This is a genomic window from Parabacteroides chinchillae (genome assembly GCF_900108035.1).
Taxonomy (GTDB): domain Bacteria; phylum Bacteroidota; class Bacteroidia; order Bacteroidales; family Tannerellaceae; genus Parabacteroides; species Parabacteroides chinchillae.
The window spans coordinates 1-115,343 of record NZ_FNVS01000003.1 but is presented as its reverse complement, the minus strand read 5'-3'; the positions used below and the strand labels follow the sequence as shown (position 1 = coordinate 115,343).

Sequence of the window (115,343 nt, the reverse complement as noted above, 5' to 3'; positions counted from 1 at the left end):
ACTGCCATTAGTGATATAACCACCTGCAGTTGTTTTCCAAGCCCAAGAAGAAATGCCATCTTTTACAACAGCTGTACCTTCTTTAGCTACACTCAACTTAGCACCCGTTACTTTGTTGGTAAAAGAAAATACAGAGTCAACGCCTACAGTTAAATCAATCTGCCACATTGCAGAGTCCAAAGCAGCAGAGCAACTAAATGCACCGCTTTGAGGATACATAGTAGCAATACTATCACTACCCGCAGCATCGCGAGTTGCAGTTAGATAAGTGTCTGTACCAACAGCTTTAATGTGATAATAATTCTTAGTTGGCTGAATACCAGTAGCAAGTACACCATCAGGAGTATATTTGTCCACACTCTGCGCACTTGCTGATAATCCACCGGCCATCAGTGCGATGGCTAAAAGAGTAGAGAATCTCTTGTTCATAATTCTAAATTTAATATTAATACTAATGTTTAATTAAAAGCTCTATTATTCAATCGTTTACACCAAAATAAAAGTTCAAAAATGACTAGCGAAAACGATCGTTTAGATTAGTCATTTTTTTGCCGTTTTTTAAAGGTTTGTCAAACGAATCGGTTGTTTTGTAATTAATAGGCTATACCGTTGATAAGAAAGAAGATAGATTGATAAAAAATTATCTCAAAAGGGTTGCATAAATCAAAGAAACATGTACCTTTGCAATGACAAATATAAACGATCGTTTTCTCCAGTCATTATTCTTTTCTTTTATTCCTAATATACAAACACTTACAGAATCATTACATATTTATCAATATACATATAAAAGAATGTACGCGCGTACATTATATATAGTATTATTCAATTCCATACATTATTTGAAAGAAACCAAACTTCTCATTCTTCCTTTAGGTTAGTGTTATTCACTATTAAAATGATCGGGATCATTTTTTCAAACCATCCCGATCATTTTAAAAATCGTCTCGATAAAATAAAAAGACAATATCTATATATTATTTACCTAATGCTCCCATTCTCAAATAACCAAAGCTTCCAACATGAAATCCAGCACCATACTGTTGTGCTATACAATATTCTAAAGCCTGAACATTATTCATTCCGACATTACTTGCCAGAAAAAAGTTACACATATAATAGCAAACCCCATATCGCGCAGGGCCACCACCGGAACTTAACCAAGTATCCTGAGAAATTGCTTTCAATTTTACTAATGCCATAATTCTATTATTTTTTAAGACTGCCTACCCTATTCAGTTTTCGGCTTCCCTGTTTTTATTTTATCAGAAGCAAAAGTAAATCCGAGAGACAGAGTAAAGGATTTTTGTTTTTAAATTACAGTATTTATTCTCCGGTTTATATCAATATCTATTGCAGCATTCCCTAAATGCCAGTATCTTTGTAAACTATATACATAACGAATATGAGAAGACGCTCAAATTACAAAGGCGCAAATCAGCCAAGAGCTCCAAGAGGACGCAAGGTTACAGTAAAAGAACAAAACACCTTGCTCTCTTTTTTGTTTCAACAGCTGAATGAGCAAAGTAAAAGCTCCGTAAAAGCATTACTAAGCAAAGGACAAATTTCGGTTAATGGGAAAGTAACCAGCCAATTCGACACACAGTTGGAGCCAAATGATGTAGTCGGAATCAGCTATGAGCGCGGTAAAGTTGCATTTAATAATCCATTATTAAATATTATTTGGGAAGACGACTATTTGATTGTCGTTAATAAAAGGGAAGGCTTGCTCTCTGTTTCGAACAATCGTATAAAAGAGCGTACTGCATACCATATATTAAGCGACTATGTAAAGAAGTCTGACCCAAGAAACAAAATATTTGTGTTGCACCGTTTGGATAGGGAAACATCCGGTTTAATGATGTTCGCCAAAAGTCGTGGCATACAAGAAGTGTTGCAATCCAACTGGAATGAAATGATTACACAACGCAGTTATGTAGCCGTCGTAGAAGGTCGTCCGGAAAAAGATACCGACCTTATCGTTTCAAACCTCGTAGAAAATGCACAAATGCAGGTATATGTTACATCAGCCGGAGATGGGAAAGAAGCAATTACCAGATACAAAGTATTAAGAAGTAATGGTTCATACTCTCTGCTGGAACTGGAACTGGAAACAGGCCGCAAAAACCAGATACGCGCACAAATGCAATCTATCGGTCATCCTATTACAGGAGATTATAAATACGGAGCGGAAACCGACCCCACCGGACGTTTGATGCTGCACGCCCGGAAACTTTATTTTATTCATCCCGAAACGGAAGAAGAAATGTGTTTTGAAACGCGCATACCAGACGCTTTCAACTCTTTAGCTAAACAGACTTAGAAACAATTATAAAAACATGAAAAGACTCGTTAGTATTTTAGCATTAGCACTGATAACGCTAACTATACAGGCTCAGATACTCACGCCTGTAAAATGGAAAGTTAAACTGGAGGATTCAGCTTCTCCGGAAAAAGAAATTGTGTTCACCGCTACTTCTGACAGAGGCTGGCATCTCTATGATATGGATCTGCCAGAAGGAGGACCAGTATCTACGTCATTCACCTTTGAGACTCTGAAGGGAGCCGAACTAATCGGTAAACCGGTCTCCTCCGTCAAACCAACCACGGTTTATGACGAGCTGTTTGCTATGAATCTGCGTTGGTACCCGGGAACTGTCTCTTTTACTCAAAAAATAAAGGTGACCGATCCTGCCAAATTCAAAGTAGAAGGACAGATCGAATTTATGGCTTGTAATGATGAAACATGTTTACCTCCGGATCACGTCGATTTTTCTTTTGACAAAAAGAATATTCAGATGGACGCTTCTGCAGCAAACATAAATCCGACTACAGACAAAGATGATGTAACCGCCCTTCAACCTGATACGGAAAAAGTAGTCCAGGAGGCAGAAGAACTTACTACTCCTGATTTAACAGATAAAACTCCGTCTCCTGCAAAAATAAGCAATGCATTGACAGATGATGCAGCTTTATGGACTCCGGTTATCAGCGAGTTAAAAGGATATGGAGATTCAACAGTTTCAGCCGCAGACACATCTTGGTTATTTATTTTCTTCGCCGGATTCCTTGGTGGTTTAATCGCATTGCTTACGCCTTGCGTATGGCCAATGATACCGATGACTGTCAGTTTCTTCCTGAAACGCACAAAAGATCGTAAAAAAGCAATTCGTGATGCCATCACTTACGGTATTTCCATCATTGTTATTTACCTGATAATGGGATTGCTTATTACCGGTATCTTCGGAGCCAGCGCGTTGAATGACTTATCAACAAATGCAATCTTTAATATTATATTCTTCCTGTTGCTGGTAGTTTTCGCAATCTCCTTCTTCGGAGCATTCGAAATGGTATTACCTGCTTCATGGACAAACAAGCTGGATAATAAAGCAGATTCTACTACCGGTATTTTAAGTATCTTTTTCATGTCGTTTACTTTAGTATTGGTGTCTTTCTCTTGTACGGGTCCTATCATCGGAACCTTACTTGTTCAGGCAGCTTCAATGGGCACAGCAGTTGGCCCGGCAATCGGAATGTTCGGTTTCGCATTAGCATTATCAATACCATTCAGCTTCTTTGCAATCTTCCCGAATATGTTGCAGAGTATGCCAAAATCGGGCGGTTGGCTAAACTCAGTTAAGGTTGTATTAGGCTTCCTCGAACTAGCGTTAGCTTTAAAGTTCCTTTCCGTTGCGGATTTAGCTTATGGATGGCGCTTACTGGATCGTGAAGTATTTATCGTACTCTGGATTATTATATTCTTCTTATTAGGAAGCTACCTGTTAGGCAAAATCAAGTTTAGCCATGACAGTGATGTAAAATATGTATCTGTACCACGCTTATTTATGGCAATTATTTCTTTTTCATTTGCCGTATATATGATACCAGGACTTTGGGGAGCCCCACTAAAAGCAATCAGCGCCTTTGCTCCTCCATTATATACACAGGATTTTAACCTGTATGATAATGAAGTACATGCTGCTTTCGACGATTACGAATCAGGTATGGCTTATGCCAAGAAGGTGAATAAACCTGTTATGATCGATTTCTCCGGTTATGGTTGTGTAAACTGCCGTAAAATGGAAGCTTCTGTCTGGACTGATCCCAAAGTTAAACAGTTACTGGAAAAAGATTATGTATTAATTACATTATTTGTCGACGATAAAACAAAGTTGCCCGCTCCTATTGAAATAGAAGAACATGGCAAAGTACGTAAACTAAAAACTTACGGAGATAAATGGAGTTATCTGCAACGAAGCAAATTCGGAGCTAATGCACAGCCATTCTATGTATTATTAAATAATGAAGGAATGCCATTAGGACCGTCTTATGCATTCGATGAAGACGTTGCAAAATACATCCAGTTCCTGCAAAACGGACTAAAACAATACAAAGAAAAACAAAATAAATAACGGTTTTACCGGAATTACATAAAGGACGCTGATTAAGCAGATCATTATTCTGCAAAGTCTGCGTCCTTTTGCATTACTCATTCCGGTAAATACAAACAAACATTACACAATGAGCAGCAAACAAGAAAAAATGGAAGCCTTTGGCAGATTGCTCGATATTCTGGATGAATTACGGGAAAAATGCCCTTGGGATCGCAAACAGACAAATGAGAGTTTACGTACAAATACGATTGAAGAAACGTACGAGCTTTGTGATGCCATCATGCAAAACGACAATGAAAACATCAAAAAAGAATTAGGTGATTTACTTCTACATGTTGTCTTTTATGCAAAAATCGGTGATGAGAAACAAGAATTTGATATTAAAGATGTATGCGATAGTCTTTGTAACAAACTGATATTCCGCCATCCCCATGTATTTGGCGATACTTCTGCCGATACATCCCAAAAAGTAGAACAAAACTGGGAACAACTCAAGCTCAAAGAAAAGGGAGGCAACAAAACCGTACTGGAAGGAGTTCCCGCATCTCTGCCTTCTATAGTAAAAGCTCACCGCATTCAAGACAAAGCCCGTAATGTAGGCTTTGATTGGGAACAGCGAGACCAGGTTTGGGATAAAGTCAGGGAAGAGTTCAATGAACTTAAAACCGAAATCGATCACATGGAAACTGATAATATGGAAGCTGAGTTCGGAGATTTATTCTTCAGCCTGATTAATGCGGCCCGCTTATACAAAATTAATCCGGACAATGCATTAGAACGTACAAACCAGAAATTCATACGCCGTTTCAATTACCTTGAAGAACATACTATTAAACAAGGGTTATCTCTGAAAGAAATGACTCTGGAAGATATGGACAAACTCTGGAATGAAGCAAAAGCGAAAGGTCTATAAAAACAAAAAGGGAACCGACATCACGTCGCCACCCCTCCCTTAACTTAAACGCCAAAACTAAATCTAAACAAAAAACACAAATAATGATAATATTTTATTTTTTCTGTTTCTCTACCTTCTTTTCTCCCGATTCTCTTATAAAACTTCTCATAAATCGGTTTTCCGCCTCTTTATATTTATAAAGTTTTTCAGGAGAGAGTATTTTTTTAAATTTATTAAAATACTCTTTTTCCAGTTCCACTTCTTTGGCATGTGCTTCTAAACAAGCATCTATTGCTTCAGTGTACTCAACATCCGTAGGAGTATCTTTAGAACGTAACTGCTTACTCAATTTTCTGCAAGAACGACTGGCTTCAAATGTTTTTTGGCGGAACTCATCACAAAGCGGAATAAACAATGCAGCTTCTTCTGGAGTAAGGCCAACCTCTGCCGTTATAAATGCATTTCTTTTTGCTTGAAACGCCTCCCTATCAAAATGTCTTTGTCTCTTCTCTTGCCCGAAAGCATTTATAGAGCTTAGAACTGAAATCGCTACAAATGTAATAAAAAATATTTTATTCATACAAGTATTTTTTCAAAAAAAATTTATTTAGATGACAAAATCTTCAATTTATTTCAGAATCCGCCATTTCTTGATCAAATAAATAATCAGTATACCGTTCTTCCAGATACTCCAGGTATTCTTGATCTTCTTCTGCTTGTATAGCTACCAATGATTCTGAGGGAACCGCAGTTTTCACAATTAAAGGATTTGAAACATTTTCTTCCTTTTGCTGTATTCCCACTATCGCTTTAAAGAATAAGCCCAAACCAGCAAAAACCGCAGCCATATACAACCAGGGGCGTATGCGGTCAAACATAGAGACTTGCTTTTCTCTTGTGTCCGGTTTGTCCGGTAGTTGGTTCATTATTTGAGAAGTAATCCCTTCCATATATCCTTGCGGCACAGAAAAAGGATTCTTACCTTTCAATTGTTCCAGATTATTTTGTTCAGTTTTCATACTTCTCTTTTCTTTTAATACTCCTTTGACGATAATTCGACAAAAAGGTTTAAATATCTTTCGTTAAAAACTCTTCTACTTTTTTTACGGCATGATGATACGAGGCTTTAAGCGCACCTACCGAGGTACCTAAAACATCCGACATATCTTCATACTTCATATCGTCAAAATATTTCATATTAAATACCAACCTCTGTTTCTCAGGCAAAGAAAGAATAGCCTCCTGTAATTTCATCTGGGTAGCATCGCCATCAAAGTATTCGTCACCCTTTAAACGTTCCAGTAGAAAAACATCTGTGTCGTCCACCGACACGTTATTAATAGCCCGCTGTTTATTAAGAAAAGTGATGCATTCATTTATAGCTATCTTGTAAAGCCAGGTGGATAATTTGGCTTCTCCCCTGAAATAATCAATATTTGTCCATGCTTTTAGAAAGGTGTTTTGCAGCAAGTCATTGGCATCATCATGGTTTAACACCATTTTACGTATCTGCCAATATAACTTTTCACCATAGATGTCCACCACCAACGTAAAGGCATCCCTTTGTTTGGTCGGATCACGTAGTTGTTCTACTATTTCATCTTCCGTATATTGTTGCATCTCTCCTATTTTGGTTGTAAATATAAGAAATAATGAAGAAACTACAATTATGCAGATTTGCAGCGCAACCACAAAATAAAAGCGGACAAATAATAATCTGTCCGCTTTTATCTGGTGCCCAGAACAGGACTCGAACCTGCACGATCGCAAAACCACTCGCACCTGAAACGAGCGCGTCTACCAATTCCGCCACCTGGGCAATCTCATACTTTGTTTCGTACTCTTCCGAATGCGCTGCAAAGGTAATTGTTTTTTCTATATATCAAAATTACTTCTTTGTTTTTATCCCTATTTTAAAAAGTCGAGCTATAATCATCCCCTATACTTTAATTACATATATTAATGCAACAACGGCTGCTTCTTTAATAAGAAACAGCCGTTGCTTTTATATTAATGGGATTTGTTGATTACATCATACCGCCCATTCCGCCACCCATACCCGGATTCATTGGAGGCATAGCTGGAGTATCTTCTTTTTTATCAGCGATAACACATTCAGTTGTAAGGAACATACCTGCAATAGATGCTGCATTTTCCAAAGCTACACGAGTTACCTTAGCTGGGTCGATTACACCGGCTGCACACAAGTTTTCATATTTGTCAAGACGGGCATTGTAACCATAGTCGCCCTTGCCTTCTTTTACTTTCTGTACAACAACGGCACCTTCTTTACCTGCATTTTCTACAATCTGGCGAAGCGGTTCTTCAATTGCTCTTTTAACAATTTCAATACCTGTAGTTTCGTCTTCGTTTTCGCCCTTCATGCCTTCCAGAACTTCGATAGCGCGGATGTAAGCTACACCACCACCAGGAACTGTTCCTTCTTCAATTGCAGCACGAGTTGCATGCAAAGCATCGTCAACACGGTCTTTCTTTTCTTTCATTTCTACTTCAGAAGGAGCACCTACATATAATACAGCAACACCACCAGCCATTTTAGCCAAACGTTCCTGAAGTTTTTCTTTGTCGTAATCGGATGTCGTATTTTCAATCTGAGTCTTAATCTGGCCGATACGAGCCTGGATAGCAGCTTTATCACCTGCTCCGTTTACAATTGTAGTTGTATCTTTGTCTACAGTAACCTTTTCTGCTGTACCCAGCATATCTAATGTAGCACCTTCCAGCTTCAAGCCCTTTTCTTCAGAAATTACAGTACCGCCAGTCAATACAGCGATATCTTCCAACATAGCCTTACGACGGTCGCCAAAGCCCGGAGCCTTAACAGCACAAATCTTCAAAGAGCCACGCAGACGGTTAACTACCAATGTAGCCAAAGCTTCGCTGTCAATGTCTTCTGCAATAATCAACAAAGGACGTCCGCTCTGTACAGCCGGTTCCAGAATAGGAAGCAGGTCTTTCAATACAGAAATCTTCTTGTCATAGATCAAAATATATGGATTCTCCATATCGCATTCCATCTTTTCAGTATTGGTTACGAAGTAAGGAGAGATATAACCGCGGTCAAACTGCATACCTTCTACTACGTCTACTGTAGTTTCGGTTCCTTTGGCTTCTTCTACTGTGATAACGCCTTCTTTCTTTACGCGTTGCATAGCTTCTGCAATCAGCTTACCGATGTTTTCATCGCCATTAGCAGATATCTTAGCTACGTGTTCGATCTTTTCGAATTTGTCGCCAACTTCTTCTGCCTGAGCAGCAATACTTTCAACAACTTTTCCAACAGCCTTGTCAATACCACGTTTCAAATCCATAGGATTAGCACCTGCGGTAACGTTTTTCAAACCTACGCCAATGATAGATTGAGCCAATACTGTAGCAGTAGTTGTACCATCACCGGCATTATCGTTAGTTTTAGAAGCAACTTCTTTAACCAACTGCGCACCCATATTTTCAAATGGATTAGACAGTTCGATTTCTTTAGCAACCGTTACACCGTCTTTAGTAATATGAGGAGCACCAAATTTCTTTTCAATAATTACGTTACGTCCTTTCGGGCCTAATGTTACTTTTACAGCATTGGCCAACTCATCTACACCTTTCTTCAAAAGGTCGCGGGCATCCATATCGTATTTAATCTCTTTTGCCATGATATTTATAGTCTTTAATGTTATATTTCAGAATAATGAAAATTAGATAATAGCTAAAATGTCAGATTGACGCATGATAAGGTATTTCTCACCATCCAGTTCGATTTCCGTTCCGGCATATTTACCGTACAGGACAGTATCGCCATCCTTCACAACCATTTCTTCATCCTTTGTTCCGTTACCTACGGCAACAACTTCACCCTTTAAAGGTTTTTCTTTTGCTGAATCGGGAATAATGATTCCGCCAAGTGTCTTTTCTTCTGCTGCAGCGGGCTTAATCAGCACTCTGTCTGCTAATGGTTTAATGTTCATCTTCTTTTCTATTTTAATTGTTAATAATATTACTGTAATTTGTGTGTTTGTCACACACGCCTATATATATACCAATTCTGTGCCAAAACGGTTGGTAGAAAAAAGACTGACAATTTTTCACAAGATACGACATTCAATTGCAGACACGACTGACAGGTTGACTTTCTATTTTGTCTCATTTGTTTATTATTTGCCACAAAACACCTGCCGTATTAATTTTAAAGAGCTGAATATTTATCTTTTTTATCGTGAAGTTTTATTCTTTTGACCCGGATAAAAATCAATTTCCAGCCTGGTAAAAATCATTATTCACCAAGGACGAATTTAATTTCCAGCAGCCCAAAAGCATAAAATGTCAATATGAAAAAGATAAAATCTTCCATACTGACATTTTAATATTGATATGTTTCCTATTAATCTATAAGAAGGGTAGAAATAGAATGAGCCTGAAGTACGGGCTGATAAAGGGCATAAGCCCGTAAATACAAAGAATCTTGTATGAACATATCCGTACCTTCGCGCCCTACTTTATCAAGCGGCAAACCATTGCGGTACTTCTCGTCATAATTTTCTCCGGTATAAGCCGAAGCATAATGTTTATTGTATTTCATCCACGATGGGGGACACCAGGGAGAAGCCCACAGACGTAATTCCGGCTGGTACTTCTGCGCATTGCGGATAAAAGGGATGAGCGTCTGCAAATCGTTGGCTACAGTGAATTGTTCCATAGCAAAATCGCCATCTGTTTCATTATACGAATACCAGTCGCGAGAGAAATCGTTGGCTCCCACCGGCATACGGCATATAGTAAAATTGGCGCCTTCATCCGGAAAGAACAGTTCTTGCATAATATCTTCCCGTTCGTTAGGTGAAAGTTTATTCAATGATAGCCAGCCCAATTCGTTAAAGCAAGCGCCAAAGCCGTCAATCTGTTGCTGGGGTTCATCCACACAAACGGTTACATCTATATTAGGTATCGTGTCCAACGATGCAGACAGAATATCCGGTTGCTTTACCCATGGAATAGAATCCGTAGTAGTTACCCATTCTGCCCTAGGCTGGAAAGTACAAGACGCAAATAAGGAAAATAATGCTCCTGCAAATGAATATAGATATAAAGACTTCATAAAATCATCCGGTATTATTTAAATTGGGAGATCAGCTCGTCTATAGTCACCAGCGTTTGCTCGCCGGTAATCATATTTTTCAAGTTAATCTTATTCTCTGCCATCTCTGTCTCGCCAACAATAGCAACAAAAGGTATCTTTTTGGTATCGGCATATCCCATTTGCTTTTTCATTTTGGCAGATTCGGGATAAAGTTCCGTACGGATACCTGCTGCACGAACTTTAGCAACAAGAGGGAACAAGTAAGCTTCTTCCTTTTCTCCAAAGTTGACAAACAATAATTGAGTAGTCTGTAAAGAATCGGCAGGATACAGATCCAGCTGGTTCAATACATCAAAAATACGATCAGCTCCAAATGATATTCCAACACCCGATACACCTTCCATACCAAATACCCCGGTCAAATTGTCATAGCGTCCGCCTCCGGTGATGCTACCAATTTGCACATCAAGCGCTTTCACTTCGAATATTGCGCCGGTATAATAGTTCAAACCGCGTGCTAATGTTAAGTCAAGTTCCAATTCTGCGTGCAAAGATGTATGTTTTAGCCGATCCAGGATAAAGGCAAGTTCATCTACTCCTTTTAAACCGATTTCAGAATTTGCAAGAATATCACGCAGTTTGCTAACTTTCTCTTCGTTCGTTCCATTCAGCATGATGATGGGTTGCAAACGCCGGATTGCTTCCTCCGAAAGTTCTTTATTGCGAAGTTCTTCGTTTACATTGTCCAAACCGATCTTATCGAGTTTGTCGATAGCAACCGTAATATCAACAATCTTATCCGATTCACCTATAAATTCGGCAATACCGGAAAGAATCTTACGGTTGTTCATCTTTATACAAACGCGGATGCCAAAACGACGGAATACTTCATCCATGATCTGCACCAATTCCACTTCGTTAACCAAAGAGTCTGAACCAACAACGTCTCCATCGCATTGGTAAAACTCACGGTAACGTCCTTTCTGCGGACGATCGGCACGCCATACAGGCTGTATCTGATACCGTTTAAACGGAAAACTTATCTCATTACGATGCTGAACCACAAAACGGGCAAAAGGAACAGTAAGGTCATAGCGCAGACCTTTCTCACAAGCTTTCACTCCAAATTTAACAGCATTGCGTTCTAACAATTCTTCATCTGTAATACCTGCAAAACAATCACCTGAATTCAATATCTTGAAAAGCAGCTTATCACCTTCTTCTCCATACTTTCCCATCAATGTAGAAAGGTTTTCCATTGCCGGAGTTTCTATTTGTTGAAATCCGTACAGATGATAAACTTCACGGATTGTATTAAATATATAATTACGTTTCGCCATTTCTTCGGGCGAAAAGTCGCGTGTACCTTTTGGGATAGATGGTTTTTGCATGACTAACTTGTTATTTATTATTCCGGCCACAAAGGTAATGCTTTTGTAGAAATAGGAAAGTTTATCCGGCAAGTTAGTTGACAGCAAGGTTTTAATTCTTATATTTGTGAAAGCATATATCATCATTCATGAGAGATATTTCACCTTTCAGTTGGATCATTTCATACCAATGGAAGGTGTGCTATTAATAGCCTTTGGCTTCTTTGCGTGGATGAAATATGATGAATGGCTAGAGAAAAAGGCAATAAACATTCTTCTAAATAAAAAAGCCTGAGGCATCAAACCTCAGGCTTTTATTTTACCTACTTCCCTCATCAGTCTCTACTTCTCGCTCCCAGGAATATCATTATATAATATAATAATGTAGCCAACGAACCTAAAGCGGCAACCACATACGTATAAGCAGCCGAGCGCAAAGCATCTTCCGCTTTATCATGTGTATATGCATTCGTTATACCTGCCTGATTTAACCATGCCAAAGCACGCTGACTGGCATTTATCTCCACGGGCAAGGTAATAAAACTGAATATGGTGGTTGAAGCAAATAAGATTATACCAAACAACAACAACTGAGGGAACTGGTGGATCAATAACATACCACCCAACAATACCCATGTCATTATGTTCGAGGCAAAGCTTACCACCGGCACTAATGCCGAACGCATCTTCAACGGAGCATAAGCTGTAGCATGCTGCACCGCATGTCCGCATTCGTGAGCAGCCACGGCAGCGGCGGCAATACTATTACTATAATAAACAGATTCACTCAAGTTTACTGTATGGTTGGCAGGATTGTAATGATCAGTCAAATGTCCCGGTGTTGAAATTACCTTTACATCATAGATTCCATTGTCGTGCAACATCTTTTCTGCAATATCCTTTCCGGTCATACCATTCGGCATAGGTATCTTTGAATACTTCTCAAACTTATTTTTAAGACGAGAAGATACCAACCAACTTAATAAAGCAAAGCCTATAAATATAATCCAATACATGCTCATAAATTTCTTTCTAATTTAGTTTGTTTATAAAACCTACGGCAAAAAGTCTGCCAAACATAAAAATGGCAGTAGACAGCCCTTACGGGATGTGGTCTTCTGCCATTTTGTATCTTATTTTTAATTAATCTTCTGTATATCTGACAATCGTCTGTTCACGATCCGGGCCAACAGAAACGATTTTAACAGGAACCCCCAACTCTTCTTCCAGGAATGACAAATAAGCATTAAATTCTTCGGGGAATTCATCCTCGCTCTGCATTTTTGTCATATCAGTCTTCCAACCTGGCAATTCAACATATACAGGTTCTACGGTTCCTTCTATTTCATAAGGGAATTCGGTCACTTCCTCTCCGTTGATCTTATATGCCACACAAGCCTTAATTGTATCGAAAGTATCCAACACATCGCTCTTCATCATGATAAGCTGGCTAACACCGTTTATCATTACAGCATACTTCAAAGCTACCAGATCAATCCAGCCACAACGACGTTTACGTCCGGTAACAGAACCAAACTCATGACCCAATTCACAAATCATATCGCCTGTATTATCAAACAACTCCGTAGGGAAAGGTCCGCTGCCTACACGCGTGCAATAAGCTTTGAAAATACCGTATACGTCGCCTATATTACGGGGAGAAACACCCAAACCCGTACAACATCCGGCACAGATCGTATTGGAAGAAGTTACGAACGGATATGAACCAAAATCTATATCCAACATTGTACCCTGAGCACCTTCTGCCAAAACAGACTTGCCTTCTTTCAAGAAGTTATTGATTACATGTTCGCTATCTATCAACTTAAACTGTTTCAGGTATTCCAACGCTTCAAACCATTGAGCTTCCAATTCTTTTATATCATATTCATAGTTCAATGAGCGCAGAATAGACTCGTGGCGGCCTTTTGCGGCAGCATACTTTTCTTCGAAATTATATAGCAAGTCACCTACACGGACACCGTTACGGCTAACCTTATCGGTATAAGTAGGACCGATGCCTTTACCTGTGGTTCCGATCTTTCCAGAACCTTTGGCAGCTTCGTAGGCAGCATCCAGAATACGATGCGTAGGAAGAATAAGATGGGCTTTCTTTGAAATATACAGTTGCTTTGTCAAATCATGCCCACTGGCAGCCAAAGCTTCTGCTTCTTGTTTAAACAATAGCGGATCCAGAACCACACCGTTACCGATAACATTTACTTTTCCTCCCTGAAAGATACCGGACGGGATAGAACGTAGCACATACTTTTCACCGTTAAACTCTAAAGTATGCCCTGCATTGGGACCACCCTGAAAACGAGTTACCACATCGTAATTCGGAGTCAGGACATCAACAACTTTACCTTTGCCTTCGTCACCCCATTGCAATCCTAATAAAACATCTACTTTCATTTTTCTATATATAATAGGCTGTTAATATTCTATTTACTCAATTTCTGCATTTTATACTTATACTTGCATTTACTGCATATGCCATAAATATATAAACTGTAATATTCCGGCGTAAACCGGGATATTTTCAAACTATCCAGATCCGCCTTCAATATATTATTACGCACTTCACGTATTGCCCCGCACTTCGTACAAACCAGATGCAGGTGCGTATCTGCCAACAATCTCAATTCATACTGTACGACCTTGGTATTAACCTGATGACGTACAATCAGCCCGGCATCAACCAATACTTCCAGCGTATTATAAAGCGTAGCTTTGCTAACATGAAAATTACCATCTTCTAATTGCTGATGGAGCATGCACATATCAAAATGTCCGGGGAAAGCACATATATATTTCAATATAGTGTATCTTTCCTCAGTCTTCCGCAATTTCTTATCAGTAAGATACTCGGTAAACAAAGTCTGCATTTCGGTATATTCTTTCGCTTCCATTTTTTGCAAGCCACGCGAACGACAAAGTTAGCGCATTTATTTTAAACGCAAAGCCTTAGAGGTAATATTCAAATTCAAATTTTAATTCATTATAAATTTCCTGCAAGTCCGGACGGCTTTCAAAAACGTGAATCTGTTCGAACCCGCTTAATATCTGCATGGACTGTACCTCTGACTGACGACCATAAAATTTCATGGCACTTATAGCCGCCTGCCGCTCCATTAATGAAGCACCGGACTCTTCATCAGTTACCGTATGCATCAACTCCGATACCAGAACCTCAGCACTGACGGGAAGCATAACATTCTGTCCTTTTTTAAACAATTCACTCCAGATCAGGAAAGCCAGAGTCCGGGAAAATTTATCTTTTTTATTATTGATAAGCTCTAAAGTCAAGTCTCCGGCAAAGGACAGTTTACTAAACAAGTTCCTGCTGCATTGTTCCGCAATTTCCAAATAAGGAATCTCCGCCATCCACTGTTTAGCCTGCCCCATTGTAAAGGTCTCTACAGGCTGTAACATCGTAGCCAGCATCTTAAACTCCCGGATATCTTCTTTCCATAAAGCAGCAGCCAAATCTGCATCTTTCTCATACAACGCTGCTATTTGCTTTACTTCAGGATACGGAACACCGAAGTTTAATTTATAAACAATTCCTTTTTCACGCATACTGGTTGAAATAACACCATTCATTGCCAGACGCAAATGCGTGCGTATTTCCTTTATCTTATCTTCTGTCATAGCCCTAACTGCCAACTATCAATTGCCTTTTTAATTATAAGAAGGCAAGAACGAATATTCTTTACTATAGCGAAGCATCTGATCGGCATAGCCTTCTGTATAGTCCAAAACAATATCTACCACCTCACCTTTTTCATTCTTCACCTCTTTCATAACCGGATTCACAAATCCTTTATATGGAGCAAGATTAAGTTTGGCATAACGTTCCAGCACTTCGGCATGCAGTTCCGAATCCACTTTTACACCATAATCTTCCACAAGTTTCTTGCCGGCTACAAAATCTCCTTCACTTTTAATACGCTGCACTTCGGCCAACAGTTCTCCAAACAGATTGCGCAGCTTAGCATAATCATTTACAACAACAAAAGTCTTTCCGTCTCTCTTTTTCAGTTCTATTACATTGTCGGTTTTTCCTTTTTCAAATACCCATTTGGCAATTAGCTGACGGTTACGCATATGAGCTTCTTCTACATTCTTTCCCTTTTCAATACGGACAAGTTGAGTCATCAAACCATTCATTATATATTTATAATATTCAGCCTTATATGCCTCTGCATCCGGCACAAGTCCTAATTCTACTATTTTAGGATCGCCCAGATAATACAAACCAAACAAGTCGGCACGGGTTTCTTCCAGTGTAGAACTATAAGCCTTCAATGCATCCGGATCGGTACCTGGCAGCAGTTTTCCTGAACCATGTCCCAGGCATTCATGCAAGTCGGTATGTAAATTATCTGTTATAAAACCGTATTTATTCAAAGCGTTTCGCTCGGTTTCGCTCCATACAAACTCTTCGTTAAAGCCGTTTCCCTGGGAAGCCTTATCGTATGCCTCCGTAATATTCTCTATTGTCACCGACTTTGAACCATGATCCCGGCGAATCCAATCTGCATTCGGAAGATTAATGCCAATCGGAGTAGCCGGATAACAATCGCCACCTAACATAGCTACTGTAATTACTTTTGCGCTAACGCCTTTTACTTTTTCCTTTTTAAACCTGGTATCTACAGGAGAATGATCTTCAAACCATTGGGCACTGTCGCTAATTAATTTTGTACGTTTAGTGGCTTCGTTGTTTATAAAGTTAACAGTCGATTCCCAGCTGGCTTTCATTCCCAGCGGATCACCGTATGTTTCGATAAAACCATTTACAAAATCTACCTCCGAGTCCGTATCTTCCACCCATAAAACAGAATAGGCATCAAAGGTTTTCAAATCTCCGGTCTTATAATATTCTATCAGCTTTTCTATAATAGCTTTCTGCGCATCATTCTCAGCAAACGGCACTGCCTTTTGCAGTTCAGCCACGATCTGTTCTATTGCCTGAGAATATAATCCTCCGACTTTCCAAACCTTCTCAACTATTTTTCCGTCTTCTTTTACCAAGCGACTATTCAATCCATACGAAACAGGCGTATGATCTTTCGGATCTTTCATTTTCCCATAATAAGCTTCAACTTCCGGCTGGGTAATACCGCCACCATAATAGTTATTGGCCGAAGCTAATATAATATCTTCATCTCCACTCTGAATCGTTCGTTTAGCCATTACTGCAGGATCAAACAATACAGGAGACAACTCCTGTATCAACTGCTCCACGCCCTGTCCGTCACGAACAGGAAGCTTTGCAACATCAACCTGTCGGACACAATCTGCAAAGAACTCTGGGGTAAAGGCTGGAATAAATTTATCTTCAGCATAATGATGATGAATGCCATTAGCAAACCAAACTCGTTTCAGGTAAATTTCCAATGCTTTAAACTGCGGACTTTGTTTATCTCCTTCATAATTTTGATAAATGGCTTCCAGTGTACGGCGGATAGCCAGGTTGTAACGGTTATTCTGGTCATACAAAATATCACGTCCCATCAATGCCGCTTCAGACAAATGATACAGAAGCTGCTTTTGTTTCAGAGAAAGAGACTCAAAGCCGGGTACTCTATAACGAAGTATTTGCAGGTCGGCAAATTGATCTGCAACATAATCAAAATCATTGTTATTTACTTCGGCCTTCTCAGCCTTTTGGCCTATACAGGCTGTCATCGCCATTGCAGTCATAAGTGATACTATTATTTTCTTCATACTATATTATATCTTGAAGTTCTTTCTATAATGTATATTAAAAACGGGTTATCATGCAAAGATAACCACTTTACCACATTCCGAAAACAAATAGCAAAACTTTTAGCCTTGCTTAAAGAACTCCTTATTGTTTCATTAGGATGAAACTTTTGTTTCTTCAGCATAAAACTTTTGTTTCACCCCGATGAAACACCTATAATCAACGGCAAAAGGATTTATTTTATTGCCGCCACCCTGACTCTCTGTTATCTAAAAAAATAACAGTACCTTTGCACTTTATATTTTAATTTATGGAAGTAGCAGCATTAGTATCAGGAGGAGTAGACAGTTCTGTAGTTGTTCACATGTTAAAGGAAGCGGGATACAATCCCACCATCTTCTATATCCGGATAGGAATGGAGGATAAAGACGGCTACATAGACTGTCCTGCAGAAGAAGACATCGAGATCACTTCTTATATTGCCCGTAAATATGGCTGCAAATTTGAAGTGGTTTCTCTGCATGAAGAATATTGGGAACGGGTCGTAAGCTATACGATCGATTCCGTTAAACGCGGCCTTACACCAAATCCCGACATGATGTGCAACAAATTCATCAAGTTCGGATGTTTTGAAGATAAATGGGGTAAAGACTTTGATAAGATAGCAACCGGCCATTATGCCACGACAACAGAAATAAACGGCAAGGTATGGCTTTCGACAGCCAAAGACCCGGTAAAAGACCAGACCGATTTCCTCGGACAAATCACCCGTTTACAAATCAGGAAACTGATGTTCCCTATTGGCCATTTAATGAAAAGCGAGGTACGTGCTATCGCAGAAGAGCAAAAACTCCCCAGTGCCAAACGCAAGGATAGCCAAGGCATTTGCTTTTTAGGAAAGATTAACTATAACGATTTCATAGAGCGCTATTTAGGACGACGCGTAGGCAAAATTGTAGAACTGGAGACTGGAAAAATTTTAGGCAAACATAATGGTTATTGGTTTCATACCATCGGACAACGCAAAGGTTTAGGCTTAAGCGGTGGCCCTTGGTTTGTGATCAAGAAGGATATCAAACGCAACATTATCTATGTTTCCAACGGTTATGACCCGGAAACGCAGTACGGCAAAGTAATTAACCTAAATGGCTTCGATTTCATTACAGAAGACCCTTGGGGAGATTTTGCCGACGAAAAGGAAATTATGTTCAAGATCCGTCATACGCCGGAATTTACCCACGGACGTATTCGCCGCATAGGCGACCTTTACCGCATAGAATCCGACAACAAAATTCAAGGAATAGCTCCCGGTCAATATGGTGTGGTTTACGACAAAGAACACCATCTTTGCCTTGGCAGCGGTATGATTATAGAGGAAGAGAAATAGGCAAGTTTTCAAAATAACCCTATACACGCATCAATATTCTCCTACCTATTCCAGGAGAAAGCAAGATTATACTGATGGGAACGACATTTGCTACCTCTTTCAGTCGCTATCTTCCTTCTGGCTCATTAAATGCCCGGATCGGGAAATGGACAGTCAATGCAGCTGCCTCAGCTACCTTCATACCCAAAGATGGAAGTGAAATGACATCAGTCAGACTATATCCGGATAATAAAACCAGTTTTTCAAGTTTATCCAAATTCGACAATAAGGGTTCCATCCTGAAATGGATTGTAGATTATGCCAATAAAGTCTCACTCTCCTGGAGTTTTAAGAGCGGTAAGAAGGTGAACAAAAGATTCAGTCAACAAAAGAAAAAAAACATGGATTGTCGCAGGTTTATGCTGCTGTATATCCCCCATTGTCAGTATGTTTGCAGCTATGCCAATTCTATTTGTGGAAGCGCTTATCGTTTCCATGACAACAACAATGCTCGGATTAGTAATCAAAGCAAAGGTAATCAACAACTAACGGCTTATGTTTAAAGAATTAGATCCATTACTTCATTCACAATTACGGTTGGCTGTCATGTCCATTCTTCTCTCGGTAGAAGAAGCGGATTTTGTCTATCTGAAAGAGAAAACAGAAGCTACGGCCGGCAATTTAAGTGTACAAATAGATAAACTGAATGAAGCAGGCTACATCCAGGTAGAAAAGAGCTTTGTCGGCAAGAAAGCCCGAACCATACGTTAATGCGTTGAAAGGGTACATTGGAATAAAGAGAAATAAAAAAAGCCTGTCAATTGTTTTGACAGGCTTTTTTGTATTATTAATATGAAAAATTTATTTGATCACATACAATGAACTGATAGATTCGTCTTTACATACACGACGGATAGCCTCAGCAAACATATCTGCAATAGAAAGCACTTTCACCTTCTCGCATTTTTTTGCATAAGGTATAGAATCGGTAAAGATCATCTCTGTAAGCGCGGACTGGTCTACACGCGTAGAAGCAGGGTCCGACATTACGGCATGACTGGCAATGGCACGTACGGATTTAGCTCCATTTTCCATCATCAGGTTAGCAGCCTTTGTAATAGTTCCAGCTGTATCGACCATGTCGTCAACCAATAATACATCCAATCCTTTCACATCACCAATAATACGCATCTCTGCCACTTCATTGGCACGTAAACGGGATTTATGGCAAATCACCATTGGCAAGCCCAAATATTTAGAATAACTGCTGGCACGTTTTGTACCACCGACATCCGGCGTAGCTATGCACAAATTATCCATTGGTAAAGAAGACTTGATATAATCAAGGAATACGGATGATGCATACAAGTGATCTACCGGGACATTGAAAAATCCCTGAATCTGATCAGCATGCAGATCCATCGTAATCAAACGGTTAATACCTGCCGTACTTAACATATCAGCAATTAACTTAGCACCGATTGACACACGGGGTTGGTCTTTTCTGTCTTGGCGTGCCCAGCCAAAATAAGGAATTACCGCAATGATAGAATGAGCCGAAGCACGTTTGGCTGCATCAATCATTAAAAGCAGTTCCATCAAATTGTCCGAATTAGGAAACGTAGATTGTACCAAGAATACATCCCTGCCACGAATAGATTCTTCGTAAGAAACCGAGAATTCTCCATCGGCAAAGTGTTGAATGTTCATCTGCCCCAGAGGACAACCTAGACTGTTGCAAATTTTCTCTGCAAGATACCGGGAGTTGGTTCCCGAAAACACCAAGAAAGGAGTTTGTGCACTCATTATTCCGAATATTTATCTTAAAGTGAATTGTTTTAATGTGCCGCAAAGGTATAAAACAATTGTCAATTATTATAAGTAAATTTCAATAATTTGCCGGAATAAGCAGAAAGCACTACCTGATAAGGGTAAGCATCAGTGAGTGTACTAACGGTATGTTCTGTTGTCAGCAGGTCTGTCAATACAGCTGCTTTGTTATCTTCAAAACCTAATGCTTTAAATGCATCAGCCGGTATTTCCACGCGTACAGTTTGCTCCGCCTTGTCAAAATTAACTACAACCAATAAAACTTCATTTTTATACTTACGCATAAACACATATTGACGATGCGAATTAAAATACGGATTCGATTTATTTGCATACATCAAATCATAAAACTCGCCATTTGCAATAACAGGCTCATCGTGCACTACATTCAATAATTTACCATATACTTCACGTAGCCGTTTCTGATCATCAGTTAGTTTTCCTCCGTCAAACTTCCAGTCATCGATCCAATTACGCAAAGACTCCACACTCCAATAATCAAAAATTGTGGTACGTCCGTCACGACCGCTAAACCCTTCCTGATCCATGCCACGTTCACCAACCTCCTGACCGCTATATATCATTACCGGATTCACATTCATTGCTGCGGAAACAATCATGCCGGGAACTCCGGGACGGGCATCGCCCGCAAAGAAATCCGAAGCGATACGTTGTTCATCATGGTTTTCCAAGAAATTCAACATATTATGCCGGATACCTTCCAACGCTTGCCAGGAATATGTAATATTACTCGCAGGAGCCCGCCCCGTCATAACCGCACGGACTGTATCATACAAGCCTACTTTATCGTATAAATAATCAAAATGTCCGGTATAAATATAATTCCGATACTCGTCCGGATTATATACTTCAGCAATGAATATTATATCCTTATAGATCTTCTTTACCTCAGGAATAACCCAATTCCAGAACTCAACCGGAACCATCTCCGCCATATCGCAGCGGAAACCGTCAACACCTTTATCTGCCCAAAACAGTAAAATGTCTAACATTTTATCCCATGTACCGGGACGAGGATCAAAATGGCAGGTTCCGCCATTCATATAATCTACACCATAATTCAGTTTCACGGTCTCATACCAGTCATTTTTTCCCGGAGAAGCACTAAAACAATTATTTCCTGTAACTTTAGCAGGGAATTCGCTATATTCGTAGTCTTCTTCCTGAGCTCCGAAATGCAGCGTTAGCGACTGCCCCGGCATATAATAAAAATTATTATTCGCATCAAATGCTTTTGTTGTATTATCTTGCTGTCCCAAATCTTGCACAAACGGCAGCCGGACATCCGAATTATATTGACGTGCCACATGGTTCGGCACAAAGTCTATAATAACTTTCATTCCGGCATTGTGCGTACGCTTCACCAGTTCTTCAAACTCCTTCATTCGCCCATGTACGTTGTCCGCCAAGTCCGGATCTACATCATAATAATCTTTGATTGCGTAAGGGGAACCGGCCTTGCCTTTCACTACGGCATTATGATCTTTACGTATCCCATAAGCTGTATAGTCTGTTTTTGTTGCATGCTCTATTACTCCGGTATACCAAATATGAGTTATCCCCAACTCCTTAATTTTGGCTAAAGCTTTCGGCGTAAAAGCAGAGAACTTTCCTACGCCATTCTTCGTTTTATCTCCATACTTTACCAGGGAAGCATTCAAGTTCCCGAACCATCGAGGGAACACCTGATAAATAACCATCTTTTCCATTTGTTTCATCGTGTTATTCATCGACTCAGTTTTTTATTTCCGGAAAGCCCCGCACAAAAATCATTAAGGCTGTAAAGCTCTGTTCTTTTTTGTAGTAATAGCTTTCACCAACGTTTCAAATTTGTTTTCCCGTAACACTTTCTCGAAAGCGCGTCCGGCAGCGGCATAACCGATATTTGTTATAGTCTCTACATTTTCAAGGTCGAAAGTTTTATACAGCCCGAACTCTTCCGCTTCTATCAACACATCGCACATCTCCCGGTCTTCCAGTGTATTGGCACGGAACATATAATGATAAGACCGTTCTGCGATATGAAATATCGTCTGCTTATATTTTTGAGAAACAAGCGGACTTACATTCACGCCTATTACTTTATCACATACATCACGTATTATCGAGACAGGGAAATTATGGAACAATCCGCCATCCACATAATGCACTCCATTTATCACAACCGGACTGAATATAATAGGAATGCTGCATGAAGCCGTAACAGCTTCAACAATAGGACCGCTCCGGAACTCATGACTTTCGCCATTATCCAAATCGGTTGCCATAATTACAATCGGGATTCTCAGATCCTCTATATTTTTAGTTCTCAAATGCCTTTTCAGAAAATAACGGAAGCGTTTACTATCAAACAATCCGGCTTTGGGCAACTGTAACTGGGCGAATTCAGAAAACTCGCGTCCGGTAAAAAGTTCCTTGATTTCGTCTGCCGTATATCCGTCTGCAAACAACGTTCCCATCAAAGCTCCTACACTTGTTCCGGCTATTATATCCGGCATCAATGCACATTCTTCAAGCATTTTGAAAACTCCGATATGCGCAAAACCCTTTGCTCCTCCTCCACTCAGAGCTAAACCTAATTTATAAGCTTTACGATCCGTTTCTCCTGTCATCTGCATTTCACTTCTTTATATCGGTAACAAATATGCTGTTTTTTTTAGTATGAAACATAATTATTCATGAAAAAGTTTCCCACCGGTTATATTTTTGCTACATTTACGGATAAAGATAAAGCGTCAATATTTCTACTATATTACATAAACTTTAAATCTGTCGGCTATGGTTACAAGTATTTTCTGGATTATTCCGCTGGCGTCTCTCATAGCGCTGGCGTTTGCCTGGTATTTCTTCAGACAGATGATGAAAGAGAGTGAGGGTACTGAATTAATGGCAAAAATTGCATTGCATGTACGTACGGGAGCCATGTCTTATCTGAAACAACAATACAAAGTAGTGGCTCTTGTCTTTCTTGGCCTTGTTGTCTTGTTTTCCATTATGGCTTACGGTTTGAAAGTTCAGAACGAATGGGTGCCCATTGCATTTCTGACAGGCGGCTTTTTCTCAGGGCTTGCCGGGTTCCTCGGAATGAAAACAGCGACTTATGCTTCTGCACGGACAGCCAATGCAGCACGTACATCATTAAATAAAGGGTTACAAATAGCTTTCCGAAGCGGTGCCGTTATGGGATTAGTTGTGGTAGGACTCGGATTGCTCGATATTTCATTCTGGTATATATTACTGAACGCCTTTATTCCGGAAGAAGCATTAGCCCCGACACACAAACTTACAATCATTACAACAACAATGCTGACATTCGGAATGGGTGCCTCAACACAAGCTCTGTTCGCCCGCGTAGGTGGTGGCATTTACACCAAAGCCGCAGATGTAGGAGCTGATCTTGTTGGTAAGGTTGAAGCAGGAATTCCAGAAGACGATCCACGCAATCCGGCTACTATTGCAGACAATGTTGGTGATAATGTTGGCGATGTTGCAGGCATGGGAGCCGATTTATACGAATCCTACTGCGGTTCTATCCTTGCCACTGCAGCATTAGGCGCAGCGGCTTTTGTTGCATCAGGCGATACAGAGATGCAATACAAAGCTGTTATTGCACCCATGTTAATTGCTGCCGTAGGCATCGTTTTATCAATCATCGGTATATTTGCCGTACAAACCAAAGAAGATGCTTCAATAAAAGCATTGTTAAAAGCATTGGCCATAGGAACAACACTCAGTTCGGTACTGATTGCTATTTCCACATTCGGTATATTATACCTGTTAGGTATGCAGAATTGGTTCTGGATAGGATGTTCCGTTATAATCGGTTTATTAGTAGGCATAGTTATCGGACAAGCAACGGAATACTATACCTCCCAGTCATACAAACCTACCCGAAACGTATCTCTAGCCGGATTAACCGGCCCTGCCACTGTGATCATCTCCGGTCTGGGATTAGGTATGCTTTCAACAGCCATTCCTGTATTGGCTGTCGTCACAGGCATTATATGTTCTTTTTTATTTGCTTCCGGGTTTGATTTCAACAACGTAACTATGGGATTATACGGAATCGGCATAGCTGCTGTGGGCATGCTTTCTACCTTAGGTATCACATTAGCGACAGATGCCTACGGACCGATAGCAGACAATGCCGGAGGAAATGCAGAAATGTCAGGACTAGGGAAAGAAGTACGCAAGCGTACCGACGCATTAGATTCTCTGGGAAATACTACGGCCGCTACAGGCAAAGGTTTTGCCATTGGTTCGGCAGCATTAACAGGACTGGCATTGCTGGCTTCTTATATTGAAGAGATAAAAATAGGACTATTACGGCTTGGCGAAACAGTTCTTTCTTTTGCCGACGGACGTACTATCGAAATATCCAAAGCTTCTTTCTCCGACTTCATGTTTTATTATGATATTACATTGATGAATCCAAAAGTATTATCCGGCATGTTTATCGGTTCTATGATGGCCTTCATGTTTTGTGGGCTTACCATGAATGCTGTAGGACGTGCAGCAGGCCACATGGTAGAAGAAGTTCGCCGCCAGTTCCGCGAAATAAAAGGTATCCTTACCGGCGAGGCTGAACCAGATTACGCCCGCTGTGTAGAAATAGCAACAAAAGGTGCTCAACACGAAATGGTTCTTCCCTCCATGCTGGCAATTATTGCTCCGGTATTGACAGGTTTTATATTCGGTGTTTCGGGTGTTGTAGGCCTACTTATTGGCGGATTAAGTACCGGATTCGTACTGGCTGTATTTATGGCTAATGCCGGCGGTGCCTGGGATAATGCAAAGAAACATATTGAAGAAGGTAATCATGGGGGCAAAGGAAGCGAAGCCCACAAAGCAACTGTCGTTGGAGACACTGTTGGCGATCCGTTCAAAGACACATCCGGTCCAAGTCTCAACATACTCATTAAACTTATGAGTATGGTTGCAATTGTAATGGCCGGCCTGACTGTGGCCTGGAGTATATTCTGATTAATAGCCCTAAATGGGTTTATGTCTATGGCAAATGCTATTCTGTTTATAGAATACGGTAGTATTTTCCCGCCTAAAAAAGTTGAGTTGATAACTGTCAACCGCTTGGCTGACAGTTATCAACTCAACTTTAGTTCGGTATGTCCTGTCCCAGGATCATTTGTATCAATCCTACAACATGATCCTTCGCAATATTTGGCTGGAACTTTAATGTCATTTCTGCTCCGTTTTGCTCATCACGAGATTTCCATTTCGAGGTAAATTTTCCATTCTGCAACGTAACCTCATTTAGCTGCGCTACATCTTTTAACTCTTTACGAGAAGCCTCCGGCACCGGAGAAGCCGCTTCTTCTCCATTAGCTACCCGCATAGCTCTTTGCCCCATCAAGTCGGCCTCACGTTCAAGCTCTGCATTATCATTCACAGGCATTCCTCCTACTACGGTTGTAGGCTGCACACGTCCTTGCATTTGCTGAACTACATGCCAGGCTTCATGAGATAAAAGGTACTCCTGTCCCGGACCTAAATAAATATTTGTTCCTTGTGCATAAGCAAGCGCATTAATGTTTGCCGGCCTGGGAGAGTCATAATGCACTCTTACATCATCTAACGTAAAGCCAGAGAGAGTCTCGATTGCACTCTTTAAGTCCTGAGGCAATTCCTTTACATATCCTGCCATAATTATTATCTGTTTACCCTCCTACTCTGTTAAAGGCTTTTCGGAACCCGCCTGTTATTTTGTTATCTCTGTAAGCCTACGGAAACAAAACTAAAGGCTACGTAAAAAGATAACTATTATAATTTGTGAAACAGGGAATCCGGTTTGCGAACAATAGAAAAAGAGCTTCCTGATAAAATTCAAACTCTCATCCGCAGGAATATATATTTTAACAACGATCTGTAAGCCAAAATGAAGATTTGCTTGTATCTTTGCCGCCGGTATAACATAAAAACAATCCGTATGTCAATCTCACGCTTTAATGCAGTAGAGAAGGCTTCCAACCGTAAAGCCGTCGAAGTAATCACTCCCAATCGTAAAGTATCCGAATATTTCGGTGAGAATGTTTTTAACCGTAAGGCTATGCAAAAGTATCTTTCGCAAGAAACTTACAAAGCCTTAACCCACGCCATTGACAATGGTGCTCCTATCGACCGGCAATTTGCTAACCACGTAGCTGCCGGTATGCGTATGTGGGCCCTGGAAAAAGGCGTTACCCACTACACGCACTGGTTTCAACCACTTACAGACGGAACTGCCGAAAAGCATGACGCTTTTGTTGAACATGACGGCAATGGCGGCATGATTGAAGAATTCAGCGGAAAACTGCTTGTACAACAGGAACCGGATGCATCCAGCTTTCCAAACGGAGGTTTAAGAAACACCTTCGAAGCCCGCGGATATTCGGCCTGGGATCCTTCGTCTCCGGCATTCATCGTAGACGACACTTTATGTATCCCTACCGTCTTCATTGCCTACACAGGCGAAGCGTTAGACTATAAAACTCCGTTGATCCGCTCGGTTGAGGCTTTAGGAAAAGCGGCAAAAGAAGTTTGCAACTATTTTGATGAAGACGTAAATAAAGTAATCACCTTCCTTGGCTGGGAACAGGAATATTTCCTAGTTGATGAAGATTTATATTCTGCACGCCCGGACTTATCATTGACAGAACGTACTTTACTGGGACACGAAAGTGCCAAAAACCAGCAGTTGGACGATCATTATTTCGGCGCCATTCCTTCTCGTGTACAAGAGTTCATGAAAGAGTTGGAAATCGAATGTTATAAACTGGGTATTCCGGTAAAAACCCGCCATAATGAGGTTGCTCCGAACCAGTTCGAATTAGCACCTATTTATGAAGAATGTAATCTGGCAAACGACCATAACCAGTTACTCATGTCGGTTATGAAACGCGTTGCACGGCATCACAATTTCCGTGTATTGTTGCACGAAAAGCCATTCAACGGTGTGAACGGTTCGGGCAAACACTGCAATTGGTCGATGGGTACAGATACAGGCATCAACTTATTCTCACCGGGCAAAGACCGCGAAGACAATTTGCGCTTCATTACTTTCGTAGTCAACACTCTGATGGCTGTATATAAATACAATGCATTACTGAAAGCCAGTATTGCATCGGCTACGAATGCACATCGTTTGGGAGCAAACGAAGCGCCTCCTGCAATCATTTCCTCTTTCCTGGGAACACAGATTTCAGAGATATTGGACAAGTTCGAAAACAGTTCCATTGAAGATGCCATAGAAGTAGACGATAAGAAACGCTTACATCTGGGATTCGGGCAAATACCCGAACTGTTATTAGATAATACCGACCGTAACCGTACGTCGCCTTTTGCTTTCACCGGGAACCGTTTTGAGTTCCGTGCATTGGGTTCATCAGCCAACTGCGGTTCGGCCATGCTGGCATTAAATTCTGCCGTAGCCTATCAGCTACGCCAATTCAAGAAAGATGTGGAAGCACTTCGCGCTGCCGGAAAAAGCAAGGAAGCTGCCATCTTTGAAGTACTGAAAGAGTATATAAAAGAATCCAAACCGATCCGTTTCGACGGTAACGGTTACTGCGACGAATGGAAAGCGGAAGCTGCACGCCGCGGGCTGGATTGCGAAAACAGCGTTCCGTTACAATACGATGCTTATCTAAAACCGGAAGTAATAAAAATGTTTACAGCTACCGGCGTACTGAGTGAGAAGGAGCTGGAAGCACGCAACGAAGTAAAATGGGAAGTCTATATCAAAAAAGTACAGATAGAAGCGCGCGTATTGGGTGATCTGTCAATGAACCATATCATTCCGGTAGTACTGCATTACCAGTCTTTATTACTCAGCAATATCACCAAACTAAAAGAGACATTCAGTGCGGAAGAATATGAGGAGTTGGCTGCAGAGCCGCGTCGTTTGGTACGTAAAATATCTCAGCATGTAGGTTGCGTTACAAAAATGACAGACGAAATGATCGAAGCCCGCAAGATGGCAAACCGCATCGGCGACCTTCGCACACGTGCTGTTGCTTATCACGATACAGTGGCTCCTTATCTGGATGCTATACGCGACCATATAGATGAGTTGGAACTGATGGTGGACAACCAGATGTGGCCGCTACCGAAATACCGCGAACTGTTATTTATCCGGTAAACACGACCCTACGGAATATAAGAGAGGGGCTGTCTGATTGTTCAGACAGCCCCTCTTCTTTTGTTAACTCTATTTCATAGCTTTAGGCTACTAAAATTTCACGTATGGTGCTTTCATCAAGAAGTCGTAATCATATTTCACTGCTTGTAGCGGTGTCATATTATAAGTTTCCTGTTCTATGAAGTAATCTTCCAATCCGGCTTTATCCGCCACGGCAAACAAAGCTTTGAAATCTACCATGCCTTTTCCCATTTCCGTACTACCTTTTCCATTCGGATTGGCATCTTTCAGGTGCCAGTTAGAGAAACGTCCCGGATAACGGTTTACATAATCATGGCATTTATAGCCTCCGAATACCACTTGTGCCGTATCCATCTGGAAAGCAACCAAATCTTTGTCAGTATTCTCGATCATGACGTCGAAAGGAATCTCTCCGTCCAGCTTATGAAATTCGTCCACATGGTTATGGAAAGCAAAGCGCAGACCGTTAGCTTTTGCCATTTCGCCACACTTATTAAACTGGTCTGCCAAACGTCTTACATCCGAAATGCTCTTAATATCTCCGGCAGGATAACCGGCTTGTATAATCCACTTGCAACCCAATTCGGAAGTAGCATCCATATTCTTCTTCCAGAAATCCCAACCTTCGGCATTACCATTGGCAATCAGGCCACTTCCGGTATGCGAACCAACCATTTTAGCTCCCAAATCATTCAGGTATTTCTTCATTTCAGCAGGAGTTTTGCCATAAAACTTACCTTCTTTATAGCCGGCTGCTTCCAATCGTTTGTAACCAATGTTCACTACAGCTTTCATCGTTGCATCGAAGTTTTTCTCCAAATCCTCGCGCACACTGTATAATTGCAAACCTATTGCTTTTTCTTTATTCGCCAACACAGAAGCGAATCCATCAGGTACCACACTTAAAGCAGCAACAGCAGCTCCTGCTTTTAAAAAATTTCTTCTTGTAATCATATCTTTATTATTTTCTTTAAGATTAGCAGCGCTAAAGATAAAAAAATATTTTTACTTTCGCACAAAATTCAGACGGTCAGTCATGCACGGTACAAAAAATCTAACAAAAGGCCCTATCACCCGCCAATTATTCAATCTGGCAATCCCCATAATGGGAACCTCCTTCATCCAAATGGCATACAGCATAACAGATATGGCCTGGGTTGGACGACTGGGAAGCGAATCGGTAGCTGCCGTTGGAGCAGTGGGTATTCTTACCTGGATGACCAATTCGATCGCCTTATTAAATAAAATAGGAGCAGAAGTCAGCGTAGGGCAAAGCATCGGAGCCCAGAACCAGAAAGATGCCAGACTTTATGCATCTCATAACCTGACCATTGCCCTGATACTTTCCATCTGTTGGGGGCTATTGCTATTCGTTTTTGCAAATCCTATTGTCGACATTTATAAACTGGAAACACCGATTGCCACAAAAGCCGTGGAATATCTGCAGATCATTTCTACAGCATTTCCATTTATATTCCTTACGTATGCTTTCACAGGCATCTATTATGCAGCCGGACTAAGCAAAGTTCCATTTTATATAAGTGGGACAGGACTTGTGATGAATATGATTCTGGACCCCTTATTTATCTTCGGATTAGGATGGGGAACAGCTGGCGCGGCATGGGCTACATGGCTATCAGAAGGAATTGTAGTTGTCCTCTTTATCTATCAATTAAAAAAGAGAGGTAAACTGCTTGGCGGATTCCCTTTCTTCACCAAATTGAAGAGCAAATATGCAAAACGTATCTTCCAACTAGGACTTCCTGTTGCGGCACTTAATACATTCTTCGCTATTATTAACCTATTCATGGCACGTACAGCCTCTACTTACGGAGGACATATCGGGTTAATGACGCTTACAGCCGGCGGACAATTAGAAGCAATTGCCTGGAATACATCTCAGGGATTCAGCATGTCGCTCAGCGCATTCGTAGCACAAAATTATGCTGCCAAATGTAAAGAGAGGGTTATGAGTGCTTACTACACGACAATGAAGATGACAACAACGCTCGGTATTCTTTGTACTTTTTTATTTGTTTTCTACGGAAGTGAAATATTTTCATTGATCGTACCGGAACAAGCAGCCTATGAAGCAGGTGGGATCTTCCTCCGCATAGACGGCTATTCCATGATATTTATGATGCTTGAAATCACAACCCAGGGAATATTCTATGGAACAGGACGCACTATGCCTCCTGCGATTATCAGTATCACGTTTAACACGCTTCGTGTTCCGATAGCCATCGGGCTCACAGCGATAGGATTCGGTGTAGCAGGCGTATGGTGGGCCATCAGTATTTCAAGTATGCTTAAGGGGATTGTTGCTTTTATCTGGTTCCGTATTTTACAAAAAAGAATATTGTAATTACTTTTCTCCTGACAGAAAAGTAATAATCCTTACATTTGCAACTCAAGTAAAAAACAGAATCAATATGGCAAACAAATTGAAACCGGAAACCCTGTGTGTACAGGCCGGCTGGCAACCCCAAAAAGGAGAACCACGAGTACTACCTATTTATCAGAGTACGACATTCAAGTATGAAACCAGCGAACAGATGGCGAAACTTTTCGACCTGGAAGAGAGCGGATTCTTCTATACCCGCTTGCAAAATCCGACAAACGAAGCCGTAGCCGCCAAAATTGCCGCCCTTGAAGGAGGCGTTGCTGCTATGCTTACTTCATCCGGACAGGCAGCCAGTTTTTATGCCTTCTTCAATATCTGCGAGGCAGGCGATCATATTGTAAGCGCAACCAGCATTTATGGCGGAACATATAACCTGTTGGCTGTTACGCTTAAGAAGTTAGGAATTGAATGTACATTCGTTGACCAGGATGCCTGCGAGGAAGAAATAAGCAAAGCGTTCCGTCCAAATACAAAACTAATGTTTGGAGAGACACTTTCCAATCCCGGAGTAATGGTATTGGATATAGAGAAATTTGCCCGTATAGCCCATAAGCACGGCGTTCCTCTGATCGTTGACAATACGTTTGCAACACCTATTAACTGCCGTCCGTTTGAATGGGGGGCAGACATTGTTACTCATTCCACAACAAAATATATGGACGGCCACGCAACTGCTGTAGGAGGCTGCATTGTTGACAGTGGCAACTTTGACTGGGATGCGCATGCCGATAAATTCCCAGGCCTTTGCCAACCCGATCCGTCATATCACGGACTTACTTATAGTAAAGCCTTCGGTAAAGGGGCTTTTATCACCAAAGCTACCAGCCAGTTGATGCGCGACCTGGGAGCCATACAAGCTCCACAGAATGCATTCTTGTTGAATTTAGGACTTGAGACACTGCATTTACGTGTACCTCAACATTGTAAAAATGCTTTGGCTGTAGCCAAATGGTTACAAAAATGCGACAAAGTAGCCTGGGTTAACTATCCGGACCTGGAAGACAACAAACATCATACATTAGCCAAGAAATATTTGCCAAACGGTTCTTGCGGAGTTTTGTCATTCGGATTAAAAGGCGGACGCGATGTAGCAATCAAGTTTATGGACAGCCTGCAACTGGCAGCTATCGTAACCCACGTAGCAGATGCCCGTACCTGTGTTCTTCATCCTGCCAGCCATACACACCGTCAACTTACCGACGAACAATTGATAGAAGCAGGAGTTGCACCCGATCTGATCCGTTTCTCCGTAGGTATCGAAAATGCAGACGATATCATTGCAGATATAAAACAGGCATTGGATAAGTAAAGATTAAATAGGAAGAAACCGTCCCAACCGACAAGTCCAGTTTGTTATAAAGCGCTGGAAAAAAGTTGGGACCGGCTCTTCATCTACCAGTAAGTCGGAGCGGAATTCACGCAAAATGAGCCAGTCTGTTTGTTTTACCCAATGAGAGAAGCGGGTATTAGGTTTGTGTGTTTCTGATAAATCGAGTAAGGTATCCAAATCGAATTGGTTACTTATGATACCAGCTCCCTCCAAAGAGGCGTCGAAAGCGTTGCAAGCTTGTTCTATATGAGTAGGAACCATAAGGACAGGCTTATTCAAATACATCGCCTCGCAAACAGATTCAAAACCGGCTGTTGTTGCATATGCCTTTGCTCCAGCCATATATTCAATAAAAAGTGTGTCATTTAATTGGTGGAATGTCAGATTCGTATCCACCTGCAATTCCGCAGAAACGTTCTTTTTATCCCAAAAGAAATGCATACTTACCTGCGGATGCTTTTTATGCCAAGTCCCAATTTCTTCACTAAAACCGCTATTTAAAAGATAACCATGTAAATAATTGCCATTACGGGGTGTTGCTTCAAGCACCTCTTGCCTTAGCAAAGGAGGTACCACAATTATCCTCTTTGATGGAACTTCACGCATCTTCCTAAAAGATAAAGCCAGTTTCTTCACCGAACCAATTGCTGTCATCAGGGTAAAGAATTTGAGAGAAGCCAGAGACAAAGAGTTTAACCTAGGGAAACTAAAGTTCGGGTGTAGAAAAAGGTATTGATGGGCGATGCATATCATTTTTGCCCGGGGGCGGAAGAATAAATAGGTCAATCCGGTCAGCAACTCATAAAAATTCACAACCACATCCGCTTTTGTCTCCTTTATAATCCGGTTTATATATAATATACTTGCTACATATTTATGCAGGCGGGCCGAATTATAAACAACACTCTTCAATAAATTAGCTTGTTTATTTTTAGCTGTCGGCAAAAAGTTAGGACTTTCAAAAGAAAAAACAGGCGTTGCTATTTTCTCCGTAAAGAACAAAGGCAACCTGCGTGCGGGACTCTTACCAACAAGCACGCCTACTACTTCATGTCCTTCGGCAACGAGTTTCTGTTTTAAAGACAATGCCTGGGTTAAATGTCCTCTACCCTCACCCTGCACAATAAAAAGTATCTTCATATAACAGCTGAATAATAATGTTCTTTTTGTATATCTTTTTCCGTATTGTTTTCCAGATTACTGTAAGAGATAACATTCCATTCTCCATCTTCATTTTCTACAAGGGCAGTCATACTTTCGACCCAATCACCCGAGTTCAGATAATGAATATTCCCATAATACACATTGGCAGCCTGATGGATGTGGCCACATATAATGCCATCCAGTCTTTTGGCCTCGGCCAATCTTACCAGTTCACTTTCAAACTTCGATATATATGAAACAGCGCTTTTAACTTTATGTTTTACTTTTTGAGATAAAGAATAATAAGTTTTACCTTTTTTTTCACGATAACGGTTATATATCTTATTCACCCACAGGAGAAATGTATATCCGGCATCTCCCAGCATTGCCAGCCAACGCATATTGGAAGTAACTGTATCAAAAATGTCACCATGCGTTACCAGATAGCGTTTGCCGTGGCTTTCCAACAAATAATCTTTTACAATAGAGACATTCGATATTTGAAAAGGTATTAAGTTATCCAGAAAGTCATCATGGTTTCCACGAACATAAATAATCTGTGTTCCTCTCTTCTCCATCATTTTCATTAATACTTTAAAGAAGTCCGTATGTTTTTGCTTCCACCGTTTACCAGTTTTTTTAAGTTGCCAGCCGTCAATAATATCACCATTTAAAATAAGATGTTTGCAATCTACATGTTTCAGGAAGTTGGTTACTTCTTCCGTTCGTGAATGCTCGGAACCTAAATGAATATCGGATAAGACTATTGTCGGGTAATATGTTCTTAATTCCATGTTGTTTCTCTAATTTAATACAGAACAAATGAACGATATCTATATTACAACTATAAAACAAGACAATGAAGATAAAATGACAAAGGGCTATTCCCTCACAGGAACAGCCCTCCAATCCAAATGTATTAATTATTATTTATAAATCACTCTTCCGACTGAGTAGCTTCATAAGCCTTCAATAATTTATCTTGTACATCAGACGGAACAAGCTCATAATTAGCAAATTTCATTGTAAATGAAGCACGGCCACCAGTTATAGAACTCAAAGAAGTAGAATAAGAAGACATTTCTTTCAAAGGAACTTTTGCCGATAATTTCTCAAATCCCTTTTCACTATTCATACCCATAATGATAGCACGACGTCCTTGCAGATCACTCATTACATCTCCCAAATAGTCGGCTGGAACAGAAACCTCCACATCATAAACCGGCTCCAGAATCTTTGGCCCGGCTTCCTTAAATGCAGTGCTGAAAGCATTACGGCCTGCAAGCATGAAAGATATTTCATTACTATCTACCGGGTGCATCTTTCCATCATAAACAATTATACGTACATCACGGGCATACGAACCGGTTAATGGACCTTGTTCCATACGTCCCATAATACCTTTCAGAATAGCCGGTAAGAAACGGGCATCAATAGCTCCGCCAACAATACTATTTACAAACACAAGCTTACCACCCCAATCGAGATCAATTATCTGCGTATCGCGCACACTGATTTTGTATTCCTGTCCGCCAAAACGATACATATCCGGAGCCGGCATACCTTCGTAATACGGTTCTATAATCAAATGAACTTCGCCAAACTGACCTGCACCACCGGATTGTTTCTTGTGACGATAATCCGCACGTGCGGCTTTAGTAATCGTTTCACGATATGGTATTTTGGGTTCAATATATTCGATTGCTACTTTATCATTGTTTTCGATTCTCCATTTTAATGTACGAAGATGGAATTCACCCTGGCCGGAAACAATAGTTTGCTTCAATTCCTTTGATTGTTCTATTACCCATGTCGGATCTTCCTCACGCATACGAATCAATATCTCCATCATCTTTTCTGCATCCGCTTCATTCACAGGTTTAACAGCACGACGGTATTTAGGGTCAGGATATTTTATAAAGTCAAAACGATAATCGCATCCCTTTCCATTCAACGTATTACCACGGCGAACGTCTTTCAACTTCACAGTTGCACCAATATCTCCGGCAACCATTTCCGTTACCTCGTTACGGTTCTGACCCGCAACAGAGAATAGCTGGGCAATACGTTCTTTCGAACCACGGTCGGCATTCATTAAATCATCACCTTCCTTTACTTTACCTGATATCACTTTAAAATAAGAAACCTGACCGATATGAGGTTCTACTGTAGTTTTAAAGAAAAACAAACTGGTAGGGCCATTTGAATCCGGAGTAACTTCCACGCCTTCTGTTGTTATCAGGCGAGGCATTTTATCTGTACAAGGAACCACGTTCCCTAAGAATTCCAAGGTACGGCGCACGCACATATCACGACCTGCGCACACGCAAAATACAGGAAACATATCGCGTCTTACCAAACCTGCACGAATGCCTGCACGCATATCATCTTCGCTCAAAGTTCCTTCTTCAAAGAATTTTTCCATCAGCATGTCATCATGTTCGGCTGCAGCTTCAACCAGTGTTTTGTGCAAATCCATGGCTTTTTCCATTTCATCCTCCGGTATTTCCAATACTTCAGGAACTCCTCCTTCCGGTTTCCAACGATACATCTTCATCTTCAACACATCAACGACTGCATTAAAAGCAGCACCTACATTCACCGGATACTGGATTAAAACCACTTTCCCTCCCCAACGGTCTTGCAGTTGGGCAACAGTCCCGTCAAAATCCGCTTTATCATTATCCAACTGGTTTACCACAAAGATAACCGGTTTATGAAATTGTTCTGTATACCGGAACTGATTAATAGTTCCCACCTCAACTCCATATTGGGCATTCAATACCATCAACGCCGTATCTGTCACGTTCAAAGCCGAAACCGCACCGCCTATAAAGTCATCCGAACCGGGACAATCTATAAAATTCAGTTTACGATCCTGCCATTCAACACTGAAAACGGTTGAGAACACTGAGTAACCATACTCCTTCTCAACCGGGAAATAGTCGCACACCGTATTACCACCGTCCACTGTGCCACGACGTTTTATAACTCCACCCTCGTAAAGCATAGCTTCAGCGAGAGTGGTTTTCCCAGAGCCCGAACTTCCCAAGATAGAAATGTTCTTAATTTCGTTTGTTTGGTATACTTTCATGATTTCAGGTATTTAATGAGTTTAACAATAAAGTTTCTTTTTCATGAATATCGCGTCATGAGGCCGCAAATTAGAGATTGTTAAGGAGAAAAGCAACGCATACACCCCTGTTTGAGAACTATGTTATTAAGCAGGCTAGACTTTAAAAGTCTCAAAAAGTCGCGTCATAAACCAAAGCAATGGCTATTTTTATTTAAGTTTGCTACGTTAAACAATCAAACCAAACAATATGGCAGGGCTTTATATACACGTTCCATTTTGTGCCAAGCGATGCTTGTACTGCGATTTTTTTTCCAATACGAAGATGAAATACAAAGAATCGTATGTAGCCGCCATCATCAGGGAAATAGACCTCAGAAAAGAATATTTAGCCAACGAACCTTTGAATACTATTTATTTCGGAGGTGGTACACCCTCCCAGTTAGAAGCTTTTGATTTTGAAAGAATATTTGACGCAATCTATCGCTCATTCAACTGCTCAAACTGCCAGGAAGTTACACTAGAGGCAAACCCGGACGATATGACTCCCGAATATGTAGCCATGCTCTGCAACTTTCCATTTAACAGGGTTAGTATGGGAGTGCAGAGTTTTAAGGAAACAGACCTTCATTTTCTTAATCGCAGGCATAACCGCAAGCAAGCTATTGAAGCAGTCAATCTTTGTAAAGACAACGGCATATACAATATCAGCATTGATCTTATCTACGGTCTTCCTAACCAGACTTTGGCCGATTGGATACATAATCTGGACGAGGCAATAGAATTAAACGTACCCCATCTCTCATCCTATCATCTTATATATGAAGAAGGAACTGCGCTATACAAATTAAAAGAAGCCGGAAAAATACAACCTATAGCGGAAGATTTAAGCGTCAGCCTGTTTTCGTCACTGATAGATAAACTGACCGAAGCCGGTTATCAGCATTATGAAATTTCCAACTTTGCCAAGCCCGGATTCATATCCCAACATAATAGTTCATACTGGACAGGAAAAAAGTATTTAGGCCTTGGCCCGTCCGCCCATTCCTACAATGGAACAGAACGAGAATGGGGTATTTCATCCCTACCCGCATATATCAAAAGCATCAATACCGGTATTCCTTCCATTGAAAAAGAAAAACTGGATCTATACACCCGCTACAACGACTATATCATAACCGGACTCCGAACCATGTGGGGCATCAACCTTCACAAAATTCAGGAGCAATTCGGAAACAAACTCAGAACTTATTGTGAACAACAAGCTGCAATCCATAAAAAACAGGGCTTACTGATTCAGGAAAACGAAACTTTAACTTTTTCCCGCCGGGGAATCTTCATTTCTGACGGAATAATGAGTGACCTCCTTTGGGTTTAATTTTACACAAAAACGCTGGTTTAGACAACGAACAGGCATGTTAAAAGGACATTTGTTGCACATTTTTGTTATTTTTGAGAAGAAAATCAACCAACATTAAAAACTATTACATATATTTGTCCCGTCAAAATACAGCAAGTAGTGCCATATTTATACATTATATCAGGATGCAACGGCGCAGGGAAGACAACAGCTTCTTTTACAATTCTGCCAGAAATGTTGAAATGTAAAGAGTTTGTCAACTCGGACGAGATAGCCAAGGGGCTTTCCCCTTTCAATGCAGACAACATCGCCGTAGCCGTTGAAGCAAGCCGTATTATGTATAAACGTATAAAGGAACTCATCGGAGCCGGTGAGACTTTTGCAATGGAAACTACACTGGCTACCCGTTCGGTTGCAAACCTGATACGGGAAGCACAAAAGATGGGTTACTACGTTACATTGTTATACTTCTGGCTTAATACCCCGGATTTAGCAGTTGAGCGTGTAAAGATGCGGGTTGCGGCCGGAGGACACAATATTCCGGAAAGCACGATTCGTCGCCGTTACGAAGCGGGTATCCACAATCTATTCGAACTTTACATACCTATCAGTGACTACTGGATGATAACAGACAATTCAATGTCGCCCATGGAAGTTATTGCCAAAGGCTTTAAGAATGATAAAAAGGAGATATATAAACCGAGTATTTACACAAAACTTGAACATCATGAGTGAGCAAGAAGTAAGAGAATTCGAGGAAAATATAGTTAGAGGTGCAAATATTGCTTTCCAGCGTTTAGTAACTGAAAAAAAGAAAGAAGATGGCGAACTTGTTTTTTCCCGTAACGGACACGTATTCCGAGTAAAAGCAGCAGACATCGAAAAGTTTATCTAAACTATAAATTCCATTCTAAATAGAATTACAAAAGGGGCTGTTTAACGAATGAAACTCGTTAGGCAGCCCCTTTCAATTGCCTATTCTTTTTTACAGGTTGCCTACCCTGTTCAATTTAGTTGCTTACCCCAATATTGTCATATATGGGCCCCAATAAAAGGTCGTTTAAGGGTTCACTTTGTCACCTTCTGCCACTTTCCTCGGGGGGGGGTATTTCAAAATCTGAAAAATTATCTACAAACATTCTATACAATCATACAATCTGCTATTATAGATAATATTACATGATACTAACGCGGTTTTTAAACCTTTAAAACAGTCAATACGGATTTCATTTTAACACTTCCGTGAACACTTTTCCTCATGCCTGAATAAGCTATTTATTGCTTCTTTAATATGGCTTTAGCCTAAGTTCAATTGCCATCGGTTTTAACCAACGGATAGTAGAGTCTTCTTCTTTCAAGGGCTTCAGCCCAATAAGAATGAGATAATCAAAAAGAACTTTCCAAGAAGAAATTTGGCTGAAGCCAATACAGATAAATCCCTCTTTAGTCCGTCAGCTGAAGCAGACGGCAATTGAAACCAGGCTAAAGCCATAAAAGAACAGACCGTATCGGCCATCCCAAAAGAAAGCTGCGCTTAGCTTAGCTTTCTTGTTAGCGGCATCAGCGGCCGGGCGTTAAACGCAGGTAAAAGACGTAGAAACGAAACCAGCGGCTGTTTGAGCAAAGCGAGTTCCGCTGGTTAAGCGAAGTCTTTTGCCGGAGTAGCCCGGACGGTGCAGCCTTGACCTTTTGGTTACTTTTGGGTCAAGCCAAAAGTGACAAAAACAACCTTAAATCTTTTGTCTACTTTTCTGTCAGGAGAAAAAGTAAGCAAAAATGTTCGCGGGAAGCACTAAAATGCAGCAAGCATAACCTCGCAATAATAGAATAATAATATATTTATCAGCAATTTATACCAGACATCAGATCTTTTACAATTTGGGGATAAGCCCCGAAGATGGTGACAGAAGGTGACAAAGTGAGTGATATGTCCAAAGACTATATCACTTTACAATATCCATTTCTTTCAACAGATAACCGGCATTTGCATATTTGTCTATTATAAAAAGGACATAACGGATATCGACAATAATACTACGCTGATAATCGGGTAAATATTGGATATCGCCACCTACACCTTCCCAGTTACGGTCAAAATTAATACCGATCATCTCTCCATTTGCATTCAATACCGGACTACCCGAATTACCTCCTGTAGTATGGGTCGTAGCACTGAAAGCAACAGGCATTCTGCCATCCGGCATAGCATAACACCCAAAGTCTTTGGCCTGATATAATTCTTTCAAACGGGCAGGAACAACAAATTCCCAATTAGTAGAATCTTCCTTTTCCATTACTCCATCCAGCGTAGTCTGGCAACCATAATAATCGCAATCACGCGGGCTATATCCTTTCACTTGGCCATAAGTAAGGCGCAAAGTTGAGTTAGCATCCGGAAAATCAGCAAAATCTCCATGCATAGCCAACAGCCCCTTTACATATTCTTTATGCGCCAAATTATAACTATCGTCAAAACCCTTCAATGCCTCAGTCAGAATCTTCTTTTCCGCCTGCACCGATTTTGCAAATAAGATCATCGGATCTTCCTGAAGAGCCTTAACCAAGGGACGGGCTTTAAAATTATTGAAGTTGGCCTCACTACCGAATATAGATTCTTTAAAAATATAATCTACAAACTTATCAACATCTCCTTTAAATTTTTTATCTATAATGGCAAAATACTCCGGCTGTGATTGTTTTGGTACCAAACGGCAATATTCCTTCAACATTATCTTCGCTATCTTTTTATCTACTTTCGGAGAATAGTTTTTATCGGCAAAACGCAAATAAGCTCTTTCCAGCAATAATAATTGATTTTGTTGTTCTGCGCGGTCTTTTCCACCCAGAGCATCACACATAGATTGGATATCGGTAGTTATATTCGCAAACTCGATACCACGCACCAAAGCTTCGTCAAGCATCCAGTTACGGAAACGCATATCTTTCCGGTCTGATACAATTTGTGCCAATGTCTCCAATGCTTCAGGATATGAAGGTTCCGACATTTTACCGGACCAAGCAATCAAACGATCCTGCTCTTTTTGTTTCACTTGCTCAAAATTGCGATTATTGATAGCCCAATTACAGCCAATAGCATTTTTATAGGCGTTTGTCGAACCGGCATACTTACTGGCATATTGTATACGCACCTGGGGGTCTTTCAGCATTTCTTCCAGCATGGCCTGCTGACGAAGTTCACGAATATTAATTCGAACGGCATTATCTATATCCCGCCTTTCAGCCACTTCCCAGGATGTATAATACTTATTGGTACGCCCGGGAAAGCCCATTATCATAGCATAGTCATTTTCCGCTACCCCTTTCAAAGAGATTTTAAACCATCGTTTGGGACGAAGCGGGACATTTGTTTCCGAATAAGGGGCAGGATTACCATCAGCATCGGCATACACACGAAACACAGAAAAATCGCCTGTATGCCGCGGCCACATCCAGTTATCTGTATCAGCGCCAAACTTTCCTATCGAAGATGGCGGAGCTCCGACCAAACGGACATCCGAATAAACCTTTTTCGTAAACATATAATACTTGTTGCCTCCGTAAAAAGCTTTGATCTCTACCTCTACCCCCGGATTATCCTGCAAAAATTTTTCTCCTGCTTTCTTTTTTGCCAGCCCATTCAAATACCTGGAAGAAAGAAAGTTCTGTCTGTTATCTGTATCTTTCTCCAATTCAGCCCTGACATATTCCGTCACATCATCTATTTGATCAATAAAAGTAACGGTAAGTCCGGGATTTGACAATTCCTGATCACGGGTTGCAGCCCAGAATCCATCCGTCAGATAATCATGCTCCAATGTACTATGCTGCTGGATACTTCCATAGCCGCAATGATGGTTTGTAAGGATAAGCCCATCAGGTGAAACAACTTCGCCGGTACATCCGCCGCCGAATATAACGACAGCATCCTTCAACGAAGCCGAATCAGGACTATAAATATCATAATCTTCCAACTTCAAGCCCAGTGCTTTCATCTCCGGGAGCTTCTGTTGTTGCAATAATGGCAACAACCACATTCCCTCATCTGCCATTGCCGGCAACGATAGTACAGCTGTTGCAATAAAAAAAATAAATTTCCTGATCATGGTGTTTATTGTTGTTTAGTCATTATCCCACTGTGTATAAGGATTTTTAGTTAGCATAGAATTATAATAACGACGATCTCCTGTTACTTCTTCTCCTAACCAAGCGGGCTTCTCAAAAGATTCATCTTCCGAAACCAATTCTACTTCGGCAACGATTAGACCTTCATTTGCTCCATAAAAGACATCTACCTCCCATACATGCTTGCCCACATGTACCAAATGACGAATTTTATCTATTGCTCCCGGTTCGCATAAACAGAGCAACTGCTCTGCATCTGTAAGGGAGATTTGTTGTTCAAACTCATAACGGCTCAACCCTTTTTCGTCAGAAGGCCCCTTTATAGTGAGATAACCTTCTTCTCCCCGAATACGTATCCGCACCGTACGTCCAGGTTGAGAACAAATATATCCTTGTACAATACGTTGGCTACTATACACTTCCTTGCTAAAATCACCGGAAACAAGGAATTTTCGTTCTATCTCTGTCGCCATTATTTTATAGTTACCATTGTGGCGCCAAAACCATATTCGCGGAAAGACGCATCCTGGTAATAATGCTGTTTATATCTTGTCTTTAACTCTTTTTCTAAAGCTTTACGGAGAACTCCGTCTCCTTTACCATGTATAAAGACGATCTTCTGTCCTTTATGATTAGCATATTGAGCCAGTACTTCATGAAACTTGTCCAGCTGATAATTCAACATATCTGCATTACTCAGCCCATTCGTATTGTCCAGTAACTCATTAATATGTAAATCAATTTCCAACACGGCACTGTTTACATCCTTTTTCTTTACAATGTTTTGCGGAATGCGTCTGTCATCCCTTGCTTTCTGCTGCATAGCCTCCTGCAGATCAGTTGCAGAAACAAGGAGTTCCTTTTCGGGTAAATCACCACGTACTATCGGATATAAAAGGGCATCATCTTCAAAATAGTCATTTTCCATAAAACAATGCAGTTTATAGAATTTAACCGTATCCAAACGTAATTCTACAGATACTGTGTTTTTTAAAGAATAGGGCTTATCCTTTTTAAACGCAATAAGTTGAACACAAACACGCTCCAGGTCGTTTAATTCCTGTTTCCCGAATTCCTCTATAAATATTTTCGTATTTGGTTCCACCAGTCCGTTATAACGGCTGATCCAGCTATTATTCAACCTATTCATATAATTAAAAAACAGATAGTAATTACTATCGTTTACAAAATAGGCCTCATAGCCGGTCTGCTGGATGGATTTGGGATCTAAAGGTAAATAAGCCAGATAAATATTCAGCCTTTCACCTTCAATGGTTTCCTCCGGCACGTCTTCAACTTTCGGTTCGGGTTTTGATACATGGGTTTCTACAGGTGCTTGTACCTGCGGTTTATTAGAGCTATGAACCTGCATATCCCCTTCGCCCACGACAACAACTTCGCGTATAAACGCAGGAACTTCAAAACCATCTTCATCTTCTACCAGAACCTGGTCTTTTCCTTTAAAGCTACGGACAATACCGCCTCCCGTACTATTAAGGAATCTTACTTTGTCTCCTATTTTAATGCTCATATCTTTTATCTATTGTTTATTATGTGGACAAAGTTCACTAATTTTGCGCAGATATTAAAGCAATGGCAACAAAAACTCAGCAGATACGCATCGAAGATTATAATTATTCGCTGCCCGACGAACGAATCGCAAAATTTCCGTTACCACAACGTGACGAGTCTAAACTTCTTCTTTACCGTAACGGTAAAATAAGCGAAAGTATATTCAAGCACATCACAGAATATTTACCGGCAGGCTCTTTGATGGTATTCAACAATACACGGGTAATACAAGCCCGGTTACTCTTTAAAAAAGAGACCGGTGCCCAAATAGAGGTCTTTTGCCTGGAGCCTATAGAACCACACGATTATGCATTGGTATTCCAGCAAACGGAACGTTGCAGCTGGACATGCCTGGTAGGGAACCTGAAAAAATGGAAAGAAGGGCTATTAAGCAAAACCATTCTTATCAACGATACTCCGGTGACTTTAAATGCAGAAAAAAAACATACATGTGGCGATAGCCATCATATCGAGTTTACCTGGGATAATCCATCTTACACATTTGCAGACTTATTAGATGCCGCCGGAATATTGCCTATTCCTCCTTATCTCCACCGGGAAACTGAAAAAAGTGACTTACAAACCTATCAAACGGTTTACTCTAAAATAAAAGGATCAGTCGCTGCCCCAACCGCAGGATTGCATTTCACTCCGGAAGTATTGGCAGATATAGATGCCCATAATATCGGAAGGGAAGAAGTAACGTTACATGTAGGTGCCGGTACTTTCAAACCTGTCAAAAGCGATACGATAGAAGGACATGAAATGCATACGGAGTTTATATCCGTACGCCGTAGCTCCATTGAACGGGTAAAAAGTAATCTGGGTAAAATCATTGCCGTTGGAACCACTTCTGTCAGGACATTAGAAAGCCTTTACTATATAGGCGTCGCATTAGCAAACAATCCGGATGCCAGTTCCGACGATCTTGTTGTCAGGCAGTGGATGCCTTATAAAGAAGGGAACAATCGCCTGACACCAACAGAAGCCCTGCAAAACATACTGGACTATCTCGACAGCCATCATACAGACAAACTTGTTACGGCTACTCAGATAATTATTGCTCCGGGATATGAATTTAAGATTGTAAGAGGGATCGTAACAAATTTCCATCAACCCAAAAGCACCCTACTTTTGCTTATATCAGCCTTTGTGCAAGGAAACTGGAAAGCGATCTACGATTATGCGCTGACGCATGAATTTCGTTTCTTAAGTTACGGAGACAGCTCACTACTTATAAGATAAGGAAAAAGGGATGCAATAACATTATCTGCTATTCGTTATATTTGTATGGATATACAACTAATAAGATGAAACGATATTTCGCAACTTATCTACTTTTGCTGCTGGCAGCTTCGTTCCTTTATTCCTGCAAATCGGTCAAATTAAGTGATGCAGAAGAAAAACAACGCATTGGGGAATACTTTGAAGCTGCCGGGCTATATCGTAAAATATATACAAAAACCCCTCCTAAAAAAAGAGATTTGCGCGGTTATATTGCTTATCGCATGGCCGAATGCAACCGTCTGATCAACAATACACCGAGAGCAACCAGTGCCTATATGAATGCGCTCCGATATGATTACCCGGACAGTACGGTTAATTTACGTATGGGACAAATGCTTCAAAAAAGCGGTAAATATGCAGACGCCATCAAGTATTACAATGATTTTCTGGCAACGTCATCCGATAATATCCTTGCATTAAATGGCGTAAAGGGATGCGAAATGGCTCCCGACTGGCGCAATAATCCGACCCGCTATGTAGTAAAACGAATGGAGAAATTTAACTCCAGGAGAGGAGAGTTCAGCCCGATGCTGGCAGGAGACAAATATGATCAATTATATTTTGCCTCTTCACGCACAAAAGATAAAGACGCTAAAATAAGCGCAATAACCGGCCAAAACAACAACAACCTGTTTCTGGTCAAACAGGATGAAAAAGGAGCATGGCTAACACCCATAGAACTGGAAGATGAGGTAAATACCGAATTTGACGAAGGAACCCCTTCCTTCTCGCCCGACGGAAACACAATGTACTATACTTATTGTTCGCAAGATCCGGAAGGGCCACGCACTTCTGAGATTTATGTATCAGCCCGTAGCAGTGCCAAATGGGGTAAAGGCACACGCGCTACTATCGTAAAAGATTCGGTTACGGCTCTTGGGCACCCGGCTGTTTCTCCGGACGGAAAATATCTATATTTTGTTTCCGATGCTGTCGGAGGCTTTGGAGGAAAGGATTTGTTTCGTGCGCGTATTATAGGGAACGACTTCGGACCAATGGAAAACTTAGGTCCGGAAATAAATACTCCCGGAGATGAAATGTTTCCTTATGTCCGGGATTCTGTGACTCTTTATTTCTCATCTAACGGACACCCCGGTATGGGAGGGTTAGACATTTTCAAAGCAACACTGGACAGCACCGGTAAATGGAATGTAGTAAACGCAGGTAGTCCTATCAATTCCATGGGAGATGATTTTGGCATCACTTTCGCCGGTAAAGCAGAAAAAGGTTTTTTTAGTTCAAACCGTAACGATGCACGTGGTTACGACCATATTTATTCATTTGAACTACCTACCATCACAATCTTTATTGAAGGCATTGTAAACGATGTAGACGAATATCCTATAGAAAATGCAACAATCCGCATTGTAGGAAAGGATGGCCTTAATGTAAAAGTACCGGCCAAAAAAGACGGCACATACAGGGTTGAACTGGAGCGTGATATACGTTATGTTATGATGGCTAGTGCACGCGGATATTTAAATCAGAATTATGAATTAAAAACAAGCCCGGAAGAAAAAAATGAGACTTATATCGTGGATTTCTTCCTTTCCCCCATCAGCAAGCCCGTCGTCATAGAAAATATTTTTTACGACTTCGACAAAGCAACCCTGCGTCCCGAATCAAAGAAAGCATTGGATGAAATGATTAAGATGCTAAACGACAATCCGAATGTAACTATCGAACTCGGAGCACATACAGACCGTAAAGGATCGGAGCAGTACAACGAACGCCTGGCACAACGCCGCGCCCAATCTGTGGTAGACTATCTGATAGCCGGAGGAATTTCTAAAGATCGCCTGGAAGCAAAAGGATATGGGAAAAGTGTACCCAAAGTTATCAACAAAAAGATGGCCAAATTATACGATTTTCTAACAGAAGGAGATGTGTTAACAGAAGAGTTTATCTTAAACCTTCCCCCCGAACAACAGGAAACTGCAGACCAGATAAACCGAAGAACCGAGTTTAAGGTATTAAGAACAAATTATAATTTGTTCTAATATGGGGGTACCCCCATCATGACAGCGTGCTGATTTCTGAAAAAGAAATGGGCCAGTCAATCGCATTCATCAGAATGCCAAACGTTACACGTTGCTGGAGCGTCACTTGTTTGCATTGAGAATAAAGTTCGAATACGGTAAGTCCCATCAGCATCTTCAGTTTGTAATGAATATCTTTGACAAGTGTTATACTTGCCAATACAGTCACTTGCGAAGCAGCATAAAAATCTCCGTCCGTCAATTGGGCTTTTTCCTGTAAAGCCGGATAGTGGCGAGACCGGATAAGAGAAACATCTTCTCCCACTTCATTCACGACATCCAATAAGATACGGCATATTGCCATCCGTTGTTCATTCGTTAACTTCATAATATGGTAGATGCCTCACAGTTCTCCCTTGTTTGGCAAATAAATAAATTAAAAAGCGTGGGAACTGTTAATCTATTATTCGAAACTGAGGCATCGCCAAACACCTTTCGGACAAATAATAAACAAAAGCCCCACGCCCTATATTATCATACATGATAAATGTATATAACAAGGGGTGAGCGCTTATTGCTATTACCTTCGTCCAAAATTGAAAGTTGGCGATTTCCAGTTTCAAAGATAATATCTTAAACGCTTTATCGTACTCTACGTACAAAGGGAGGGAAATCAAAGCCTCGACCTTTATATGATGGGGCAAATATAGCAAAAAATAACGAAACATATTTATTCATAAGAAATATCAAGGAAGAGATTCATGGAACAAATAACGTCATTAAAACCGTGTCCATCTCTCCCCTAAAAGGCAAGGTTAAAAACAAAACCATCCCGATGATTTGTACAAATCATCGGGATGGTTTCAGAAAATGACCGGGATGTTTTTTTTAGTCAAAAAGCATCCTTTTTCCTTTTATTTATTTACTACAAATTTATAGATGCAGTGGCTCGTATATTTTTCGCCCGGGCGAAGAACAACACTTGGGAATGAAGGTTGATTAGGACTATCCGGATAATGCTGCGTTTCCAGGCAAAAAGCTCCGCGGTGAGGATATACGGTACCCTGTTTGCCTTTATCCTTGCCATCCATAAAATTGCCAGTATAAAACTGGATTCCGGGCTCGTTGGTATAAACTTCCAAAGCAATGCCGCTGGTTGGGCTATAAGCCTTAGCTGCCAATACATTTATATCTCCATTCGTATTCAAAACCCAGTTTAAATCATAACCACGTCCTTTTACCAATTGATCGAACGATTCATCAATATGAGCACCGATAGCCACTGGCTGACGAAGGTCGAGAGGAGTGTTTTCAACCGGGGCTATCTCAGAAACCGGAATTAATAAACTATCTACCGGAGTATAGTTGTCTGCATTAATCATGATTTCTTCATCCAGGATATCAGAACCGGGTACACCGGACAAATTGAAATAACTGTGATTTGTAAGGTTCACCACAGTAGGTTTATCGGTAGTTGCTTCATATTTAATATCAACTGCATTATCATCTGTCAATGTATAAATGACTTTTACATCCAGATTACCCGGGAAACCGGCATCACCATCCGGAAAAACACGGGATAACTCTACCGACTGATCATTAATTTGCTTAGCATCCCACATTACGGCATGAAAACCTTTATCACCACCATGCAAGCAATGACCATTATCGTTATGGGGCAATTCATATTCAGTGCCGTCCAACGTAAACTTACCCTGGGCAATACGGTTGCCATAACGTCCGATCAATGCTCCGAAATTGCCACTGGAAGCTACATAATCTGCTATATTGCCATAACCCAATACAACATCTGTCATCTTACCGTTTTTGTCGGGAACCATTACAGAAACCAAACGTCCGCCATAATTCGTTACACACGCTTCGGCTCCGTTCTTATTCTTTAGAACATACAATGCGGTCGGTTTGCCATCTACTTCCGATACGAAATCGGATTTCATTAACCCAGAAAGAGTAGCCTCTTCCTTCTTTTCGCCGCACGACAACAACATGCACATTGCCATAACAGCCATACATAGTCTTTTCATTTGAATAGGAATTAAAAGTGTTCTTCTATTTATTTGGCAAAGATAGACTTTATATCTAAAACTAACTGCTACAGGCACACAGAAATTCATAGTTGCAACTCCCGATATTTATCATCTCAGTTTTATGCACAAACAGTTTTCATGTGTGCATAGAATTATCTTGTTTTATACAATACATTTTGTAACTTTGCCAATCACTATAAACAGTAAGGATGAAACAATATTTGGCATTGCTAGAACGAGTTCTAGCCGAAGGGACAAGAAAAGAAGACCGCACCGGAACCGGAACAATCAGCGTGTTCGGTCATCAGATGCGTTTCAATCTGGAAGAAGGTTTTCCGTTACTTACAACGAAAAAGTTGCATTTGAAATCCATCATATATGAATTGCTATGGTTTCTAAAAGGCGATACCAATGTAAAATATTTGCAAGAACACGGTGTACGCATCTGGAACGAATGGGCGGATAAAGATGGAGACCTGGGACATATCTACGGTTATCAATGGCGTTCATGGCCAGATTACAAAGGAGGGGCTATCGATCAAATAACGGAGGCTGTTGAAACAATCAAACACAATCCGGATTCCCGCCGGATTATTGTAAGTGCATGGAACGTAGCCGACCTGGATAATATGAATCTGCCTCCATGCCATGCTTTTTTCCAGTTTTATGTGGCTAACGGAAAATTAAGCCTGCAATTATATCAACGAAGCGCCGATATATTTCTGGGTGTCCCTTTCAACATAGCATCTTATGCACTGTTATTACAAATGATGGCACAGGTTACAGGACTAAAAGCAGGAGACTTCGTACACACTTTAGGAGATGCACACATTTATAGTAACCATTTGGAACAGGTAAAATTGCAGCTTACCCGCGAACCGCGCCAATTGCCACAAGTAGAGATCAACCCTGAAATTAAAAGCATTTTTGATTTCAGATACGAAGACTTTGCCTTAATAGGATATGATCCGCATCCTCACATAAAAGGAGACGTGGCTGTTTGACAAAACAGTTCCGTTTATAGAATGATAACAAAACAGTTTAATACACAAAAATCGATAAGCTTATGAGTACAATTTCTATCATCGCAGCTATCGCAGACAACAATGCTATCGGGAAAAACCAGCAATTGTTGTGGCACATGCCGGAAGACATGAAACATTTTAAGGAATTGACTACCGGACATGCCGTAATTATGGGACGTAAAACATTCGAATCTCTTTCCAAGCCACTTGCCAACCGAAAAAATATTGTATTGACAACTTTACCGGAAGCAGGCTTCGTAGATTGCTTCGCTTGCGAATCTATGGGTGCAGCATTAGATATTTGCGAAAAAGAAGACGAAATATTTATTATCGGCGGCGCCTTGGTGTATCGCCAGGCTTTACGCATTGCAAACAAAATGTATATTACCCGCATTCATCATGAATTTGAAGATGCTACTTCTTTCTTCCCGGTAATAAACTGGGATTTATGGGAAGAAGTAGAACGCCAGGAATTTCCGGCGGATAAAAAGAATCCCTACCCATATACATTTTTAACTTACGTGCGTAAAAAGTAAACATTAACGTACGTTTTACAACTTTTTGCTCTTTCTTTGTATCTATATATAATAGGAAACTGTTGACAATGCATAATTGTCAATTAAAAAAGTAAAGATATGAAGATAAGAGCATTTGTTGTTTCAATCCTGATCGTTTGCGGTATAACAGCCGGCATACTATATGCCGGAGCAACTAAACAATCGACTAACCAGAAGGCAATTACAGAAGCAATCCAATCAAAAAACACTGCTACGCTGATTCAATCATTGATAACAAAAATGAAGAATCAGCTGGAGAAAAACGATGATACATTTCCCGAGTTAATAAAAGAAGTAGAAACGTATACAAAGGCTTGCAACGATTCAGCCTCATCTGCCATTCTTCATTCAATGGTAGCGGAAATGTACAATCATTATTATAATCAAAACCAATGGAACATTAATCAGCGCACAGACTTGGCAGGCTATGTTCCCGAAGACATTCGTGAATGGACGGCAAATCTTTTCACAAACAAAATAAAAGAAGAGCTGACAACATCTTTACAACCAGCCTCTTTACTACAACAGACACCTATAGATAAATATAAAACCATTCTGATTACAGGTAAAAATTCAAGCATTTTACGGCCAACATTATACGATTTCCTGATTTTCCGTGCTATTGAGATACAGCCGTCCGATGCTCTTTACCAGGAATTACTGGCGTTCCGTCGCAATCAAGCAAATAAAAAAGCACTTTTGCTGGATGAATTAGATTATTTGCGTTACCAATACGATCAATATGGTGTTCAGAACCGCAACCAATACGAAGCCAGTCTTGATAGTTTAATGAAAATATATGCCGGTCAGGATATATCCAACGAAATCCGCATAGCCAAAGTTGCCCTGCTACAGCAAACACCATACAGGTATGCCCAAAACAATATGTATGCCGATTCATTAAAAGCTTTACAATATATCATATGTAAACAGGGGATCAGCGAATTCCCTAATTATAATCGTACCGGTTCGCTAAAAAATTCACTCGATCAGCTAACCTTACCTACAATGAACGCAGAAGTAAACAAAACGGTCTATCCCGGTAAGAATCTGCAAGTCGCTTTACGTTATACAAACGTCCCGCAGGTTTCAATCAAAATATATCAAAGTTTACGTACTCCCGAAGAAGTCTATTTATATTCGGAAAACAAGAAGAATATGGGACAACTGGTGAAAGAAGTAAGCTATACACTTCCTGTTTATACACCATATGGAAGTGCTGATACTACATTATCTATCCCAATGGATAAACCGGGGCTTTACGAATGTGAAATTATAGCTAAAAGTAAAACAACCGGCCAATTCAAAATAAAGAATATATTCAGTGTAAGCCGCCTGGCTACAGTTCACCGCAACTCACCTTCGGGAGAACGGGAAATATGGGTAACAGATTATGAATCCGGCAAACCTGTAAAGGATGCTTCCGTCATCTATTACAGCCAGCCTAATAATAAACTAGTCTCGTTAGGAACTATCAAAACAGATAAAGATGGCCTGGCAACTTTACCTTTAAACAAACAAATTGCCGCTTACCGTGCAATTCTTTCAAACGACACAAAAACAATTCCTACGTTTGTTTATCCGAGAGGCACTTATCGTTCAAATGATAAAAGTGCCACAAAATTGTCTCTTTTTACAGACAGGGGAATTTATCGTCCGGGACAAACCGTATTCTTTAAAGGCATTGCTTACGTAGAAAGCACGGACAATCCACATGTGGTTGCCGGACAAACATTTACAGTTAGTTTCCGGGATGCAAACAATAAAGAAATTACAAACAAAGCATATAAAACAAATGAGTTTGGTTCTTTCAATGGAGAATTTACCATTCCTAAACAAGGGTTGAGCGGAACATTTACCGTCAATTGCAATAATGTAAATACTTATATCCGGGTAGAAGAATATAAACGGCCGACCTTTGAAGTAGAAATAGAACCTTTAAAAGAGGAAGTGTCTTTCGGACATCCAATCACCATTCAAGGCAAAGCACAAACCTACTCAGGTGTAGCTTTACAAAACGGACAAATCACATGGCGTATCAATAACCGCCCGTTCTGGTTGCGTGGTAGCATGTATGGCTATTTTAATTATTCATCCGACCAGGTTGCCAATGGTACAGCTCAATTGGATGACAAAGGGAACTTCTCTATTCCGTTCGTTCCCGAAAAAAATTATAGCGGACGCCCATCTTACCAAAGCTACGAAGTAATTGCAACACTGACCGACAGCAAAGGAGAAACACAAGAAGCCCGGTATACCTTCTCAGTAGGTGATACAGGCATATTACTCCTTATCGATATGCCGTCTAAAATGGATAAAGATTCCGCCAAAGTAGCGATCTCTGCCCGCACAGTCAACAATAGAGAAATTTCGACAAATGGGACATTCACTATTTATACTTTGCTTGGCGAACCGTCAGACGGTCAACAAAATATTGACAACTTAAAAACGGGTAAACAAATTGTTTCCGGTAATTTTACATCCGGCGAACCATTGCCAAAGTCTGTATTCAGCCAATTACCCTCCGGGCGTTATCGTCTGGAAGTGAATGCTATCGACAAAAACGGGCAAGCGGTAAAAATGGAGCAAGACATTGTCTTGTATGATAAACATGATAAACGTCCTCCTGTATTCAGTCACACCTGGCTGGTTACAGAGAAAACAAGTTGCCTGCCCGGAGAAGATGCCCGTTTTATATTTGGCACATCCGACCAGAAAGCTTCAGTTTTGTATGAAATATACAACAATGGTAAATGTATAGAACGCAGGTTAATCGAGATGAGCGACGAGAATCGTGACTTCCGTATTCCATTCAAAACCGAATATGGAAATGGGATTGTAGTTTCTCTCACCTTTATAAAAGAAGGAAAGATGTACACAACTCAGGTTCAGATACAACGTTATCAGCCCAACCGGCAACTCACAATCCTGACAGAAACATTCCGGGATCATTTGTTGCCGGGAAGTAAGGAAAACTGGAAATTCCGTATTCTGGATGCCGATTCTATCGCTGTATCAGCGGAAGTTTTAGCCAGCATGTATGATGCTTCGCTAGATCAACTCACACCGTTTAACTGGGCATTCCGGCCGGTTCCTTACATATCTTTACAAGCTCCCCGGTTCGTCGCAGGAAATGGTTTCGGCACAGATACAGGTTACGGTTCGGCTAAAATAGTCTGGCAAACGGTTTCCGAATATATATACGACCGCCTGAACTGGCAAGGAGTGTTGGACATGGGATTCAGATATAACCGGTTATATTCGACACGTGCTGCATTTGGAGGTGCGGTTATGAAGTCGGCTCCAATGGCAGAACAAGCTGTCATAGCTACTGATGCAATCGTAGCCGAAAGCGAAGATGCACCAGTCCATCAAAATCTCTCTAATGAAAGTTCAGCCCCCGCCCAAGGAAATAAGGCTAGTATTAGAAGCGATTTTGCCGAAACTGCATTTTTCTATCCTGCATTGGTTACCGATGCTGCCGGCAATGTTGCATTCGGCTTTACCATGCCGGAAAGCAATACAACCTGGAAACTGCAATTACTGGCACAGACGGAGGGCTTGAAATATGGTTACCTGTCTAAAGAAGTGGTGACCAGCAAACCTCTGATGGTATTGCCCAACCTTCCACGTTTCATGCGGCAAGGCGACCAGGTTACAATCAGTACGCAAGTTATCAACCAATCGAATAAGGAAATAACAGGACGCGTCAGCCTGGAATTATTCGATCCGGAAAATGATCAGCCGGTTGTTTGTCTTACAAAGGCACAAAAACCGTTCACTTTATCGGCAGACAGCATTACGGCTGTACAATGGACTGTACCTGTACCTAAACATATCAGCTTGCTAGGTTGTCGTATTGTAGCCGAATCAAATAACGGCAGCGATGGAGAACAACACCTCGTCCCGATTCTTTCCAATCAAATACTGGTGACTGAAAGTACTCCTTTCTATCTGATAGGCAATGGTAAAAAACAAATACAACTTACTGAGAGCAAGGATGTAAAACCTTTCCGTTACACATTAGAGCTTAGCGCTAATCCTGTTTGGTACGCTGTGCAAGCTCTGCCAACATTGACAGAACCGGATAACGACAATATTCTCTCTTGGTTTGCCTCTTATTATAGCAATACATTAGCAAGCTACATTGCCCGGTCGCATCCGCGCATCCAGCAGGTTATCAGCCAATGGACGGCAAAAGGAGGAGATGCCTCCACCCTGCTTTCCAATCTGGAGAAGAATCAGGAACTGAAAAACATCCTTCTGGAAGAAACTCCCTGGGTACTTGCTGCCAATAACGAGGCAGAACAGAAGCAACGCCTTTCCGTACTATTCGATTTAAACCGTGCTGCAGGACAACGTGAAGCTGCATTACAACATTTATTGCAAGAACAAAATCCGGACGGCGGATGGAGTTGGTTTAAAGGATTCCCCGGAAGCCGGAATATAACGTTAACAATACTGAAAGGCATGTCACAACTGACACAGATGAATGCTATCCAATACGAAGAGCAGGAAAAACGCATGCAAATAAAAGCCTTGAATTTCCTGGATCAACGAATGGAAGAAGACTACAACCAACTGATAAAAACAGAAAAGAGCTGGCAGAATAGTCGCCCTTCATCGGAACAAATAGATTATTTATTCGTACGCAGTAGCTACCGTGACATCCCGGAACTGGGCAGTGCCCGCGAAGCAATCCGCTTTTATACAACTCAAGCGGCTAAATACTGGAACAAAGAATCGCTATATAATAAAGGGGAAATTGCATTGCTAATGTATCGTAATGGGAAAAAAGATGTTGCAAACGATATTCTTGCCTGGTTACGTAAAACAGCCACAAGCTCCGAAGTAAAAGGTATGTATTGGGCAAATAACCGGACGACAAGCAACTATTTCACATCTCCGATTGATACGCACTGCATGTTGATGTCTGCATTCTATGAGATTTCACCAAACACAAAGGAAACTGATCGGATGAAACAATGGCTTCTGAACCAAAAACGCACTCAGAACTGGGAATCTGCTCCATCTACTGTCAACGCAATCTATGCATTACTATTGACAGGCAGTGACTGGCTAAATGAAAATAATACATGCACCGTTCAATGGGGAGGAAAATCATTCGATACAACCAATGGCGTTACAGCTCTCGGATATATCAAAGAAGTAATCCCGCAAAACGACATCACTCCGTCTATGAATACAATTACTATTCAGAAAGAAGGAGATACGCCTGCCTGGGGTGCGGTATACAATCAGTACTTCCAGTCTATTGATAAAGTCACAAAGCAGAAAGGTGTATTAAATATAGAAAAAAAATTGTTCATCGAATCCAACAGCGGAGATGGTTTACAAATCACACCGGTAAACAATAACCAAAAGTTACATGTAGGAGACAAAGTAATAGTACGGCTGGTAATCCGTAATGATCAGAGTATGGATTATGTTGCCTTAAAAGACCTGCGTGCAGGATGTTTCGAGCCTGCTCAACAATTGTCGGGAGCAGAGTATCGTGACGGCGTCTGGTTCTACCGTTCGCCTGAAGATGTTTCTGAAAACTTTTTCTTCGATCATCTGCCGCAAGGTACTTTTGTACTGGAATATGCAGTATATGTAGTGCGTGAAGGACAATATTCGGGAGGCATAAGTACTATTCAATGTCTCTACGCACCCGAATTCATATCACGCACCGAAGGGGAAATGATAACAGTCTATAATTAATATTAATGGTTAATGGTGCGCCATTAACCATTAAATCTTTATATTTGCCCCATAAACAACATTAAAGTAAAAAGAAAGATGAAACAGATTATTTTTATTTTTATGGCGATTTTGCTAGCTACAGGTATAGCTTCTGCCCAGCAGAAAGCTGTCATCTCAGCAGAAACAACAACACATGATTTCGGAGACATAAAAGAAGCCAACGGAAAGGTTTCCCATACCTTCCAGATATCAAATACAGGAGATGCCCCTCTGGTAATCACTCGCGTAATAGCATCTTGCGGATGTACAACCCCTGAATGGACAAAGGAGCCGATTGCTCCCGGTAAGTCTGGCAACATTAAAATCACATACGATCCGGCCGGACGTCCCGGTCCTTTTGCAAAAACAATTTCTGTTTACAGCAATGGCAAAACAGGTAGTTATATACTAACTATCCGGGGTAATGTAGAATAATAAAACCAGTTAAACCAAAAGCAAGAAATGCTGAACGTCAAAAAGATTGTTCTTATTTTTATCAGTACGCTGCTTTTTGTCTCGGCCAAAGCCCAGAATAATCCAATTATCAGCGCAGACGAGCTAACCTACAACTTCGGGACAATAGCCGAAGCCGAAGGGTTGGCAAGTCATATTTTTACTATAAAAAATACAGGAAACAGCCCGCTCGTTATCACCCGTATAACTGCATCTTGCGGATGTACCCAACCTGAATGGACAAAAGAACCTATCGCCCCGGGCAAAACAGGAGAAGTAAAAGTAACCTACAATCCCAAAGGCCGTCCGGGTCCGTTTTACAAAACAATTTCGATATTCAGCAATGGTAAGAAAGGCAGTTACTCCCTTGCTATCAAAGGAAATGTTACGCCTAAACCTTCAAATCCTGTCTTTTCTTATCCGTATTCAATAGGAGATTTGAAATTAACTTCCAAAACAATCCTGTATAATACCGTACGGCCGGAAGAAATATTGGGAGAAAAAATCAATATTACAAATAACGGTAAAACATCACTGACAATACATGTAGGCAAAGTGCCTCATTATTTAACAGTAAACGTTCAGCCGGCAACATTGCAACCCGAAGAGACCGGAGAGATCACCTTCCTTCTGAATGCCGGTGCAGCCAAAAGAAAAGGACGTATCACAACCGATATTCCATTGGAAGTAGCCTCTATCGGCCAAAAAGAAGTTTCCGACAAAATTCATATTGCAGCAAACATTGTTGACAATTTCACAAAGCTTTCCGCAGCAGAAAAAGCACAGGCTCCCGTAGCCCAACTTTCAGGAACATTGCTGGATTTTGGTAAACTTCCGGAGAAAGGGAGCATTCTACCTCTGATTAAAGCTAAAATAACCGGAACATTCGATATTACGAACAATGGTAAATCCACTCTTGTTATTTATAGCGCAAGCTGCGATGACGAGTTGATAGACATATCAGGAGGTAAAAAAGAAATTAAACCGGGAGAAACGGCAACCTATAAAGTCACAATTCGTCCCCGTGAAATAAAAGCGAAGCTGGAAGCCCTTATCAATATCGTTTGTAACGACCCGAACGGTCCGGTACGTCTGATTAAAATAACAGCTCAGAAATAATAAAACAATGTGTTGCGACACATTAAATAATTATCTATATGGAACATCCCGAAAACAACGATTTATATAAAGGATTAAAAGTAAACCAAGGCGTAGCCGACGTTCCGACTGTAAATCCTTATATGAAGAAACGTTTGCAACGTAAACAATATACCGTATCCGAGTATGTAGAAGGTATCCTAAAAGGAAATATCACCATATTAAGCCAGGCAGTAACCTTGGTTGAAAGCTCAAAACACGAACATCAGAAGATAGCGCAAGAAATTATTGAGAAATGTCTTTCCCACGCAGGAAAGTCAGTTCGTATCGGTATAACGGGAGTACCGGGAGCCGGAAAAAGCACGTCTATCGATTCTTTTGGAATGCACCTGATAAACGAAGGGCGCAAGCTGGCGGTACTAGCCATCGACCCAAGCAGCGAGCGCTCCAAAGGAAGTATATTAGGAGACAAAACCCGCATGGAAGCTCTATCCAGAGAGAAAAACGCATTCATCCGTCCTTCACCGTCGGCCGGTTCGTTAGGAGGAGTTGCCCGTAAAACCCGTGAAACAATCGTTTTATGCGAGGCTGCCGGTTTCGACACAGTCTTTGTAGAAACAGTCGGGGTTGGCCAAAGTGAAACAGCCGTTCACTCCATGGTAGATTTCTTTCTGTTAATCCAGTTATCAGGTACAGGCGACGAACTTCAGGGTATTAAACGCGGTATCATGGAAATGGCAGATGGTATTATTATCAACAAAGCGGATGGAGACAACATTGACAAAGCAAACTTAGCAGCCGCACAATTCCGCAATGCCTTACATCTTTTTCCGCCAGCCGAATCAGGATGGTTTCCCAAAGTATTGACCTATTCCGGTTATTATAATTTAGGAATCAAAGAGATTTGGGATATGGTAGGCGAATATATGGCTTTCACTAAAAAGAACGGATATTTCTATTTCAAGCGAAACGAGCAAGCGAAGTATTGGATGTATGAAAGTATCAATGATACATTACGGGATACATTCTATCACAACCCGGCTGTAGAAAGCATGCTGGAAACAACGGAAAAGCAGGTATTAAATAATAAAATCAGTTCTTTCATAGCAGCAAAAAAGATGATGGATTTATTCTTAGACAACCTGAAAGGGACAAATAAATAAGACAAGTTCAGATACCAAATAAAAAAGCCTCAGGATTTACCCTGAGGCTTTTTTATTTAGATTGATGCAACCCGCAACGTATTCAGCAAGTCGCGGTTTATTGGTTTATCATTTTTAATAGCTTTCGAGAACGGAACGTAGACTATCTGGTCATTCTGGATACCCATCATAACATTACGCTGATCGTCCAACAAAGCATCGATAGCAGCTACCCCCATACGTGTTGCCAAAATACGGTCCTGTGCAGAAGGGGAACCGCCACGCTGCAAATGCCCCAGAATAGAAACACGCACATCAAACTGAGGATATTCTTTTTTGACACGCTCTGCAACACCTATAGCACCGCCCGTTACTTCACTTTCGGCAACCAGCACAATACTACTGTTTTTAGATTTACGGAAACCAGTCTCTATCATTTCGGCCAACTGGTCTTTTTCCAAAGATATTTCCGGTATAATTGCCGCTTCCGCACCTGAAGCTATAGCCCCGTTCAATGCAAGGAAACCCGCATCACGGCCCATTACCTCAACAAAGAACAAACGATCATGTGACGTAGCTGTATCACGTATTTTATCTACACACTCCATGATAGTATTCAAGGCTGTATCATAACCGATGGTAACATCCGTACCATATAAATCGTTGTCAATAGTACCTGGCAAACCGATAACCGGCAAATCAAACTCCTGGGCAAAGATACGTGCACCAGTCAATGTTCCATCACCACCGATAGCCACTAATGCTTCAATGCCATGTTCTTTCAATTTATCATATGCTTGCTTACGGCCTTCCGGAGTTTTAAATTCGTCGCAACGGGCTGTTTTAAGAATTGTACCGCCCCGCTGAATGATATTACTTACATTGGAAGTCTTAAACTCTGCGATTTCATCTGTTATCAATCCTTTGAATCCACGATATATGCCTTTCACAGCCATTCCATTATATATAGCGGAACGTGTTACTGCACGAATGGCTGCATTCATTCCGGGAGCATCGCCTCCGGATGTTAAAATACCTATACACTTAACTGTAGACATAGCGTCTTTTTATTTTAATTGTTCGTGGCAAAAGTAATAAATAAAAGCCAACATGCTATCCTTTTCCACGAAACTTCATATAATCTTAATCATTTTATCATCCCTTAGCATTCAATTCCTTGATCCTTTCGGCTACCTTTTCCATTAACCACTTAGGTGTAGATGTGGCGCCACATACGCCTACACGTTTCACGCCTTCCGGTAACGGTTCTGTAATCTCTTCCGCTTCGGATATAAACAATGAGTTAGGGTTTGCCTTCCGGCATTCTTCAAACAACATCTTTCCGTTTGAACTTTTCTTTCCGGCAACAAAATAAACCCAATCATGGCTGGATGCAAATGCTTTTATATTGGGTAAACGATTGGCTACCTGGCGGCAAATCGTATCAAAATATTTAAAGGTCACTCCGTCGGCTATTCGTTTTTGTATTTCGGCCACCACATTGCGAAAACCATCCAAAGATTTGGTAGTCTGCGAAAACAAACAAATGCCCCGGTCAAAATCCAGTTTATCCAAATCTTCCACCTTTTCAACAACAATAGCCGTTCCTTCAGTTTGACCAACCAGACCGTTCACCTCGGCATGGCCTTTTTTTCCATAAATTACCAGCTGAATATTATCGGCCCGCGTCTCAATATAATACTTATGGATTTTACGTTGTAATTGTAATACTACCGGACAAGTAGCGTCTACAATCGTTATATTGTTTTGCACAGCCATTTCATACGTAGAAGGAGGCTCGCCATGGGCACGAAGTAATACTTTCTTCCCTTTCAGCCGGGCAAACTCGTCATGTTCTATCGTTTGCAATCCCATCTCACGAAGACGTTCAACTTCCAGGCTATTATGCACAATATCACCCAAACAATACAAAATGTCCGTATTGTTCAATTCCCTTTCAGCACTTTCTATGGCAGTAACCACACCAAAACAAAAACCGGAACTCTTATCTATCTCTACTTCCAACATTTTTGCAGACAATTGATTGTTAAGAACCGGCAACATTATGGAATTGTTGCAACAACCATAGCTTTTGCTCAGGAATAGTCATGTAAGAATTATCCAGAACCAAAGCATCTTCGGCCTGACGCAACGGACCTTCTTTACGGGTTGAATCTATTTCATCACGCTCTTTGACATTAAGCAATACATCCTCGAAGGTAGATTTGGTATCACCCTTTGCCTTTAATTCATCCAAACGGCGCTGAGCACGTATTTCAGGAGAGGCCGTTACAAATATCTTCAACTCGGCATCAGGATATACCACTGTCCCTATATCCCTGCCATCCATTACAACACCTTTCTCCTCTCCCATTTTTTGCTGCAACGGAACCATGGCATGTCTCACAAACGGCAGTGCTGCTATCAAACTAACCTTACCTGCCACTTCCATGCTCCGGATCTCATTTTCTACATTTACCCCATTCAGAAAAGTATCGGAACGTCCTGTTTCAGAATTGAAACGTTGGGTAATACGAATTGTATCCATCGAAGTTCTCAACTTTTCTTCATCAAGCCGGTTGCCGGAGAAAAAACCTTGCTGAATGCTGTATAAAGTGACAGCCCGGTACATAGCTCCCGTATCAATATATGTATATCCTATTTCTTTAGCCAAGTCTTTTGCCATTGTGCTTTTGCCGCAAGAAGAAAATCCGTCTATTGCAATAACTATCTTTTTCATTTTGTATTCACCTTTAAATGAAGTACAAATATACGAAATATCCCAACGATAAAAAAGCCCCGGCAGCTTACACCACCGGAGCCTTTGTTTGTCATACTGTCTTCCTTTCTCCCGAAAGTACCAACAGCCAAAACTTTAATTTTATTACTTTAGTATTAATATCGCTTCATTTGTTCCCCTATCACAAGATACTTGAGTTAACCCCGCATGAAGCATTAAAATTATTTTAAATAAAAATCGTCTTGTTTACTTCACAACAGCCTTAACTGCTGCTTCACCTTCTACAGCTACGATTACAACACCCTGAGGAGCAGCAATCACTTCACTGTCTGAAGTTGCAACGATTGTAGTCTTCTGACCTAATACGTTAGATACGATTACTTTCTTACCAGCAGCACCGTAAACTGTTACGTTGCCTTCGCCGGCTACTACACTGATAGTGTTAGCTTCTGTTGATTCGTTGCCGGTTGGGGTATCAACTACTTCTGTTGTGAAAGGAAAAGCATCGTCTACATCTGCAACAACGATTACACCATTTTTCTGAGCTAAATATTTATTAGAAGCTGCATTATAAATCTTATACTGACCTTCTGTCTTTGTGTTAGCAAACAAGAACTGAGCTTTAGGAGCATATTCTTTGTCGTTACCAACCAACAGGCTGTCAACACCGTTCAAACCAAACTGCTTTCCTGCAACGAATGATACTTTGCCGTCTTTAATAGATAAGTAATTGGCAACACCAGCTTCTACATCTTCAGAATCTACACCCTGAGTTGTGCGGATATAATAAGTAGGTTTAGCAGCATCCGTCATTTTAGCTGTATCAACATACATTTTCAAATTATCTTCTGAATAAGAATCAGCTTTCAAATCGCTTGTACTCTTCAACAATGCAGCACCCTTAGCACCCATTGTGATAGCCAATGAATTATTAGCTGTAGAACGAATAACCATATGAGCAGGTTTGTCTTTTGTTACATTTACGAAATCAGGAAGATCCGGGAATTCTACAGAGAATGAACCTGTCAACAATGAACCTAATTTATCAGTAAACAATTTGCCTTCTGTACCACCAGCAGTTGCAACCAGAGAGTCTGAGCCAAGAACACCAGATTCAAACGTTAATGCATCATTTGTAGTTTGTCCTTTACCTTTCAATACAACCAACTGATATTTGTTAGCAACAGAAGTAGCACGTAATAATACGGCAACTGTATCACGATTTGCAATATCATTGGCAACATATTGTTTTGTACGATTCGTCAATTTTAAGTTACCGGCAGCATCTATACCTAAGACACGATTTCCTAAGAATTCTTTCAAGATATAAGACTGACGTTTCAAATCATCGCCATAAGTAGCTGCACCAGCATTAGCTTTTGCAAGCTTAAATGATATAGCAGTTTCACCTTTGGCAGCATACAGAATAGAGTCTTTATCTTTCATATAAACAGGAACATCATCTCCGAATGTTGTATTAAAGTTCAAAGAAACAGACAAGTTGGCCAAATCAGCATCTTTGAAATACTTATAACCTACATATTCGTCTGTTGCACCTACTTCAACAAACTTAAATGTATTCTTGTCATCTGCAGAAATCTTATAACCAGCATCACCAGCTTCATAAATAGCTTTACCATTTAAGAATTTAACACCATCAAACTCACGATTGAAAATTGTATAATTTCCTGAAGCCAATTTCTTAACAGCCCATTGAGTAGAAGGTACTAATGGAGAAGCCGCTGCCTCATATTTTACAGCACCTTCATTATCAGCAGACGGAACAACTACATAATATTTATCCTTATTGTTGCCACCTGTATATAGAATAAAATATTTCTTAGTTGCATCCAAACCTGTAAACTTAGTTCCTTGAGGAAATTCAATCAAAGGAAGAGAAGCTGCACTTGTACCACCTAAAGTAGTAACAATCTTAGCACCCGTATTATCTGTTGAAACATTTACCAAGACAGGTTGTGTTCCCTTCTTATAAATATAATCCGTATGACCTTCATTATCTTTTTCATACGTTACAGAAGCGTTGCTACCAATAACAAGTGAATCACCTGCAATTCTGTTCTTATACACTTTAAATGCGAACAAATAAGAAGAGATATTACGTCCTTCTGCAGCAATTGTATCAGAACCTGCCGTCAACTGAGCCTTTTCATTCGTTTCATTTGTTAATGTATCTAAAACAAATTTATAACCAGACTGTGCACTCCAATTTGAACCGCCATTAGGAGCATAATGCAATGTATCTGTTACAACAAACAAAGTGTCATTTGCCTTACCAGTCCACTGGCTATTTTCACCTTTTGCTCCTATTACACGTAACATAACTGAATCTGACGGCGTAAACCCATCATTAGAAGCAACCCATTCGTTATTAGCTACGTTAGCAGCTTTTGCTTGCGTTCCGCTTACTGCAACAGCTTCCAATTTATTAGCAGTAAACACATTACCGGCAACTTCTGCACCAAATGCCAATTTAAAATAACCGCCATCATTTGAATTCAAATCATCGGCACTCAATTTAACTTCGGTACCAGCATCCACAATCATCCATTCTGTAGCTACAACACCGTCTACTTTATCATTAAACTTGCCGTCTTTTGACAAAATTACAGTACCTGCAGGAATGCCTTTTATATCAGAGCTCAAAGTATCCAGTCTAAAAGAGCTACCATTAGTGATATAACCGCCATCAGTACCTTTCCAAGCCCATTTAGAAATGCCATCAGCAACCATACCTGTTCCTTCTTTTGCAAAACTTAATTTAGCATTTGTAATTTTGTTCACAAAAGAAAATACAGAGTCTGTTTCTACAGACAGATCAACCTGCCACATAGCAGAATCCAATGCAGAAGCATTCTGGAAATCACCTTTTACAGGAGACATTAGATAAAGACTATCCTTACCATCGCGAGTTGTAGCTCCCAAATAAGAATTCACTGCTGCGTCCTTAATCTGAATGTGATAATAGTTCACAGTGGGTTTAATAGCAGTTGCATGTCCGCCTGTAGGAACATATTGCGCACTTGCTGATAGTCCACCGGCTACCAGAGCGGCAGCCAAAAGAGTAGAAAATCTTTTGTTCATAATCTAATTAATTAATATTAATAATAGTGTTCATTAAAAGTTCTATAAATCAAAGCGTTTCATCATTCCGAACGCATAAAATATGACTAGGGAAAACGTTGGTCTAGATTAGTCATTTTTTTAGCTGTTTTCAGGCAATTCGTAACCTGAAGCGATTGTTTTGTAATTGATAGCTTATATTCTTGATAAGAAAGCAGATAGGATGATAAAAAAATATTCGAAAAGGGTTGCAGGAATGGAAGAAACATGTACCTTTGCAATGACTAACGAAAACGAACGTTTTCCCTAGTCACTCCAATACCTTGATATATATACTAATAATCAACTAATTACATAACATAAAACCTGTATTATTCTTCTTGTATTGAATAATTAAAGAAATAATATAATAATACTAATTTTACCCAAAGCCTTCGCTCACAACAATCCTCAGACAATAATGACATTTGTAGAATCAAACGACGTGGCGATTGATTATTATCATGTATGTACACGCGTACATATATATAAATATGTAAGAAAGGGTCCGGAATATATTGCAAAATGCAAGCGTCTACAAAAAGCAACCTTTCTATCGACTAATATCAAAATAGCTTTTTCTTATTTTGAAACAAGCACTATTTTATCAGAAACATTAGGAACATATATTCTTTTGAGCTAGCTAAAAATCAATTTTGTCCTAGCTAAAATTTAATTTTTAGCTAGGTAGTAATTAATTTTGACCAGGGTCAAAAGAATAAATGTACAGGATCTTTTATATAAAAAACAGGCATGATAAACTTAACAGCTAACATCCAATTCACTAAGTTTCAAGCATAAAAAAAGGCACAGCCTTATCAATTTCTTTAATTGACAAAGTATGCCCAGTTAATTTCACCTTGAAAACAAGACCGTCAAGAAGAATAAAAAATGATTCGGCTAGTTCTTAAAGTCGTCCAAAGTCATAGAAACACTGATCATCAGCGACAATGCGGAAGGATTATATTTGGCAATAGAAGCTCCCACATCAAACATTTTTATTTTCACTCCCGCCCCGGCAGAAAAACCGGACAAGGCTCCGCCGCCATCACGTAGCTTCATATCCAAACTTGTTTTGGGATTAAAGCCCACCCCAATCCAAAAATTGTCGGAAGGAATATAATCGACGCCTATAACAAAATGCTTTACTAAAGCTTTAAAGAAGTTATCCCCCTTATATTCCTGATCGGAATCATCCACATAATCAAACTTCCACCGGTTTAAATACATTGCCGTTAAAGAAAAACGGATCGGGGCATGCGTCATTTTTTTACTTATACCGGCTTGAATATCCCACGGCATTTTCTGGCGCTTATTATCATAGGGCTTTAATTGCGCGCCTATATTTTTCAACGTAATACCCGCCGAAAATTCTTTTTCGGAGTTATAATAGCTCAACCCGGCATCCACACACAAACCTATAGACGTATAGTCTGCAATAGACGAGTATAAAAACTTTAAGGAAAGACCTCCGCGCCATCTGTCATTCAGGTCGTGAGAGTAAAATCCTACCACACTGATGTCTTTAGCCGAAAAATCGCCTATTATCTGATTCTCTCCGGTTGTCTCTTTTAAATTACCATAACTGAAAAAAGAAGCACCAACTCCCCATGCGCTATGTTCTTTCAGAGCTTTTGTAAAAAGGGCACTTCCGGCATTAACATCCGAAATATAGTTCATATAATTCAGATTTACCATTTTATCCATTTCCGCACCCAATAATGCAGGATTATGAAAAATCAGTGACGGGTCTCTTTCTATTATAGATATATTATGCCCACCCAGGGAATTCACCCTGGCAGAGTTAGGAATCCGAAGAAAATCAAATACTTCATCGCCATTCTGCGCCGAAGAAGTTCCGGCGAAAACAAAGATGAATAACACGAATAATATATTTCTCATATTTTTTCAACAAAAAGCATCCAAAGATACATTAATTCAGAAAATTGTCTTTACTTTACACCCGCAAATCAGGAAAAAGCCCTGCTTATTTCCCATATATACGGTTTCCCATTATCAGAAACGGAAAAAATATCAAAAAGGTATACAACATATAAAATAATTCGTATTTTTGCAGTATTGGAAAACACATATTTTATAACTAAATAGTCATATGGAAATTAAGAAATCACCGAAAGCGGACCTGGAAAAAGGCAAGACAATCAGTACCTTTATGGGACTTGTTGTTGGTTTAGCCATTCTGTTCGTAGGTTTCGAATGGGGAAACCGCGACATTCAGGTAGCTACAGCGAGCGATCAGGTTGCTGACGTAATCGCAGAAGAGGAAATTGAGATTACAAGACCGGAGAATACTCCTCCACCTCCTCCACCTCCTCCAGCGCAAGTAGTAGCCGAAGTTTTAACCGTTGTTGATGACGACACCGATCTGGAGCAACAAGATATCGTAACCTCTGAAGACAACCAGAAGGAAGCTCAGCATCAAACATATACACCTCCAGCAATAGTTGAAGAAGAAGAAGAGTCTGCACAGACTATCTTTACTGTTGTAGAAGAAATGCCAAAGTTCCCGGGTGGTGATGCCGAATTATTGAAATTCCTCGGTAAATCGGTTAAATATCCGGTTATTGCACAGGAAAATGGTATTCAGGGACGTGTAATCTGCTCATTCGTTATCAACCGCGACGGCTCTGTTGTTGACGCAGAAGTAGTTCGCGGTGTAGACCCAGCATTGGACAAAGAGGCTATCCGCGTGGTAAACTCAATGCCTAAATGGACACCGGGTAAGCAGAGAGGTAAACCAGTACGTGTTAAGTATACCGTACCTATCACATTCAGATTGAATTAGTATACAAATAGTATTATCAGAAAAGGCTGCGGACAACATGCAGCCTTTTTTGTTATATTTCATCTTATCACAAAACAAAGATCAATCCATGCTATCATTTAAAGACATATTACAGAGAATTGAAGAAGAAATATCAAACCTTCAATTCAATTATCCTCCCAAAAGTTTATATGATCCGATAGAATACATCTTATCACTTGGAGGGAAAAGAATACGTCCGGCACTGACATTAATGGCGTGCAATATATATAATGCCTCTATCGAGAATGCAATAAAACCAGCTCTGGGACTTGAGGTCTTTCACAACTTTACATTACTACATGATGATTTGATGGATGAAGCAGACAAAAGAAGAAACAAACCGACCGTCCATAAAGTGTGGAACGCAAATACAGCAATCCTTTCGGGAGATGCCATGCTGATTGCCGCCTACCAGTTAATCGGAGAAACCGAAGCCAGACACTTAAAAGAGATATTGGACTTATTCACTGTTACCGCTCTCGAAATATGCGGCGGGCAACAATATGATATGGAATTCGAATCGCGGATGAATGTAAGCGAAGCCGAATATATTGAAATGATCCGGCTAAAAACAGCCGTTTTGTTAGCTTGCAGCTTAAAAACAGGAGCTATTTTAGGAGGTGCCACCGAGAGTGATGCAAACAACTTATACCAATACGGTATCTATATAGGACTTGCATTCCAATTACAAGATGATTTACTTGACGTTTATGGCGACACAGCCACTTTCGGAAAAAACATCGGAGGAGATATTCTTTGCAATAAGAAAACATTTTTACTTGTCAATGCCCTGCATCTTGCCTCTAAAGAACAAAAGGAAACGATGAATCTATGGTTTGGTAAAAAAACATATAAACCGGAAGAAAAAATCGCATCTTTTACACATATATATGATCAACTGAACCTAAAAACTCTGACTGAAAACAAAATTCAATCTTATTATGACGAAGCAATGAAATGCCTAGACCAACTTAGTGTTTCCGACGAGAAATTATATGTATTGAAAGATGTTTGCGACCGTTTAATGAACCGCCAGTCTTAGTATGAAAATAATAGATACCCACAATCATTTATATTTAGACGATTTTGATCCTGAGCAAGACACTTTAGTCAAAGCCGCACAGGATTCAGGTATTGACACACTTCTTTTACCGAATGTGGATTTAACAACGATAGACCGTATGCATGGTTTATGTGATAAATATCCGGATTTCGCATTCCCTATGATGGGATTACACCCGACAAGTGTAGATGAAAACTATATCGATGCACTTAAAAAGACAGAATCTTATTTAGGGAAAAGGTCATATTGTGCAATTGGAGAAATCGGGATTGATTTATATTGGGATAAAACATATCTGAATGAACAAAAAATAGTATTCGAAGAACAACTCAGATGGAGCTTGGATTTAAATCTTCCGGTAGCTATTCATACCCGTGAAGCTTTCCAGGAAGTTTTCGATTGTATCCATAAAGTAGGAGCAGATAAGTTGCGAGGTGTATTCCATAGTTTCACAGGAAACGATAAGGAACTTGAAGAAATAAAAAGATTACCCAACTTCATGATTGGCATCAATGGTGTTATCACATTTAAAAATGCCAAATTAGCCGATACGATAAAGCAAACAAGCATTCATCATATCGTTTTAGAAACAGATGCCCCCTATCTTGCCCCGGTACCTTACAGAGGCAAAAGAAACGAACCGGCCTACATCTGGAAGACCGCGGAAAAGGTGGCTGAAACATACAATATATCAATAAATGAAGTAGTTTTGACAACCCGCAAAAATGCGCTGGAATTATTTAAAAGCGTAGATAAGCTAATATAGTTATATATTTTTGCAGGTAATCAAAATTTATTTCTCTGATATTGCGTAAATGTCAAGCAAAAACTATAGATTTGTGCACTGAAACGTTTGCATGTGGGAATTTTTTCGTATTTTGCGCTCGTTTTGAAAAGGGAGAAAACTCCGATTGGAGAGATGCTCGAGTGGTTGAAGAGGCACGCCTGGAAAGCGTGTAAACCCCTAAAGGGTTTCGCGGGTTCGAATCCCGCTCTCTCCGCAAATGATACCATGATTATTAATAATAAAAATAAAAACAAATAAGAGAATTATTAATCTTAAAAATTAAACACACAATGAAACAGTTATTTGCAAAAGCATTCTTGGGACTATGTGCCCTTGGAACTTCTACCGTAGCATTCGCGCAGGAAGCAGCAGGCGCTGCTCAACCAGCAGTTGAAGGTGGTTTGTATCAAGCATTAAAAGTTAAATTTATCGAAGGTGGTGCAGACTTCATGAGTACAGTTGCCATTGCTTTGATCTTAGGTTTGGCTTTCTGTTTGGAAAGAATCATTTATTTAAACTTAGCTGAAACAAACGCTACTAAATTATTGAAAGGTATTGAAGATGCTTTGGATAAAGGTGACGTAGAAGCTGCAAAAGCAATCGCTCGTGACACAAGAGGTCCTATCGCTTCTATCGCATACCAAGGTTTGATGAGAATTGACCAGGGTATCGATGTTGTAGAAAAATCTATCGTATCTTACGGTGGTGTTCAGGGTGGTCTTTTGGAAAAGAACATGTCTTGGATCACATTGTTTATCGCAATGGCTCCGTCATTAGGATTCTTGGGTACAGTTGTTGGTATGGTTATGGCGTTCGATAAAATCGAACAGGTTGGTGATATCAGCCCGACGGTTGTTGCTGGTGGTATGAAAGTGGCTTTGATCACAACTGTAGGTGGTTTGATCGTTGCTTTGATCCTTCAGATATTCTATAACTATTTATTGAGCAAATTGGAAGCTATCCTGAACCAGATGGAAGACGCTTCTATCACATTGCTTGACTTGGTTATTAAATACAACCTTAAATTCAAAAAATAATAAGCATTATGGCAGTAACTAAGATAAGAAAAATATCCAGTTGGACATTATTGGTATGCTCTGTCATCACAATTATTGTTCTGGGTATGTTTTTCGGAGGAGGCGTGGTTGATCCCACCGCTGACAATAAAGAATACGTATATACCGGATTACTTCTGGATTGGACATACGTTATATTTATAGTAACAATTATTTGTATGGCTTTTTTTGCTATTTGGCAATTTATATCCATATTAAAATCAAACCCCAAATCAGCATTAATGTCGCTTTTGGTCATTGCTTTATTTGCCGTTCTATTTATCATTACATACTCAATGGGTGACGGAACACCTTTAACAGGTTTGAATGCAGACTCACAAAGCTACAATATTCCATTTTGGTTGAAAGTAACAGATATGTGGATTCAATCTGCAATTGCATTATTCATATTGATCATCGTTGCTGTACTTGGTGGTTCTGTAAAGAAAATATTAAATAGATAAGTAATAAAGATTTTGATAAAACATTAAGCATTATGGCAAAGAAAAAGAGAAAAGTTCCCGCAATGAACGCGACTTCTTCAGCCGATATTGCTTTCATGTTGCTTATCTTCTTCCTTATTACCACTTCTATGGATACAGATAAAGGTTTGGCAAGACGTTTGCCACCCCCTGTGCCTAAAGATCAAAAGAATGAAGATATTGATATCAAAAAGAGAAACTTGCTGCCAATCTTGATTAACAGTAGTAATCAGATTTTGTGCGGTGATCAGTTTATTGATATCAAGCAATTGAAAGAAAAGGTTAAAGAGTTCGTAGAAAATGCATACAATGACGAACACAAACCTGAAAAGGTAGAAGTTGATGTTCCTTTCTTCGGAAAACAAATGGTAACAAAAAACCATATCATTTCATTAATGAATGACCGTGGTACCGAGTATCAGGCATACATTAATGTTCAGAATGAGCTTGCAAAAGCTTATAATGAATTAAGAGATGACATTTCCAAGAAAAAATTCGGAAAAGCTTTTGCAGATTTGGATGAAGAACAACAAAAGGCTGTGCAGATGATATATCCTCAAAAGATATCTGAAGCAGAACCTAAAAATTATGGAGACAAAAAGTAATGGGAAAGTTTAGTAAAGCAGGCGGTCGTGAAATGCCTGAATTGAATACATCATCATTACCTGACTTAGTATTTGCCTTCTTGTTCTTTATCATGATGGTAACAACCATGCGTGAAGTAACTTTGAAAGTAGTATTCAAAGCTCCTCAGGCTACAGAACTCCAAAAGTTGGAAAAGAAATCATTGGTGACATTCATCTATGTTGGTCAACCAACTCCGGATTTAAGAGCAAAGATGGGTTCTGAAACTCGTATTCAGTTAAATGACGCATTTGCTGAAACATCAGAAATTCAGGATTATATCGCACAGGAAAAGTCAAGTATGAAAGAAGAAGATCAGCCGTTTATGACAGTATCCATCAAGGCAGACAAATCGACCAAGATGGGTGTTATAACTGATATTAAGCAGGCACTTCGTGAAGCATATGCACTGAAGATTAGTTATTCTGCTGCTCAGCGTGTAGATTAAAACTAATGCAACAATACAAAAAAGGCGAGGTTTGAAACCCCGCCTTTTTTATTGTCCGTAAACCTGCTTATGAATATTATTCTTTACCAATTCAAAAGATTTACCTAAATCTATATCACCATGGGTCATCAAACGCATTTCAATAAAAGACTCACCTTGACGATAAGGAGGTTGAAAATACACATGATTATCCAGTTTAAAGCCTAAACGCTCATAGAAGCCTATTCTGCGCCGGCTCATCTCCTCAGTTGGTAATTCCACTTCCAAAACAACTGGAGTCTTTATCTCGGAAAGAAACCGACCTAAAACCTTCCCTCCTATTCCTCCGTTACGGGCGGCTTCATCTATTGCAAAATGTTCTATATATGTAAAACCATCAAATGTCCACGCCGTAATAAATCCAACATAAACATCTTCCCGATAAACAGCAAATACATGAAAATTTGAATTATCCTTTACTAAATCACGAATTAGAGAAAAAGCACGTCTTTCACCTTCCGGAAAAGAATCATTATATGTTTTTTCCACTTGATTTAAAACCGGATTCTTAAAATCTTCGACAAACTCACAAACTATAACTTGATCAACATCCATAAAATTATATACTTAATTGGTTAATAAAGACCTCTTACAAAGTTAAATATTAAAATCAAAAACATAGGCAGTTTATTATTTATTACTTATATTTGTATCAAATTGTAAGGAACAGTTTAATACATATAAACACAACGAATTTATGGCACACCATCAACTGGATGAATTAGACGAGAAAATCCTAAAACTGATTATTGGAAATGCCCGCATGCCATTTCTTGAAGTGGCAAGGGAATGTAATGTGTCAGGAGCTGCAATTCACCAGCGGATTCAGAAACTGACAAATATCGGAGTTATCAAAGGTTCTGAGTTTATCGTAGATAACACGAAAGTTGGTTACGAAACATGTGCATACATGGGTCTTTTCCTCAAGTCTCCAGGCCAGTTTCCAACGGTAACGGAAGCTTTGAAAGAAATACCTGAAGTAGTAGAATGCCATTACACTACCGGTCAATATGATCTTTTCATAAAAATATACGCAAAGAACAACCAGCACCTGCTGAGTATTATCCATAATAAACTTCAACCTTTAGGATTGGCTCGTACAGAATCGCTTATCTCATTTAAGGAAGCTTTTAAAAGACAAATTCCAATTGATCTGAACGACGACGAATAAATACATCCGCATCCTGATTAATTTAAGTATGCAACCTAATCAAATCAGATACGCATCAAAAAAGAGAGCGCCCCAAATGTAATTGAGACGCTCTCTTTTTATATTTAATTCTCCTGCTTATCTTTTAAAAATCGGCAGTTTTAGGAGTACGCGGGAAAGGTATTACATCTCTGATGTTAGCCATTCCTGTCACAAACAAAAGTAAACGTTCAAATCCTAATCCGAAGCCGGAATGAGGGGCCGTACCAAAACGGCGGGTATCAAGATACCACCAGATATCCTTCACCGGAACGCCCATTTCTTCTGCACGCGTACGAAGCTTTTCAAAATCTTCTTCACGCTGTGAACCTCCAATAATTTCACCAATCTTAGGGAACAAAACATCCATCGCACGAACAGTCTTACCGTCTTCGTTCTGCTTCATATAGAATGCTTTTATTTCCTTCGGATAATCTGTCAGAATAACCGGGCGTTTGAAATGTTCTTCCACCAGATAACGTTCGTGTTCAGAAGCCAAATCAACTCCCCAGTATACAGGGAATTCAAATTTATGTCCTTTGGCTACAGCTTCTTCCAGTATCTTTACACCTTCTGTATATGGCAAACGGACAAAAGTTTCTTTTAATACACCTTCCAGACGTTCAATCAAGCCCTTATCAAACATATCATTCAGGAATTGAATATCGTCATGACAATTATCCAGAGCCCATTGAACACAGTATTTAATAAAGTCTTCAGCCAACTGCATATTTTCAGCAATTTCATTGAAAGCCACTTCGGGTTCAATCATCCAAAATTCAGCTAAATGACGGGGTGTGTTAGAGTTTTCTGCACGAAACGTAGGACCAAATGTATAAATCGCCCCCAATGCCATTGCAGCCAATTCGCCTTCGAGCTGTCCTGAAACTGTTAAACTAGCCTGTTTTCCGAAGAAATCATTATCATAAATAATAGAGCCATTCTCATCTTTTTTCAGATCGTACAGATTCATCGTTGTTACCTGAAACATCTGTCCTGCACCTTCGCAGTCCGAAGCTGTTATAATAGGCGTATGGAAATAGAAAAATCCTCTTTCATGAAAAAACTTATGAATAGCTATTGCCATATTATGACGAATACGGAAAACTGCTCCGAAAGTATTCGTGCGCGGACGTAAATGAGCTATTTCACGTAAGAATTCCAATGAATGTCCTTTCTTCTGTAAAGGATAAGTAGCAGGATCCGCCGAACCATATATCTGAATCTCCGTAGCCTGAATCTCAACATTCTGGCCTTTCCCCTGCGATTCAACCAAAATACCATTTACACTAATACATGCACCTGTAGTAACTGGTTTCAGATATTCTTCACCCAACTTTTCCACATCCACAACGATCTGAACATTATTTATTGTAGAGCCGTCATTCAAAGCAATAAAATTAACTTGCTTACTACCTCTGCGGGTACGTACCCAACCTTTTACGTTAACGGTCGAACCGAAAGCTACGCTTTTCAGTACATCTACAATTTTTGTTCTAGTAATTGTTTCCATGTTTATATTTTTATTCTTAAGTAATCAAAACAAGTTAGCCGGCTAGAAACCGGCTAACTTCTGTAACTTTATTCAAAAGCTCCCATCCGGAGAGCATTTACTTCTCTTTCGTTCAGATAGCGCCATTTCCCTCTTCCCAAATTCTTCTTAGTAAGACCGGCAAAATAAACACGGTCCAACTTTGTTACATGGTAGCCAAGAGATTCGAATATACGACGAACGATACGGTTACGTCCTGAATGAATTTCAATACCAACCTGGCTCTTATCATCTTCACTTGCATAACTGATAGCATCTGCATGAATTTCGCCATCTTCCAGTTCCAAGCCATTAGCAATCTTTTCCATATCTTCAATAGATACATTCTTATCCAGCCATACATGGTATATCTTCTTTTTCTTAAATGATGGATGAGTCAGTTTAGATGCAAGATCACCATCATTTGTCAACAACAATACACCCGTTGTATTACGGTCCAGACGGCCTACCGGATAAATACGTTCCTGGCAAGCATTCTTTACCAAATCCATAACAGTTAAACGTTCCTGAGGATCATCCGATGTTGTTACACAATTTTTCGGCTTATTCAGTACAATATATACTTTACTTTCTATCTGTACCGGTTGATCATGGAACATAACTTTATCCTGGCGGGTAATCTTTGTTCCCAATTCCGTAACCACCACATCATTAACTCTTACAACACCAGCCTGGATGTATTCATCAGCTTCACGGCGTGAGCAAACACCGGCATTGGACAAGAATTTATTCAAACGAATAGGTTCATTCGGGTCAGCTAATACTTCCTTGTATTTTAGCTGTTTCTGGAAGCTGTATTTAGCATTCGGATTATAATCATTTGAACGGTAGTTATTATTGGGACGTCTATTATTATAACCACCATTACGGCCACCTCCATAAGAATTATTATTCCCGTAAGAAGGTCTGCCTCCACGATTATCGCGATTATCATACGAATTTACACGAACATCACCAACGCGTGGTCTTCTCTTTTTCATTCCATCTCCTTCAGTATCCCCTAAAGGACCTGCTGAATAGGCTCTCGATGGTCTGTTATCATCATAATTCGGACGCGAAGGGCGATTGTACTGACGCTGTTCGCCACCACCATAAGATGGTCTGTTATTTCCATAAGAAGGACGATTATATCCTCCTCCACGGGAATAATTACCTTCGCGGTTATACCCTCCATCACGATTGTCATACATGCGTGGACGACTCGGACGATCGCCATACGAATTTTGACGATCACCATACGAAGAGCGGTTATCTCCATAAGAAGGTCTGTTATAACCACCCCGGTCATCCCGAGTAGGACGATTATATGATCTTCGTTCATAGTTGTTACCTTCAGGTCTGTTATATCCCTGATTGTAAGGTCTTCTTTCACCTTCCTGGTCTGTGTTTTCCCGTCTGATACTTGGTATCACTTTTCTTGGACGCGGCTGAGATTCATCTCTTTCTTCTGTACTCATTGTTGTATATTAAATAATAATTAACTAATTGGTAGCCTCACGGCCACCTAAACATTTCACTAAATACCTGTATAATTATGCGGCGTTACCGCCTTTAATTCCCTTTTAATATTGTCGCTAACTTCCAATGTATCTATAAAATCAGAAATAGACTGTTCCGTAATAGCCTCGTTCGTACGAGTCAGAGCCTTCAACGCTTCATAAGGTTTCGGAAAACCTTCACGACGTAATATAGTCTGTATTCCTTCTGCAACAACAGCCCAACATTTATCCAAGTCCCTTGATAAAGCATTTTCATTTAATAACAATTTACCCAGACCTTTTGTTAAGCTTTTACATGCAATTTCGATATGTGCCATAGGTACTCCTATATTACGAAGCACAGTAGAATCCGTCAAATCGCGTTGTAAGCGGGATACCGGCAACTTTGTTGCCAGATGCTCCAAAATAGCATTAGCCATACCTAAATTGCCTTCAGCATTTTCAAAATCAATCGGATTCACTTTATGAGGCATAGCAGACGAACCAACCTCTCCGGCTTTTATCTTCTGCTTGAAATATTCCATTGAAATATATTGCCAGAAATCACGATTCAGATCGATCATTATTGTATTGATACGCTTCATTCCATCAAAAATAGCAGCCAGATTATCATAATTTGAAATCTGTGTTGTCCATTGTTCACGGCTTAAGCCCAATACTTCATTCACAAATCTATTACCGAAAGTTTTCCAATCATATTCAGGATAAGCGACTCTATGAGCATTAAAATTGCCTGTTGCTCCTCCAAATTTCGCAGAAACCGGGATAGCTTTAAGCAAAGCCAATTGCTGTTCCAATCTATATACAAAGACCATAATCTCTTTTCCAAGACGTGTAGGAGAAGCAGGCTGGCCATGTGTCTTTGCCAACATAGGAATATTCATCCATTCTTCTGCATACTTTTTCAATGTATCTATTATTTCCTGTATGCCGGGATAATAAACCTCATTCATTGCATCTTTCAACGAAAGAGGGACAGACGTATTGTTTATATCTTGGGATGTCAGGCCGAAATGTATAAATTCATGATATTTTTCGGCAAGGAAATTATCTGTTTTTTCTTTAATAAAATATTCTACAGCCTTTACATCATGGTTTGTTACGCTTTCAATCTCCTTTACACGTAGTGCATCTTCTGCAGAAAAATTCATATAAATTTTTCTGAGTTCCGCTTTAATTTCCGAAGTATTCAATTCTTCTAATTGCGGAAGAAATTCAGAAAGAGTTATAAAATACTCTACCTCTACCCGCACTCTATATTTTATGAGTGCATATTCTGAAAAATAAGCTGCCAGATTCTCAGCTTTGCTTCTATAGCGCCCATCTACGGGCGAAATTGCTGTAAGTGTCGAAAATACCATATACATATATTAATATAGAGTTGCAAATGTAATGCATTTATCCTGAATAATAGAGAGAGAGAATGTTTTTTTTAATTTTTCCCATTAAAAATTTGGAGGTAATTAAAAAACACGTATCTTTGCACCGTCTTAAAGAGATAAGACATACCGAAAGAACGAAAAAATAGTGAAAGGGCGTTTAGCTCAGCTGGTTCAGAGCATCTGCCTTACAAGCAGAGGGTCGGCGGTTCGAATCCGTCAACGCCCACCACTTTCACGCAATATTTTCAATTCGGGCGTTTAGCTCAGCTGGTTCAGAGCATCTGCCTTACAAGCAGAGGGTCGGCGGTTCGAATCCGTCAACGCCCACCCAATAAAAAGGAGAGTTTTTCAACTCTCCTTTTTTTGTTTAAACCTAATTCTTCTATCTATATGCTACTACAAAACGACACCGATTACCAAGACGAAATATTCAAAAATATAATTGAAAGCAACCAAGATTTTTTCAAAATCCAATTTGATCATTGCCACTTTACAAATTGCGATTTCAGCTCGACCCAATTTCTTTCATGTTCTTTTGAAAACTGCTCTTTTGAGAACTGCAACCTCAGCAATATACGTATAAAAGACTGTATTTTCAGAGATACGACATTCACAAGCTGCAAACTTATCGGGATACTTTGGTATGAATGCCGGCAAAAGAGCTTTACCCTATCCATAAAATTCAAAGAAACTGTTATTGATTATTCCAGTTTTTACAAGCTGGATTTACAAAAATGTTCCTTCGAAGATGTTCATGCCACAGAAGTAGATTTTACCGAAGCCAATCTATGTAAATGTAAATTTAACAACACAAATCTATCAGGCACTACATTCATTCACTGTAATCTTAAGAAGGCAGATTTCAGCACTGCCGTTAATTATCAATTCAACCTTTCGGAGAACCAAGTAAAAGATGCAATATTCAGTCTGCCTGATGCAATACAATTACTTTATTCTTTTGGCATAAAAATACATTGATTCGATTTGGAGTCGAATCAATGCTTCTTTGACAAGGCTACTGCAATCAATCTATCCACAGAAAATTTGCCCGGCCCGGCCATATACATTATAACAAATACAACCAGATACACGAATGCCAGTTCTTTTACTGCGAACGGATCCGATCCATGCACTATAAAAAATGCCACACACATAGTAAAAATCATCGGAATCATTGCCAAACGGTACAATATACCGAATATAAATCCCAATGAACAAAACAATTCTCCGAAAATTGCCAATCCCAACGAAACAGAATGACCAACTCCCAAGGGATCAGGAAAAGTGGCAGCCATTTCTGAAAAATGATTCAATTTTTGCAAGCCATGCGACATAAGCAACACGCCAAATAATATTCTGAACGCCAATAATAACAATGATATAGCCGCACCATCCGGCTTAGTCGGGAATAAAAACCTATAAATTGCTGACATAATTTTTTTCGTTTTAATGTTTAATTAAAAAACAATGCAAAGAGATGAAAAGTTTTGTCTTTATAGCAGAAAAAGGTAGAAATATGCAAATATGCAAGAAGCCCAGTAATTCTTGACTCACAAGAATCACCAGGCTTTCTCTAATGTGACTCGGGTGGGACTCAAACCCACGACCTTCAGAACCGGAATCTGACGCTCTATTCAACTAAGCTACCAAGCCAAAGACTGCGCAAAAGTAAATATAATCTCTCAGTTAAGCAAACTGTACGGGCAAAGAGTTTCTATTATCTTCATATTATCTCTTTCGCACACAATTCTGATATTTTGCACACACAAAAAGTAATTACACTACCATTTTGCAAATAAAATATCAATCCGTATTGATGTTTTGCAACTAATAATTATCTTTGTTGCGCACATTTAATAAACAAAAAGTACAGCAGAATATGAGTTATTTAATTAAACCGGCTGGATATAAAGCACTTTTGAATTTAGCTCAAACAGAGATGGGTATAAAAAAGATCAAAGACTTTTTCCAGCAAAATCTTTCTTCCGAACTACGTTTACGTCGTGTCACCGCACCTTTATTTGTCCTGAAAGGTATGGGTATTAATGATGACTTAAACGGGACAGAGCGAGCTGTTACGTTTCCAATCAAAGACTTAAACGATTCTAAAGCCGAAATTGTACACTCTCTGGCCAAATGGAAACGGCTCACTTTGGCCGATTATCAAATAGAAGAAGGTTACGGTATTTATACGGATATGAACGCTATCCGTTCCGATGAAGAACTCGGCAACTTACACTCTTTATACGTAGACCAGTGGGACTGGGAGCGCGTAATGAATAAAAATGAACGAAACATCGAATTCTTAAAAGAAACTGTGCGCCGCATCTATGCCGCTATGGTACGGACAGAATATCTGGTATACGAAATGTTTCCACAAATCAAACCGACACTTCCTCAATATATTCATTTTATACATTCCGAGGATTTATTACAAAAATATCCTACCTTTACAGCAAAAGAACGCGAAGATGCCATAGCAAAAGAATACGGCGCCGTATTCATTATTGGCATCGGTTGCCGTTTAAGTGATGGCAAGAAACATGACGGGCGTGCTCCCGACTATGACGACTGGTCTACAATAGCAGAGAACGGACAAACCGGATTAAACGGAGACTTATTGGTTTGGGACGATGTGTTAAACCGTTCCATGGAATTATCGTCAATGGGAATCCGCGTCAATAAAGAAGCATTATTGCGTCAGCTAGCCATTAACAATGCAGAAGAAAAAAAAGAACTATACTTCCATAAACGCCTTCTGAACGGAGAGCTTCCTCAAAGTATCGGCGGAGGCATCGGTCAAAGCCGTTTATGTATGTTCTATCTCCGTAAAGCGCATATCGGAGAAATCCAGGCTAGCATATGGCCTGAAGAAATGCGCAAAGAAGCTAATGATGCAGGAATGTACTTAATTTAGTTGACAGTTGACAGGTAAAATACATTTTCCACCTATCACCTGTCGATTGTCACCTGTCAACTTATAAAGCCATGGATGTAAAAATAGAACAAAGTTGGAAAGAGCGCTTAGCGCCCGAATTTGAAAAAGACTATTTCGAACAACTAATCAATTTCGTAAAGGCGGAATACAAACAAACAACTGTCTATCCTCCGGGACCATATATTTTTAACGCATTTGAGCATTGTCCGTTCGACAAAGTGAAAGTCGTAATTCTTGGTCAGGATCCTTACCATGAACCCGGACAAGCACACGGATTATGCTTTTCTGTGCAGGACGGAACCCCATTTCCTCCATCACTCATTAACATATTCAAAGAGATACAAGACGACCTGGGTAAATCGATACCAACAAACGGTAATTTACTACGATGGGCAGATCAAGGCGTTCTTTTGCTAAACGCAACTTTAACGGTTCGTGCACACCAGGCAGGTTCCCATCAAAACAAAGGCTGGGAAGCATTTACAGATGCAGTCATACATAGCCTGGCCACCGAACGCAGCCATATTGTTTATATCCTTTGGGGTTCTTACGCCCAGCGTAAAGGGGCATTTATAGATTCGTCACGCAATCTTATCCTTAAATCCGCCCACCCGTCTCCACTATCTGCATTCCGTGGATTTTTTGGCAACAAACATTTCAGCAAAACAAATGATTATTTAATTGCAACCGGACAAGAACCGATAGACTGGTAAGAAGCAAAACGGAAATAAAACATTGAGGACTGAAAATTAAACCGGCTAACGGTATTTAATTTTCAGTCCTCAATGTTTTATTTAGTACCATTGTTGTCCGTCACGATAGTTGCTTCTCTTATCCAATTTCAAATCTTTCAGTAAAGAAGAACTTACAGCAATAGAGAACGAATAAGATTTATACGGGCCAACCGGTATAAAACTGGCTGTCATTTGCCAACAGTGCAAATCGCGCGTAATATTGCAAGTCATATATGATATCTTCTTTGTATCGAAGTCATAGGTTGCATTAAAATTAAAACGCCAATTCTTTGTTGGCTGAATATTTCCATTAAAACTAAGCGAATGAGTCAGTTTATAGTTATATTCCATCTTCTTAGGATTAAACGTCCCGTAATTTAGATTCAAACCATAGTTAAACGAAAGGCTCCAAGGTATTTTAGATACCAAATATCCGTCCGCATCCGTTTCTCCGGCTTCTTTCTTTTTTCCAAGTAAACGTCCGCCACTCTTTTGTCCGTCTTCCGATGTTCCATCTTCTTCAGGATTCAAGCCGTCCTCGGTTCCGGTACCGGATGAATTGTTCTGGCTATCCGATTTACTTTTTCCTCCCCCAAACAATTTGTTGAATGTTTCATTATTAAACGTATAAGAGAAACTCGTCCCCGTCGTACGTAAACGGCCTATTCCTTTACCCGAGTTCCAACGCATTTTATCTATCTTATAAGGCCTGCCGGTCGTTTCATCGTAACCATAAGTATATGTATCAAACACCATGTTCAGGTTCAATGTATAGCTTTTAGAGAATTTCAGACGCAATCCTACAGTCAGGTCACTCCATTTAAACGAGTCTGCCGCCATATTATAATTCATGCCTAAAGACAACTTGTCTATGAGACTTATCTTTCTAACTCCCGTCGAATCTTTATCCGTACGGATTTTCATTTCTATGTTATTATTGACAGAGAAACTAACAAGTCCCTGTTTCCCTCTGGATGGCACACCAAACATTTGTCCGTCAAAAGGAGAATAAGTTACCGTCTGATTCTGGCCATATTCATCCCTAAACGTATAGTCCTTGAAGAAACCAAAACGGGAAGAACCAAAATCCGGGGCAATACTTAAACTAACGGAAGGTTCAAAGCGATGACGGATCATCTGCACCTTATCTCCCAGAAAAGGTAATGGTTTATAAAAACCATATAAAGTAGTTGATGCAGAAACGGATGCGTCAAAATTATATACCCTGTAAAAACCATACGTCGTGTCACGGGCTACCATGCGCTTCTGTTGCAAATCATACTCCTGCTCCGTCTTGCTTGTGTACCAACGTTCCGTATAATTAAAAGAAGGAGAAATATTTAGATATTTAAGAACCGAGAATGTTGCACTGACAGGAATCTGATGTTGCATGGCATTCTTCCAGTCTTTAATTATATTCGACTTAAACAACAGGTTTTCTTTCGTATCGATACTGTTTCGTAAATAGCCGGTATAACTCATTGAAATCTTCTCATACCAACGTTCTGCACCTACAGCATGTTTACGTTTAAACGGAAAAATACGGCTCATTGTTACTGAAATATCAGGCAATGTTACAGAAATAGAAGAGTCACTCGAACGCTGGTTAATATTCATTGTTGCCGAAAGTGTAAACGGATTGTTCGGAAATCGCTGTGTAAAGTTGACACTGGAACCTTTCGTATTCTGGGTAGCATCCATATTAAACAAGCTATTCGTATTATTACGGTCATAGCTACTGGTTGAGAAGTTCACACTGGCAGAGAAATTCTGGTACGGATTAGCCTTCGGGTCTTGCGTATGCGTCCATCTTATTTTAAAGTCTTTTGCCAAACTATAATCAGGCAAACCTTTGTCACCCAAACGTGTTACCAGATAAGAAGCATCAAAATTACCGGAAAAACGATACCTTTTCCTGTAAGAAGAACGTGCAGCCAATCCCCATGAACCCTTTGTATAAATTTCGCCAGTCAATGCCAAATCGATATAATCGCTTAAGGCAAAGTAATATCCACCGTCCCGCAAGAAGAAACCACGCGCATTTTCATCTCCGAAAGTAGGCATGATAATACCGGAAGAATAGGTAGTCGAAAATGGGAAGAAACAAAACGGAAGTCCTAACGGATATAGCGGAACGTCTTCGAAAACAAGATAAACAGGTCCGGTTACAATATTCTTTTTCGGACGAACTTTAGCTTTTGTCATCTGGATATAAAAGTGCGGATGTTCATGCTCGTCGCAGGTAGTATATTTGCCACCCACCATATTAAGCACATCATTATCCATCTTTTTAGTACGGCCGGCCGTTACATAACCTTCGCCCTGTTGCGTAATTACATCCGTAATATACCCTTTTTTCGTACCGAAATTATAACGCATCGTCTTCGATTCGTACTCTTCTCCCCCATCTTTAAACAGTGGATAGCCAAACTCCTGGCCAATAGAGTCCAAGCCGAATTTGGCAAATACAAGACTACTATCCATATTCATCTCTATATTCTCGGCCGTAAGTTCTATTTGCTGATACTTTACATTTCCGTCTCCGAAAAGATAAGCCCAATTACCTGCCGTCATTACAATAGAGTCTGCAGCCGAATAAGTTACCACAGCATCCAGGCCTTGTTTTTTATGTGCAGTAGAATCTGCCAAGGCGGTACTATCTTGTTGCGCCGTCTCGGAAACAGCACCCGGAATGCTATCCCCCGGAGCTACCGCTCTCTGAGAATACAAAGAAGTACCTCCTAAAAAAGAAAGTATAAAGATTATTAGTAGTCTGTATTTCATTAAAATAACAATTGATAGCAGAGCCAGTGTCGACATAACCGGTAACCTGTCCTACTCCTCAGTTACAGCGTGCAAATGTATAATAAATAAATGAGCCTTACTGTTTTTATTCCCCTAAAAAGAGTTTACACCACGAATCAAAGCGTCCCACAGTTTCGGCGCCGTATTTGGAAAGACCTTGTTTTACTTTATCTATTGACTTCTCTTTCTCCAACTTCGTTTTACTATAAAATTTATCTGCAAAACAAATTAACTGCTCTTCCATAGACACCGGTTGCATGTCTCTCTGCGGAAGGGGAAGATTACGTTCCTCTATCATTTTTAACGAAATCCCTGTTCCTGTATGCCTCTCGCAAACCAAGGCATGCCTGGGAAAACCTTCTTCGCGCATTAAATCGGAACCCAAATAGCCATGGCATATATATTCGGCCTCGCCATAACAAGCTATATCCGGAGCATTACATTTAAAAATACCAATATCGTGCAACATAGAAGCCTCATCGATAAAAGTCAAATCCAAATTCATCTCCGGATGCATTCGGGCAATAGATAAAGCCTTATCAGCCACACTTCTGCTATGCGTAACCAATATCCGGAAAGCTTCCGATTCTAAGGGATAATATTTTTTTATTATATCTAATGGATTCATGCCATACAAATTTCTTAATTGCAAATATACTATTTTTATTAAACAATAAGACGAAGTAGTTGTTTTGTCTTTGTAGCCTAAACATTTCAACGGGAGCCTATAACCGTTCGCCGCCCGCAGGACGATCGTTCACCGATCGTCGGACAGTCGTTCGCTGTACCAAGAACGATTGTCCGACGAACGGCGAACGGCTACATCTTTGTATTGAAAAGGATAAACATTAAGCAAGAAAAGGATAAAACCACACGAGGAAAAACAGAAAAGATTCGCTATTTTTGCATCATATATAAAGAGGAAAAATTTATGAAAGCTGTTATTTGGCTTGCCTTTTGGGTGTTCTACCTGTGTTTGTCCCCCGAAATTCAAGCTGCCACTTTATCACAAGCCCCATTAAAATTAGGTGCCGAACGCATGGATGTCGTCACCCGGTTATTAAAAAACAAACGGGTTGGGCTTGTTGTCAACCAAACTTCTATTCTGGAGAGTGAACAAAAACATCTTTTGGACGCTTTGCTGGAAAACGGTATTGACGTAAAAAAAGTATTTGCCCCTGAACATGGCTTCAGAGGAACTGCCGATGCCGGCGCCGAAATCAGCGACAGTAAAGATATTAAAACCGGAGTCCCGATCATTTCCATTTACGGAAAAAACAAGAAGCCCACAGCCGAGCAGTTAAGCGACCTGGACGTTATTGTATTCGATATTCAAGATGTCGGAGCCCGTTTCTATACTTACATTAGCACAATGCATTATGTAATGGAAGCCTGTGCCGAAAATAACAAAGAATTCGTAGTATTGGATCGCCCCAATCCTAACGACTTTGTAGACGGGCCAATGCGTGAAAAGGGCTTCGAGTCTTTCGTTGGCGTAGATCCTATTCCATTATTGCACGGTTTAACAGTGGGAGAACTGGCCTGGATGATCAATGGTGAAGGTTGGTTGGACAGCACGCCAGATACTTGCCATCTTAAAATAATAAAAATGGAGAACTGGAAACATGGAGATCCTTATTGGTTACCGGTAAAACCATCTCCTAACCTGCCTAACGACCAGGCTATTCGTTTATATCCGTCTTTATGCTTTTTCGAAGCAACTAATATCAGCATAGGACGCGGCACCTATTATCCTTTTCAGGTAATAGGTTATCCGGATAAAAAATACGGAGACTTCAGCTTTACGCCCGTTCCTCTGGAAGGCTTTGATAAGAATCCATTACAGAAAAACAAAGAATGTTATGGAGTAGACCTTCGTGAATATCCATATCAGGGAGGATTATCATTAAGTTTCTTCCTCGACTTTTATAATAAAGCAGGAAAAGACCAGGCGTTTTTCTTTGCCCGGCCGCACTGGTTCGACCTATTGGCCGGAACAAAGAAACTTCGTTTCCAGATAGTACGTGGATTATCCGAGCAGGAAATACGCGATAGTTGGCAGCCGGAGCTTGAGAAATACAAACAAATACGTAAAAAGTATCTGCTATATCCGGATTATCCAACCGGGAAAAGAAAGAAATAGCTATTCATTGATATCTTTGCTTTTCTTTTTCATCACCAACAATTTACCATTGTCGGTTCCGTACAAGGCAATTTCTTTAATTGGCTTCTCTTCGCCTACAGCCTCAAAACGCACCACCTTGTTGAGCGCTTGCAACAATTCGGTTTCACCACTCATATCAGGGCACATCATACGTGTTGTTGCCACTTGAGGGAACTTAATGATATTTTTATACATATCATTATACTCTATCTGCCCCATAATACGGTTGCAGCCGGCGTTTCCGGACAAATGATTACGTGCCACATCAATCACCAGCATCTGGTTGGTTACTTCCGGATTCAGCTTTGTACCGTTTAATTCAACGACCTCCCATTCCCCGTCCAAGTCCGAGTATGATGCAACAGTTGCTTTTTTAGCTTTACATCCGGCCAATAAAGCTACACCTGCTACGAGCAAACCTAAATAGAATAAATGTTTCATTCAAATTAATTTTTAGCTAAAACCAACAATACATCCCCATTGGCATCAACCAGCAACATTTCTTCATCGTTCTGTCCGGCCTTAACCGCTTTAACATCATTCATAGCCTGGAATACAGCGTCTTCGGTTTCCATATTCGGACAAGCCATCATTGTAGCTGCCGCCGGTTTAATAGTTATAGATGAAACATCGTTAGGATCTAACTCAATGGTCGTATTAAAAATATTGCAACCGCCATTACCATGCAATTTGTTTTCCGCCATATTAAAATCCATCTGAGGCAAACCTTCTTCCAGAATCTTTTTACCTTTTACTTCTACTACTTTCCATTTACCTTCCAGTTTCTTCGCATCTGTTTTAGCTTCCGAACAAGAAACAGCTATTCCTACAAACATAGGAATCAGCAATGCATACATAATAATTCTCTTCATAACTTATATCATTTATAAAATATACTTCGTAAAGATATGACGGTATTAAAAGGTAAAATGTTCCGAGCCAGCCCTTGATTTAACCAACCTTAACATCGTGGCGAATCAAGTTTCGTCGCTTCCATTTTTGCGTACGCCATCTTAAAGCCAGAACTATACCCCGTGAACTTTCGTCCATTGCAAAAGCCACCCACATGCCGGCCAAACCCAATCCGAACACAATACCAAACATATAGCCGCAGAAGACTGCAAAGAACCACATGCAAACCAATTCTATCAACACCGGCACTATGACGTCTCCCACCGAGCGCAGGTTGAAAAGGAACATCAACACCGTAGCACGTCCTTGCTCCAGGAAAATATCAACCAGCAATACTCCCATTGCTACATTTATAATCGTTTCGTTCTCTGTAAATATTCCCAACAATGGGCGGCCAAGCAGATAAACACTCGAACTTGCAACAAAAGTTATAAACAAAGAACGTTTCCACGCATACCAGCTCAGCGTATAAGCAGCACGCTTCTTTCCGGCCCCCACCAGATTTCCGGTACAAACAGCCGTTGCCTGAGCTATGGAAAGGGAGAAAAGATAACCCACTATAACAATATTCATCACATATACCCTGGTCGCCAATATCTCGTTACCCAGCATATTAATAAAGTAAACAATAGCCACCTGTGACGCATCGTACGAGATTTGTTCGACAGCAGAAGGGGCTCCTATCTTGAGAACGTCTTTCAGCATCCTGAAAGGAAAGGGACGGAAATAGGCCAAAGGCATCCGGTGAATCAATCGCTTAAACAGCACGATAAAAAGGAAGATCATAGCTATAGCGCGACAAACAGAAGTAGAAATAGCCGCTCCTTCGACACCCAAAGCCGGGAAACCGAAATGACCGAATATCAATGTATAGTTTCCTAAAATATTCAGTATATTAATTACTAATGCAACCTGCATAGAATAGTTTGGTTTATTGGCTGCACGCAATACTGTAGATACGGTAAACGTAATTGCCTGAAAGAAGCCAAAACCACCTACGATCTTCATATATATGGAAGCATCAGGCATCAGGTCCGGACGAATATCCATCATTACAAGCATCCGCCCGCCAAAGCAAGTAAGTATCAAGCTAATGATTAAGCCAACCGCCGCATTGAACAACAAAGATGTTCCTACTACCTGAATAAAGCTTTTGTTATTCTTTGCCCCGAAATAGAGGGCACACATAACTGCTGTTCCTGTAGTAGTAATATTAAAGAGTAAAAAAACCATATTGAGCAATTGGTTTACCACGCCAACTGCAGCCACCGAATTATCAGAATACTGACTGAGCATTAAGGTATCAACCACACCTAAAGTCAGTATCAGCAAAGTCTCTAAAAAGATAGGGCCGGTCAGCTTAAACAACTTGCCTTTCAATCCTTCCGGGCGGCGGAATAGTCTGTGTATATTCATAAAACAATCTTCTTACCGGGGCGCAAAGGTACAAAACAAGTTCTGTCTTTAGATTATTTTCCTTAAATTTGCCATACTAAAAAGAATGTATGAAGAAACAAAGTATTATTTATATCTTACTGGTTTTATTGGTAAGCAGTCTTTCCTGTACACATGTCAAACAAACGGAAGAAGAAGTAGACAGTGAATGGATAGACAGTCTGCAACATATCTACCAATACGGAATATGTATTGACTCATTGAATGTAAACGAATACATGATAAAAAGCGGAGATAATCCGGCTACAATCTTTTCAGGTCTGGGCTTTTCGGCTCTGCAGGCAGATAGTATAAGCAAGTCTTCACGGCATGTATTAGACCCAACCAAACTACGTGCCGGAATGCATTATTGCACCTTTACCACAAATGATAGTGTTGCTGCCATACGTTATATTGCCTTTGCCAAGTCGTTAACCGACTATGCTATTATAGACTTTACCAATGATACTATATGCGCTTACGAATTTTCAAAACCCATCATCCTGAAACGTAAATATGCAGAAGGCGTTTTAAACTCTTCACTCTGGAATGTGATAAAGGCTTCAGGTGCAGATCCGCTTCTTGCACTGGAGCTGTCTAATAATGTGTACGCATGGCAGATAGACTTCTTTGATGTAAAGGAAGGGGATTCGTTTAAGGTATTATATGACGTTGCTTATATCGATGATACAACGGCGCTCAAAATAGCATCCGTCGAAGGGGCAATCTTTACTCACCGGGGAAAAGATTTTGTTGCTATTCCATTTACCCAGGATAGCATCTCTGAATATTTTGATGAAGCGGGAAACAGCCTCAGAAAAGCATTTTTGAAAGCGCCATTGGATTTCTTCCGTATCACTTCCCGGTTTACCAATGCCCGCTTTCATCCTATCTTAAAAAGATACAGGGCACATCACGGCGTAGACTACGCCGCTCCTGTCGGGACTCCGGTTAAAAGTATCGGAGACGGTACCGTTATAGCAAAAGGTTATCAGAGAGGAGGAGGGAACTTCTTAAAGATTAAGCACAATTCCGTTTATACCACAACTTATATGCATCTTAGCAAGTTTGCTCCGGGAATTAAGGTTGGAAGTCATGTAAGGCAAGGACAAGAAGTTGCTTATGTAGGTTCTACCGGGCTTTCAACAGGACCCCATCTCGATTTTCGCGTACACAAGAACGGACAGCCAATCAATCCTCTTCAAATGGATGCTCCCCCGTCTAAACCCATAAAACCGGAATTAACAGACAGTTTTAAGATTATAAAGCAACAAGTATTGGCAGAAATAGATAGTTTTGCATCTATAAAACAAAAAGGCTTATGAAATTCCTCGGAAACATTATCTGGCTACTTTGCGGAGGTATTATTACCAGTATAGAATACTTAATATCCAGTCTGCTGTTAATGATTACTATCATAGGTATACCATTCGGATTACAAACATTGAAGTTGTCCATGTTGGCTTTGTGGCCATTTGGCAGCCAGGTTACAGACAATGGCAATTCCGGAGGTTGTCTCTCATTGATCATGAATGTAATATGGATATTCATAGGCGGCATCTGGATTTGTCTGACGCATCTCGGTTTCGGCATTTTGTTATGTATTACTATTATCGGAATCCCTTTCGGCCGTCAGCACTTCAAACTGGCAGCACTGGCATTAGCACCTTTTGGAAAAAACATTCATTGATCAATCTATCACCGGATACAGCCTACGAGCATCTGTACGTGAACAGGCATTAAAGTGCCACCATTCATAGGATATAATGCGGAAACCGGCTTTCGTCATAACTCGACGAAGCAAACGGCGATTATTATATTCTTGTTGGTTTATTTTACCTTGCTTCAATAGTGCTTCTTCATTGGAAGTATGTGCTTCTTCGCCGAAATAGTCGAACGGGCTTCCCATAGGTAGAGGTATGCCTGTTTCATCCAGTATTGTAACATCTACAGCCATACCATAATTATGCAGACCACCGCCATTAGCAGGGTTACTCACATAATTCGTTTTATCTGTTCCTCTAACCAAGCTCCACATTTTACGCTGGACGGACATAGGACGAGCAGCATCATACACTACAATTGTCCACGCAGGATGTTCCAATTTCAATAACCTTTGGGCTTTTACCAACATACCGGCAGCTTCGAAGCGTAACCAAGCTTGAGATAATCCTTTATATACAGCCTGATTCATAAAGTTATCCTGTTGGGCATACTTCAATTCTACACAGATAGTACTATCTAATGTTCTGATATTAATCAATCCTTTCGAAGACAATAAGCTATCCAAGTCTCCTTGTTGTACGGCAAAACAACAAATAAACCGAACCAGAAATACTATAATCCAGCTATATTTCATCGATCAATAGAAATCTGTTCCACTTGGATTGTATCACTCAAAAATAAGGACGCAGCTTCAGAAAACTTTTCAGCCGACTCTGTCGTTAAGAAACGGCTTCTACCCTCTTTCGTCAGTCTCGCATCCATTTCAGAATGGCGTCTTAAATAATCCTGTAAACTCTTTGCGACATATTCGCCCTGAGAAAAAAGCGTTATCCCTTTAGGCAAATTGGCTTCGATTTTATTTATTAACAAAGGATAATGTGTGCAGCCCAAAACCAAAGTATCTATTTCAGGATCGGCAGAAAGTACGTGTTCCAAATGTTTCTTTACAAAATAATCGGCGCCGGGAGAATCAAATTCATTATTTTCCACCAAAGGGACCCACATCGGGCAAGCTTCTCCGGTAACCTTTATATGCGGAAACATTTTTCCTATTTCCATCGTATAGGAACCGGACGATATTGTCCCGTTAGTTCCTAAAATCCCTATATGCTTTGTCTTGCTAATAGTATCCATTAGTTCAACAGTAGGACGAATAACCCCTAAAACACGCCTTTCTGCATCCCAGCCAGGCAAATCACGTTGTTGAATAGTTCGCAAGGCCTTAGCAGAAGCCGTATTACAAGCCAGTATCACTAGCCGGCAACCTTCTTCAAACAACTTCATTACAGCTTGTCGCGTAAACTGATAAACTACCTCAAAAGAACGAGTGCCGTAAGGTGTTCTCGCATTATCGCCCAAATAAATATAATCATAATCCGGCATGACAGACCGTATCTTATCAAAGATTGTCAAGCCACCATAACCGGAATCAAATACACCGATCGGACCCGGTTTTTGCGAATAGTATTTATTCTTTGCTTCCATTTATAATAAACAAAGGATGCCTTTCTATAGAAGGGCATCCTTTCCTTTTATTCAGATAATATATTAAATACCTAATTTAGACTTCACGAAAGAAGTAGCATCAATTGCATTCGTTCCTGTATAAAGCAATACCTGAGGGTCTACAATATAAGTATAACCTTTTTCGTCACCTACAGCTTTGATTGCTTTCTGGATCTTATCCTGGATAGGCTGAAGCAATTCACCCTGTTTCTTCTGTATATCCTGTTGAGCTACCTGCATGAAATTATCTATGCGTCCGCGGATATCTTCAATTTCCTGCATTCTGCGCAATTTGATATTCTCGGTCAATGAATCTTGCTGAGCAACAAAATCTGAATACTTCTTTGTGTATTCATCCTGCATCGTCTTCAATTCACCTTTATATTTTTCATTCAAGTCTGCCATTTTCTTTTCCATATCGCCAGCATCAGGTAATGCCAAAAATATATCCTGAGTATTCACATAAGCAATTTTCACTTCCTGTGCAATAGCTCCCAGAGGGAGAATCATAAACAATAAGACAATAAGTTTCTTCATTTTTCTTTATATTACTTTGTTATTAATCAATTCAATTACTTGCCGTGCTTAAAGCGCACAAATGTAAGCATTTATTTTGAATATCCTAATTTTATCAGCACTTCATTACTAATATCAATTTTTGGAGATGCAAAAATAATACTCATAGCTGAAGCTCTATCCATTACCAACTGATACCCCTTATCTTCTGAAATTTCTTTTACTGCATTATAAACCTCATCCTGAATAGGTTTCATCAGACTTTCACGTTTTTTATACAGTTCCCCTTCAGGTCCAAAATATTTACGTTTCAAATCCTGAGCTTCCTGCTCTTTCTTCACGATTTCTTCTTCACGCTTTGTTTTCATTTCGGCCGAAAGAAATACCAAATCGCTCTGATAAGTTTTATACATATTCTGGGCTTCCTGTTGGATTGCCTCTACCTCATTCTGCCATTTCTTTGAAACCTGGCTTAACTGCTCGTTAGTCATTTCGTATGCCGGTATATTCTTCAGAATATATTCCATATCGATCAAAGCAAACTTCTGAGCCATTCCCGCAAAAGAGCAAAGGAATATAAAGCAACTTAAAGCAATTATCTTTTTCATACTTTTACCTTTCATGTTTCATCTTATGACTGCAAATATAGCAGAGGGTTTATAATATAGAATCTAAATTACGTTAATTTAGAATTCTTGTCCAATAATAAAGTGGATATTGCTACCACCACGCTTGCTTGAATAGTCGGGAGTATCAAATCCGTATGCCCAGTCAATACCCATCAATCCGATCATCGGAAGGAAGATGCGGACACCCACACCAGCCGAACGTTTCAGATCAAACGGATTAAATTCCTTCAAAGTTCTCCAGGCATTACCTGCTTCAGCAAATACCAAACCATAGATTGTTGATGAAGGTTCCAACAAGAACGGATAGCGCAATTCCATTGACAAGCGTGAGTAAGCATAACCATAAGAATTATAACCGCCATTACCGGCAATACTTCCGTTTTCATATCCTCTCAATCCGATTGTTTCAGTTGCATAAGTACTTGAATAACCGCTCATACCGTCACCGCCCATATAGAATGTTTCAAACGGAGACCTCTTATTCTTATCATAAGAACCCAAGAATCCATATTCAACACGTGTCATCAATACCGGTGTGCGTTTTACTGTCAACGGAGCTAACGGAGAGAATATCTTAGCTTTGAATTTCCATTTATGGTATTCGATAAAACGGAACTTGGTCGGGTCTTGATCGCTTAATGATCCGTAATCCTTATTATCGAACAAAGAGAACGGAGGAGTTGCACTCACTGATAAAGAGAACTGAGAACCGCGACGAGTATACAACGGGTTATCTATAGAGTTACGTTGCAACATCAATTCCAAGTTGATGTTATGACATGTACCATTGTTTACAAGGAAGTAATCCCAATCATGCATTTTGTACATCTGATAATTCAGTGTTGCCATGAACTGGAAGAAATCATCCGGCCAATTTAAACGCTTACCATAACCGGCAGAAAGACCAAACATCATGATATATTTTTCCGGGTTCAATGCAGCTTCATAGTTATAATTATTACCATAACCATAATTTCCATATCCATAGCCACCATAACCACCATATCCGCCATAATAATTATATGGATTATAACTATTATAGTAATTATTATTATAATAGCTGCTGCTAATATCGGTTTGCCTTGAGAAATAAGCGCTTAACGATAACGTATTCGGACGTTTACCGCCAAACCAGGGATCCATAAACGAAATACTATATGCCTGGTAATAGCGTCCGTTGGTCTGTCCGCTCAGAGTCAGAGTCTGTCCTTCACCTTGCGGTATGACACCTTTATAAGTAGAAGGATTAAATAAGTTCTTTACAGAGAAATTGGTAAACTTCAAACTTAATTTACCGATCACACCTGTTTGTCCCCAACCGGCAGAGAATTCGATCTGGTCATTAGCTTTAGATACCAGATTATACTGGATGTCCACAGTTCCATTTTCGGCATCCGGTATTGGTTGCGGAACCAGGTTTTCCGGGTCAAAGTGTCCCATCTGTGCAATTTCACGAACAGAACGCATCAAATCTTCACGACTGAATAACATACCCGGTTTAGTACGAAGTTCACGACGAACGATATCTTCATACAAACGGTCGTTACCATTAATTATAATCTTATTAATAGAGGCCTGAGGACCTTCCTGAATACGGATTTCCAAAGAGATAGAATCATTATCTACATCTACTTCCACAGGATCGGCGTTAAAGAATAAATAACCGTTATTGAAATACAGGTTCGACACAGCGTCTTCATCACTTTGCAAACGTTCTCCTAATTTCTTCTGGTTATATACGTCGCCGGGCTTCATTCCTAACAAGAAGTTCAACTGCTCCGTAGGATATTTTGTATTACCTACAAAAGAAATATCCCGCAAGTAATACTTATCACCTTCGTCAACCTTTATATAAACATCAACACGTTTATCATTATAATTCACAACACTGTCTTCCAGAATTACAGCATCACGATAACCGTGTTCATTATATTTATCAATAATATTTTTCTTATCCTTATCGTATTCTTCCGTTGTAAACTTCTTTGTGCTGAACATCTCAAGGACACTGGATTTCCAGTCATTCTGAAGGTTGAATTTTTCATTCGTCTTCTTCATAGCCTTTTTCAAGTCGCGATCCGTCAACGCTTTATTCCCATCAAAGTGAATTTTACGAATTTTGGTCTTTTCATGCTTATTAATGAATATATCCACTATAACTTCACCTTCATGGGAAATATCATCTTTCTGAAGAATTTCCACATCCACGTTCTTATATCCTTTACCATCAAAAAACTTCTGGATTAATATCTTGGCACGGTCCATCACGTTCGGCGTTACCTGAAAGCCTTTCTTTAAGCCTAGTTTAGCTTCAATATCCTGTTTTTCCCCTTTCTTAATGCCGTGATAATTAACTTCCGAAATACGAGGACGTTGCTTTAATTGTATTTCCAGCCACACCTGGTCTCCTTCAACCTTAGTAGCCAATATCTTTACATCAGAAAACAGTCCATGCCTCCAAAAACGTTTTATGGCTGTCGTTATTTCATCTCCGGGGATAGTAACTTCATCTCCTACGGATAATCCGGAGAAACCGATCAACACAAAATCATCATAATTCTTAATACCCGTTACCTTAATATCTGCAATTTTATACTTCTTTGGCAACGAATAAGAAAAAACCGGTAACTCTGCCGGTTTTTCAACCTGGGTAGTGTCAGTTTCCTGAGCAAATGCTCCGCATGCAAAGCCCAGAAAAATAAAAAACAGCACTATTCTTTTGTACATATAACAGCTAATTGTTTATAAGATTAATTGCTCACTTGTCTTACCAAAACGGCGCTCACGCTGTTGATAATACAATATAGCTCCATACAATTCTTCTTCTCTGAAATCAGGCCAGAACACATCTGTAAAATATAATTCTGCATACGACAACTGCCATAGCAGGAAATTACTGATGCGTTTTTCTCCACCGGTACGAATCAATAAATCCGGATCGGGGATGCCTTTTGTCGTTAGATGGTCTGAGACAACAGCCTCAGTTATATCGTTGGGGGTTATTTTCTTATCTGCCACTTCTCCAACAAGCGTTTTAACAGCCTGTACAATTTCCCAACGGGAAGAATAACTTAAGGCCAACACCAATGTGGTTCCTGTATTAACTGAAGTTTTATCAATACATTCCTGTAAAGTTACACGTGCATCTTCCGGCAAACGGGATAAATCGCCAATAGCCATCAGACGTACATTATTTTTCATCAAATCAGGAGTTTCCCTGTGAATAGCCGATACTAACAAACTCATCAAGGCTTGTACCTCCTGTTCCGGACGATTCCAATTCTCTGTAGAAAAGGTATACACCGTCAGATATTTCAAGCCGATAGCAGTTGCCGCCTCCACAATTTTACGAACAGAAACGACACCTTCCTGATGACCGAAACTACGGTCTTTACCCTGAGCTTTTGCCCAGCGTCCGTTTCCATCCATTATAATAGCCACATGCTGTGGCAAGCGTTTTCTGTCTATTTCTTCAAACAACGACATTTTTTATTTCGTATCTTAATAACCACTTATACTGTTCTTGTTATTACATGGTCTGTTACGAGGTCCGAAATCCCATGTAACAGAAAGCAACAATAAAGAATACCAATCTTTATTCTTCAAAAAGCTGCTCTTTATTCCATACGGATTATCCAAAACTGCATTTCCCTCCAGATTGTCGCCAAACAATTTCCGGAAAGAAAATTCGCATCCCAGATTAATCCGGTTCTTTAATTTATACTTTACGCCAACGCCCAAAGGCACATTTACACTGGCCATAGTGCTTCCATTACCTGGGGCAACCGTCATTCCAAGCCCTAACAATACGTAAGGCGAAAACCGTTTAGCATTTGCATAAGCAAACTTATCGCTATACGGAAAAAAGTTGAACTCCATTTGTCCACCCAATTCTATCAGGTTCCGATTAAAAGAAACCTGCGCATTATCAGGAAAAACATTATCCAACCCTGCGGTACTCCCCGAAATACGTCCCCATAACAAATCGGCTTTTACAGCCCATCTGAAATTAGCATTATAACGAAACACAGCACCCAATGCAGGATTCAAGCCTTTAAAAAAGGCATTCTTGTTTGCATCCCCCATATAATAGGCTCCGCCTGCCATTCCGCCAATTTCATATTTGTATTCCTGAGCATATAGTACAGGAAATGAACCGGTTAAAAGGATAATTATCAATATACGTTGAAAGAAAGTAGAAGTCATACGCTTTACTGTTATATATACTACATCTCTTTTCTAACGATAAAAGCCTGATAAAATTATACTTTTCTCCAAGGAACTTTCTAGTCCTTAAATCCCAGCCGGTTTATGCGACCACGCCAGATTTCATCCAACACTTTCGAATTGTTGCTTGTTTTTCCGCCGAAAATAAGCATATATTTTTCTTTATCTACCAATACTGAAGAAAAGCCTCTGGCCTTATATGATTCGGGCAACACAACCATCGAATCTATTTCAGACCATGTCACGCCGTTATCTATTGAATTATATATTGTTTTAGAGGGCTTACCAGCAGCGTCAATTCCTCCTATCAGGAAGAATTTATCATCATAGCGCGATAACATAGTGCCTTCGCTTGGCACTAAAACATCTGTTCCTTCGTCCGAAAGAATAGCCCATGAAGTAGCATTCATTGTTGCCCAAACAGTATTACTCAGCTGACCGTTGCTTGTTCTACCACATGCAACTGTTAAACGCTCTTTATACATAATATTATGCGTTGCCGAACCAAAACCTGTAACAGGGAAATTGACCGGAACAATGTTTCCTTCCGTCCAATTTTGAGATTTATCCATTGCAGCAAACTTCAATGTTCCATCCTTATCAATAATGGTAGCTAATGCTGACGGCTGGCTTACGCCACCTTCTTTTACACCACCCAACAAATACTTCACAACCGGTGTATTATCCAGCACAGACCAATTTTGCCCATCTACAGACTGATAAACAACACCTTTTGTTCCAGGAGCATACAGAACGCCCTCATATTCAGTAATCTGAGAAAGACGTACTTCATTATCAGGCAATCCGGACAAAGAAAGTTCGTCCCATTTTTTTGCATCCGAAGCTGCCGAACGATATAATTTATAGCTTTTATCCGTTGCCGGCTTCACATACATATAATAATAATCGGAACTATTCACATTAAAAGCAACAACTTTTTCTTCGTCAATGCTCAGACCAGTTACCTTATCTGCATACAAAGACCAAACCATTGAATCGGGAACGACCTGATGAATGTTGACCTGAGCCAAATATGTTTTAGAAAACTGTCCGTCATAAGAATAGGTAATAAACTTCACCGGTTTGGAAAAGTCAAGAGAATCTGTTCCATTCCAAGGAATAGTATCTCCTACAGCTTCTTGTATAACCTGAACCTGAGCCGTACCGGAAGCAAAGTTAACGGTACAAACAACTTTTTCAATTTCGGTTCCATAAGCCATTGAATCTATATTGAAAATACGTCCGTCCAACTGGTCTATTGTAAAATCGACTTTCGACAGCTCGGGTACCGAATCGTTTTTCAGAGTAAAAGAAGTAATCTGGCAATTTTTGGGTATGGTATACTCCACATCATCCGACCCCAAACAGGAATTCATCAACAAAACTAAGCATCCTGCTAGAAATAGTATTATTTTATTTTTCATCAAAAACATAAGTTTGTTGCATATAAAGGCACAAAAGTAGAAACATTTTTGGCTTTATACCTAATACATGCTAATATTTATAATATTTTAGTGCCAAGTCTTTATAATATATCCGGCCTTTTATGAATATACTCCGTAATAAAACGTCCCGATGATTTCGGAAAATGGCCTCGATGATTTTCAGAAAACATCCCGATGATTTCCTGCGAAGCCGAGGCCTGCATCCAAGTCACATCCGGAGCTTTTATTCCACCACCCAGAGAAACCGGAGCTGTCTCTATACGAATCTTATCCCATAAGCCGGCACGAATAAATTGTTCCAAAAGGAAAGGGCCGCCTTCAACCATTAAAGAATCTATTTTACGTTTATATAAATTATTTAATACCTGGGACAATACATCTTGGGAAAAATCAATCCGTACATATTCTACATTAGGAATGCCCTGCATTTCTTTTTCCGTAAATACAAGCGTAAGTACAGAGCCGTCCAGCAAATGATAATCGGCAGGTATCGATAAATCCCTATCCAACACAACCCGTACCGGAGACTTACCAGTCCAATAGCGAACGGTTAACGAAGGATTATCCAATAAGGCAGTACGCGTTCCTACCATAATAGATGCTACTTCGGAGCGAAGTTTGTGTACGCGCATCAGTGTTCCGGAAGAAGATAGAATAACCGGGGGGTCAAATACATTTGCCCGCATACGGTCCATATATCCATCCGCACTCTGAGCCCATTTTAATACAATATACGGACGTTTACAAATCTGCGAAGTCATAAACGGAAGATTCAGCTCATAAGCCTCTTTTTCCAAAACACCGGTTACGACTTCTATTCCGGCCTCACGTAACATCTTAACTCCTCGTCCCGAAACTTCAGGAAAAGGGTCAAGACATCCTATTACCACCCGGGGAATATGTTTGCGGGTAATGAGTTCCGCACATGGAGGCGTTTTCCCATAATGAGAACAAGGCTCAAGACTCACATACATCGTTGCGTTCTGCAACAATGATTCATCCTTTACCGAAGCAATAGCATTTACTTCGGCATGAGGCAACCCACATTTCCGGTGAAACCCTTCACCTATAATTTTACCGTTATGTACAATAACAGCACCAACCATAGGATTCGGGCTTGTATAGCCTTCCCCGTTCCGGGCAAGTGCAATGCAACGCGCCATATACTTATCTTCAACCTCTATCATAATCTTTGCATATAAATGGTTTTTGCACTATTTTTGCACCAAAATAAAAAGCATGACTGAGACCGTATCCTATATAAACAACTCTCTTAAAGACTACTATCCTGCGAGCGAAATCAAAGGTTTCACCAGATTGATTATGGAGCGTGTTTGCGGACTTCAGCCTTACCAGCTCTTGCTTGGCAAAGGTAATGAATTATCCGACAAGGAGAAGGCAGAAATCAAGGAGATTGTTGAACGGCTAAAAAAATCGGAACCTATCCAATATATATTAGGTATTGCCGATTTTTCAGGATATGAATTCAACGTAACCTCTTCGGTATTGATACCCCGGCCGGAAACAGCCGAGTTGGTAAACAAAATAAGGGAAGATCAAAAAACAGCACTGCCGCTCCGTATACTTGATATCGGAACAGGAAGCGGATGTATCGCCATCTCATTGGCAAAACTACTAAAACAATCCGAAGTGTATGCAATAGATATTTCAGAAAATGCTTTAGCCATCGCCAAGCAAAATGCAAAGAAATTACAAGCAGAAATCCGGTTTGTTCAAGCCGACATTTTATCGCCGTCTGTTTTTGAATCCTTCCGGGAGAAATTTCAATTTCTTTCGAGAGAGAACCAAAATTCTTCCGATTGGGGCTTTAATATAATTGTAAGCAATCCGCCTTATGTAATGGAAAAAGAAAAAGCAGAAATGGATGCAAATGTACTGGACTACGAACCCCACCTTGCCTTATTCGTATCAAACGACGACCCACTTCTGTTTTATCGAACCATTGCACGCCTGGGTAAGCAATGGTTATCCCCAAACGGATTCCTTTATTTTGAAATAAACGCCCGGTGCGGAAAGGAAACAAAAGGAATGCTAAAAACAGAAGGATATAAAAACATTGAACTAACAAAAGATTTTTACGGTAAAGACCGGATTATAAAAGCACAGATATGAAACAAATAACCGAACCTGAATTACTGCACCGTGCAGCGGCTTATTGTTCATCAGCCGAACGATGTATACAAGATGTGAAAAAGAAAATAGACGCAGCAGGATTACCAACCGAAGCAGCACAACGCATCATAGATCGTTTACTCAAAGAGAAATTTATTGATGAAGAACGTTTTTGCCGGAGTTTTGTAAACGACAAGCTGCGCTTCAACAAATGGGGACGCATCAAAATAGCTTATGAATTACAAAAGAGAGGAATCCCCGCTTCCAAACGGGCCGAAGCTTTAAATAATATTGACGATGAAGAATATCGCGATATACTTCATTCTTTATTAAAAAATAAAAAGAAAACAACAAAAGGAAAAGACGAGCGCGAACTATTTAACAAATTACTTCGTTTTGCTTCCGGAAGAGGTTTTGAAAGCAGAGAAGCTGTCATTTGTTTGCAACAGTTATTTAAAGGGAGTAACTATGCCGACGATTTTGAATGACATATTAAACCTTTTCTTTCCCAATTTATGCAGATTATGCAAAAAGCCCCTTATAGACGGAGAAAATCAAATATGTTTGAATTGCCTATATGACCTGCCTCGCACCAATTTCCATAAAATCAAGGCTCTTAACCCTGCAGAACAATTATTTATGGATAATCCAAACATTGTCCATGCTTATTCGTTTTTATATTACGGGAAAGGCGGCAACGTACAAAAACTCATACACTCTCTTAAATATTACGATAATAAAGAACTTGGTTATTTACTGGGAAGACAAGCCGCACTTGAACTGCAAAAGGTAAACAGTCCGTTATGTAAAACAGAACTACTTCTCCCCGTTCCTCTACATCCAAGAAAACAAAAACAAAGAGGGTATAACCAGTCTGAATGGATTGCACTCGGATTAAGTTCCGTCTGGAATACACCTATCAACATGTCTGTATTACAACGAACCAAAGAATCCGACACCCAGACCCATAGAACCACATATAACCGATGGATAAACGTAAAAGACATTTTTGCCGTACAAAATACAGATGAATTAAAAGGCAAACACATTCTTTTGATAGACGACGTAATAACCACGGGGTCAACGATTAGCGGATGTATTAAAGCTTTACACGTTGTCCCGGGCTTACAAATTAGTGTGTTTTCTGTTGCCATAGCCTGAATATTAACAAAAAATTAATACACAATATTCAAGGTTATGTCATAGGGTTTAACTAAATTTGCAAACTGGTATAAACACATTTATTAGGTTGTATGAAAACACTGGAAAGATTAGTAGCAGAGAGATTATTAAAGATTAAGGCTGTCAAATTGCAGCCCGCAAATCCTTTTACATGGGCATCAGGATGGAAATCTCCGATCTACAATGATAACAGAAAGACACTGTCTTATCCGGAAATCAGAAGTTTCATCAAATTAGAATTAGCCCGTACTATCAGCGAAAAGTACGAAAATGCAGATGCTATTGCCGGTGTAGCTACAGGAGCTATCGCCCAGGGAGCATTAGTTGCAGATTTACTAGGCCTTCCGTTCGTATACATCCGTTCTACACCCAAAGATCATGGCTTGGAAAACCTGATTGAAGGAGAATTGAAACCGGGATCAAAAGTAGTTATCGTAGAAGACCTGGTATCTACAGGCGGCAGCAGTTTGAAAGCAGTACAGGCTGTACGGAATTTTGGCTGCGACGTTGTCGGTATGGTTGCTATCTTTACTTATGGTTTTCCTGTTGCCGTACAAGCATTCAAAGATGCAAAAGTTACATTGACAACATTAAGTAACTACGATGCCGTATTGGAAGAAGCCGTACGTACCGACTATATTGACGAATCGGAAATCGCAATTCTCCAGGATTGGCGTAAAGATCCGGGTAACTGGAATCCTCAAATCTAAAATACGGAGGTACTGATGACCGAATTTGTTAGTGAGATCAAAACAATCCCACATAATGATGATCGCATCTTTGCTATGCTATCCGATCTTTCCAATCTGGAAAAGATCAAGGATCGTATTCCGCAAGATAAGATAAAAAATTTTGAGTTCGACAGCGATTCATGCAGCTTCGCTGTCGATCCTGTTGGCAAGATTACATTTCAGATAGTGGATCGTGAGCCGAACAAAACTATTAAATTTACAACAACCAATTCGCCCGTTCCGTTAAATCTGTGGATTCAGTTAAAACAGGTTGAAGAAAACGACACAAAGTTGAAAATGACAATCCGCGCTGAATTGAATCCATTTATCAAGCCAATGGTTTCAAAACCCCTACAGGACGCTTTAGAGAAAATATCAACAGTGATAGCTTCCTTACCTTATTAATTTCTTTTTATTATGTCTCAGAAACTTTGGGAAAAAAATGTCCGGGTAGACCATGAAGTGGACATTTTTACAGTAGGTAAAGACCGCGAAATGGATCTTTACCTTGCAAAATATGATGTATTGGGTTCGATGGCACACATCACCATGCTGGAGAGTATCGGTCTGCTTACAAAAGAAGAACTGAATATCCTATTAGCTGAACTCAGGAACATTTATACCGTAGCCGAAAGCGGACAGTTTATCATAGAAGAAGGAATAGAGGATGTTCATTCCCAGGTAGAACTTATGCTGACTCGCCGTTTAGGGGACATTGGTAAAAAAATCCACAGCGGACGTTCACGTAACGACCAGGTATTACTTGACCTAAAGTTATACACAAGAGCACAGATACAAGAATTAGTTGCACTTGTTACCAAGCTGTTTGATGTGCTGATCGAACAAAGCAACCGGTATAAAAATATTTTATTACCGGGATATACCCATCTTCAAGTAGCGATGCCCTCCTCTTTCGGTTTATGGTTTGGAGCTTATGCAGAAAGCCTGGCAGACGACCTCCAGTTGATGCAGGCAGCTTACAAGGTATGCAACCGCAACCCGTTAGGCTCTGCAGCCGGATATGGTTCATCTTTCCCGCTAAACCGACAGATGACAACAGATATTCTCGGCTTCGATTCTCTCAATTATAACGTTGTATACGCGCAAATGGGCAGAGGCAAAATGGAGAGAACAGTAGCTTTTGCTATGGCAGGTATAGCCGCAACTTTATCCAAACTTGCTTTTGACGCATGTATGTTCAACAGTCAGAATTTCGGTTTTATTAAACTGCCGGACCAATTTACAACAGGCTCCAGTATTATGCCACATAAAAAAAATCCGGACGTTTTTGAACTGACACGAGCCAAATGCAACAAAATACAAGGTCTTCCGCAACAGATTACGTTGATAAGCAACAATCTTCCCTCCGGATATTTCCGTGATCTTCAAATCATCAAAGAGGTATTTTTACCTTCATTTGACGAACTAAAAGATTGTCTCCGTATGGTGACTCACATGATGCGTGAAGTAAAAGTAAACGAACATATCCTTGATGACGACAAATACGCTTTATTATTCAGTGTGGAAGAAGTAAACCGTCTTGTACTGGAAGGTGTACCCTTCCGGGATGCATACAAACAAGTAGGATTAAACATCGAAGCCGGTAAATTTACTCCGAACAAAGAAGTACATCACACACACGAAGGCAGTATCGGTAATCTATGCAATGATTACATTTCGGCACTTATGCAAAAAGTAGTGGATGGCTTCTCTTTCGAACGTATGAATGAAGCGGAAAAGAAATTAATAGAAGGAAAATAATATGACAAAGCGAATCCTTATCTGCCTCTTGACATTTATGGTTCTATCTTGTACAAAAATAGAAGAATCCAGTATTCCTTTTGCCAATGTCTTCCTAAAGTTAGACTTAGCTTTCCAGGACAAAGAATTATTGACCCTATTTAGTTACAAAGAATATACGAAACCCCGTTATGCAGGCGAAATGACAGGATTTTCCGGGGTACTCGTAGTTCATGGCAATGACAATTATTATGCATACGATCTGTGTTGTCCCTACGAAGCGGAACAAAGCACAAAAATAGTTTCAACAAATGCAGGTATAGCCAAATGTCCTAAATGCGGGACAGAATATGATATTTCTTATGGAGCAGGAAATCCGATGAAAGGTCCATCCAAGTTTGCTTTAAGGAGATATAACGTATACATGAACGGTCAGGAATTGATTGTAAGAAACTAAAAAAATCAGCTTCTCAACTTAACTTTTTCAGGAAAACATTTGCATGTGTAAAACTTTTATCTACCTTTGCACACGCAAACGATAACAATGCGGAAGTAGCTCAGTTGGTAGAGCATAACCTTGCCAAGGTTAGGGTCGCGGGTTCGAGTCCCGTCTTCCGCTCATCTCTTAAGAGAAAGGGATGCTCGAATGGTGGAATCGGTAGACACGAAGGACTTAAAATCCTTTGGCTATTGCAGCTGTGCGGGTTCAAGTCCCGCTTCGAGTACTGTTTATTTGTTGCGGAAGTAGCTCAGTTGGTAGAGCATAACCTTGCCAAGGTTAGGGTCGCGGGTTCGAGTCCCGTCTTCCGCTCGCTTCCAAAAGGCCTCGTAATTCTTAGGAATTGCGGGGCTTTTTACTTTCTAATAACCGGTCATAATAGGCAGAAGGTTCAAAAAGACCACCACTCCTTGCATAGTATTCTTCATTCAAATTATATATACCATCTTTGACCGTTGTCCATTCTTCGCCAGACGAAGGACTGTAAGTTTGCATCTGTTTCCAGTTTTTATAATTCTGGTTTCCATTCGTTTCCAGTAGTCCTACTTTTAAGCCAGGGAAAGGCAGCAGACGGGCTGCAATATTTTTATTCCATTCTGCCAAAAACGGAGAAGCTGTCAGATCAGCACAAAAACACGGTATATTGTTCTCATAAGCAATTTGGGCTATCTTCATCGTCATACTCATTGTTTTGGCAACAGCTTTCAATGCTATAGCCTTATATCCCATTTCAATACGGATCAAAGCATCTCTATCGGTATGGGCACTTTCATCAGCCGCTATACGTATATCCACATCGTTCACATCAATGTCATACTCCTCGGGGAAAGGTTCTTCTATTATAGCAATCTGCTCATATGCCCCTATTTTACGGGCATGATCTATGAAACGAAGTAAGGTTTCTTTCTTTTCATACCTTCCGTTGGCATCCAGATAATAAAGAATCTTTCCATTTTCTGTATGAGGTGTTGTAATATGGCCTATTGTCTGATGAATTTCAGTCAGCCGGTCGCAATCCTTTTTCAGCATATCTTCCTGAGTACCGGGTTGGCCTATTTTGATCTTCGGAAAGAAATATCCTTCCGAAACCATATGCTTCATCTCCTCAGGAGAAACATTGTATGATATCAAAGGAATGCAAGCTACCTGCTTATGTTGCAACGACAAAGCTTTTCTATATACTTCAGGCACCATATCATCAAAGCTACTAATGCCATTTTCAGCTGCATACAATAACCAGGCTGCATTATCCACACCAACTAAAGCATTCAACACAAACGTTTTTCTCAAACGATGGTTTCCTGTTATCACCTTACCATATTCGTAAACCTCTTCAAATATCTCATCCAGCAACTCCATAGGCGAATAAAACGTTTTTCCTTTTATTATGCCTAAAGCTTTCTCTGTAAGAGCTAACATTAACGCATTTCCTGCACTTTCCGAATGTTCGGTAAAAACAGACGAATCGCTCCACAAAATACTTTGCGTGCCAACTCCTATTTTTCGGATACCGGATTCACTCTCCAATAAGCAGATAGATTGCCACAGCTCACTAAGATAACCGCCTTTAAATCCGAACGGACGGATCAACGGTTCACGTTCAAAGTTTAATCCGACATCAGCAATTTTGATGCTTCGTCCGGTAATCTTATTTGCACACTTCTGTAATCCCAACATATCTATCACTTTATCAGAAGAAGCAGCCATCATGCTTAAATTCTTCATGAAGCTTCGTCTGTCCATTTTATTTTACTTTTATAATTTCACTTCCCAACCTTTTTGATATTCCCTGGTCCAGAGATTCTTAGTATCAGGGGCATTTAAAATCTGTCCATTACTGCTGTCTATTTCCAACGAATGTCCAACCCGATGAGAGATATTGCCTAATTGCATCAACAAAGTACTTTTATGCCCGGTAAGAATATCTGCATTCAACTTTTCTCCCTTCAAGATTCCATCCAAGAAATTGCGGATGTGGAAACCGTCTAGTTCCTTAGCCGGATCGACCAGGTTACGGGCATCAATATCAATCTTGCTATATACTTGTTTTACCTTCTTATTGTCCAGATCATAAATAATATAGCCATCACTTCCGGTAATCACCATACTGCCTTTCTCGCCATAAAACATAGCGCCTACGGTACTGCCTTCAATTGTGCGTCCGTTACAGCTACGGCCTTCCCATACCATACTTTTATTATTACCAAATTCAAGATTAATCACTTGTGTATCGGGAGTTTCCCAATCATCCTGATAACGATAACGTCCTCCATAAGAGTTTACCTTTGTTGGATAGTCCACTCCCATTCCCCAACGAAGAAGATCAATCATGTGCGTACCGTTATTAGCCGACTCGGATGTGCCCCAATGCCAGAACCAATGCCAATTATAATGCAGAAAATTAGGTTTATAGCCAACACGTGGAGCAGGCCCTTGCCATAAATCCCAATCCAGCCATTCCGGAACCGCAGTCACCTTCTCTATACCAATCGAAGGTCTGTTATTTGTGTACCACGCTTTTCCAAAATAAGGATTGCCTATTGCGCCTTCTTTTATTTCGTTGATTCCCTGAATCACATTCGGCCACGAACGACGTTGTGTACCCATCGCCACAACCCGCTTGTATTTATCTGCAGCTTTTACCAGAATCTCCCCTTCTTCCGGGCAATAGCTACATGGTTTTTCCAGATATACATCTTTTCCGGCCTTCATTGCCATCAATGCAGCATACGCATGCCAATGGTCGGGGGTAGCAATCATTACGGCATCTACGTCCTGAGCTTCTATCATTTTACGGATATCGCCTTCCGGTTTGGGAGCATTGCCTGTTATCTTTTCGATGGATGCAATACTTTTTTCAATAGCTCTTTTGTCTACATCACATACATAGATAACTTCACAGTTTTTCTGTTTACAGAAGTTATTGGCCAGTGCAAAACCACGTGCATTTACGCCGGCAGCTCCCACACGAATCCTGTCGTTTGCTCCTACTATCCGTGCATAGCTCTTTGCACTAAACCCGGGTAGCACACCTCCCACAGAAACTAATGCCGTACCCATCATTGCTTTTTTCAAAAAATTACGTCTTGTTGTCATGATATTTATATTTTGTATTATTCGGATATAAATGAATTTAATAAATTAAGATACTCACTCTTAGATAAAACCGGCACATAGTCTTTTAATATATCGGACAAATTGGCGGGGTTCTCGGTTAATAAATCGGCTAATGTTTGCGCTACAATCTTTGCCGGAGTAACAACTGCCGATTCATAATTGGTTACTTCAAAGTTTGCCGCATGCAGGAATCCTTTTGTTCCCCCGGCTGTAGCATGTATACCCGGCATTAAATGAGAAATATCCCCCATGTCGGTAGAAGCCTTGAAATGTCCCATTCTTATGATCTGTTTTTCCGGCATAAACTGTCGGGCATTTGCAGCAAAACAATCATTTATAGCGGAGTTACAAATTAAAGGAAGATAGCCGGGCAAAGTCTTTATACGGGTTGTTGCCCCCACAGCCTCACCTCCTGATTTAAAAGCCCTGTCGAATTTCAGCGATACATCCCGAACCCCACCTACAGTAGATGAGCGGACATAAGCTTCCAGCCTGACATCGGCAGGAACACTGTTCACACTTTCTCCACCTTTTGTTATGATAAAATGAACCCTGCTATGTTCTTCATCCTTAAAGGTCTCGCGCATAGCGTTAATCGCATTAATACCGGACACGGCAGCATTCAAGGCATTGACGCCCTCGTGGGGATAGGCAGCCGCGTGTGCAGCCTTTCCAATATATTGCACCTGCTTACTGTTAAATCCACTGCCAGTATCATATATACCAATGGCCGGCCCCGGCAAATCGGATTCGGCATGTACCATCAAGGCAGCATCTATATCATCAAACTCGCCCAGACGTACCAGTTCCTGCTTACCTCCGAAGTATTTTATCTTTCCTTCCTTCTTCAATGCCTCCCTGTATCCCAACTCTATATATTCTTCTGCAGGTACGGCAAAGAATGTGACATTACCATTCAAAGAATCAGCTACTCCCGACAATTTCATAGCCTTGGCAACCAGCATAAGAATTCCGAGTTGTAAATTATGCCCGCAGGTATGGGTAGCACCCGATACAGCATCGGCATGCGGGCTTTCACGGCAAACAATTCCATCTAATTCACCCAGTACAGCTATATTATGTATTGGTTCATCCGTATCTTTCAACTTAGCTTTTACGCCAGTCAAAGCTAGATTCTCTTTCACTTCATATCCGCATGACCGCAGATAATCGGCCACTAAACCGGAAGTACGTACCTCCTTAAATCCTAATTCGGGATGATATCCAATATCCTTCACCAATTCTAAAACTTCTTCAGAACAGCGGTCTATTTCATTTATAAGTATTCTTTTTAATTCTTCTGTGTTCATTGATTTATGCCATCAAAAAAACTTTTGTATAAAAACCGGTATGCAGAACTAGCTTATAAGGCTATAGGCTAATCTGTTTCCTTATTTATATTAAATTTTTCTTCCTGATTTTTTAAGTTTAATGTACTGTAGTTTTATTCTTTTGACCAAGGACGAAATTAATTTTGAGCTTGGTAGTAATTAATTTTCCCCTAGGTAAAAATCAATTTTCAGCTAGGCCAAAAGAATAAAAGTACCTGTATTTACTATTAAATTGTGCTTCTTTCAAAGCCAGTATATAGCTATATTACCATTCAGGCTTCCAAATCTCACAATCTGTACATTCTATCTTTCTACACCAACGACAGTAATTGTTTGGATGATAGAAAAATAACCCAGACAGTTGCAATATTAAGTATAATATTTTCGGACAGTGTATTTTTATGTACTCCCATTATCTTTTTATTATTGGAGAGGAAACATAACACAACTGCCACCAATGGTGCCCCAAGAACAGTCATTGCCTGCGCAAAAATTATGAGTTGTATCGGGTTAGAATCAAAGAACACAGCAACCAGCGTACTCAATGCCAATACAGCGGAAGCAAATATCTTCACCCATTTATCATTAACGGATTGGCCTAAATGCAGAGCATCTGCCAGAAAGATTCCGCTCATTACAGCATTGGCTACATAAGAAGAAAATGAAGCGGCAAACAACCCGATCAGAAACAACCATTTAGCTAATGGGCCCAACAAGGGTTCCAACTGTAATGCCATATCGATAGCGCTGTTCACCTGAATGCCTTTAGGTGCCAGTACCGCAGCCGAAGTTACAATAATGATGGCACTTAACAAGCCAAGTGTTACTATCCCGATAACGGCATCCCGCAATCCTTTTTTTAAATCGGAAAGATGCCAATTCTTGCCCTGTACCATATAAACCTGACCTGCTGCCGCTGCAACACTAAATGATGTGGAAGCAATTGCTATCAGAATACTTACATCAGAAGGAACAGAGGGAATAAAGCCTTTCAATAATTCAACGCCATCTATCCTGGCCCTGAATAAGTTTCCGGCAAACGCAACAATCATCAGAATTACAAGGAACACCATTACCTTCTCCAGCAAGTTGTAAAAGTTGGAAGAAGTCCATATAAACAATAATGTAACTATCAGGAATAAGACAGCCCATATAGCAATGCCACCTCCAAACAGAGTATCCATAGACAAGCCTACACCTATTGTGTTGCCTGTTTGAAAACCGGCACAACTGAAACATACGCTTAAGCCCATGAGTATGGAGAGCGTCCGTCCATAGTTTTGTTCAACAATAGACAATAATGATTTGGAAGAAATACAACCCACCCTGGCAGCCATCCGGGTAAAATAAATCATGAAGAAGACAGAAACCACAATTACCCACAGAGTAGAATACTGCATTGTAGCACCGGCCTTACTGCAAACAGTAAGGGTGCCCGGCCCTAAAACCATTGCAGCCGTTATGAGCCCGGGACCCAGTATCTCGAATATTCTCTTAAAGCTAAACTTTCTTATATCCATACGTGTAGTTATTTCAACCATTCGGACAAATGCTCACTTACAAAAGCATCGTCATTCAAATGAGGATAAGCTTTATATATCCGGGTTATTTCATCGTATTGTCCGGGAGACAACACTTCCTGAAGGTTCAGACACCATGTGCCTTTAAACAATCCCTGGCGTCTTAGCACTTCATGCAAACCGGGAATACATCCGGCAAAGTTATTAGCCGTATCAAAGAATGCAGCATTCGTGTCCGTTATCTGAATACCTCTGGTAAGCAGTTCATGTGGAATATCTTTGCCGGAATCGAGCAGAGCATGTATCTCATCCAGCAATTCTACAGCTTTACGGGTCCAAACACACCAATGCCCTAAAAGACCGCCTTTTATCCGCACCTTTTTCACCTCATTTCCGGAAGAGACAGCATATTCCGTCAACAAGTCCGGAACAATATTATCGTCGTTGCCGGTGTAAAGCGTTATTTCGTTTTCCTTATTGGCATCACATACGGCGCGAACAACATCAAATGTTCTGTAACGGTTAAACGGGGCCATCTTTATACCAAGCACATTCGGTATCGTTGCAAATTCTCTCCAAAATTCATAAGGTAACACCATACCACCAACCGATGCCTGAAGATAAAAACCTATCACCGGCATAACAGCCGCAACTTGCCGGCAATGAGAAAGAAGATCTTCCACCGAAGACTCCTTCAATGCTGCCAGGCTCAATAAACAGGCATGATATCCGGCAGATACAGCAAAGCCAGCCTCACGCACGGCTTGTTCTGTTTTTCCGCAAACGCCTGCTACTTTCAGTATTTTCCGTCCCGAAGCCCACGAATCAATCTCGGCAGATACGGTAGACAAAACCTGCTCGAACATTCCGTGTTCGCGTATTTCAAATTGGGTAGAATGTACTCCCACAGCCAAACCACCCACACCTGCATCTATATAATAACGAATCAAAGCTTTCTGGTGTTTTTCATCAAACTTCCGTTTCTCATCCAGCGCTAACGGCACGGCCGGTATTACGCATCCTTTTCTAAACGAGCTTAGTATATCTTTATCAATGTCTTGTATCTTCATAGCTTTTAGTATTTTCCGTTATTTACTTCAAAATGTGTAGGTTTATTCAATTCACGTCCGCCTTGCATAATCCATTCGGCCTGCATACGTATAAGTTCTTTTGCCTGTATAGACGGCGTTCCGAAATAGCCAAAAGCTTTTCCGGAGTTATTCAAATAAGATGTATCGGCCGAAGGAATCTGCAAATCCAGCTTTTTCCCCATTATCAGGGCCATTTCTTCGGCAACATCTTTTACAGACAGTATCTCTGTGCCGGTAATATTCAAATAGTTTGCAGGAGAAGTACAGTGGTCTAACGCCAGAAGCGTATAATTATTAGCGTCGCCTTGCCACAAAATATTAAAGTATTCTACTCCGGAAACAACCGTCTCTTCCTGCCATATCTTCCTGCCAATGTCTGATAATACGCCATATCTAAGGTCTGTAGAATAATTCAGACGCAATAGTAATACCGGAGTATTATTCTTTTGAGAGAAATATTCAAAAACTCTTTCTCTGCCAAGGCACGACTGGGCATATTCGCCCACTGGTTCCGGATGATCCGTTTCCACAGATCCACCCGAAAGTTTAGACACTAGCGGATATACACAACCCGTTGAGAAAGCTACAATTCTGGAATTTTTATAATACTCTGCACAATAAGAGGGCATCAGCACGTTCATTGCCCAAGTCAGAGCTTCCGAGCCGTCGGTTCCGAATTTTCGTCCCGCCATAAACACTACGTTCTCTGTAAGTGGCAATCGCAGAAGTTGTTCCCTGTCGTTCAAGTCACAGGCTATTGTTTCGATTCCCCATTCTTCCAGTTTATTCCGCCCGGCCGGGTCCGAAAAACGCGATACCGCATAAATCTTTTTATTTACTCCTGCCTTCTCAACAGCCCTTTTAGCCATCAAGGATAAAGACAAACCAATTTTACCATTGGCGCCTAGTATGGACAAATCGCCAGGTAACCTTTTAAAAAACTCTACCAATCGCCCGGAAGGCTGGGCAATCAACTCATCTAACTCTAATTCATTTAATGGTGTTCTCATATATATGTAATTTATTCATTGATCAAAGACCTCCGTCCCTGATCAAGTATTAGCCATTAGTCATCTGCCCGATAGTCGGGGCATACTTCGTTTTTACTCTGCTACAAAACAATAACTATATTCACAGTGGTATCAATATTCAATTGATACGGTAAAGATAGTATTAAATTTTTTAGCGAACACTCTCATAGCCCGACTATATCTCCAATTAGTAGGAAAGAATTAAATTTGTCCTTCCGGTTCATTCATAAAGACCAAGGTTTCCTATACTCATAATGCAAGAGTTTATTAGCCTCATCACAGTTTGTAACCCGCTCATTTATAGAATCCCATATGATTCTTTGTTTTACTTCCAACGCTATATTAGCCAGTAATGCAAACGATGAAGAGCGGAAACTTTGCTCGATAGAAGAAACCGGTGTTTGCCTTGACTTTACACAATCAATAAAATTGCTTACATGTTTAAATGCAAGGTCTTCTTTCGGACTGTCATACTCCTCTGCCTCATAAGGTTTATCCCAACTTTGAAACTGGCCGGATCTGGCCGGATATAAACGGTATCCTGTGTCGCTTATATATAAACTGCCTTTTGTACCTATTATTTCTATATTTCCATATTTTAGCCCGGGAACCGTAGTTGTTTCACAAACCCTGAAGTTAAATAATTTACCGGAAGCAAATTCGTATGTTATTTCCATATTCTCAGGAATATCGCGGTCGTCTTTTATTATATGATTCGAACCGACAGCCGTAATTGCAGAAGGTGCATTCTCTCCAATCAGCCATTGTACAACATCAATATAATGAGACCCGTTGTTTGCTATCTGAGAAGAATAATCCTTCCACCACCTAAACATATAAGGTGCTATATTATACTGATATTCCCGATAAGCACGCGGTCCCAACCACATATCCCAATTAAAATCTTCCGGGGGAATTTCCGGTTTCATCCTTCCAATGCCATCCGGAGTCATATTACTATAATAATGAGACGAAATCATCGATATTTCTCCAAGTTTTCCACTTTTTATAATTTCCGGGATTTTATTATATAGTGCAGAACAACGTCTTATATATCCAACACTCACTATCCGGTTCGTTCTTTTTACAGCATCTACAATTTTACGTCCTTCATGGATAGTCATAGACACCGGCTTTTCCAGATATACATCTTTTCCCGCATTTACCGAATCTATTGCCTGCAACGCGTGCCAATGGTCGGGAGTAGCAATACATACTGCATCCACATTCTTATCATCAAGCAATCTCCGATAGTCTTCATACCGGGCAACATCAGAGCCCAATTGTTCCTTCATTTGCGGAACCGGACGGCCTTTGGGTAAAAAATAGCGAGGATCAACCTGGCTATAGTTGCGGTACAAATAAGGTTTATACAAATCGCACAATGCCGTAACCTTTACGCCAGGCACTTTTAAGAATGCCTCCAGCAATTGACTTCCCCGGTTACCAACACCAATAAAGCCCATTCGAATCCGCTCATTAGCACCGATGATACTTCCCTTTACATCAATAGTCGGAAATCCCATCCCCACTGTCAAACCAGCAGCAGCCAACGATGATTTTTTTATGAAATCACGACGTGTAGTATTAATCATAATTTTTATTTATTGGAAGTTAACTTTCAGGGAGCTGTACTATTTCTGACATAATACAGCTCCTTTCTTATCAACTGGCTTTTATCTCTTAGGTGCAATTATTCTTCGTATTCCGTAATAAAGCATGCGGAACACCAAAACAATAAAATAATAAAGGATACTAATTGCCAGGACCCAGAGTAATTGAGTACATAATTCTATCCACCTCGTATCAAATACTGCAATAGAAACAATATTCGTCACAAATGCCAGTACAAAACAGACACCAAAGATCAATAATTCAGTGCGTTGCCTTTTTGTTGTTATTGTTATATTTAAGTCTCTCATAATTATGCATCAAATGAATAAGGTATTTTG

At 40.2% G+C, this 115,343-nt stretch carries 99 protein-coding genes, 8 tRNA genes and 1 pseudogene (1 of these 108 running past the window's edge); 48 read left to right on the top strand and 60 right to left on the bottom strand.

From position 1 onward, the window contains the following. A protein-coding gene (locus tag C4S38_RS16255; RefSeq protein WP_146059442.1) for a DUF6383 domain-containing protein crosses the window boundary here: on the bottom strand, positions 1 to 429 show its 5' end (the start). Its footprint begins 2,367 nt before the window's first position; the window shows 429 of its 2,796 coding nt (coding positions 1-429); its start codon is at positions 427 to 429; the stop codon falls past the left edge of the window. A 548-nt stretch (positions 430 to 977) separates the two neighbouring features. Then, positions 978 to 1,202 carry a hypothetical protein gene (locus C4S38_RS03705; protein ID WP_103982598.1) on the bottom strand — a complete coding sequence of 75 codons (225 nt, stop codon included), beginning with the start codon at positions 1,200 to 1,202 and terminating at the stop codon, positions 978 to 980. A 203-nt stretch (positions 1,203 to 1,405) separates the two neighbouring features. Between C4S38_RS03705 and C4S38_RS03700 the strand changes: the two genes are divergently transcribed. The 3 genes from C4S38_RS03700 to mazG all read left to right on the top strand — a co-directional run bounded on the left by C4S38_RS03700 (position 1,406) and on the right by mazG (position 5,307). Then, a complete protein-coding gene (locus C4S38_RS03700) occupies positions 1,406 to 2,323 on the top strand; it encodes an RluA family pseudouridine synthase (protein ID WP_103982597.1) in 918 nt (305 codons plus the stop codon). Positions 2,324 to 2,339: 16 nt separating this feature from the next. After that, the gene (locus tag C4S38_RS03695; protein WP_103982596.1) at positions 2,340 to 4,412 is read left to right on the top strand and encodes a protein-disulfide reductase DsbD family protein; all 2,073 of its coding nucleotides are present in this window, start codon (positions 2,340 to 2,342) and stop codon (positions 4,410 to 4,412) included. A 109-nt stretch (positions 4,413 to 4,521) separates the two neighbouring features. Next, entirely contained in the window at positions 4,522 to 5,307 is a 786-nt protein-coding gene (mazG, locus tag C4S38_RS03690) for a nucleoside triphosphate pyrophosphohydrolase (protein WP_103982595.1), read from the top strand. A gap of 94 nt (positions 5,308 to 5,401) precedes the next feature. Here the strand turns inward: mazG and C4S38_RS03685 are convergent, their stop codons facing one another. The 13 genes from C4S38_RS03685 to C4S38_RS03625 form a co-directional block, all read right to left on the bottom strand. Next, complete coding sequence (locus C4S38_RS03685) at positions 5,402 to 5,869, bottom strand: hypothetical protein (RefSeq protein ID WP_099464249.1); 468 nt, start codon at positions 5,867 to 5,869, stop codon at positions 5,402 to 5,404. Positions 5,870 to 5,912: 43 nt separating this feature from the next. Then, positions 5,913 to 6,308: a hypothetical protein gene (locus tag C4S38_RS03680; RefSeq protein WP_103982594.1), complete on the bottom strand. Its 396-nt coding sequence runs from the start codon at positions 6,306 to 6,308 to the stop codon at positions 5,913 to 5,915. A 49-nt stretch (positions 6,309 to 6,357) separates the two neighbouring features. After that, on the bottom strand, positions 6,358 to 6,909 hold the full coding sequence (locus C4S38_RS03675; RefSeq protein WP_103982593.1) for an RNA polymerase sigma factor: 552 nt from the start codon (positions 6,907 to 6,909) through the stop codon (positions 6,358 to 6,360). 112 nt (positions 6,910 to 7,021) lie between these two features. Continuing rightward, positions 7,022 to 7,108, bottom strand: a tRNA-Leu gene (locus C4S38_RS03670). Between the two features lie 208 nt (positions 7,109 to 7,316). Then, positions 7,317 to 8,957, bottom strand: a complete 1,641-nt coding sequence (gene groL / locus C4S38_RS03665) for a chaperonin GroEL (RefSeq protein WP_103982592.1) — start codon at positions 8,955 to 8,957, stop codon at positions 7,317 to 7,319. 42 nt (positions 8,958 to 8,999) lie between these two features. Then, complete coding sequence (locus C4S38_RS03660) at positions 9,000 to 9,269, bottom strand: co-chaperone GroES (RefSeq protein ID WP_103982591.1); 270 nt, start codon at positions 9,267 to 9,269, stop codon at positions 9,000 to 9,002. A gap of 413 nt (positions 9,270 to 9,682) precedes the next feature. Further along, positions 9,683 to 10,396: a glycoside hydrolase gene (locus C4S38_RS03655; RefSeq protein ID WP_234999281.1), complete on the bottom strand. Its 714-nt coding sequence runs from the start codon at positions 10,394 to 10,396 to the stop codon at positions 9,683 to 9,685. Positions 10,397 to 10,410: 14 nt separating this feature from the next. Further along, positions 10,411 to 11,769, bottom strand: coding sequence for a histidine--tRNA ligase (gene hisS / locus C4S38_RS03650; protein ID WP_103982653.1), 1,359 nt, complete (start codon positions 11,767 to 11,769; stop codon positions 10,411 to 10,413). Between the two features lie 314 nt (positions 11,770 to 12,083). Then, positions 12,084 to 12,770, bottom strand: a complete 687-nt coding sequence (locus C4S38_RS03645) for a zinc metallopeptidase (protein WP_099464254.1) — start codon at positions 12,768 to 12,770, stop codon at positions 12,084 to 12,086. 121 nt (positions 12,771 to 12,891) lie between these two features. Further along, the gene (locus C4S38_RS03640; RefSeq protein WP_103982590.1) at positions 12,892 to 14,163 is read right to left on the bottom strand and encodes an adenylosuccinate synthase; all 1,272 of its coding nucleotides are present in this window, start codon (positions 14,161 to 14,163) and stop codon (positions 12,892 to 12,894) included. 29 nt (positions 14,164 to 14,192) lie between these two features. After that, a complete protein-coding gene (locus tag C4S38_RS03635) occupies positions 14,193 to 14,660 on the bottom strand; it encodes a Fur family transcriptional regulator (protein ID WP_099464256.1) in 468 nt (155 codons plus the stop codon). Between the two features lie 55 nt (positions 14,661 to 14,715). Next, positions 14,716 to 15,402, bottom strand: a complete 687-nt coding sequence (locus tag C4S38_RS03630; protein WP_103982589.1) for a DNA alkylation repair protein — start codon at positions 15,400 to 15,402, stop codon at positions 14,716 to 14,718. 30 nt (positions 15,403 to 15,432) lie between these two features. After that, complete coding sequence (locus tag C4S38_RS03625) at positions 15,433 to 17,484, bottom strand: dipeptidyl-peptidase 3 family protein (RefSeq protein WP_200817939.1); 2,052 nt, start codon at positions 17,482 to 17,484, stop codon at positions 15,433 to 15,435. A 290-nt stretch (positions 17,485 to 17,774) separates the two neighbouring features. Here C4S38_RS03625 and mnmA point away from each other — a divergent pair, with 290 nt between their 5' ends. The 3 genes and pseudogenes from mnmA to C4S38_RS03610 form a co-directional block, all read left to right on the top strand. Then, positions 17,775 to 18,851 (top strand): tRNA 2-thiouridine(34) synthase MnmA, encoded by a 1,077-nt coding sequence (mnmA, locus tag C4S38_RS03620; RefSeq protein WP_103982588.1) that lies wholly within the window; start codon positions 17,775 to 17,777, stop codon positions 18,849 to 18,851. A 74-nt stretch (positions 18,852 to 18,925) separates the two neighbouring features. Beyond that, a complete protein-coding gene (locus tag C4S38_RS03615; protein ID WP_103982587.1) occupies positions 18,926 to 19,393 on the top strand; it encodes a hypothetical protein in 468 nt (155 codons plus the stop codon). Further along, positions 19,386 to 19,595 (top strand): annotated as a pseudogene (locus tag C4S38_RS03610) (winged helix-turn-helix domain-containing protein); the annotation flags it as partial. The gene C4S38_RS03615 and the pseudogene C4S38_RS03610, both read left to right, overlap by 8 nt. 96 nt (positions 19,596 to 19,691) lie before the next feature. Here the strand turns inward: C4S38_RS03610 and C4S38_RS03605 are convergent. The 3 genes from C4S38_RS03605 to C4S38_RS03595 form a co-directional block, all read right to left on the bottom strand. Beyond that, a complete protein-coding gene (locus C4S38_RS03605; protein ID WP_103982586.1) occupies positions 19,692 to 20,636 on the bottom strand; it encodes a ribose-phosphate pyrophosphokinase in 945 nt (314 codons plus the stop codon). Between the two features lie 62 nt (positions 20,637 to 20,698). Then, positions 20,699 to 22,399 carry an alpha-amylase family glycosyl hydrolase gene (locus C4S38_RS03600; RefSeq protein WP_103982651.1) on the bottom strand — a complete coding sequence of 567 codons (1,701 nt, stop codon included), beginning with the start codon at positions 22,397 to 22,399 and terminating at the stop codon, positions 20,699 to 20,701. 54 nt (positions 22,400 to 22,453) lie between these two features. Continuing rightward, the gene (locus C4S38_RS03595) at positions 22,454 to 23,293 is read right to left on the bottom strand and encodes a patatin-like phospholipase family protein (RefSeq protein WP_099464849.1); all 840 of its coding nucleotides are present in this window, start codon (positions 23,291 to 23,293) and stop codon (positions 22,454 to 22,456) included. A 166-nt stretch (positions 23,294 to 23,459) separates the two neighbouring features. Here C4S38_RS03595 and C4S38_RS03590 point away from each other — a divergent pair, with 166 nt between their 5' ends. Next, complete coding sequence (locus tag C4S38_RS03590) at positions 23,460 to 25,664, top strand: sodium-translocating pyrophosphatase (protein ID WP_103982585.1); 2,205 nt, start codon at positions 23,460 to 23,462, stop codon at positions 25,662 to 25,664. 130 nt (positions 25,665 to 25,794) lie between these two features. Here the strand turns inward: C4S38_RS03590 and C4S38_RS16315 are convergent, their stop codons facing one another. Next, a complete protein-coding gene (locus C4S38_RS16315; protein WP_103982584.1) occupies positions 25,795 to 26,343 on the bottom strand; it encodes an eCIS core domain-containing protein in 549 nt (182 codons plus the stop codon). 282 nt (positions 26,344 to 26,625) lie between these two features. On the opposite strand from C4S38_RS16315, the gene C4S38_RS03580 reads away from it, so the two are divergent. Next, a complete protein-coding gene (locus C4S38_RS03580; protein WP_099464267.1) occupies positions 26,626 to 28,815 on the top strand; it encodes a glutamine synthetase III family protein in 2,190 nt (729 codons plus the stop codon). Between the two features lie 90 nt (positions 28,816 to 28,905). Here the strand turns inward: C4S38_RS03580 and C4S38_RS03575 are convergent, their stop codons facing one another. Beyond that, positions 28,906 to 29,790 carry a TIM barrel protein gene (locus tag C4S38_RS03575; RefSeq protein WP_099464268.1) on the bottom strand — a complete coding sequence of 295 codons (885 nt, stop codon included), beginning with the start codon at positions 29,788 to 29,790 and terminating at the stop codon, positions 28,906 to 28,908. Between the two features lie 82 nt (positions 29,791 to 29,872). Here C4S38_RS03575 and C4S38_RS03570 point away from each other — a divergent pair, with 82 nt between their 5' ends. Both C4S38_RS03570 and C4S38_RS03565 read left to right on the top strand, forming a co-directional pair. After that, positions 29,873 to 31,201, top strand: a complete 1,329-nt coding sequence (locus tag C4S38_RS03570) for an MATE family efflux transporter (protein ID WP_103982583.1) — start codon at positions 29,873 to 29,875, stop codon at positions 31,199 to 31,201. Positions 31,202 to 31,268: 67 nt separating this feature from the next. Beyond that, positions 31,269 to 32,549, top strand: coding sequence for an O-acetylhomoserine aminocarboxypropyltransferase/cysteine synthase family protein (locus C4S38_RS03565; RefSeq protein WP_103982582.1), 1,281 nt, complete (start codon positions 31,269 to 31,271; stop codon positions 32,547 to 32,549). A 3-nt stretch (positions 32,550 to 32,552) separates the two neighbouring features. Here C4S38_RS03565 and C4S38_RS03560 read toward each other — a convergent pair whose 3' ends face one another. From C4S38_RS03560 to C4S38_RS03550, 3 genes are all read right to left on the bottom strand, one after another. Further along, the gene (locus C4S38_RS03560; protein WP_103982581.1) at positions 32,553 to 33,710 is read right to left on the bottom strand and encodes a glycosyltransferase family protein; all 1,158 of its coding nucleotides are present in this window, start codon (positions 33,708 to 33,710) and stop codon (positions 32,553 to 32,555) included. Then, positions 33,707 to 34,507: a UDP-2,3-diacylglucosamine diphosphatase gene (locus C4S38_RS03555; RefSeq protein ID WP_099464272.1), complete on the bottom strand. Its 801-nt coding sequence runs from the start codon at positions 34,505 to 34,507 to the stop codon at positions 33,707 to 33,709. The genes C4S38_RS03560 and C4S38_RS03555 overlap by 4 nt, the downstream gene beginning before the upstream one ends. Positions 34,508 to 34,650: 143 nt before the next feature. Beyond that, positions 34,651 to 36,807: an elongation factor G gene (locus C4S38_RS03550; protein ID WP_099464273.1), complete on the bottom strand. Its 2,157-nt coding sequence runs from the start codon at positions 36,805 to 36,807 to the stop codon at positions 34,651 to 34,653. 229 nt (positions 36,808 to 37,036) lie between these two features. Between C4S38_RS03550 and hemW the strand changes: the two genes are divergently transcribed. The 3 genes from hemW to C4S38_RS15900 all read left to right on the top strand — a co-directional run bounded on the left by hemW (position 37,037) and on the right by C4S38_RS15900 (position 39,041). Further along, the gene (hemW, locus tag C4S38_RS03545) at positions 37,037 to 38,164 is read left to right on the top strand and encodes a radical SAM family heme chaperone HemW (protein WP_103982580.1); all 1,128 of its coding nucleotides are present in this window, start codon (positions 37,037 to 37,039) and stop codon (positions 38,162 to 38,164) included. Positions 38,165 to 38,305: 141 nt separating this feature from the next. Beyond that, positions 38,306 to 38,881 carry a zeta toxin family protein gene (locus C4S38_RS03540; RefSeq protein ID WP_099464275.1) on the top strand — a complete coding sequence of 192 codons (576 nt, stop codon included), beginning with the start codon at positions 38,306 to 38,308 and terminating at the stop codon, positions 38,879 to 38,881. Further along, on the top strand, positions 38,874 to 39,041 hold the full coding sequence (locus C4S38_RS15900; protein ID WP_199163412.1) for a hypothetical protein: 168 nt from the start codon (positions 38,874 to 38,876) through the stop codon (positions 39,039 to 39,041). Before C4S38_RS03540 ends, C4S38_RS15900 begins: the two co-directional genes overlap by 8 nt. 1,048 nt (positions 39,042 to 40,089) lie before the next feature. Here the strand turns inward: C4S38_RS15900 and C4S38_RS03535 are convergent. The 3 genes from C4S38_RS03535 to C4S38_RS03525 are packed head-to-tail and all read right to left on the bottom strand — an operon-like array spanning position 40,090 to position 43,799. Beyond that, positions 40,090 to 42,249 (bottom strand): S46 family peptidase, encoded by a 2,160-nt coding sequence (locus C4S38_RS03535; RefSeq protein WP_103982579.1) that lies wholly within the window; start codon positions 42,247 to 42,249, stop codon positions 40,090 to 40,092. Positions 42,250 to 42,264: 15 nt separating this feature from the next. Continuing rightward, positions 42,265 to 42,741: a CYTH domain-containing protein gene (locus C4S38_RS03530; protein ID WP_103982578.1), complete on the bottom strand. Its 477-nt coding sequence runs from the start codon at positions 42,739 to 42,741 to the stop codon at positions 42,265 to 42,267. Continuing rightward, the gene (locus tag C4S38_RS03525) at positions 42,741 to 43,799 is read right to left on the bottom strand and encodes a DUF2027 domain-containing protein (protein ID WP_103982577.1); all 1,059 of its coding nucleotides are present in this window, start codon (positions 43,797 to 43,799) and stop codon (positions 42,741 to 42,743) included. The genes C4S38_RS03530 and C4S38_RS03525 overlap by 1 nt, the downstream gene beginning before the upstream one ends. A gap of 62 nt (positions 43,800 to 43,861) precedes the next feature. On the opposite strand from C4S38_RS03525, the gene C4S38_RS03520 reads away from it, so the two are divergent. Continuing rightward, positions 43,862 to 45,085 carry an S-adenosylmethionine:tRNA ribosyltransferase-isomerase gene (locus C4S38_RS03520; protein WP_103982576.1) on the top strand — a complete coding sequence of 408 codons (1,224 nt, stop codon included), beginning with the start codon at positions 43,862 to 43,864 and terminating at the stop codon, positions 45,083 to 45,085. Positions 45,086 to 45,150: 65 nt separating this feature from the next. Then, complete coding sequence (porE, locus tag C4S38_RS03515) at positions 45,151 to 47,127, top strand: PorE family type IX secretion system protein (RefSeq protein ID WP_103982575.1); 1,977 nt, start codon at positions 45,151 to 45,153, stop codon at positions 47,125 to 47,127. Between the two features lie 16 nt (positions 47,128 to 47,143). Here porE and C4S38_RS03510 read toward each other — a convergent pair whose 3' ends face one another. Together C4S38_RS03510 and C4S38_RS03500 are read right to left on the bottom strand one after the other, a co-directional pair. Continuing rightward, entirely contained in the window at positions 47,144 to 47,494 is a 351-nt protein-coding gene (locus tag C4S38_RS03510; RefSeq protein WP_103982574.1) for a hypothetical protein, read from the bottom strand. A gap of 526 nt (positions 47,495 to 48,020) precedes the next feature. Continuing rightward, entirely contained in the window at positions 48,021 to 49,151 is a 1,131-nt protein-coding gene (locus tag C4S38_RS03500; protein ID WP_099464284.1) for an aldose epimerase family protein, read from the bottom strand. 212 nt (positions 49,152 to 49,363) lie between these two features. Between C4S38_RS03500 and C4S38_RS03495 the strand changes: the two genes are divergently transcribed. From C4S38_RS03495 to meaB, 6 genes are all read left to right on the top strand, one after another. After that, on the top strand, positions 49,364 to 50,158 hold the full coding sequence (locus C4S38_RS03495) for a thymidylate synthase (protein WP_103982572.1): 795 nt from the start codon (positions 49,364 to 49,366) through the stop codon (positions 50,156 to 50,158). A 62-nt stretch (positions 50,159 to 50,220) separates the two neighbouring features. Continuing rightward, complete coding sequence (locus C4S38_RS03490) at positions 50,221 to 50,715, top strand: dihydrofolate reductase (RefSeq protein WP_099464286.1); 495 nt, start codon at positions 50,221 to 50,223, stop codon at positions 50,713 to 50,715. Between the two features lie 99 nt (positions 50,716 to 50,814). Further along, positions 50,815 to 56,460 (top strand): alpha-2-macroglobulin family protein, encoded by a 5,646-nt coding sequence (locus C4S38_RS03485; RefSeq protein ID WP_103982571.1) that lies wholly within the window; start codon positions 50,815 to 50,817, stop codon positions 56,458 to 56,460. A 78-nt stretch (positions 56,461 to 56,538) separates the two neighbouring features. Next, positions 56,539 to 56,916, top strand: a complete 378-nt coding sequence (locus C4S38_RS03480; protein WP_099464288.1) for a DUF1573 domain-containing protein — start codon at positions 56,539 to 56,541, stop codon at positions 56,914 to 56,916. A gap of 27 nt (positions 56,917 to 56,943) precedes the next feature. Continuing rightward, complete coding sequence (locus tag C4S38_RS03475; RefSeq protein WP_103982570.1) at positions 56,944 to 58,053, top strand: DUF1573 domain-containing protein; 1,110 nt, start codon at positions 56,944 to 56,946, stop codon at positions 58,051 to 58,053. 38 nt (positions 58,054 to 58,091) lie between these two features. Then, entirely contained in the window at positions 58,092 to 59,195 is a 1,104-nt protein-coding gene (meaB, locus tag C4S38_RS03470; protein WP_103982569.1) for a methylmalonyl Co-A mutase-associated GTPase MeaB, read from the top strand. Positions 59,196 to 59,251: 56 nt separating this feature from the next. On the opposite strand, the gene pfkA is transcribed toward meaB, so the two are convergent. The 5 genes from pfkA to porQ all read right to left on the bottom strand — a co-directional run bounded on the left by pfkA (position 59,252) and on the right by porQ (position 66,936). Then, positions 59,252 to 60,232: a 6-phosphofructokinase gene (gene pfkA / locus C4S38_RS03465; RefSeq protein WP_103982568.1), complete on the bottom strand. Its 981-nt coding sequence runs from the start codon at positions 60,230 to 60,232 to the stop codon at positions 59,252 to 59,254. 97 nt (positions 60,233 to 60,329) lie between these two features. Then, complete coding sequence (locus C4S38_RS03460) at positions 60,330 to 61,202, bottom strand: 4-hydroxy-3-methylbut-2-enyl diphosphate reductase (protein WP_103982650.1); 873 nt, start codon at positions 61,200 to 61,202, stop codon at positions 60,330 to 60,332. 19 nt (positions 61,203 to 61,221) lie between these two features. Continuing rightward, positions 61,222 to 61,914 (bottom strand): (d)CMP kinase, encoded by a 693-nt coding sequence (gene cmk, locus C4S38_RS03455; RefSeq protein WP_099464293.1) that lies wholly within the window; start codon positions 61,912 to 61,914, stop codon positions 61,222 to 61,224. A 246-nt stretch (positions 61,915 to 62,160) separates the two neighbouring features. After that, entirely contained in the window at positions 62,161 to 65,016 is a 2,856-nt protein-coding gene (locus C4S38_RS16250; protein ID WP_103982567.1) for a DUF6383 domain-containing protein, read from the bottom strand. 918 nt (positions 65,017 to 65,934) lie between these two features. Then, entirely contained in the window at positions 65,935 to 66,936 is a 1,002-nt protein-coding gene (porQ, locus tag C4S38_RS03440) for a type IX secretion system protein PorQ (protein WP_103982565.1), read from the bottom strand. 211 nt (positions 66,937 to 67,147) lie between these two features. On the opposite strand from porQ, the gene C4S38_RS03435 reads away from it, so the two are divergent. From C4S38_RS03435 to C4S38_RS03400, 8 genes are all read left to right on the top strand, one after another. After that, positions 67,148 to 67,840: an energy transducer TonB gene (locus C4S38_RS03435; RefSeq protein ID WP_103982564.1), complete on the top strand. Its 693-nt coding sequence runs from the start codon at positions 67,148 to 67,150 to the stop codon at positions 67,838 to 67,840. Between the two features lie 88 nt (positions 67,841 to 67,928). Then, positions 67,929 to 68,903: a polyprenyl synthetase family protein gene (locus tag C4S38_RS03430; protein ID WP_103982563.1), complete on the top strand. Its 975-nt coding sequence runs from the start codon at positions 67,929 to 67,931 to the stop codon at positions 68,901 to 68,903. Between the two features lies 1 nt (position 68,904). After that, entirely contained in the window at positions 68,905 to 69,690 is a 786-nt protein-coding gene (locus tag C4S38_RS03425; protein WP_103982562.1) for a TatD family hydrolase, read from the top strand. A 147-nt stretch (positions 69,691 to 69,837) separates the two neighbouring features. Continuing rightward, positions 69,838 to 69,925 (top strand) — tRNA-Ser (locus C4S38_RS03420). A gap of 76 nt (positions 69,926 to 70,001) precedes the next feature. Continuing rightward, on the top strand, positions 70,002 to 70,748 hold the full coding sequence (locus C4S38_RS03415) for a MotA/TolQ/ExbB proton channel family protein (RefSeq protein WP_099464300.1): 747 nt from the start codon (positions 70,002 to 70,004) through the stop codon (positions 70,746 to 70,748). A gap of 8 nt (positions 70,749 to 70,756) precedes the next feature. Next, positions 70,757 to 71,230 carry a hypothetical protein gene (locus tag C4S38_RS03410; protein WP_103982561.1) on the top strand — a complete coding sequence of 158 codons (474 nt, stop codon included), beginning with the start codon at positions 70,757 to 70,759 and terminating at the stop codon, positions 71,228 to 71,230. A 32-nt stretch (positions 71,231 to 71,262) separates the two neighbouring features. Continuing rightward, complete coding sequence (locus C4S38_RS03405; protein WP_099464302.1) at positions 71,263 to 71,853, top strand: biopolymer transporter ExbD; 591 nt, start codon at positions 71,263 to 71,265, stop codon at positions 71,851 to 71,853. Continuing rightward, on the top strand, positions 71,853 to 72,320 hold the full coding sequence (locus C4S38_RS03400; protein WP_099464303.1) for an ExbD/TolR family protein: 468 nt from the start codon (positions 71,853 to 71,855) through the stop codon (positions 72,318 to 72,320). The genes C4S38_RS03405 and C4S38_RS03400 overlap by 1 nt, the downstream gene beginning before the upstream one ends. A gap of 48 nt (positions 72,321 to 72,368) precedes the next feature. Here the strand turns inward: C4S38_RS03400 and C4S38_RS03395 are convergent, their stop codons facing one another. Next, entirely contained in the window at positions 72,369 to 72,914 is a 546-nt protein-coding gene (locus C4S38_RS03395; RefSeq protein WP_099464304.1) for a GNAT family N-acetyltransferase, read from the bottom strand. Between the two features lie 142 nt (positions 72,915 to 73,056). On the opposite strand from C4S38_RS03395, the gene C4S38_RS03390 reads away from it, so the two are divergent. Continuing rightward, complete coding sequence (locus C4S38_RS03390; RefSeq protein WP_099464305.1) at positions 73,057 to 73,530, top strand: Lrp/AsnC family transcriptional regulator; 474 nt, start codon at positions 73,057 to 73,059, stop codon at positions 73,528 to 73,530. A 124-nt stretch (positions 73,531 to 73,654) separates the two neighbouring features. Here the strand turns inward: C4S38_RS03390 and asnS are convergent, their stop codons facing one another. The 3 genes from asnS to purB form a co-directional block, all read right to left on the bottom strand. Further along, positions 73,655 to 75,061, bottom strand: a complete 1,407-nt coding sequence (asnS, locus tag C4S38_RS03385) for an asparagine--tRNA ligase (RefSeq protein WP_103982560.1) — start codon at positions 75,059 to 75,061, stop codon at positions 73,655 to 73,657. 68 nt (positions 75,062 to 75,129) lie between these two features. Continuing rightward, on the bottom strand, positions 75,130 to 76,557 hold the full coding sequence (locus C4S38_RS03380; protein ID WP_103982559.1) for a pseudouridine synthase: 1,428 nt from the start codon (positions 76,555 to 76,557) through the stop codon (positions 75,130 to 75,132). A gap of 59 nt (positions 76,558 to 76,616) precedes the next feature. Beyond that, positions 76,617 to 77,960: an adenylosuccinate lyase gene (gene purB, locus C4S38_RS03375; protein ID WP_103982649.1), complete on the bottom strand. Its 1,344-nt coding sequence runs from the start codon at positions 77,958 to 77,960 to the stop codon at positions 76,617 to 76,619. Positions 77,961 to 78,132: 172 nt separating this feature from the next. Here purB and C4S38_RS03370 point away from each other — a divergent pair. From C4S38_RS03370 to C4S38_RS03360, 3 genes are all read left to right on the top strand, one after another. Further along, positions 78,133 to 78,210: transfer RNA gene (locus C4S38_RS03370), tRNA-Val, on the top strand. A gap of 23 nt (positions 78,211 to 78,233) precedes the next feature. Beyond that, positions 78,234 to 78,308 (top strand) — tRNA-Val (locus C4S38_RS03365). Between the two features lie 63 nt (positions 78,309 to 78,371). After that, entirely contained in the window at positions 78,372 to 78,959 is a 588-nt protein-coding gene (locus tag C4S38_RS03360; protein ID WP_103982558.1) for a pentapeptide repeat-containing protein, read from the top strand. Between the two features lie 17 nt (positions 78,960 to 78,976). Here C4S38_RS03360 and C4S38_RS03355 read toward each other — a convergent pair whose 3' ends face one another. Together C4S38_RS03355 and C4S38_RS03350 are read right to left on the bottom strand one after the other, a co-directional pair. Continuing rightward, the gene (locus tag C4S38_RS03355) at positions 78,977 to 79,414 is read right to left on the bottom strand and encodes a DoxX family protein (RefSeq protein WP_103982557.1); all 438 of its coding nucleotides are present in this window, start codon (positions 79,412 to 79,414) and stop codon (positions 78,977 to 78,979) included. A 146-nt stretch (positions 79,415 to 79,560) separates the two neighbouring features. Further along, positions 79,561 to 79,634: transfer RNA gene (locus C4S38_RS03350), tRNA-Arg, on the bottom strand. Between the two features lie 226 nt (positions 79,635 to 79,860). Here C4S38_RS03350 and asnA point away from each other — a divergent pair. Then, complete coding sequence (asnA, locus tag C4S38_RS03345; protein ID WP_103982556.1) at positions 79,861 to 80,898, top strand: aspartate--ammonia ligase; 1,038 nt, start codon at positions 79,861 to 79,863, stop codon at positions 80,896 to 80,898. 71 nt (positions 80,899 to 80,969) lie between these two features. Continuing rightward, entirely contained in the window at positions 80,970 to 81,632 is a 663-nt protein-coding gene (locus tag C4S38_RS03340; RefSeq protein WP_103982555.1) for a uracil-DNA glycosylase, read from the top strand. 81 nt (positions 81,633 to 81,713) lie between these two features. Here C4S38_RS03340 and C4S38_RS03335 read toward each other — a convergent pair whose 3' ends face one another. Both C4S38_RS03335 and C4S38_RS03330 read right to left on the bottom strand, forming a co-directional pair. Beyond that, entirely contained in the window at positions 81,714 to 84,437 is a 2,724-nt protein-coding gene (locus C4S38_RS03335; protein ID WP_394340839.1) for a putative LPS assembly protein LptD, read from the bottom strand. Between the two features lie 106 nt (positions 84,438 to 84,543). After that, the gene (locus tag C4S38_RS03330; RefSeq protein WP_103982554.1) at positions 84,544 to 85,086 is read right to left on the bottom strand and encodes an HD domain-containing protein; all 543 of its coding nucleotides are present in this window, start codon (positions 85,084 to 85,086) and stop codon (positions 84,544 to 84,546) included. Between the two features lie 303 nt (positions 85,087 to 85,389). Between C4S38_RS03330 and C4S38_RS03325 the strand changes: the two genes are divergently transcribed. Next, entirely contained in the window at positions 85,390 to 86,601 is a 1,212-nt protein-coding gene (locus C4S38_RS03325) for an exo-beta-N-acetylmuramidase NamZ family protein (protein ID WP_103982553.1), read from the top strand. On the opposite strand, the gene C4S38_RS03320 is transcribed toward C4S38_RS03325, so the two are convergent. The 3 genes from C4S38_RS03320 to C4S38_RS03310 all read right to left on the bottom strand — a co-directional run bounded on the left by C4S38_RS03320 (position 86,602) and on the right by C4S38_RS03310 (position 88,950). Continuing rightward, positions 86,602 to 87,063, bottom strand: coding sequence for an META domain-containing protein (locus C4S38_RS03320; RefSeq protein WP_103982552.1), 462 nt, complete (start codon positions 87,061 to 87,063; stop codon positions 86,602 to 86,604). 5 nt (positions 87,064 to 87,068) lie between these two features. Beyond that, the gene (locus tag C4S38_RS03315) at positions 87,069 to 87,494 is read right to left on the bottom strand and encodes an META domain-containing protein (RefSeq protein WP_103982551.1); all 426 of its coding nucleotides are present in this window, start codon (positions 87,492 to 87,494) and stop codon (positions 87,069 to 87,071) included. A gap of 79 nt (positions 87,495 to 87,573) precedes the next feature. Continuing rightward, entirely contained in the window at positions 87,574 to 88,950 is a 1,377-nt protein-coding gene (locus C4S38_RS03310) for an MATE family efflux transporter (RefSeq protein WP_200817938.1), read from the bottom strand. Between the two features lie 89 nt (positions 88,951 to 89,039). Between C4S38_RS03310 and C4S38_RS03305 the strand changes: the two genes are divergently transcribed. Continuing rightward, complete coding sequence (locus C4S38_RS03305) at positions 89,040 to 90,293, top strand: M23 family metallopeptidase (RefSeq protein WP_103982550.1); 1,254 nt, start codon at positions 89,040 to 89,042, stop codon at positions 90,291 to 90,293. Then, positions 90,290 to 90,658: a YccF domain-containing protein gene (locus tag C4S38_RS03300; RefSeq protein ID WP_103982549.1), complete on the top strand. Its 369-nt coding sequence runs from the start codon at positions 90,290 to 90,292 to the stop codon at positions 90,656 to 90,658. The genes C4S38_RS03305 and C4S38_RS03300 overlap by 4 nt, the downstream gene beginning before the upstream one ends. Here C4S38_RS03300 and C4S38_RS03295 read toward each other — a convergent pair whose 3' ends face one another. The 9 genes from C4S38_RS03295 to ribD form a co-directional block, all read right to left on the bottom strand. Next, positions 90,659 to 91,327 carry a M15 family metallopeptidase gene (locus tag C4S38_RS03295; protein WP_103982548.1) on the bottom strand — a complete coding sequence of 223 codons (669 nt, stop codon included), beginning with the start codon at positions 91,325 to 91,327 and terminating at the stop codon, positions 90,659 to 90,661. Then, a complete protein-coding gene (gene murI / locus C4S38_RS03290) occupies positions 91,324 to 92,178 on the bottom strand; it encodes a glutamate racemase (RefSeq protein ID WP_103982547.1) in 855 nt (284 codons plus the stop codon). The genes C4S38_RS03295 and murI overlap by 4 nt, the downstream gene beginning before the upstream one ends. A gap of 63 nt (positions 92,179 to 92,241) precedes the next feature. After that, positions 92,242 to 92,736: an OmpH family outer membrane protein gene (locus tag C4S38_RS03285; protein ID WP_103982546.1), complete on the bottom strand. Its 495-nt coding sequence runs from the start codon at positions 92,734 to 92,736 to the stop codon at positions 92,242 to 92,244. 71 nt (positions 92,737 to 92,807) lie between these two features. Beyond that, complete coding sequence (locus C4S38_RS03280; protein ID WP_099464319.1) at positions 92,808 to 93,323, bottom strand: OmpH family outer membrane protein; 516 nt, start codon at positions 93,321 to 93,323, stop codon at positions 92,808 to 92,810. A gap of 78 nt (positions 93,324 to 93,401) precedes the next feature. Then, a complete protein-coding gene (bamA, locus tag C4S38_RS03275) occupies positions 93,402 to 96,071 on the bottom strand; it encodes an outer membrane protein assembly factor BamA (RefSeq protein ID WP_103982545.1) in 2,670 nt (889 codons plus the stop codon). A gap of 15 nt (positions 96,072 to 96,086) precedes the next feature. After that, positions 96,087 to 96,830 (bottom strand): isoprenyl transferase, encoded by a 744-nt coding sequence (locus C4S38_RS03270; RefSeq protein ID WP_099464321.1) that lies wholly within the window; start codon positions 96,828 to 96,830, stop codon positions 96,087 to 96,089. Between the two features lie 15 nt (positions 96,831 to 96,845). Continuing rightward, entirely contained in the window at positions 96,846 to 97,550 is a 705-nt protein-coding gene (gene porG, locus C4S38_RS03265; RefSeq protein WP_099464322.1) for a type IX secretion system protein PorG, read from the bottom strand. Positions 97,551 to 97,630: 80 nt separating this feature from the next. Next, the gene (locus C4S38_RS03260) at positions 97,631 to 98,995 is read right to left on the bottom strand and encodes a DUF6242 domain-containing protein (protein ID WP_234999279.1); all 1,365 of its coding nucleotides are present in this window, start codon (positions 98,993 to 98,995) and stop codon (positions 97,631 to 97,633) included. 101 nt (positions 98,996 to 99,096) lie between these two features. Then, the gene (gene ribD / locus C4S38_RS03255) at positions 99,097 to 100,203 is read right to left on the bottom strand and encodes a bifunctional diaminohydroxyphosphoribosylaminopyrimidine deaminase/5-amino-6-(5-phosphoribosylamino)uracil reductase RibD (protein ID WP_103982543.1); all 1,107 of its coding nucleotides are present in this window, start codon (positions 100,201 to 100,203) and stop codon (positions 99,097 to 99,099) included. A 52-nt stretch (positions 100,204 to 100,255) separates the two neighbouring features. Here ribD and prmC point away from each other — a divergent pair, with 52 nt between their 5' ends. The 10 genes from prmC to C4S38_RS03205 all read left to right on the top strand — a co-directional run bounded on the left by prmC (position 100,256) and on the right by C4S38_RS03205 (position 105,613). Beyond that, entirely contained in the window at positions 100,256 to 101,149 is an 894-nt protein-coding gene (gene prmC / locus C4S38_RS03250; RefSeq protein ID WP_103982542.1) for a peptide chain release factor N(5)-glutamine methyltransferase, read from the top strand. Further along, on the top strand, positions 101,146 to 101,637 hold the full coding sequence (locus C4S38_RS03245) for a regulatory protein RecX (RefSeq protein WP_103982541.1): 492 nt from the start codon (positions 101,146 to 101,148) through the stop codon (positions 101,635 to 101,637). The genes prmC and C4S38_RS03245 overlap by 4 nt, the downstream gene beginning before the upstream one ends. 76 nt (positions 101,638 to 101,713) lie before the next feature. Continuing rightward, positions 101,714 to 102,310: a ComF family protein gene (locus C4S38_RS03240; RefSeq protein ID WP_234999278.1), complete on the top strand. Its 597-nt coding sequence runs from the start codon at positions 101,714 to 101,716 to the stop codon at positions 102,308 to 102,310. Between the two features lie 92 nt (positions 102,311 to 102,402). Beyond that, positions 102,403 to 103,041, top strand: coding sequence for an orotate phosphoribosyltransferase (pyrE, locus tag C4S38_RS03235; protein WP_099464328.1), 639 nt, complete (start codon positions 102,403 to 102,405; stop codon positions 103,039 to 103,041). A 15-nt stretch (positions 103,042 to 103,056) separates the two neighbouring features. Further along, positions 103,057 to 103,467, top strand: coding sequence for an SRPBCC family protein (locus C4S38_RS03230; protein WP_099464329.1), 411 nt, complete (start codon positions 103,057 to 103,059; stop codon positions 103,465 to 103,467). Positions 103,468 to 103,479: 12 nt separating this feature from the next. Continuing rightward, positions 103,480 to 104,823, top strand: a complete 1,344-nt coding sequence (argH, locus tag C4S38_RS03225; RefSeq protein WP_103982539.1) for an argininosuccinate lyase — start codon at positions 103,480 to 103,482, stop codon at positions 104,821 to 104,823. Between the two features lies 1 nt (position 104,824). Then, positions 104,825 to 105,259 carry a Rieske (2Fe-2S) protein gene (locus C4S38_RS03220; RefSeq protein WP_234999277.1) on the top strand — a complete coding sequence of 145 codons (435 nt, stop codon included), beginning with the start codon at positions 104,825 to 104,827 and terminating at the stop codon, positions 105,257 to 105,259. Between the two features lie 89 nt (positions 105,260 to 105,348). Beyond that, a tRNA-Gly gene (locus tag C4S38_RS03215) sits at positions 105,349 to 105,421 on the top strand. Between the two features lie 21 nt (positions 105,422 to 105,442). Then, positions 105,443 to 105,527: transfer RNA gene (locus C4S38_RS03210), tRNA-Leu, on the top strand. 13 nt (positions 105,528 to 105,540) lie between these two features. Then, positions 105,541 to 105,613 (top strand) — tRNA-Gly (locus C4S38_RS03205). A gap of 24 nt (positions 105,614 to 105,637) precedes the next feature. Here C4S38_RS03205 and C4S38_RS03200 read toward each other — a convergent pair. The 7 genes from C4S38_RS03200 to C4S38_RS03170 all read right to left on the bottom strand — a co-directional run bounded on the left by C4S38_RS03200 (position 105,638) and on the right by C4S38_RS03170 (position 114,986). Further along, positions 105,638 to 107,044, bottom strand: coding sequence for a mandelate racemase/muconate lactonizing enzyme family protein (locus C4S38_RS03200; protein ID WP_103982538.1), 1,407 nt, complete (start codon positions 107,042 to 107,044; stop codon positions 105,638 to 105,640). A gap of 12 nt (positions 107,045 to 107,056) precedes the next feature. Beyond that, a complete protein-coding gene (locus C4S38_RS03195) occupies positions 107,057 to 108,397 on the bottom strand; it encodes a Gfo/Idh/MocA family protein (RefSeq protein WP_099464333.1) in 1,341 nt (446 codons plus the stop codon). Positions 108,398 to 108,414: 17 nt separating this feature from the next. After that, a complete protein-coding gene (locus C4S38_RS03190; RefSeq protein WP_103982537.1) occupies positions 108,415 to 109,728 on the bottom strand; it encodes an amidohydrolase in 1,314 nt (437 codons plus the stop codon). 332 nt (positions 109,729 to 110,060) lie between these two features. Continuing rightward, positions 110,061 to 111,269: an Nramp family divalent metal transporter gene (locus tag C4S38_RS03185; RefSeq protein ID WP_103982536.1), complete on the bottom strand. Its 1,209-nt coding sequence runs from the start codon at positions 111,267 to 111,269 to the stop codon at positions 110,061 to 110,063. 8 nt (positions 111,270 to 111,277) lie between these two features. Continuing rightward, positions 111,278 to 112,339 carry a dihydrodipicolinate synthase family protein gene (locus C4S38_RS03180; RefSeq protein ID WP_103982535.1) on the bottom strand — a complete coding sequence of 354 codons (1,062 nt, stop codon included), beginning with the start codon at positions 112,337 to 112,339 and terminating at the stop codon, positions 111,278 to 111,280. A 5-nt stretch (positions 112,340 to 112,344) separates the two neighbouring features. Beyond that, positions 112,345 to 113,370 (bottom strand): NAD-dependent epimerase/dehydratase family protein, encoded by a 1,026-nt coding sequence (locus C4S38_RS03175; RefSeq protein WP_103982534.1) that lies wholly within the window; start codon positions 113,368 to 113,370, stop codon positions 112,345 to 112,347. Positions 113,371 to 113,615: 245 nt separating this feature from the next. Beyond that, complete coding sequence (locus C4S38_RS03170) at positions 113,616 to 114,986, bottom strand: Gfo/Idh/MocA family oxidoreductase (protein WP_103982533.1); 1,371 nt, start codon at positions 114,984 to 114,986, stop codon at positions 113,616 to 113,618. Positions 114,987 to 115,343: the final 357 nt, after the last annotated feature.

What these genes read in the sequence shown, in the direction of transcription:
- C4S38_RS03330 (WP_103982554.1), bottom strand. Translation starts at nt 85,086, where the DNA reads ATGAATCCATTAGATATAATAAAAAAATATTATCCCTTAGAATCGGAA.
- C4S38_RS03560 (WP_103982581.1), bottom strand. Translation starts at nt 33,710, where the DNA reads ATGAAGATACTTTTTATTGTGCAGGGTGAGGGTAGAGGACATTTAACC.
- C4S38_RS03315 (WP_103982551.1), bottom strand. Translation starts at nt 87,494, where the DNA reads ATGAAGAGAATTATTATGTATGCATTGCTGATTCCTATGTTTGTAGGA.
- C4S38_RS03460 (WP_103982650.1), bottom strand. Translation starts at nt 61,202, where the DNA reads ATGTTGGAAGTAGAGATAGATAAGAGTTCCGGTTTTTGTTTTGGTGTG.
- C4S38_RS03400 (WP_099464303.1), top strand. Translation starts at nt 71,853, where the DNA reads ATGGGAAAGTTTAGTAAAGCAGGCGGTCGTGAAATGCCTGAATTGAAT.
- C4S38_RS03600 (WP_103982651.1), bottom strand. Translation starts at nt 22,399, where the DNA reads ATGAAACAAATGGAAAAGATGGTTATTTATCAGGTGTTCCCTCGATGG.
- C4S38_RS03500 (WP_099464284.1), bottom strand. Translation starts at nt 49,151, where the DNA reads ATGAAAAGACTATGTATGGCTGTTATGGCAATGTGCATGTTGTTGTCG.
- C4S38_RS03510 (WP_103982574.1), bottom strand. Translation starts at nt 47,494, where the DNA reads ATGAAGTTAACGAATGAACAACGGATGGCAATATGCCGTATCTTATTG.
- hemW (WP_103982580.1), top strand. Translation starts at nt 37,037, where the DNA reads ATGGCAGGGCTTTATATACACGTTCCATTTTGTGCCAAGCGATGCTTG.
- C4S38_RS03360 (WP_103982558.1), top strand. Translation starts at nt 78,372, where the DNA reads ATGCTACTACAAAACGACACCGATTACCAAGACGAAATATTCAAAAAT.
- C4S38_RS16315 (WP_103982584.1), bottom strand. Translation starts at nt 26,343, where the DNA reads ATGGCAGGATATGTAAAGGAATTGCCTCAGGACTTAAAGAGTGCAATC.
- C4S38_RS03635 (WP_099464256.1), bottom strand. Translation starts at nt 14,660, where the DNA reads ATGGAAGCGAAAGAATATACCGAAATGCAGACTTTGTTTACCGAGTAT.
- C4S38_RS03685 (WP_099464249.1), bottom strand. Translation starts at nt 5,869, where the DNA reads ATGAATAAAATATTTTTTATTACATTTGTAGCGATTTCAGTTCTAAGC.
- C4S38_RS03270 (WP_099464321.1), bottom strand. Translation starts at nt 96,830, where the DNA reads ATGTCGTTGTTTGAAGAAATAGACAGAAAACGCTTGCCACAGCATGTG.
- C4S38_RS03525 (WP_103982577.1), bottom strand. Translation starts at nt 43,799, where the DNA reads ATGAGCATTAAAATAGGAGACAAAGTAAGATTCCTTAATAGTACGGGA.
- C4S38_RS03640 (WP_103982590.1), bottom strand. Translation starts at nt 14,163, where the DNA reads ATGAAAGTAGATGTTTTATTAGGATTGCAATGGGGTGACGAAGGCAAA.
- C4S38_RS03185 (WP_103982536.1), bottom strand. Translation starts at nt 111,269, where the DNA reads ATGGATATAAGAAAGTTTAGCTTTAAGAGAATATTCGAGATACTGGGT.
- meaB (WP_103982569.1), top strand. Translation starts at nt 58,092, where the DNA reads ATGGAACATCCCGAAAACAACGATTTATATAAAGGATTAAAAGTAAAC.
- C4S38_RS03435 (WP_103982564.1), top strand. Translation starts at nt 67,148, where the DNA reads ATGGAAATTAAGAAATCACCGAAAGCGGACCTGGAAAAAGGCAAGACA.
- C4S38_RS03530 (WP_103982578.1), bottom strand. Translation starts at nt 42,741, where the DNA reads ATGGCGACAGAGATAGAACGAAAATTCCTTGTTTCCGGTGATTTTAGC.
- C4S38_RS03675 (WP_103982593.1), bottom strand. Translation starts at nt 6,909, where the DNA reads ATGCAACAATATACGGAAGATGAAATAGTAGAACAACTACGTGATCCG.
- C4S38_RS03230 (WP_099464329.1), top strand. Translation starts at nt 103,057, where the DNA reads ATGACCGAATTTGTTAGTGAGATCAAAACAATCCCACATAATGATGAT.
- C4S38_RS03695 (WP_103982596.1), top strand. Translation starts at nt 2,340, where the DNA reads ATGAAAAGACTCGTTAGTATTTTAGCATTAGCACTGATAACGCTAACT.
- C4S38_RS03245 (WP_103982541.1), top strand. Translation starts at nt 101,146, where the DNA reads ATGAAACAAATAACCGAACCTGAATTACTGCACCGTGCAGCGGCTTAT.
- C4S38_RS03660 (WP_103982591.1), bottom strand. Translation starts at nt 9,269, where the DNA reads ATGAACATTAAACCATTAGCAGACAGAGTGCTGATTAAGCCCGCTGCA.
- porE (WP_103982575.1), top strand. Translation starts at nt 45,151, where the DNA reads ATGAAACGATATTTCGCAACTTATCTACTTTTGCTGCTGGCAGCTTCG.
- pyrE (WP_099464328.1), top strand. Translation starts at nt 102,403, where the DNA reads ATGAAAACACTGGAAAGATTAGTAGCAGAGAGATTATTAAAGATTAAG.
- C4S38_RS03295 (WP_103982548.1), bottom strand. Translation starts at nt 91,327, where the DNA reads ATGAAATATAGCTGGATTATAGTATTTCTGGTTCGGTTTATTTGTTGT.
- ribD (WP_103982543.1), bottom strand. Translation starts at nt 100,203, where the DNA reads ATGATAGAGGTTGAAGATAAGTATATGGCGCGTTGCATTGCACTTGCC.
- C4S38_RS03705 (WP_103982598.1), bottom strand. Translation starts at nt 1,202, where the DNA reads ATGGCATTAGTAAAATTGAAAGCAATTTCTCAGGATACTTGGTTAAGT.
- C4S38_RS03200 (WP_103982538.1), bottom strand. Translation starts at nt 107,044, where the DNA reads ATGGACAGACGAAGCTTCATGAAGAATTTAAGCATGATGGCTGCTTCT.
- C4S38_RS03475 (WP_103982570.1), top strand. Translation starts at nt 56,944, where the DNA reads ATGCTGAACGTCAAAAAGATTGTTCTTATTTTTATCAGTACGCTGCTT.
- hisS (WP_103982653.1), bottom strand. Translation starts at nt 11,769, where the DNA reads ATGCAAAAACCATCTATCCCAAAAGGTACACGCGACTTTTCGCCCGAA.
- C4S38_RS03305 (WP_103982550.1), top strand. Translation starts at nt 89,040, where the DNA reads ATGAAGAAACAAAGTATTATTTATATCTTACTGGTTTTATTGGTAAGC.
- mazG (WP_103982595.1), top strand. Translation starts at nt 4,522, where the DNA reads ATGAGCAGCAAACAAGAAAAAATGGAAGCCTTTGGCAGATTGCTCGAT.
- C4S38_RS15900 (WP_199163412.1), top strand. Translation starts at nt 38,874, where the DNA reads ATGAGTGAGCAAGAAGTAAGAGAATTCGAGGAAAATATAGTTAGAGGT.
- C4S38_RS03390 (WP_099464305.1), top strand. Translation starts at nt 73,057, where the DNA reads ATGGCACACCATCAACTGGATGAATTAGACGAGAAAATCCTAAAACTG.
- C4S38_RS03180 (WP_103982535.1), bottom strand. Translation starts at nt 112,339, where the DNA reads ATGAAGATACAAGACATTGATAAAGATATACTAAGCTCGTTTAGAAAA.
- murI (WP_103982547.1), bottom strand. Translation starts at nt 92,178, where the DNA reads ATGGAAGCAAAGAATAAATACTATTCGCAAAAACCGGGTCCGATCGGT.
- C4S38_RS03595 (WP_099464849.1), bottom strand. Translation starts at nt 23,293, where the DNA reads ATGACAGGAGAAACGGATCGTAAAGCTTATAAATTAGGTTTAGCTCTG.
- pfkA (WP_103982568.1), bottom strand. Translation starts at nt 60,232, where the DNA reads ATGTCTACAGTTAAGTGTATAGGTATTTTAACATCCGGAGGCGATGCT.
- C4S38_RS03320 (WP_103982552.1), bottom strand. Translation starts at nt 87,063, where the DNA reads ATGAAACATTTATTCTATTTAGGTTTGCTCGTAGCAGGTGTAGCTTTA.
- C4S38_RS03220 (WP_234999277.1), top strand. Translation starts at nt 104,825, where the DNA reads ATGACAAAGCGAATCCTTATCTGCCTCTTGACATTTATGGTTCTATCT.
- C4S38_RS03630 (WP_103982589.1), bottom strand. Translation starts at nt 15,402, where the DNA reads ATGACAGAAGATAAGATAAAGGAAATACGCACGCATTTGCGTCTGGCA.
- C4S38_RS03565 (WP_103982582.1), top strand. Translation starts at nt 31,269, where the DNA reads ATGGCAAACAAATTGAAACCGGAAACCCTGTGTGTACAGGCCGGCTGG.
- C4S38_RS03355 (WP_103982557.1), bottom strand. Translation starts at nt 79,414, where the DNA reads ATGTCAGCAATTTATAGGTTTTTATTCCCGACTAAGCCGGATGGTGCG.
- C4S38_RS03555 (WP_099464272.1), bottom strand. Translation starts at nt 34,507, where the DNA reads ATGGAATTAAGAACATATTACCCGACAATAGTCTTATCCGATATTCAT.
- C4S38_RS03535 (WP_103982579.1), bottom strand. Translation starts at nt 42,249, where the DNA reads ATGATCAGGAAATTTATTTTTTTTATTGCAACAGCTGTACTATCGTTG.
- C4S38_RS16250 (WP_103982567.1), bottom strand. Translation starts at nt 65,016, where the DNA reads ATGAACAAAAGATTTTCTACTCTTTTGGCTGCCGCTCTGGTAGCCGGT.
- argH (WP_103982539.1), top strand. Translation starts at nt 103,480, where the DNA reads ATGTCTCAGAAACTTTGGGAAAAAAATGTCCGGGTAGACCATGAAGTG.
- C4S38_RS03655 (WP_234999281.1), bottom strand. Translation starts at nt 10,396, where the DNA reads ATGAAGTCTTTATATCTATATTCATTTGCAGGAGCATTATTTTCCTTA.
- asnS (WP_103982560.1), bottom strand. Translation starts at nt 75,061, where the DNA reads ATGGAAACAATTACTAGAACAAAAATTGTAGATGTACTGAAAAGCGTA.
- C4S38_RS03425 (WP_103982562.1), top strand. Translation starts at nt 68,905, where the DNA reads ATGAAAATAATAGATACCCACAATCATTTATATTTAGACGATTTTGAT.
- C4S38_RS03625 (WP_200817939.1), bottom strand. Translation starts at nt 17,484, where the DNA reads ATGAAGAAAATAATAGTATCACTTATGACTGCAATGGCGATGACAGCC.
- C4S38_RS03335 (WP_394340839.1), bottom strand. Translation starts at nt 84,437, where the DNA reads ATGAAATACAGACTACTAATAATCTTTATACTTTCTTTTTTAGGAGGT.
- C4S38_RS03300 (WP_103982549.1), top strand. Translation starts at nt 90,290, where the DNA reads ATGAAATTCCTCGGAAACATTATCTGGCTACTTTGCGGAGGTATTATT.
- bamA (WP_103982545.1), bottom strand. Translation starts at nt 96,071, where the DNA reads ATGTACAAAAGAATAGTGCTGTTTTTTATTTTTCTGGGCTTTGCATGC.
- C4S38_RS03495 (WP_103982572.1), top strand. Translation starts at nt 49,364, where the DNA reads ATGAAACAATATTTGGCATTGCTAGAACGAGTTCTAGCCGAAGGGACA.
- C4S38_RS03380 (WP_103982559.1), bottom strand. Translation starts at nt 76,557, where the DNA reads ATGAGTACAGAAGAAAGAGATGAATCTCAGCCGCGTCCAAGAAAAGTG.
- groL (WP_103982592.1), bottom strand. Translation starts at nt 8,957, where the DNA reads ATGGCAAAAGAGATTAAATACGATATGGATGCCCGCGACCTTTTGAAG.
- C4S38_RS03415 (WP_099464300.1), top strand. Translation starts at nt 70,002, where the DNA reads ATGAAACAGTTATTTGCAAAAGCATTCTTGGGACTATGTGCCCTTGGA.
- C4S38_RS03175 (WP_103982534.1), bottom strand. Translation starts at nt 113,370, where the DNA reads ATGAGAACACCATTAAATGAATTAGAGTTAGATGAGTTGATTGCCCAG.
- purB (WP_103982649.1), bottom strand. Translation starts at nt 77,960, where the DNA reads ATGGTATTTTCGACACTTACAGCAATTTCGCCCGTAGATGGGCGCTAT.
- porG (WP_099464322.1), bottom strand. Translation starts at nt 97,550, where the DNA reads ATGACTTCTACTTTCTTTCAACGTATATTGATAATTATCCTTTTAACC.
- mnmA (WP_103982588.1), top strand. Translation starts at nt 17,775, where the DNA reads ATGGAAGTAGCAGCATTAGTATCAGGAGGAGTAGACAGTTCTGTAGTT.
- C4S38_RS03590 (WP_103982585.1), top strand. Translation starts at nt 23,460, where the DNA reads ATGGTTACAAGTATTTTCTGGATTATTCCGCTGGCGTCTCTCATAGCG.
- C4S38_RS03615 (WP_103982587.1), top strand. Translation starts at nt 18,926, where the DNA reads ATGGGAACGACATTTGCTACCTCTTTCAGTCGCTATCTTCCTTCTGGC.
- C4S38_RS03325 (WP_103982553.1), top strand. Translation starts at nt 85,390, where the DNA reads ATGAAAGCTGTTATTTGGCTTGCCTTTTGGGTGTTCTACCTGTGTTTG.
- C4S38_RS03395 (WP_099464304.1), bottom strand. Translation starts at nt 72,914, where the DNA reads ATGGATGTTGATCAAGTTATAGTTTGTGAGTTTGTCGAAGATTTTAAG.
- prmC (WP_103982542.1), top strand. Translation starts at nt 100,256, where the DNA reads ATGACTGAGACCGTATCCTATATAAACAACTCTCTTAAAGACTACTAT.
- C4S38_RS03285 (WP_103982546.1), bottom strand. Translation starts at nt 92,736, where the DNA reads ATGAAGAAACTTATTGTCTTATTGTTTATGATTCTCCCTCTGGGAGCT.
- C4S38_RS03410 (WP_103982561.1), top strand. Translation starts at nt 70,757, where the DNA reads ATGGCAGTAACTAAGATAAGAAAAATATCCAGTTGGACATTATTGGTA.
- C4S38_RS03405 (WP_099464302.1), top strand. Translation starts at nt 71,263, where the DNA reads ATGGCAAAGAAAAAGAGAAAAGTTCCCGCAATGAACGCGACTTCTTCA.
- C4S38_RS03310 (WP_200817938.1), bottom strand. Translation starts at nt 88,950, where the DNA reads ATGAATATACACAGACTATTCCGCCGCCCGGAAGGATTGAAAGGCAAG.
- asnA (WP_103982556.1), top strand. Translation starts at nt 79,861, where the DNA reads ATGAGTTATTTAATTAAACCGGCTGGATATAAAGCACTTTTGAATTTA.
- C4S38_RS03645 (WP_099464254.1), bottom strand. Translation starts at nt 12,770, where the DNA reads ATGAGCATGTATTGGATTATATTTATAGGCTTTGCTTTATTAAGTTGG.
- C4S38_RS03480 (WP_099464288.1), top strand. Translation starts at nt 56,539, where the DNA reads ATGAAACAGATTATTTTTATTTTTATGGCGATTTTGCTAGCTACAGGT.
- C4S38_RS03580 (WP_099464267.1), top strand. Translation starts at nt 26,626, where the DNA reads ATGTCAATCTCACGCTTTAATGCAGTAGAGAAGGCTTCCAACCGTAAA.
- C4S38_RS03605 (WP_103982586.1), bottom strand. Translation starts at nt 20,636, where the DNA reads ATGAGTGCACAAACTCCTTTCTTGGTGTTTTCGGGAACCAACTCCCGG.
- C4S38_RS03575 (WP_099464268.1), bottom strand. Translation starts at nt 29,790, where the DNA reads ATGATTACAAGAAGAAATTTTTTAAAAGCAGGAGCTGCTGTTGCTGCT.
- C4S38_RS03170 (WP_103982533.1), bottom strand. Translation starts at nt 114,986, where the DNA reads ATGATTAATACTACACGTCGTGATTTCATAAAAAAATCATCGTTGGCT.
- C4S38_RS03680 (WP_103982594.1), bottom strand. Translation starts at nt 6,308, where the DNA reads ATGAAAACTGAACAAAATAATCTGGAACAATTGAAAGGTAAGAATCCT.
- C4S38_RS03195 (WP_099464333.1), bottom strand. Translation starts at nt 108,397, where the DNA reads ATGACAACAAGACGTAATTTTTTGAAAAAAGCAATGATGGGTACGGCA.
- C4S38_RS03430 (WP_103982563.1), top strand. Translation starts at nt 67,929, where the DNA reads ATGCTATCATTTAAAGACATATTACAGAGAATTGAAGAAGAAATATCA.
- C4S38_RS03485 (WP_103982571.1), top strand. Translation starts at nt 50,815, where the DNA reads ATGAAGATAAGAGCATTTGTTGTTTCAATCCTGATCGTTTGCGGTATA.
- C4S38_RS03260 (WP_234999279.1), bottom strand. Translation starts at nt 98,995, where the DNA reads ATGAAAAATAAAATAATACTATTTCTAGCAGGATGCTTAGTTTTGTTG.
- C4S38_RS03490 (WP_099464286.1), top strand. Translation starts at nt 50,221, where the DNA reads ATGAGTACAATTTCTATCATCGCAGCTATCGCAGACAACAATGCTATC.
- cmk (WP_099464293.1), bottom strand. Translation starts at nt 61,914, where the DNA reads ATGAAAAAGATAGTTATTGCAATAGACGGATTTTCTTCTTGCGGCAAA.
- C4S38_RS03570 (WP_103982583.1), top strand. Translation starts at nt 29,873, where the DNA reads ATGCACGGTACAAAAAATCTAACAAAAGGCCCTATCACCCGCCAATTA.
- C4S38_RS03340 (WP_103982555.1), top strand. Translation starts at nt 80,970, where the DNA reads ATGGATGTAAAAATAGAACAAAGTTGGAAAGAGCGCTTAGCGCCCGAA.
- C4S38_RS03280 (WP_099464319.1), bottom strand. Translation starts at nt 93,323, where the DNA reads ATGAAAAAGATAATTGCTTTAAGTTGCTTTATATTCCTTTGCTCTTTT.
- C4S38_RS03550 (WP_099464273.1), bottom strand. Translation starts at nt 36,807, where the DNA reads ATGAAAGTATACCAAACAAACGAAATTAAGAACATTTCTATCTTGGGA.
- porQ (WP_103982565.1), bottom strand. Translation starts at nt 66,936, where the DNA reads ATGAGAAATATATTATTCGTGTTATTCATCTTTGTTTTCGCCGGAACT.
- C4S38_RS03520 (WP_103982576.1), top strand. Translation starts at nt 43,862, where the DNA reads ATGGCAACAAAAACTCAGCAGATACGCATCGAAGATTATAATTATTCG.
- C4S38_RS03190 (WP_103982537.1), bottom strand. Translation starts at nt 109,728, where the DNA reads ATGAACACAGAAGAATTAAAAAGAATACTTATAAATGAAATAGACCGC.
- C4S38_RS03700 (WP_103982597.1), top strand. Translation starts at nt 1,406, where the DNA reads ATGAGAAGACGCTCAAATTACAAAGGCGCAAATCAGCCAAGAGCTCCA.